Annotated in this window: 100 protein-coding genes, 5 pseudogenes and 1 riboswitch (2 of these 106 only partly in view); of the genes and pseudogenes, 45 read left to right on the top strand and 60 right to left on the bottom strand. The window is 71.5% G+C overall.

Annotated elements, in window-relative coordinates; genetic code table 11:
- Positions 1 to 463, bottom strand: partial view of an SDR family oxidoreductase gene (locus tag ACH5AC_RS23850; protein ID WP_398864061.1) — the 5' portion only. It extends 410 nt beyond the left edge of the window; the window shows 463 of its 873 coding nt (coding positions 1-463); its start codon is at positions 461 to 463; its stop codon lies off the left edge, out of view.
- Between the two features lie 86 nt (positions 464 to 549).
- Here ACH5AC_RS23850 and ACH5AC_RS23845 point away from each other — a divergent pair, with 86 nt between their 5' ends.
- Positions 550 to 1,476, top strand: coding sequence for a cyclase family protein (locus ACH5AC_RS23845; protein ID WP_398864060.1), 927 nt, complete (start codon positions 550 to 552; stop codon positions 1,474 to 1,476).
- Positions 1,477 to 1,874: 398 nt separating this feature from the next.
- Here the strand turns inward: ACH5AC_RS23845 and ACH5AC_RS23840 are convergent, their stop codons facing one another.
- The 4 genes from ACH5AC_RS23840 to ACH5AC_RS23825 form a co-directional block, all read right to left on the bottom strand.
- Positions 1,875 to 2,411 (bottom strand): ATP-binding protein, encoded by a 537-nt coding sequence (locus ACH5AC_RS23840; protein WP_398864225.1) that lies wholly within the window; start codon positions 2,409 to 2,411, stop codon positions 1,875 to 1,877.
- 490 nt (positions 2,412 to 2,901) lie between these two features.
- Positions 2,902 to 3,867, bottom strand: coding sequence for an acyl-CoA dehydrogenase family protein (locus ACH5AC_RS23835; RefSeq protein WP_398864059.1), 966 nt, complete (start codon positions 3,865 to 3,867; stop codon positions 2,902 to 2,904).
- Between the two features lie 5 nt (positions 3,868 to 3,872).
- The gene (locus ACH5AC_RS23830; RefSeq protein ID WP_398864058.1) at positions 3,873 to 5,000 is read right to left on the bottom strand and encodes an acyl-CoA dehydrogenase family protein; all 1,128 of its coding nucleotides are present in this window, start codon (positions 4,998 to 5,000) and stop codon (positions 3,873 to 3,875) included.
- The gene (locus ACH5AC_RS23825) at positions 5,000 to 6,196 is read right to left on the bottom strand and encodes an amidohydrolase family protein (protein ID WP_398864224.1); all 1,197 of its coding nucleotides are present in this window, start codon (positions 6,194 to 6,196) and stop codon (positions 5,000 to 5,002) included. Before ACH5AC_RS23825 ends, ACH5AC_RS23830 begins: the two co-directional genes overlap by 1 nt.
- Before the next feature lie 142 nt (positions 6,197 to 6,338).
- Between ACH5AC_RS23825 and ACH5AC_RS23820 the strand changes: the two genes are divergently transcribed.
- Positions 6,339 to 7,850 (top strand): class I adenylate-forming enzyme family protein, encoded by a 1,512-nt coding sequence (locus ACH5AC_RS23820; RefSeq protein WP_398864223.1) that lies wholly within the window; start codon positions 6,339 to 6,341, stop codon positions 7,848 to 7,850.
- Between the two features lie 85 nt (positions 7,851 to 7,935).
- Here the strand turns inward: ACH5AC_RS23820 and ACH5AC_RS23815 are convergent, their stop codons facing one another.
- Positions 7,936 to 8,316, bottom strand: coding sequence for an STAS domain-containing protein (locus ACH5AC_RS23815; RefSeq protein ID WP_398864222.1), 381 nt, complete (start codon positions 8,314 to 8,316; stop codon positions 7,936 to 7,938).
- 279 nt (positions 8,317 to 8,595) lie between these two features.
- On the opposite strand from ACH5AC_RS23815, the gene ACH5AC_RS23810 reads away from it, so the two are divergent.
- Both ACH5AC_RS23810 and ACH5AC_RS23805 read left to right on the top strand, forming a co-directional pair.
- Complete coding sequence (locus ACH5AC_RS23810) at positions 8,596 to 9,177, top strand: sigma-70 family RNA polymerase sigma factor (RefSeq protein WP_398864057.1); 582 nt, start codon at positions 8,596 to 8,598, stop codon at positions 9,175 to 9,177.
- Positions 9,174 to 10,633: pseudogene (locus ACH5AC_RS23805) on the top strand (zf-HC2 domain-containing protein). Before ACH5AC_RS23810 ends, ACH5AC_RS23805 begins: the two are co-directional and overlap by 4 nt.
- A 121-nt stretch (positions 10,634 to 10,754) precedes the next feature.
- Here ACH5AC_RS23805 and purU read toward each other — a convergent pair.
- On the bottom strand, positions 10,755 to 11,639 hold the full coding sequence (gene purU, locus ACH5AC_RS23800; RefSeq protein ID WP_398864055.1) for a formyltetrahydrofolate deformylase: 885 nt from the start codon (positions 11,637 to 11,639) through the stop codon (positions 10,755 to 10,757).
- 75 nt (positions 11,640 to 11,714) lie between these two features.
- Positions 11,715 to 12,215 carry a hypothetical protein gene (locus ACH5AC_RS23795; RefSeq protein WP_398864054.1) on the bottom strand — a complete coding sequence of 167 codons (501 nt, stop codon included), beginning with the start codon at positions 12,213 to 12,215 and terminating at the stop codon, positions 11,715 to 11,717.
- 161 nt (positions 12,216 to 12,376) lie between these two features.
- Between ACH5AC_RS23795 and ACH5AC_RS23790 the strand changes: the two genes are divergently transcribed.
- On the top strand, positions 12,377 to 13,690 hold the full coding sequence (locus tag ACH5AC_RS23790; protein ID WP_398864053.1) for an ABC transporter substrate-binding protein: 1,314 nt from the start codon (positions 12,377 to 12,379) through the stop codon (positions 13,688 to 13,690).
- 21 nt (positions 13,691 to 13,711) lie between these two features.
- Here ACH5AC_RS23790 and ACH5AC_RS23785 read toward each other — a convergent pair whose 3' ends face one another.
- Positions 13,712 to 15,343 carry a hypothetical protein gene (locus ACH5AC_RS23785; protein WP_398864052.1) on the bottom strand — a complete coding sequence of 544 codons (1,632 nt, stop codon included), beginning with the start codon at positions 15,341 to 15,343 and terminating at the stop codon, positions 13,712 to 13,714.
- A gap of 118 nt (positions 15,344 to 15,461) precedes the next feature.
- The gene (locus ACH5AC_RS23780; RefSeq protein ID WP_398864051.1) at positions 15,462 to 16,847 is read right to left on the bottom strand and encodes a transcriptional regulator; all 1,386 of its coding nucleotides are present in this window, start codon (positions 16,845 to 16,847) and stop codon (positions 15,462 to 15,464) included.
- Between the two features lie 303 nt (positions 16,848 to 17,150).
- Here ACH5AC_RS23780 and ACH5AC_RS23775 point away from each other — a divergent pair, with 303 nt between their 5' ends.
- Genes ACH5AC_RS23775 through ACH5AC_RS23765 form a run of 3 tightly spaced genes read left to right on the top strand, consistent with a single transcriptional unit; the run spans position 17,151 to position 20,196 of the window.
- Positions 17,151 to 17,813 carry a bifunctional DNA primase/polymerase gene (locus ACH5AC_RS23775; RefSeq protein WP_398864050.1) on the top strand — a complete coding sequence of 221 codons (663 nt, stop codon included), beginning with the start codon at positions 17,151 to 17,153 and terminating at the stop codon, positions 17,811 to 17,813.
- 26 nt (positions 17,814 to 17,839) lie between these two features.
- Positions 17,840 to 18,610: an ABC transporter ATP-binding protein gene (locus tag ACH5AC_RS23770; protein ID WP_398864049.1), complete on the top strand. Its 771-nt coding sequence runs from the start codon at positions 17,840 to 17,842 to the stop codon at positions 18,608 to 18,610.
- Complete coding sequence (locus ACH5AC_RS23765; protein WP_398864048.1) at positions 18,607 to 20,196, top strand: transporter; 1,590 nt, start codon at positions 18,607 to 18,609, stop codon at positions 20,194 to 20,196. Before ACH5AC_RS23770 ends, ACH5AC_RS23765 begins: the two co-directional genes overlap by 4 nt.
- A 48-nt stretch (positions 20,197 to 20,244) precedes the next feature.
- Here the strand turns inward: ACH5AC_RS23765 and ACH5AC_RS23760 are convergent, their stop codons facing one another.
- Both ACH5AC_RS23760 and ACH5AC_RS23755 read right to left on the bottom strand, forming a co-directional pair.
- Positions 20,245 to 21,153 carry an alpha/beta fold hydrolase gene (locus ACH5AC_RS23760; protein WP_398864047.1) on the bottom strand — a complete coding sequence of 303 codons (909 nt, stop codon included), beginning with the start codon at positions 21,151 to 21,153 and terminating at the stop codon, positions 20,245 to 20,247.
- A gap of 443 nt (positions 21,154 to 21,596) precedes the next feature.
- On the bottom strand, positions 21,597 to 22,289 hold the full coding sequence (locus tag ACH5AC_RS23755) for a metal-dependent transcriptional regulator (RefSeq protein ID WP_366835514.1): 693 nt from the start codon (positions 22,287 to 22,289) through the stop codon (positions 21,597 to 21,599).
- Between the two features lie 320 nt (positions 22,290 to 22,609).
- Here ACH5AC_RS23755 and ACH5AC_RS23750 point away from each other — a divergent pair, with 320 nt between their 5' ends.
- Positions 22,610 to 23,365, top strand: a complete 756-nt coding sequence (locus ACH5AC_RS23750; RefSeq protein WP_398864046.1) for an SIS domain-containing protein — start codon at positions 22,610 to 22,612, stop codon at positions 23,363 to 23,365.
- A gap of 17 nt (positions 23,366 to 23,382) precedes the next feature.
- Here the strand turns inward: ACH5AC_RS23750 and ACH5AC_RS23745 are convergent, their stop codons facing one another.
- From ACH5AC_RS23745 to ACH5AC_RS23735, 3 genes and pseudogenes are all read right to left on the bottom strand, one after another.
- Positions 23,383 to 24,813, bottom strand: coding sequence for a PAS domain-containing protein (locus ACH5AC_RS23745; RefSeq protein WP_398864045.1), 1,431 nt, complete (start codon positions 24,811 to 24,813; stop codon positions 23,383 to 23,385).
- A gap of 159 nt (positions 24,814 to 24,972) precedes the next feature.
- The gene (locus ACH5AC_RS23740; RefSeq protein WP_398864043.1) at positions 24,973 to 25,422 is read right to left on the bottom strand and encodes a GNAT family N-acetyltransferase; all 450 of its coding nucleotides are present in this window, start codon (positions 25,420 to 25,422) and stop codon (positions 24,973 to 24,975) included.
- 31 nt (positions 25,423 to 25,453) lie between these two features.
- Positions 25,454 to 25,641: pseudogene (locus ACH5AC_RS23735) on the bottom strand (RidA family protein); the annotation flags it as partial.
- Positions 25,642 to 26,330: 689 nt separating this feature from the next.
- Between ACH5AC_RS23735 and ACH5AC_RS23730 the strand changes: the two are divergent.
- Positions 26,331 to 27,359: an isopenicillin N synthase family dioxygenase gene (locus tag ACH5AC_RS23730; protein WP_398864042.1), complete on the top strand. Its 1,029-nt coding sequence runs from the start codon at positions 26,331 to 26,333 to the stop codon at positions 27,357 to 27,359.
- Between the two features lie 15 nt (positions 27,360 to 27,374).
- On the opposite strand, the pseudogene ACH5AC_RS23725 reads toward ACH5AC_RS23730, so the two are convergent.
- Positions 27,375 to 28,477, bottom strand: a pseudogene (locus ACH5AC_RS23725) (citrate synthase 2).
- A 246-nt stretch (positions 28,478 to 28,723) separates the two neighbouring features.
- Between ACH5AC_RS23725 and pdxH the strand changes: the two are divergent.
- Positions 28,724 to 29,446: a pyridoxamine 5'-phosphate oxidase gene (pdxH, locus tag ACH5AC_RS23720; RefSeq protein ID WP_398864041.1), complete on the top strand. Its 723-nt coding sequence runs from the start codon at positions 28,724 to 28,726 to the stop codon at positions 29,444 to 29,446.
- Positions 29,447 to 29,461: 15 nt separating this feature from the next.
- Here the strand turns inward: pdxH and ACH5AC_RS23715 are convergent, their stop codons facing one another.
- From ACH5AC_RS23715 to ACH5AC_RS23665, 11 genes are all read right to left on the bottom strand, one after another.
- Positions 29,462 to 30,004 carry a hypothetical protein gene (locus ACH5AC_RS23715; RefSeq protein ID WP_398864040.1) on the bottom strand — a complete coding sequence of 181 codons (543 nt, stop codon included), beginning with the start codon at positions 30,002 to 30,004 and terminating at the stop codon, positions 29,462 to 29,464.
- Positions 30,004 to 30,627: a TetR/AcrR family transcriptional regulator gene (locus tag ACH5AC_RS23710; RefSeq protein WP_398864039.1), complete on the bottom strand. Its 624-nt coding sequence runs from the start codon at positions 30,625 to 30,627 to the stop codon at positions 30,004 to 30,006. The genes ACH5AC_RS23715 and ACH5AC_RS23710 overlap by 1 nt, the downstream gene beginning before the upstream one ends.
- The gene (locus ACH5AC_RS23705) at positions 30,615 to 31,349 is read right to left on the bottom strand and encodes an enoyl-CoA hydratase family protein (protein WP_398864038.1); all 735 of its coding nucleotides are present in this window, start codon (positions 31,347 to 31,349) and stop codon (positions 30,615 to 30,617) included. Before ACH5AC_RS23705 ends, ACH5AC_RS23710 begins: the two co-directional genes overlap by 13 nt.
- On the bottom strand, positions 31,346 to 32,905 hold the full coding sequence (locus ACH5AC_RS23700) for a 4-coumarate--CoA ligase family protein (protein ID WP_398864037.1): 1,560 nt from the start codon (positions 32,903 to 32,905) through the stop codon (positions 31,346 to 31,348). Before ACH5AC_RS23700 ends, ACH5AC_RS23705 begins: the two co-directional genes overlap by 4 nt.
- A gap of 49 nt (positions 32,906 to 32,954) precedes the next feature.
- Positions 32,955 to 34,082, bottom strand: coding sequence for an acyl-CoA dehydrogenase family protein (locus ACH5AC_RS23695; protein WP_398864221.1), 1,128 nt, complete (start codon positions 34,080 to 34,082; stop codon positions 32,955 to 32,957).
- 67 nt (positions 34,083 to 34,149) lie between these two features.
- Entirely contained in the window at positions 34,150 to 36,000 is a 1,851-nt protein-coding gene (locus tag ACH5AC_RS23690) for an acetyl/propionyl/methylcrotonyl-CoA carboxylase subunit alpha (RefSeq protein ID WP_398864036.1), read from the bottom strand.
- A 9-nt stretch (positions 36,001 to 36,009) separates the two neighbouring features.
- The gene (locus ACH5AC_RS23685) at positions 36,010 to 37,650 is read right to left on the bottom strand and encodes an acyl-CoA carboxylase subunit beta (RefSeq protein WP_398864035.1); all 1,641 of its coding nucleotides are present in this window, start codon (positions 37,648 to 37,650) and stop codon (positions 36,010 to 36,012) included.
- Positions 37,605 to 39,302 (bottom strand): acyclic terpene utilization AtuA family protein, encoded by a 1,698-nt coding sequence (locus ACH5AC_RS23680; RefSeq protein ID WP_398864220.1) that lies wholly within the window; start codon positions 39,300 to 39,302, stop codon positions 37,605 to 37,607. The genes ACH5AC_RS23685 and ACH5AC_RS23680 overlap by 46 nt, the downstream gene beginning before the upstream one ends.
- 284 nt (positions 39,303 to 39,586) lie before the next feature.
- Complete coding sequence (locus ACH5AC_RS23675) at positions 39,587 to 40,381, bottom strand: TIGR03084 family metal-binding protein (protein WP_398864033.1); 795 nt, start codon at positions 40,379 to 40,381, stop codon at positions 39,587 to 39,589.
- Positions 40,382 to 40,466: 85 nt separating this feature from the next.
- Entirely contained in the window at positions 40,467 to 41,402 is a 936-nt protein-coding gene (locus ACH5AC_RS23670; RefSeq protein ID WP_398864032.1) for an EamA family transporter, read from the bottom strand.
- Positions 41,403 to 41,606: 204 nt separating this feature from the next.
- Positions 41,607 to 44,540 carry an FAD-binding and (Fe-S)-binding domain-containing protein gene (locus ACH5AC_RS23665; protein ID WP_398864031.1) on the bottom strand — a complete coding sequence of 978 codons (2,934 nt, stop codon included), beginning with the start codon at positions 44,538 to 44,540 and terminating at the stop codon, positions 41,607 to 41,609.
- Positions 44,541 to 44,683: 143 nt separating this feature from the next.
- Here ACH5AC_RS23665 and serC point away from each other — a divergent pair, with 143 nt between their 5' ends.
- Entirely contained in the window at positions 44,684 to 45,802 is a 1,119-nt protein-coding gene (serC, locus tag ACH5AC_RS23660) for a phosphoserine transaminase (protein ID WP_398864030.1), read from the top strand.
- Positions 45,803 to 45,883: 81 nt separating this feature from the next.
- Here the strand turns inward: serC and ACH5AC_RS23655 are convergent, their stop codons facing one another.
- Positions 45,884 to 46,063: a DUF397 domain-containing protein gene (locus tag ACH5AC_RS23655; RefSeq protein ID WP_398864029.1), complete on the bottom strand. Its 180-nt coding sequence runs from the start codon at positions 46,061 to 46,063 to the stop codon at positions 45,884 to 45,886.
- Entirely contained in the window at positions 46,060 to 46,929 is an 870-nt protein-coding gene (locus ACH5AC_RS23650; RefSeq protein ID WP_398864028.1) for a helix-turn-helix domain-containing protein, read from the bottom strand. The genes ACH5AC_RS23655 and ACH5AC_RS23650 overlap by 4 nt, the downstream gene beginning before the upstream one ends.
- 175 nt (positions 46,930 to 47,104) lie before the next feature.
- Here ACH5AC_RS23650 and ACH5AC_RS23645 point away from each other — a divergent pair, with 175 nt between their 5' ends.
- Positions 47,105 to 47,530: an ATP-binding protein gene (locus tag ACH5AC_RS23645; RefSeq protein WP_398864026.1), complete on the top strand. Its 426-nt coding sequence runs from the start codon at positions 47,105 to 47,107 to the stop codon at positions 47,528 to 47,530.
- 384 nt (positions 47,531 to 47,914) lie between these two features.
- Here ACH5AC_RS23645 and ACH5AC_RS23640 read toward each other — a convergent pair.
- The 3 genes and pseudogenes from ACH5AC_RS23640 to ACH5AC_RS23630 form a co-directional block, all read right to left on the bottom strand.
- A pseudogene (locus tag ACH5AC_RS23640) lies at positions 47,915 to 48,070 on the bottom strand (DUF6879 family protein); the annotation flags it as partial.
- Positions 48,071 to 48,121: 51 nt separating this feature from the next.
- Positions 48,122 to 48,969, bottom strand: a pseudogene (locus ACH5AC_RS23635) (helix-turn-helix domain-containing protein).
- Between the two features lie 18 nt (positions 48,970 to 48,987).
- Positions 48,988 to 49,755, bottom strand: coding sequence for a DUF6879 family protein (locus tag ACH5AC_RS23630; RefSeq protein WP_398864025.1), 768 nt, complete (start codon positions 49,753 to 49,755; stop codon positions 48,988 to 48,990).
- A gap of 178 nt (positions 49,756 to 49,933) precedes the next feature.
- On the opposite strand from ACH5AC_RS23630, the gene ACH5AC_RS23625 reads away from it, so the two are divergent.
- The 3 genes from ACH5AC_RS23625 (at position 49,934) to ACH5AC_RS23615 (ending at position 51,062) form a co-directional block, all read left to right on the top strand.
- Entirely contained in the window at positions 49,934 to 50,155 is a 222-nt protein-coding gene (locus ACH5AC_RS23625; RefSeq protein WP_398864024.1) for a hypothetical protein, read from the top strand.
- 109 nt (positions 50,156 to 50,264) lie between these two features.
- Positions 50,265 to 50,498 (top strand): DUF397 domain-containing protein, encoded by a 234-nt coding sequence (locus ACH5AC_RS23620; protein ID WP_398864023.1) that lies wholly within the window; start codon positions 50,265 to 50,267, stop codon positions 50,496 to 50,498.
- A 90-nt stretch (positions 50,499 to 50,588) separates the two neighbouring features.
- Positions 50,589 to 51,062, top strand: a complete 474-nt coding sequence (locus ACH5AC_RS23615; protein WP_398864022.1) for a hypothetical protein — start codon at positions 50,589 to 50,591, stop codon at positions 51,060 to 51,062.
- 45 nt (positions 51,063 to 51,107) lie between these two features.
- Here ACH5AC_RS23615 and ACH5AC_RS23610 read toward each other — a convergent pair whose 3' ends face one another.
- A complete protein-coding gene (locus ACH5AC_RS23610; protein ID WP_398864021.1) occupies positions 51,108 to 52,637 on the bottom strand; it encodes a cellulase family glycosylhydrolase in 1,530 nt (509 codons plus the stop codon).
- Between the two features lie 157 nt (positions 52,638 to 52,794).
- Between ACH5AC_RS23610 and ACH5AC_RS23605 the strand changes: the two genes are divergently transcribed.
- Positions 52,795 to 53,202 (top strand): PPOX class F420-dependent oxidoreductase, encoded by a 408-nt coding sequence (locus ACH5AC_RS23605; RefSeq protein WP_398864020.1) that lies wholly within the window; start codon positions 52,795 to 52,797, stop codon positions 53,200 to 53,202.
- Between the two features lie 6 nt (positions 53,203 to 53,208).
- Here the strand turns inward: ACH5AC_RS23605 and ACH5AC_RS23600 are convergent, their stop codons facing one another.
- Positions 53,209 to 54,198 carry a WD40 repeat domain-containing protein gene (locus ACH5AC_RS23600; RefSeq protein ID WP_398864019.1) on the bottom strand — a complete coding sequence of 330 codons (990 nt, stop codon included), beginning with the start codon at positions 54,196 to 54,198 and terminating at the stop codon, positions 53,209 to 53,211.
- A 99-nt stretch (positions 54,199 to 54,297) separates the two neighbouring features.
- Here ACH5AC_RS23600 and ACH5AC_RS23595 point away from each other — a divergent pair, with 99 nt between their 5' ends.
- Both ACH5AC_RS23595 and ACH5AC_RS23590 read left to right on the top strand, forming a co-directional pair.
- Positions 54,298 to 54,978 (top strand): SGNH/GDSL hydrolase family protein, encoded by a 681-nt coding sequence (locus ACH5AC_RS23595; RefSeq protein ID WP_398864018.1) that lies wholly within the window; start codon positions 54,298 to 54,300, stop codon positions 54,976 to 54,978.
- A 99-nt stretch (positions 54,979 to 55,077) separates the two neighbouring features.
- Positions 55,078 to 55,665: a Uma2 family endonuclease gene (locus tag ACH5AC_RS23590; RefSeq protein ID WP_398864017.1), complete on the top strand. Its 588-nt coding sequence runs from the start codon at positions 55,078 to 55,080 to the stop codon at positions 55,663 to 55,665.
- Here ACH5AC_RS23590 and ACH5AC_RS23585 read toward each other — a convergent pair.
- On the bottom strand, positions 55,662 to 56,591 hold the full coding sequence (locus ACH5AC_RS23585) for an ester cyclase (RefSeq protein ID WP_398864016.1): 930 nt from the start codon (positions 56,589 to 56,591) through the stop codon (positions 55,662 to 55,664). The two genes, ACH5AC_RS23590 and ACH5AC_RS23585, sit on opposite strands and share 4 nt — an antisense overlap.
- A gap of 123 nt (positions 56,592 to 56,714) precedes the next feature.
- Here ACH5AC_RS23585 and ACH5AC_RS23580 point away from each other — a divergent pair, with 123 nt between their 5' ends.
- Positions 56,715 to 57,716, top strand: a complete 1,002-nt coding sequence (locus ACH5AC_RS23580) for an aldo/keto reductase (protein ID WP_398864014.1) — start codon at positions 56,715 to 56,717, stop codon at positions 57,714 to 57,716.
- Between the two features lie 333 nt (positions 57,717 to 58,049).
- Positions 58,050 to 58,196 (top strand): hypothetical protein, encoded by a 147-nt coding sequence (locus ACH5AC_RS23575; RefSeq protein ID WP_398864013.1) that lies wholly within the window; start codon positions 58,050 to 58,052, stop codon positions 58,194 to 58,196.
- A gap of 135 nt (positions 58,197 to 58,331) precedes the next feature.
- Here the strand turns inward: ACH5AC_RS23575 and thpR are convergent, their stop codons facing one another.
- Positions 58,332 to 58,904 carry an RNA 2',3'-cyclic phosphodiesterase gene (thpR, locus tag ACH5AC_RS23570; protein ID WP_398864012.1) on the bottom strand — a complete coding sequence of 191 codons (573 nt, stop codon included), beginning with the start codon at positions 58,902 to 58,904 and terminating at the stop codon, positions 58,332 to 58,334.
- 114 nt (positions 58,905 to 59,018) lie between these two features.
- Here thpR and ACH5AC_RS23565 point away from each other — a divergent pair, with 114 nt between their 5' ends.
- On the top strand, positions 59,019 to 59,606 hold the full coding sequence (locus tag ACH5AC_RS23565; RefSeq protein WP_398864011.1) for a Uma2 family endonuclease: 588 nt from the start codon (positions 59,019 to 59,021) through the stop codon (positions 59,604 to 59,606).
- Positions 59,607 to 59,631: 25 nt separating this feature from the next.
- Here the strand turns inward: ACH5AC_RS23565 and ACH5AC_RS23560 are convergent, their stop codons facing one another.
- Positions 59,632 to 60,987 carry an MFS transporter gene (locus ACH5AC_RS23560; RefSeq protein ID WP_398864010.1) on the bottom strand — a complete coding sequence of 452 codons (1,356 nt, stop codon included), beginning with the start codon at positions 60,985 to 60,987 and terminating at the stop codon, positions 59,632 to 59,634.
- 30 nt (positions 60,988 to 61,017) lie between these two features.
- Positions 61,018 to 61,455 carry a MarR family winged helix-turn-helix transcriptional regulator gene (locus ACH5AC_RS23555; protein WP_398864009.1) on the bottom strand — a complete coding sequence of 146 codons (438 nt, stop codon included), beginning with the start codon at positions 61,453 to 61,455 and terminating at the stop codon, positions 61,018 to 61,020.
- Positions 61,456 to 61,596: 141 nt separating this feature from the next.
- On the opposite strand from ACH5AC_RS23555, the gene ACH5AC_RS23550 reads away from it, so the two are divergent.
- Positions 61,597 to 61,779, top strand: a complete 183-nt coding sequence (locus ACH5AC_RS23550) for a ribbon-helix-helix protein, CopG family (RefSeq protein ID WP_398864007.1) — start codon at positions 61,597 to 61,599, stop codon at positions 61,777 to 61,779.
- Between the two features lie 36 nt (positions 61,780 to 61,815).
- Here ACH5AC_RS23550 and ACH5AC_RS23545 read toward each other — a convergent pair whose 3' ends face one another.
- Complete coding sequence (locus ACH5AC_RS23545) at positions 61,816 to 63,267, bottom strand: NCS2 family permease (RefSeq protein WP_398864006.1); 1,452 nt, start codon at positions 63,265 to 63,267, stop codon at positions 61,816 to 61,818.
- A gap of 139 nt (positions 63,268 to 63,406) precedes the next feature.
- Here ACH5AC_RS23545 and ACH5AC_RS23540 point away from each other — a divergent pair, with 139 nt between their 5' ends.
- Both ACH5AC_RS23540 and ACH5AC_RS23535 read left to right on the top strand, forming a co-directional pair.
- Positions 63,407 to 63,682, top strand: coding sequence for a DUF2530 domain-containing protein (locus ACH5AC_RS23540; protein WP_398864005.1), 276 nt, complete (start codon positions 63,407 to 63,409; stop codon positions 63,680 to 63,682).
- 88 nt (positions 63,683 to 63,770) lie between these two features.
- Positions 63,771 to 66,164 (top strand): HAD-IC family P-type ATPase, encoded by a 2,394-nt coding sequence (locus ACH5AC_RS23535; RefSeq protein WP_398864004.1) that lies wholly within the window; start codon positions 63,771 to 63,773, stop codon positions 66,162 to 66,164.
- A gap of 10 nt (positions 66,165 to 66,174) precedes the next feature.
- Here the strand turns inward: ACH5AC_RS23535 and ACH5AC_RS23530 are convergent, their stop codons facing one another.
- Positions 66,175 to 69,333 carry a sacsin N-terminal ATP-binding-like domain-containing protein gene (locus tag ACH5AC_RS23530; RefSeq protein WP_398864002.1) on the bottom strand — a complete coding sequence of 1,053 codons (3,159 nt, stop codon included), beginning with the start codon at positions 69,331 to 69,333 and terminating at the stop codon, positions 66,175 to 66,177.
- Positions 69,334 to 69,485: 152 nt separating this feature from the next.
- Between ACH5AC_RS23530 and ACH5AC_RS23525 the strand changes: the two genes are divergently transcribed.
- Complete coding sequence (locus ACH5AC_RS23525; RefSeq protein ID WP_398864000.1) at positions 69,486 to 70,397, top strand: alpha/beta fold hydrolase; 912 nt, start codon at positions 69,486 to 69,488, stop codon at positions 70,395 to 70,397.
- 92 nt (positions 70,398 to 70,489) lie between these two features.
- Here ACH5AC_RS23525 and ACH5AC_RS23520 read toward each other — a convergent pair whose 3' ends face one another.
- Entirely contained in the window at positions 70,490 to 71,416 is a 927-nt protein-coding gene (locus ACH5AC_RS23520) for a DUF3027 domain-containing protein (RefSeq protein ID WP_398863999.1), read from the bottom strand.
- Between the two features lie 349 nt (positions 71,417 to 71,765).
- Between ACH5AC_RS23520 and ACH5AC_RS23515 the strand changes: the two genes are divergently transcribed.
- The 4 genes from ACH5AC_RS23515 to ACH5AC_RS23500 all read left to right on the top strand — a co-directional run bounded on the left by ACH5AC_RS23515 (position 71,766) and on the right by ACH5AC_RS23500 (position 75,339).
- The gene (locus ACH5AC_RS23515) at positions 71,766 to 73,199 is read left to right on the top strand and encodes an MFS transporter (protein WP_398863998.1); all 1,434 of its coding nucleotides are present in this window, start codon (positions 71,766 to 71,768) and stop codon (positions 73,197 to 73,199) included.
- Between the two features lie 82 nt (positions 73,200 to 73,281).
- Positions 73,282 to 73,749, top strand: coding sequence for a DUF2771 domain-containing protein (locus ACH5AC_RS23510; RefSeq protein WP_398864218.1), 468 nt, complete (start codon positions 73,282 to 73,284; stop codon positions 73,747 to 73,749).
- Positions 73,719 to 74,492, top strand: a complete 774-nt coding sequence (locus ACH5AC_RS23505) for a futalosine hydrolase (protein ID WP_398863997.1) — start codon at positions 73,719 to 73,721, stop codon at positions 74,490 to 74,492. Before ACH5AC_RS23510 ends, ACH5AC_RS23505 begins: the two co-directional genes overlap by 31 nt.
- A complete protein-coding gene (locus ACH5AC_RS23500) occupies positions 74,479 to 75,339 on the top strand; it encodes a 1,4-dihydroxy-6-naphthoate synthase (RefSeq protein WP_398863995.1) in 861 nt (286 codons plus the stop codon). Before ACH5AC_RS23505 ends, ACH5AC_RS23500 begins: the two co-directional genes overlap by 14 nt.
- Positions 75,340 to 75,348: 9 nt before the next feature.
- Here the strand turns inward: ACH5AC_RS23500 and ACH5AC_RS23495 are convergent, their stop codons facing one another.
- Positions 75,349 to 75,732 carry a cold-shock protein gene (locus tag ACH5AC_RS23495; protein WP_351927328.1) on the bottom strand — a complete coding sequence of 128 codons (384 nt, stop codon included), beginning with the start codon at positions 75,730 to 75,732 and terminating at the stop codon, positions 75,349 to 75,351.
- Between the two features lie 183 nt (positions 75,733 to 75,915).
- On the opposite strand from ACH5AC_RS23495, the gene ACH5AC_RS23490 reads away from it, so the two are divergent.
- Entirely contained in the window at positions 75,916 to 76,170 is a 255-nt protein-coding gene (locus tag ACH5AC_RS23490; RefSeq protein WP_398863993.1) for a hypothetical protein, read from the top strand.
- Here ACH5AC_RS23490 and ACH5AC_RS23485 read toward each other — a convergent pair.
- The 3 genes from ACH5AC_RS23485 to ACH5AC_RS23475 all read right to left on the bottom strand — a co-directional run bounded on the left by ACH5AC_RS23485 (position 76,143) and on the right by ACH5AC_RS23475 (position 79,453).
- A complete protein-coding gene (locus ACH5AC_RS23485) occupies positions 76,143 to 76,784 on the bottom strand; it encodes an HAD family hydrolase (RefSeq protein ID WP_398863992.1) in 642 nt (213 codons plus the stop codon). The two genes, ACH5AC_RS23490 and ACH5AC_RS23485, sit on opposite strands and share 28 nt — an antisense overlap.
- A gap of 37 nt (positions 76,785 to 76,821) precedes the next feature.
- Positions 76,822 to 77,748 carry a hypothetical protein gene (locus ACH5AC_RS23480; RefSeq protein WP_398863991.1) on the bottom strand — a complete coding sequence of 309 codons (927 nt, stop codon included), beginning with the start codon at positions 77,746 to 77,748 and terminating at the stop codon, positions 76,822 to 76,824.
- A gap of 85 nt (positions 77,749 to 77,833) precedes the next feature.
- Positions 77,834 to 79,453: a substrate-binding domain-containing protein gene (locus ACH5AC_RS23475; RefSeq protein ID WP_398863989.1), complete on the bottom strand. Its 1,620-nt coding sequence runs from the start codon at positions 79,451 to 79,453 to the stop codon at positions 77,834 to 77,836.
- A 267-nt stretch (positions 79,454 to 79,720) separates the two neighbouring features.
- Here ACH5AC_RS23475 and ACH5AC_RS23470 point away from each other — a divergent pair, with 267 nt between their 5' ends.
- Together ACH5AC_RS23470 and ACH5AC_RS23465 are read left to right on the top strand one after the other, a co-directional pair.
- Positions 79,721 to 82,273, top strand: a complete 2,553-nt coding sequence (locus tag ACH5AC_RS23470; RefSeq protein ID WP_398863988.1) for a helicase-associated domain-containing protein — start codon at positions 79,721 to 79,723, stop codon at positions 82,271 to 82,273.
- A 71-nt stretch (positions 82,274 to 82,344) separates the two neighbouring features.
- On the top strand, positions 82,345 to 83,988 hold the full coding sequence (locus tag ACH5AC_RS23465) for a DNA repair helicase XPB (RefSeq protein WP_398863987.1): 1,644 nt from the start codon (positions 82,345 to 82,347) through the stop codon (positions 83,986 to 83,988).
- Here the strand turns inward: ACH5AC_RS23465 and ACH5AC_RS23460 are convergent.
- Positions 83,946 to 84,179: a hypothetical protein gene (locus tag ACH5AC_RS23460; RefSeq protein WP_398863986.1), complete on the bottom strand. Its 234-nt coding sequence runs from the start codon at positions 84,177 to 84,179 to the stop codon at positions 83,946 to 83,948. The two genes, ACH5AC_RS23465 and ACH5AC_RS23460, sit on opposite strands and share 43 nt — an antisense overlap.
- 343 nt (positions 84,180 to 84,522) lie before the next feature.
- On the opposite strand from ACH5AC_RS23460, the gene ACH5AC_RS23455 reads away from it, so the two are divergent.
- Positions 84,523 to 86,505, top strand: a complete 1,983-nt coding sequence (locus ACH5AC_RS23455; RefSeq protein ID WP_398864217.1) for a HelD family protein — start codon at positions 84,523 to 84,525, stop codon at positions 86,503 to 86,505.
- Between the two features lie 31 nt (positions 86,506 to 86,536).
- Here ACH5AC_RS23455 and ACH5AC_RS23450 read toward each other — a convergent pair whose 3' ends face one another.
- A complete protein-coding gene (locus ACH5AC_RS23450; protein WP_398863985.1) occupies positions 86,537 to 87,229 on the bottom strand; it encodes a copper homeostasis protein CutC in 693 nt (230 codons plus the stop codon).
- Between the two features lie 144 nt (positions 87,230 to 87,373).
- On the opposite strand from ACH5AC_RS23450, the gene ACH5AC_RS23445 reads away from it, so the two are divergent.
- A complete protein-coding gene (locus ACH5AC_RS23445; RefSeq protein ID WP_398863983.1) occupies positions 87,374 to 88,015 on the top strand; it encodes a hypothetical protein in 642 nt (213 codons plus the stop codon).
- 52 nt (positions 88,016 to 88,067) lie between these two features.
- On the top strand, positions 88,068 to 89,117 hold the full coding sequence (locus ACH5AC_RS23440; protein WP_398864216.1) for a GNAT family N-acetyltransferase: 1,050 nt from the start codon (positions 88,068 to 88,070) through the stop codon (positions 89,115 to 89,117).
- Positions 89,118 to 89,121: 4 nt separating this feature from the next.
- Here the strand turns inward: ACH5AC_RS23440 and ACH5AC_RS23435 are convergent, their stop codons facing one another.
- Both ACH5AC_RS23435 and ACH5AC_RS23430 read right to left on the bottom strand, forming a co-directional pair.
- Positions 89,122 to 89,382, bottom strand: a complete 261-nt coding sequence (locus ACH5AC_RS23435) for a DUF4031 domain-containing protein (RefSeq protein ID WP_398863982.1) — start codon at positions 89,380 to 89,382, stop codon at positions 89,122 to 89,124.
- Between the two features lie 16 nt (positions 89,383 to 89,398).
- Complete coding sequence (locus ACH5AC_RS23430) at positions 89,399 to 89,797, bottom strand: hypothetical protein (RefSeq protein WP_398863981.1); 399 nt, start codon at positions 89,795 to 89,797, stop codon at positions 89,399 to 89,401.
- Between the two features lie 158 nt (positions 89,798 to 89,955).
- Between ACH5AC_RS23430 and murQ the strand changes: the two genes are divergently transcribed.
- Complete coding sequence (murQ, locus tag ACH5AC_RS23425) at positions 89,956 to 90,900, top strand: N-acetylmuramic acid 6-phosphate etherase (RefSeq protein WP_398863980.1); 945 nt, start codon at positions 89,956 to 89,958, stop codon at positions 90,898 to 90,900.
- 113 nt (positions 90,901 to 91,013) lie between these two features.
- Positions 91,014 to 91,592: a hypothetical protein gene (locus tag ACH5AC_RS23420; protein ID WP_398863979.1), complete on the top strand. Its 579-nt coding sequence runs from the start codon at positions 91,014 to 91,016 to the stop codon at positions 91,590 to 91,592.
- Between the two features lie 19 nt (positions 91,593 to 91,611).
- Here the strand turns inward: ACH5AC_RS23420 and ACH5AC_RS23415 are convergent, their stop codons facing one another.
- A complete protein-coding gene (locus tag ACH5AC_RS23415) occupies positions 91,612 to 93,135 on the bottom strand; it encodes a carboxylesterase/lipase family protein (RefSeq protein ID WP_398863978.1) in 1,524 nt (507 codons plus the stop codon).
- A 111-nt stretch (positions 93,136 to 93,246) separates the two neighbouring features.
- Positions 93,247 to 94,401 (bottom strand): NADH:flavin oxidoreductase, encoded by a 1,155-nt coding sequence (locus tag ACH5AC_RS23410; RefSeq protein ID WP_398863977.1) that lies wholly within the window; start codon positions 94,399 to 94,401, stop codon positions 93,247 to 93,249.
- A gap of 416 nt (positions 94,402 to 94,817) precedes the next feature.
- Between ACH5AC_RS23410 and ACH5AC_RS23405 the strand changes: the two genes are divergently transcribed.
- Positions 94,818 to 95,489 carry a Uma2 family endonuclease gene (locus ACH5AC_RS23405; protein WP_398863976.1) on the top strand — a complete coding sequence of 224 codons (672 nt, stop codon included), beginning with the start codon at positions 94,818 to 94,820 and terminating at the stop codon, positions 95,487 to 95,489.
- Between the two features lie 77 nt (positions 95,490 to 95,566).
- Here the strand turns inward: ACH5AC_RS23405 and groL are convergent, their stop codons facing one another.
- From groL to thrC, 4 genes are all read right to left on the bottom strand, one after another.
- A complete protein-coding gene (gene groL / locus ACH5AC_RS23400) occupies positions 95,567 to 97,189 on the bottom strand; it encodes a chaperonin GroEL (RefSeq protein ID WP_398863975.1) in 1,623 nt (540 codons plus the stop codon).
- A 328-nt stretch (positions 97,190 to 97,517) separates the two neighbouring features.
- Positions 97,518 to 97,721, bottom strand: coding sequence for a cold-shock protein (locus ACH5AC_RS23395; protein ID WP_004986573.1), 204 nt, complete (start codon positions 97,719 to 97,721; stop codon positions 97,518 to 97,520).
- 430 nt (positions 97,722 to 98,151) lie between these two features.
- Positions 98,152 to 98,427, bottom strand: coding sequence for a MoaD/ThiS family protein (locus ACH5AC_RS23390; RefSeq protein ID WP_004000249.1), 276 nt, complete (start codon positions 98,425 to 98,427; stop codon positions 98,152 to 98,154).
- 44 nt (positions 98,428 to 98,471) lie between these two features.
- Complete coding sequence (gene thrC / locus ACH5AC_RS23385) at positions 98,472 to 99,767, bottom strand: threonine synthase (RefSeq protein WP_398863973.1); 1,296 nt, start codon at positions 99,765 to 99,767, stop codon at positions 98,472 to 98,474.
- A gap of 18 nt (positions 99,768 to 99,785) precedes the next feature.
- A riboswitch (SAM riboswitch) is annotated at positions 99,786 to 99,933 on the bottom strand.
- A 177-nt stretch (positions 99,934 to 100,110) separates the two neighbouring features.
- Between thrC and ACH5AC_RS23380 the strand changes: the two genes are divergently transcribed.
- Together ACH5AC_RS23380 and ACH5AC_RS23375 are read left to right on the top strand one after the other, a co-directional pair.
- Positions 100,111 to 101,082 carry a glucosyl-3-phosphoglycerate synthase gene (locus tag ACH5AC_RS23380; RefSeq protein ID WP_398863972.1) on the top strand — a complete coding sequence of 324 codons (972 nt, stop codon included), beginning with the start codon at positions 100,111 to 100,113 and terminating at the stop codon, positions 101,080 to 101,082.
- A 201-nt stretch (positions 101,083 to 101,283) separates the two neighbouring features.
- Positions 101,284 to 102,675 carry a trehalose-6-phosphate synthase gene (locus ACH5AC_RS23375; RefSeq protein WP_398863971.1) on the top strand — a complete coding sequence of 464 codons (1,392 nt, stop codon included), beginning with the start codon at positions 101,284 to 101,286 and terminating at the stop codon, positions 102,673 to 102,675.
- On the opposite strand, the gene otsB is transcribed toward ACH5AC_RS23375, so the two are convergent.
- The 3 genes from otsB to ACH5AC_RS23360 form a co-directional block, all read right to left on the bottom strand.
- Positions 102,652 to 103,500 carry a trehalose-phosphatase gene (otsB, locus tag ACH5AC_RS23370; RefSeq protein WP_398863970.1) on the bottom strand — a complete coding sequence of 283 codons (849 nt, stop codon included), beginning with the start codon at positions 103,498 to 103,500 and terminating at the stop codon, positions 102,652 to 102,654. The two genes, ACH5AC_RS23375 and otsB, sit on opposite strands and share 24 nt — an antisense overlap.
- A 136-nt stretch (positions 103,501 to 103,636) precedes the next feature.
- Positions 103,637 to 103,855 carry a DUF3263 domain-containing protein gene (locus ACH5AC_RS23365; RefSeq protein ID WP_398863969.1) on the bottom strand — a complete coding sequence of 73 codons (219 nt, stop codon included), beginning with the start codon at positions 103,853 to 103,855 and terminating at the stop codon, positions 103,637 to 103,639.
- A 14-nt stretch (positions 103,856 to 103,869) separates the two neighbouring features.
- On the bottom strand, positions 103,870 to 105,093 hold the full coding sequence (locus ACH5AC_RS23360) for an ABC transporter substrate-binding protein (RefSeq protein WP_398864214.1): 1,224 nt from the start codon (positions 105,091 to 105,093) through the stop codon (positions 103,870 to 103,872).
- Positions 105,094 to 105,263: 170 nt separating this feature from the next.
- Between ACH5AC_RS23360 and ACH5AC_RS23355 the strand changes: the two genes are divergently transcribed.
- The 3 genes from ACH5AC_RS23355 (at position 105,264) to ACH5AC_RS23345 (ending at position 108,414) form a co-directional block, all read left to right on the top strand.
- Positions 105,264 to 106,208 carry an ROK family protein gene (locus ACH5AC_RS23355; RefSeq protein ID WP_398863968.1) on the top strand — a complete coding sequence of 315 codons (945 nt, stop codon included), beginning with the start codon at positions 105,264 to 105,266 and terminating at the stop codon, positions 106,206 to 106,208.
- Entirely contained in the window at positions 106,208 to 107,362 is a 1,155-nt protein-coding gene (gene nagA, locus ACH5AC_RS23350) for an N-acetylglucosamine-6-phosphate deacetylase (protein WP_398863967.1), read from the top strand. Before ACH5AC_RS23355 ends, nagA begins: the two co-directional genes overlap by 1 nt.
- Before the next feature lie 122 nt (positions 107,363 to 107,484).
- On the top strand, positions 107,485 to 108,414 hold the full coding sequence (locus ACH5AC_RS23345) for a 1-phosphofructokinase family hexose kinase (RefSeq protein WP_398863965.1): 930 nt from the start codon (positions 107,485 to 107,487) through the stop codon (positions 108,412 to 108,414).
- A gap of 19 nt (positions 108,415 to 108,433) precedes the next feature.
- Here the strand turns inward: ACH5AC_RS23345 and ACH5AC_RS23340 are convergent, their stop codons facing one another.
- Positions 108,434 to 109,381, bottom strand: a complete 948-nt coding sequence (locus ACH5AC_RS23340) for a carbohydrate-binding protein (protein WP_398863964.1) — start codon at positions 109,379 to 109,381, stop codon at positions 108,434 to 108,436.
- 103 nt (positions 109,382 to 109,484) lie between these two features.
- Complete coding sequence (gene cdgB, locus ACH5AC_RS23335) at positions 109,485 to 111,155, bottom strand: diguanylate cyclase CdgB (protein WP_398863963.1); 1,671 nt, start codon at positions 111,153 to 111,155, stop codon at positions 109,485 to 109,487.
- Positions 111,156 to 111,505: 350 nt separating this feature from the next.
- Between cdgB and ACH5AC_RS23330 the strand changes: the two genes are divergently transcribed.
- Positions 111,506 to 111,879: the 5' portion of a flavin reductase family protein gene (locus tag ACH5AC_RS23330; RefSeq protein ID WP_398863962.1), read on the top strand. It continues 211 nt past the right edge of the window; the window shows 374 of its 585 coding nt (coding positions 1-374); the start codon lies at positions 111,506 to 111,508; its stop codon lies off the right edge, out of view.

The raw sequence follows: 111,879 nt of genomic DNA, 5'->3' as shown, positions 1-111,879 counted from the left end.
GGTTTCCGCTGGTGAACCCGATCAGCGTCCCCGACCGCTGGGCCCGCATCACCGCGGACGCGGCCCGGAACACCGTGAAGGTCCCCTTCAGATGCGTGGCGACGACCGGGTCCCACTCCTCCTCGGTCATGTTGAACAGCATGCGTTCGCGCAGGATCCCGGCGACGCACACCACCCCGTCGATCCGCCCGTACGACGACACGGCCGTGTCCACGACCCGCTGCCCGCCCGCCATCGTCGAGATGTCGTCGGCGACCGCGACGGCCTCACCGCCGCCCGCCTCGATCTCCTTCACCACCGCTTCGGCGACCTCGCTCGACGGCGACCCCCCGTCCACGGCCACCCCGTAGTCGTTGACGACGACCCGCGCGCCTTCCGCGGCCGCCGCGAGGGCCACCGCCCGTCCGATGCCGCGCCCCGCCCCCGTCACGGCCACGACCTTGCCGGCCAAGAAGTTCCCCACGTCCGGCCCCTTCCCGCAGTTTCTGACGGACCGTTAGATTTTATGTCCCGTCAGACGGGCGAGGACAAGCCCCGGGGAGGCACCGGATGGCACTTCCGGCCGAGTTCCACGACATCGCCAAGCGCGTCAACAACTGGGGGCGCTGGGGAGCCGACGACGAGATCGGCACGCTGAACCTGATCACCGACGAGGTGGTACGGGGCGCGGCGGCCGAAATCCGCACCGGCCGCCGGGTCCCCCTGGCCCTGCCCCTGAAGGAGGACGGCGTGCAGACAGGCATGATCCCGGGCCGGGTCAACCCCCTGCACGCCATGGTCCAGCTCAACCAGGAGCTGTTCGGCCCGGGAACGGTCGCGTGCAACGACGATGCCGTGACCATGGGACTCCAGGCGGGCACCCACTGGGACGCCCTCAGCCATGCCTCCCACTCCGGCCGGCTCTACAACGGCCGCCCGGCGCACAGCATCACCGCGCACGCGGGCGCGGAGTTCGCCGGCATCGACAAGCCGCGCCACATCGTCTCGCGCGGGGTGCTGCTGGACGTGGCCCGCGTGCACGGCCTGGACCGGCTGCCCGGGGGCCACGCGGTCACCCCGGAGGACCTGGACGCGGCCGAGGAGCTCGCCGGGACACGGGTTCGCGCCGGGGACGTCGTGCTCGTACGGACCGGTCAGGTCCAGCAGTACCTGGCGGGTGACAAGCACGCTTACGGCCACCCCTCCCCCGGTCTGTCGGTCCGCACCCCGGAGTGGTTCCACGCGCGCGATGTCGCGGCGGTCGCCAACGACACACTGACCTTCGAGATCTTCCCGCCGGAGATCGAGGACCTGTGGCTGCCGGTGCACGCCCTGGATCTGGTCGAGATGGGCATGATGCAGGGCCAGAACTGGAATCTCGAAGAGTTGTCCACAGCCTGTGGAGAAACCGGACGGTACGCGTTCCTGCTGTCGGCGATGCCCGAGCCGTTCGTCGGCGGCACGGGGAGCCCGGTGGCCCCGGTGGCGATCCTCTAGGCAGCCCCGTTCAGGCAGCTCCGTTCAGGCAGCTCCGTCGGGCAACTCCGTCGGGCAACTCCGGTTGGCGGCGCGCCGCGCCCGCCCCGAGCACGGCACCGCGCGCCGCCAACCGGCTTCGGCGTCCCCCCGGTTCCCCCTCGGCCCTGACGGAGAACGGCCGCCGAATTCACGACCCACACTCGGCGAGGGCACCCGTCACCGGAACCCTCGTCGTCCCCTCGCGGCGAATCGCTGACCACAAGCGTGATCAAACGGACACGACACGTCAACACCCGATCGGGGTTTTATTACTTAAGCCCGTTTTGCGATGGGCGCGCACGGAAGCACATCCGGGCGCACGCAACCGGTCCCCTGACGGCCTGACAGCGCTTTCTGCGACCCACGCGCCGGGTCCGTCACACCGCCTCGCAGGCGAGGCCCTCGTACTCCTCGCACCCCTCGTATGACGGGTACGACCCGTACGCCGCCTCCGGGCGCCCCACGCTGCCGCCGTCCGCCGTGGCTGCCCCGGACGGGCCGGACGCGCCGGACGCGCCGCAGCGGTCGAGTTCGCACCAGATGCGCTTGCCCGCGCCCTCGACGTTCCACCCCCAGCGGTCCGCGAGGCCGTCGACCAGGGCGAGGCCCCGGCCGCCGGTCGCCTCGCCGGTCGCGCACCGGGGAACCGGCACCCGCTTGCTGCGGTCGGTCACCTCCAGACGGACGGTGACCGGCCCGGCCGCCGGGTCCGGCGGCAGCACCGGCAGGCACAGCTGCAGCACGGCCGGACGACCTGTGTGCACCACGGCGTTGGTGACGAGCTCGGAGACGAGCAGCGCCAATGTCTCGGCGAGCGGCTCGTCGTCGCCCATCCCGGACCTGGCCAGGCGCGCACGGGCCCACTTCCGGGCGCGACCCACCTCAGCGGGGTCGGGCCGGATCTCCAGCTGCACTTGAAGCACCTGCACCGCTCACACCATCCGAACCGGCGGACACACGGGCGCACGCCACACGGACCACGCGTGACATGCGAACACCATGACGACGAGGGCCACGATCGTAGCCATTTTCCGCATGCCCGGAACAACGCACAGAGGCAGCGTGACGGACCGTGAATCCCTTGCCACACAGCTTGGTTGACGTTGAGTCACCTCAACAAGCGCTTCGGGCATATTCCAGCGCGAAGGAGTACCCGTGCGGCATACTGTGCGACGCCCTCCAGGGGGAGTCGAACAGGCAACACCGGTATGGCACGCACCGGGAACCACTCGCATCCCACGAAGGTACCGGAGCCACTCCCCGACTCCGGGGCGTGACGGGGCGGGTGAAGGACACAACCCCATATCGGCGGATCGTGACTCTCCGTGAGATCGGATTTGCCACAATCCGCGACAGCTTTGGCCCCGGCTCGCTTCCGCTTCCCGGCCACCCCAGCCCAGCGCCCTAGGCGCCCCATCCGCCGCCGGGGCGCACGAGATCCTCCGCGAGCGCCTCCTCACTCTCCGTGCTGCCCCCCGCACGCCTGGTGCGCACCCAAGCCCGCTTCAGATGCAGATGGATCTCCGCCTCCCAGGTGAACCCCATCCCGCCGTGCACCTGGACACAGTCCCGCGCACCCCGCACCGCCGCCTCGTCGGCCAGCAGCCGGGCCGCGGCGATGTCGACCGGATCGCCGGTCACGGCAGCCGCGTACACCGCGACACGAGCCATCTCCACCCGCGCGAACAGATCGGCGCAGAGATGCTGAACGGCCTGGAACGCCCCGACAGCCCGCCCGAACTGCTCCCGCACCCGCGCATGCCCCACCGCCAACTCACACACCCGCCCAGCCGAACCAAGCTGCTCGGCAGCGGTGAGCAGCACGGCAACGGGGTCAGCATCGCTGTCGGACCCACACGGCACCCGGTGCAGGGGCGTCAAGGGATCAACCGACCGAAGTGGCTCCGCTCCGCTGCGGGCAGTCGTGCCGGAGTCCGCTCCGCTGCCACCCACCCGCGCAGCTCCGCCCCCGGCGCCACACCAGCCCGCACACCCGACCACCACATCCGCCTCCTCCAGCCACTCCACCAACCCCCCGTCCACCACCGTCACCACCGTCTCCCCCTCGGCAGCCCCCGCCACTTTCCCCGCCGCCAGATGCGTGGCCACCAGCGGCCCCGGCAACAGCACCCGCCCCGCCTCCTCGAAAACAAGGACCGCCTCCGGCAGCCCGAGCCCGACCCCGCCCGCCTCCTCCGGCAGCCGCAGCGCGAAGAACCCCGCGTCACCCAGCTCCCGCCACAGCCCCCGGTCCAGCCGGGCCGGCCCGGCAAGCGCGGCCCGCAGCGCGCCCGCGTCGAAGCACCGGCCCAGCATCTCCCGTACCCCGGCCCGCAAGGCCCGCTGGTCCTCCGTGAGTTGGAAACGCACCTGCCCTACCGTCCCTTCGGCAGTCCAAGGACCCGCTCCGCCACGATCGTGCGCTGGATCTGCGACGTCCCGGCGGCGATGGTGTACGACAGCGAGGACAGCCGGTCGAGCACCCACGGCCGGTCCAGATCGAGCGCGTCGTCGCCGAGGACCTCGGCGGCGGTGTCGTACAGGTCCTGACGGGCGTGCGAGTACCGCAGCTTGAAGACCGAGGCCCCCGCCCCCGGGCGGCCGCTCTCCGCGCTGACATTCCACTGCGTGAGCCGCCACAGCGCCCGGAACTCGGCGTTGAGCCTGCCCAGCCGGCGCCGCAGCGCCGGATCGTCCCAGCGGCCGTTGCGCCGGGCCTCGGCCGCCAGTTCGACGAGCACCCGGCGGCAGGCGACGACCTCGCCCACGAAGGCCGTGCCGCGCTCGAAGGAGAGGGTCACCATGGTCACGCGCCAGCCGTCGTTCTCCTCGCCGACCCGGTTGCCGACCGGCACCGGCACCTCGTCGAGGAACACCTCGGCGAACTCGGCCGACCCGGCGAGTGTGCGCAGCGGCCGTACGGTGATGCCCGGCGCGTCCATGGGCATCGCGAGCCAGGTGATGCCCCGGTGTCTCGGGGCGGCGTCCGGGTCGGTCCGTACCAACAGCTCGCACCAGTCGGCGACTTCTGCGTGCGAGGTCCAGATCTTCGACCCGGAGACGACGTAGACGTCGCCCTCCCTGCGGGCCCGGGTCCGCAGGGACGCGAGGTCGGACCCGGCGTCCGGTTCGCTGAAGCCCTGGCACCAGACCTGCTCGCCGCGCAGGATCGGCGGCAGCCAGCGCGCCCGCTGCTCGGCCGTGCCCTCGGCGGCGATGGTCGGCCCGGCGTGCAGCAGACCGACGAAGTTAGCGCCCACATAGGGTGCGCCCGCCTTCTCCGTCTCCTCCAGGAAGATCATCCGTACGGTCGGCGAGGCACCCCAGTGGACGTCCCCGTACCCGGCGTCGTACAGCATCCGCTGCCAGCCGAGGTCGTAGGCGCGGCGCCCGGGCCAGTCCTCGGGCGACGGCTTGGGCGGGAGGGTGGGCAGCACCTTGCCGAGCCACTCCCGCAGCCGTGCCCGGAAGTCCTCCTCCTCGGGCGTGCAGCCGAGTTCCATTACCGGTCGAGGTCCAGGTCCAGCATGCGGATCGCGTTCCCGCGCATCAGCTTGTGGACCGTCTCGTCGTCGAGGCCCTTCACATGCTCCAGGGCGACCTCCTTGGTGTGCGGGAAGGTCGAGTCGACGTGCGGGTAGTCGGTCTCGAAGGTGGCGTTGTCGCGGCCGACGACGTCCAGTGAGGCGACACCGTGCTTGTCGCGGAAGAAGCAGCAGAAGATCTGCCGGTAGTAGTACGTCGACGGCGGCTCGGGGATCAGATCCCGCACCCCGCCCCAGGCGCGGTGCTCCTCCCAGACGTCGTCGGCGCGCTCCAGGGCGTACGGGATCCAGCCCATCTGGCCCTCGGAGTAGGCGAGTTTGAGCCGGGGGAACTTCACCAGCACCCCGCTGAAGAGGAAGTCCATCATCGAGGCCATGGCGTTGTTGAAGCTGAGTGACGCCTGGACGGCGGGCGGGGCGTCGGGGGACGCGGCCGGCATCTGCGAGCTGCTGCCGATGTGCATGTTGACGACCGTGCCGGTGTCCTGGCAGACCGCGAAGAAGGGGTCCCAGTAGCCGGAGTGGATGGACGGCAGACCGAGGTGGGTGGGGATCTCGGAGAAGGTGACGGCCTTCACGCCGCGCGCCGCGTTCCGCCTGATCTCGGCGACCGCCAGCTCGATGTCCCACAGCGGGATCAGACAGAGCGGGATGAGCCGGCCGCCGCTGTCGCCGCACCACTCCTCAACCATCCAGTCGTTGTAGGCGCGCACGCAGGCCAGTGCGACCTCCTTGTCGTGCGCCTCGGCGAAGGTCTGCCCGCAGAAGCGGGGGAAGGAGGGGAAGCAGAGGGACGCCTCGACATGGTTGAGGTCCATGTCCGCGAGCCGGGCCTTCGGGTCCCAGCAGCCGCGCCGCATCTCTTCTCTCGTGATCCCCTCCAGCGTCATCTCGTCGCGGTCGAAGCCGACGGCGGCGATGTTGCGCTTGTACGGGAACTTCAGGTCCTCGTAGACCCACCAGTCGGTGGGCGGGCCGTCGGGGTCCATGGTGATCTGGTACTTGCCGCCGACGTAGGCGAGTTCACCGATCCCGGCGGTGAGCGGCTGGGGTCCCCGGTCGCGGTACTTCGCCGGCAGCCAGGTGTCGAAGAGGTGCGCCGGTTCGATCACGTGGTCGTCGACGCTGATGATGCGGGGCAGTTCGGTGTCCATGTGCATGGCTGGCCTCCGCCGGACCGTACGAATCCGATAGGTCTGTCTGGCTCTATCTGATGGGTCGTCAGATAGCATGGCACCTGACGGTTCGTCAGCCAAGGAGGGGGCCGACGTGAACGACTCTCCGGAGGGGGCCGACATGCAGGAGACTCCGCACACCCTGAGTTCCTCCCGCACGCTGTGGGAGTTGCTCTCCCGCCGCGCCCGCCTCACCCCCGACCGCCCCGTCCTCCTCCAGGAGGACCGCGTCCTCACCTTCGACGGCCTGCGCGCGCGTGCCGAGCGCACGGCGGCCGGCCTGTACGACATGGGCGTGCGCCCCGGCACGGTCGTCGCCTGGCAGCTGCCCACCCGCCTCGAAACCGCCGTCCTGACCTTCGCCCTGGCCCGCCTGGGCGCCGTGCAGTCACCCGTCATCCCCTTCTACCGGGACCGCGAGGTCGGCTTCGCGCTGCGCGAGTCCAAGGCGGAGTTCTTCGCGGTGCCGGGCGTCTGGCGCGGCTTCGACCACACCGAGATGGCACGCCGGCTGGGCGCCAAGGGCATCTTCGAGGCGTACGACGACCTCCCCGACGGCGACCCGGACACCCTCCCCGCCCCGCCCGCCGAAGGCACGTCGGTCCGCTGGATCTACTGGACCTCCGGCACGACCTCCGACCCCAAGGGCGTCCTGCACACCGACCGCTCTCTCATCGCGGGCGGCGCCTGCCTCGCCCACGCGCTGCGCCTGTCGGCCGACGACGTGGGCTCCATGGCCTTCCCGTACGCCCACATCGCCGGCCCCGACTACACGGTGATGCTGCTGCTGTACGGCTTCCCGTCCGTGATGTTCGAGCAGTTCGCGCTGCCGGAGGCACTGACGGAGTACCGCCGGCACGGGGTGACGGTCGCGGGCGGCTCCACCGCCTTCTACTCCATGTTCCTCGCCGAGCAGCGCAAGCTCCCGCACGGCGAGAAGGTCATCCCCTCCCTGCGCCTGCTCGCGGGTGGCGGGGCGCCCAAGCCGCCGGAGCTGTACCACGCCGTCGTACGGGAGATGCGGGTGCAGCTCACGCACGGGTACGGCATGACCGAGGTCCCGATGATCACCATGGGCTCACCGGACGACACCCCGGAGCATCTCGCGACGACGGAGGGACGCCCACCCGAGGGGATGGAGATACGGATCGTGGACGGCGAGGTGCGGCTGCGCGGCGAGGCGGTGTGCCGGGGCTACCTGGACCCCGCCCAGACGGCCGACGCCTTCGACCCGGACGGTTTCCTGCGCACCGGCGACCTGGGCCACCTCACCGACTCCGGCCACCTGGTCCTCACCGGCCGCCTCAAGGACGTGATCATCCGCAAGGGCGAGAACATCTCGGCCAAGGAGATCGAGGACCTGCTCGCCGCCCACCCCGACATCGCGGACGCGGCGGTGATCGGCCTGCCGGACCCGGAACGGGGGGAACGGGTGTGCGCGGTCGTCGAACAGCCGGAGGGGGCCGCCGAGTTGACGCTGGGGGCGGTGACGTCGTACCTGCGCGGGGAAGGGCTGTCGGTCCACAAACTCCCGGAGCAACTGGAGGTGGTGGACGCGCTTCCACGCAACGAGACCCTGCGCAAGGTCCTGAAGTACAAACTCAGGGAGCGCTATTCGGACAGGGCGAGTTGATCCACCTGAGGGGCGCGGGGCTGTGCTCGATATGCGGCTCCGCCGCGTGGGCGCGAACAACCCCCACCGGCCCGCAGCCGAACAACTACGCGGTCAACGTCTCCGCATCGCCGGCCACCGCATGATCAAGGTCACCGTAGACATCGAACAACCGGCGGACGCCAAGCGCCCCGAACACCCGGTTCACATGCGAGTCCTCGACGGCCCCCCGCGCCGGCAGGACGAGCCGCAGCCGGCCCTGGCAACTCCGCAGCAACCGCCGTGCGGCGATGAGCACCCCCACCCCGCTGGAATCGCAGAAGCGCACCTCGGACAGATCGAGGACGAGAAGGCGCCGCCCGTCGGCCACCTCGTCGTGCACCCGCTGCCGCAGCGTGGGGGATGTCACCAGGTCCAGTTCCCCCGACACATGGAGCACGGCCCATCCGCCCCGCTCGCCGCCGGTCACTTTGAACGCCACCACCACGCCTTTCACTAGCCGGAACGGAAGCAGTCCCCTCGCTTCCTTGCAGCGCGGCTGCCCAGCGGCCGTTCCCCGAAACACAGGCCAGAAAACAGAAACCGAACGAATGAGGCTTGTTCCAGTCGCATTCGATCCGGTTCGATCGATGGTGAGCAGATACCACACCGACATGCGCAGGGGGCGCACATCGCGACAAAGGAGCGTGCGAGGTCGGACATGCCGACTACATTCGAGCGGACAGCGGACGCAGGCTTGACTCAGTCACAGGGTGAGGGGGCCCACATGGCGAAGAAGGACGCACCGCCCCGCTGGGACCGCAAGATGCAGCAGCGGCTGGCACGCGGCGAGGCGGCCGCCCTCGGCGAGCTCTACGACCGTTTCGCTTCACTTGTGCACGGACTTGCTCACCGTGTGCTCGAGGACGAGCGCGCCGCCGACGGCATCACCCGCGAGGTCTTCGCCCACGTCTGGGAACACCCCGACGCCTACGACCCCAAGCAGGGGCCCCTGCGCACCTGGGTCGCCGCGCTCACCCACCGCCTCGCCGTGCAGCGGCTGCGCGCCACCGAGACGGCCGCGCTGGAGCGTGGCGGCCCGGGGACCGCCGAGGACCTGGAGCACAAGGTGCGGCACGCCTCGGTGGCCGCCCGCGCCGACTACATCGTCCAGGCGATGCCGGCCCCGCTGCGCGCCGCCCTGGAGCTGGCCTACTTCGAGCGCCGCGACTACCGCCAGGCCGCCGCCGACCTCAGCATCACCGAGGACGAGGCCCGCCGCCGCCTCCGCCTCGGCCTGCAGCTGCTGGCCACCGCCCATGACTCCGCGTCCCCGGGCGCCCCGCCCGGATACGGGGGCGCGGCGTGAGCGACGCGGAGCGAAGCGAGGCGTACGACGACGAGGAGGAGCCCGGGCAGGACGACACCGAGACGGGGTACGGGCACCATGAAGGGTCCGAAGGGCACCATGGAGGGCCGGCAGAGCACCATGGAGGGCCGGAAGGACACGCAAACCCCGGAGGACACGCGGACCACGGAGGCGACAAAGGGCACGGAGGCGACGGACGCGGACCTGACCAGCCGCGGCAGCCGCCCCGCACACCACTGCCGCGCAGCTCCGTGGAGAACGGCGGACTACCGCTGCCCGCGCTGCCCGCCCGGGACGAGGGGGAGGACCGCACGGCGTGAAGGACGAGGGGGACACACCCGCACCGCTTCGGCTGGAGCACCGGGTGCTCAAGGCGCTGCTGGGTGCCTGGGCACTGGCGGCCTGCTCGGCCGAGGAGACCGCCGCGGTCGAGGAGCACCTCGGCGACTGCGGCGCCTGCGCGGACGAGGCGCGCCGGCTGCGTGAGGCGGTCGGTCTGCTGCAGCGCCCGGAGAGCCTGGACCTCGACCCCGGCCTGCGCACCCGCGTCCTGGAGAGCTGCCTGGACCAGCGTCCGCCGCGCATCCCGGTACCCGAGTGGACGGCGTCGTACGACGCGGAGACGGCCCGCCTGGACGCCCTGCTCCAGGACTTCGGGGACGCCGAGTGGCACGCGAAGGTGCGGCTGCGGTGGTTCGAGGGCGAGGAGACGCGGCGGCGCCGTACGACGGTCGCCGGGGTCATCGCGCATCTGCTGGCGGTGGACGGGCTGGTCGCGGCGGCGCTGGGCCTGGGGGACCCGCTGGGCCAGGGCGCCACGGTGACGACACCGGCCGACCGCACCGAGCTGTACTGGAAGGAGGCGCACTTCCCGTACAGCCGGTCGGTGCGGGGCCCTTGGCGGGACCAGGCCCACCTGATCGTGCGGACGGTGTCCTTCACCGGCGGCAGCGCCGCCGGGACGATCGGGGTGCCGTACGGCGGCGGGGTCGAACTGACGCTGCGGGAGGCGATGCTGGACCGGGCGTTCGAGTGCTGGGTGCACGCCGAGGACATCGCGGACGCGGTGAACTACCCCTACAAGCCGCCCGCGCCCGGCCACCTCCACCAGATGATCGACCGGGCCGCCCGTCTGCTCCCCGACGCGCTCGCGGCCCGGCGCCGGGACGGTCTGGCGTCCCCGCCGCGCGGCCTGGTGGCGGCCGGCGAGCCCGGCCGCAGCCTCCGCCTGGAGATCGAGGGCCACGGCGGCGGCCAGTGGTTCATCCCCCTCGACTCCCCCGCGGCGGTGGGCTCCCCCGACCACGAGGTCGCCCACGTGGCCCTGGACGACACGGAGTTCTGCCGGCTGGCCGCGGGCCACGTGACCCCGGAGGAAGCGGCGGCGGGCCAGAAGGGCGACAGAGAGGCCATCAGAGATGTGCTGTCGGCGACGGCGTCCTTGAGCCGGATGTAGGGCAGTTCCCCGCGCCCCTTGGAGGTCGGGCTCGCCGAGCCCACCTGACAGGGGCGCGGGGAACTGCGCGACACGCCACGACGCACCCGCAGCCACAGGACAACCGCGGCCCCTACGGCCGCTAGGCGAACACCACCGTCCGCCGCCCGTTCAGCAGAATCCTCCGCTCCGCATGCCACTTGACCGCCCGGGCCAACGCCTGGCACTCCACATCGCGCCCGACGGCCACCAGCTGGTCCGGAGTGACGTCGTGGCCGACGCGCTCGACCTCCTGCTCGATGATCGGCCCCTCGTCGAGGTCGGCCGTGACGTAGTGCGCCGTCGCGCCGATCAGCTTCACACCCCGCGCATGCGCCTGGTGGTACGGCTTCGCGCCCTTGAAGCTCGGCAGGAAGGAGTGGTGGATGTTGATGATCCGCCCGCTCAGCTGCTTGCACAGATCGTCGGACAGCACCTGCATGTACCGGGCGAGCACGACCAGCTCGACCCGCTCCTCCCGGACGATCTCCAGCAGCCGCGCCTCCGCCTCCGGCTTGTTCTCCTTCGTCACCGGAATGTGGTGGAACGGGATGTTGTACGAGCCCACCAGCTCGGCGAAGTCCGTGTGGTTGGACACCACCGCCGCGATCTCCACCGGCAGCGCGCCTATCCGCGCCCGGAACAGCAGGTCGTTCAGGCAGTGCCCGAACCTGCTCACCATCAGGACGATGCGCATCTTCTCGTCGGCCCGGTTGATCTGCCAGTCCATCTGGAAGGAGTCACCGATCGCCGCGAAGCTCGCCCGCAGCTTGTCCACGGTCACCGGCGACTCCGCCGAGAAGTGGACGCGCATGAAGAACAGTCCCGTGTCGTGGTCACCGAACTGCTGGCTGTCCTCGATGTTGCAGCCGGTCATGAACAGGTAGCTGGACACGGCGTGCACGATGCCCTGCTTGTCGGGGCAGGAGAGCGTGAGGACGTACTGGTCGGCGAGGGCCGCCGCGGCTCGGTTGGACTGCTCGTTCATGCAGCACAGGGTCCCATATCCGGGCCCCGACCGGGCGTCCGTCCCGCTCCCCGGACCCACACCGCCCCACGCGCCCTACGCCGCCCGCGTCATGATCCGCAGCACCTCGAGGCTCCGCGGCGGCGCGTCGGGATCGTCCCCGTCGCTCACCGCGAGCCGCACATGCGCGTCCCGCGCCGCCCGCACCGCCTCCGGCCAGCCCTGATGGTCGACGTAGGCCGCGACGGGCGCGTCCGGCCCGACCTGGTGCATGATCCTCAGCACCCGCAGCACAGCCGTGTCGACCAGCGCCGCCTCCTGGGAGTCCCGGAAGATCGTGCCGACGTACTTCTCGGCGGACCAGTTGTCCAGCCAGGTGTCCTCGACCAGGCGGTACACGGCGTCGGTGACGTCGCCGTACCCCTCGGCACCCGACAGCCAGACGTCCCGCTGGAACACCGGATCGGAGAGCATGTGCAGCGCGGAGCGCACATTGCTGCGCCAGCGCCACCACGGCATGTCGTTGAGTGGCATGCCGCCCATGGTGAAGGAGCGACGGCTACGACGGGAAGTGTTCTCCTCAGCTTGCACGGTCATTGATCGTACGATCCGTGTCACATCGGCATCATCCCGCCCTCGCACCGCCGTCCTCCCGGCGCCGTCTCCGCCTCCGGGGCCCCTGCAATTCACCCGCAAGTCACCATCAGTTGACCTGCGGTCACGCCCGGGTTAGCGGTGTGACGGAATCGTGCGTGCTCATGACCGGCAGGCGACGTACACGAAGCATCCTCCTCCCCAGGTACCGCCGCTTCACCCGGCGGTTCAGAGCCACCGCACTGCACGCGGGAGCCCTGGCCGCCGCCGCGTCGCTCGCCGCCGGTTGCGGAGTCGTCCCCGGAACCACGGGGGGTTCCGGGGATTCTCCGATCACCGTCATGACCTGGGCGCCGCAGGACACCACCGCCACCAACAAGCCCGGCATGCCCGCCTTCGCCCTGGCCTACGCCCGCTGGATCAACGCGCAGGGCGGCCTCGGCGGCCGCGAGCTGAAGGTCCTGACCTGCAACGACCGCAATGACACCGTCGGCGCCGCGAACTGCGCCCGGCGCGCCGTCAAGGAGGGCGTCGTCGCGGTCGTCGGCTCCTACAGCCAGTACTCCGCCGCCTTCCTGCCGCACCTGGAGGGCTCCGGCATCCCCTACATCGGCGGCTACGGTGTCACCACCGCCGAGTTCACCAGCCCGCTGTCCTACCCGGTCAACGGCGGGCAGCCCGCGCTGCTGGCGGGCCTCGGCCAGGAGCTGGCCCGGGTCTGCGGCGACGTCGCGCTGGTCCGGCCCGACACCATCGCGGGCGACGCCCTGCCCACCATGCTGAACTCCGGCCTGAAGGCGGGCGGCCACAACGGCGCCGACGACCAGCGCGCCGCCGAGGACGCCACCGAGTACGCCACCGAGGCCGAGAAGGCACTGACCGAGGCTGGCGGCGACACCGACGGCAAGGGCTGTGTGGTGCCGGTGCTCGGCGACCGCACCACCACCTTCATGGACTCCTTCCGGCGCACCGGCGACGACTCCCCGCAGGTGCGTACCGCCACCGTCCTCGGCAGCGTCGACCAGACGGTGATCAACTCCAGCGGCGGTGCGAGCAGCCCGTACGAGGGGTCGTACGTCACCGGCTGGTACCCGGTCGCCGGCGACGACCGCTGGACCGAGATGAAGAAGATCATCAGCGAGGAGGCGTTCACCGACAACCGGATCGACGCCGACGACACGGGCGTACAGACGACGTATCTCGCGTACACCGTGCTGCGGAAGGTCGTGGAGTCGCTCGGCGGCGGTGAGGTGAGCGCCCGGACCGTCCGGGGCGCCCTCAACAACGGGCTGGAGATCACCACGGGCGGGCTCACCCCGACGCTGCGCTGGGGCCTCGGCGAGCGGCTCGGCTCGGTGGGCCTGCCGCGTCTGGTCAACGCCGACGTGACCCTTCAGGTCGTCCGCAAGGGCCGCCTGGTGGCGGCCAAGAACGGCTTCGTCGACGTCACGAAGACCCTGGAGTCCGCCGATCTCTAGGGCCCCGATGTCCCGATGTGCCTAGAGCTGGACGGGCTGGCGCTCGGTCAGGCCGTACGTCCTGGCAATGCTGTTCCACAGCGGGGCGGCCGCCTTCTTCTGGTTGGTGGCGGTGCCGCTCGCCCGGTTGCCCGCCTGGGTCTCCGCCGTCCCCCGCGCCTGGCCCTTCTTGCAGAGGTCCTTCTTCCGCGCGGCGACCTGGTCCGCCCAGGCCGCGTAGTGGTCGTCGGCGGACGCGGACGCCTGCCACGCCTTGGTGAGGGCGCTGGTCAGCGCGGCATGGTCGGGCAGCTTGTCGACGGACAGGCCGTTCAGCCGGGTGACCAGGTCGTTGCGCTGCTGGGCGGCGGCCCGCAGGTCGGCGGCGGCCTGCCTGAGATTGGTGCACGCCTTGACGTCGGCCACGGCCTTGATCACGCTCGCCCGGCTGTTGCCGCTGTCCGCGAGCAGCTTGTCCAGGGCGATCGCCTGCTGCTCGGCCTCGTCGACGGTCGCCGACGGGGAGGGCGACTCCTCGGCGGGCAGCGACGCGGCGACGGTCTTGTCGCCGGCCTTGTCGTCACCGCCGCCCCCGCCGCCCATCAGTGCGCCCGCGCCGATGCCGACGACGGCGATCGCGACACCGACCGCCGCGATCAGCGGCACCCGGGAGCCGGTGCGGCCACCGCCGCGGCGGCCGCCGTGGTCGTCGACGTCGTCGTGCACGGCGCGGCGCGCGGAGGGCGGGATGAAGGAAGGCTGCGACGGGCCGCCGTAGCCGGCGTTCTCGGGTTCGGAGAAGCGCGGCATCTGCTGGGTGGAGGCGGCGGGCGGCTCCCCGCCGCCCGGCCCGCTGCGGAAGAGGCTCTCGAACTCGGCGGGCGTCTGCCGCCCGGCGGTCCCACCGGTGACCGGCGGTATGTACTGGGTCGCGTCGGCGTCGGAGCCGCCCGGGGCTGCCTGCGCGTGGGCGCCGGCGCCCAGGTACGTCGTCGCCTCCGCGGGACTCTCGGGCGGCAGCGCGCCCGGGGCGACCGGAGGCAGGTACTGGGTCGCACCCTCGTCACCCCGCGCGGCGACCGGCGGGATGTACTGCGTGGCGCCGTCCAGGGGGCCCTGCCCGGTCGGCTGACCACCGGTCACCGGGGGAATGTACTGGGTCGCGCCCTCGTCGGCAGCGGGCGGCATCGGCACACCGGCCCCACCGGTCACGCCACTCCCGTACGACGGCTGCGGTGCGCTCTGTCCGTACGACGGCTGCGGTGCGCTCTCGGGAGGCAGCGGGCCGGGGCCGCCCTGCTGGGACGGGCCCCACTGCTGGTCGGCCGGCAGCGGCCAGCCGCCCTGCTGCTCGGGTCCCCACGGCTGGCCCCAGGTCTGGCCGGTCGCGGGCTGCGGCCCGGCGCCGTGACCGGGCTGGCCGGCGCCGTGACCGGCCTGCGGGCCGCCGTACGAGACGTCGTGCGAGCCGTCGTACGGTCCGGGCTGTGGGCCCGCTCCCGCTGCATAGCCGCCGTCGTTGTAGCCGGCGTGGTCACGGCCGCCGTAGCCTGGCGGGCCCTGAGGGTCGCCCGTCATGCCCGGCAGCAGAGGTTCGCCACCGTCGGAGGGCAGCACGATGCCTTCGCGCGCGGGTCGCGCCGAGGGCTCCTCGCCCTGTCCACTCTGCGTCACCGGGACTCCTACTAATGGGGGACCTTCGGAATCGTCGGCTCACGCTACCGGGTCCCCCAAAGACCGTGCCACGCAGCTCAGGACTTGACGCACCTCCCTGTGACCTCGCTGACAGCCCTCACGCCGCGGTCTGCAACTCCAGCCGCGCCCCGAACTCCCGTACCACCGCCTCCTCACGGAAGGGCTCCAGCCGCTGCTGGAGGTCCTCCAGATACTCGGCGCCCCGGTTGGAACGCAGTGTCTCCAGCAGTTCCACAGCCTTCAGGCCGCTGTGGCACGCCTGCTCGACCTCACGCTGCTGGACCTGAGCGGTGGCGAGGAGGACGTACCCGATGGCCCGCCGCCGGGCCCGGGACTCGGGGTGCCCGGCCAGGGACTGCTCGGCGCACCGCGCCGCCGCCTCGGCCTCCCCCAGGTCACGGTGGCAGTGCGCCAACTCGTCGGCGAGATACGCCTCGTCGAAGTGCGCGATCCACTCCGGGTCGTCCCCGGACGCCGGATCGGCCGCCTCCAGCGCCGCGACCGCCCGCCCGGAGGAGAACTGCGCCGCCCGCGCGTCACCCATCAGCGCATGCCCCCGCGCCTCCGCGGCATGGAACATCGACTCCGCGCGCGGGGTCACGCGCCCACGCGCCCCCTCCTGCGCCGCGCGCGCCAACTGCGCGATCTCCCGCGGGTTCCCGAGCTGCGCGGCGAGATGGCTCATGGACGCGGCGAGCACATAGCCGCCGTACCCGCGGTCACCCGCGGCCTGGGCGAGGCGCAGGGCCTGGATGTAGTACCGCTGGGCCAGGCCCGGTTGGCCGGTGTCGACGGCCATGTACCCGGCGAGTTCGGTGAGTCGGGCGACCGCGGCGAACAGATCACGGCCGACCGCCTCCCGGTAGGAGCCCGCCAGCAGTCCGGCCACGACACTGTTGAGGTAGTGCACGACGACCGGACGCACATGCCCGCTGCCGTACTGGTGGTCGAGGTCGACCAGCGCCTGCGTCATGGCCCGTACGGCCGCCACGTCGGACTGCCCGACCCGCGGGCCCGCCGAGCGCGCCACCTGCGCGTCCGGCGCCGAGATCAGCCAGTCACGGCTGGGCTCGACCAGCGCGGACGCGGCGACGGACGACCCCGACAGGAAGTCCCGGCGCCCCACGTCGCTGCGCCACAGCTCGCAGACCTGCTCGATGGCCCCCAGTACCGTCGGCGAGAACTGGAGACCCACACCCGACGCGAGATTCTTGCCGTTGGCCATGCCGATCTCGTCGATCGTGACCGTACGGCCTAGTTTGCGGCCCAGCGCCTCGGCGATGATCGCCGGTGCGCGGCCCCGCGGCTGCTGACCGCGCAGCCAGCGGGCCACGGACGTCTTGTCGTAGCGCAGGTCGAGTCCGTGTTCGGCACCGCACATGTTGACGCGGCGTGCGAGCCCGGCGTTCGAGCACCCGGCTTCCTGGATGAGCGCCTGCAGCCGTTCGTTCGGCTGCCGCGCCACAAGCGGCCTTGCGGCCATGGCATAACCCCCTGCGAGCCTCTGAAGCGAATGGATCCGGTGGAGCGAGAAGATCCGGTGGAAAGGATCTGGTGGAGCGAGAAGATCCGGCCGTGAAGATCAATGCCCCGCGGACATGACGAAAATGCGAGGCATGCGAGGATTGCCGGAGTGGCGGCGGTGCCGACCCCCCTCCTGACTACCCCCTCCCGCTCCCGTTCCTGCCGCGCGCCCCCGCGCGTGCACCCATGCGCCCCGGACGCTGAATCGATGCTCCTCCCCCGCGCACGCGCGCGGGCGTAACCCCTGGTGACCGCCAGAGTTGTGCTCATCGTGGAACAGACCATCGCGGGCACCGAAGCCGCTCAGATCCCGAAGCAGCGCGGCGAATCGCTGCTGGAGACCGCCGTCCGTTACGCCGAGGAGCGCCACTGGGACGTCTTCCCCGGCACCTTTCTGGAAGCCGTCGAAGGAGTGCAACGCTGCTCCTGCGAAGACGCGGCGTGTCCCGCGCCCGGGGCTCATCCCGCCCGCTCCGACTGGGCGACGCAGGCCACCGGCAGCGCGACCGTCGCGCGCCGGATGTGGCAGAAGCAGCCGACCGCGTCGATCCTGCTGCCGACCGGGCGTACGTTCGACGCGATTTCCGTGCCGGAGACGGCGGGGTTCCTGGCGCTGGCACGCATGGAGCGGATGGAACTGACGCTCGGTCCGGTGACGTTGTCCCCGGAGCGGCGGATGCACTTCTTCGTGTTGCCGGGTGCCGCTGTGAAGATTCCCGATCTGGTGCGAAACCTCGGCTGGTCGTTGTCCTCGCTCGATCTGACGGCGCTGGGCGAGGGCGCGTATGTCGCGGCCCCTCCGACGCGTTTCGGGTCCCGTGGCGCCGTGCAGTGGGCGCGCCGGCCGACGCAGGCGAACCGGTGGCTGCCGGACGCGGAGGAACTGATCTCGCCGCTCGCCTATGCCTGCGGCAGGGACCGGTAAACAGCCGTAGGCGTAGGTTGGCGTGCATGACGTCGGCCGTGTGTGTGCGTGGGCTCTGGAAGCGGTTCGGGCAGCAGGTTGCCGTGGCCGGGATCGACATAGACCTGCCCGCAGGCCAGTTCATCGGCCTCGTCGGGCCGAACGGGGCCGGGAAGACCACCACCCTCTCCATGGTGACCGGGCTGCTCCGGCCCGACGCGGGGTCGGTCGAGGTCGTCGGGCATGACGTGTGGCGGGATCCCGTGGCCGTGAAGGCGCGGATCGGGGTGCTGCCGGAGGGGCTGCGGCTGTTCGAGCGGCTGTCGGGGCGGGAACTGCTCGGCTACACGGGGCGGCTGCGCGGGCTGGACGGGGACGAGGTCGACAGGCGGGCCACCCAGCTGCTGGACGTACTCGATCTGGCCGGCGCCCAGCACAAACTCGTCGTGGACTACTCGACCGGCATGCGCAAGAAGATCGGGCTCGCGGCGGCGCTGCTGCACAACCCCGAAGTGCTGTTCCTCGACGAGCCGTTCGAGGGCGTCGACCCGGTGTCCGCGCAGACCATCCGGGGCGTCCTGGAGCGGTACACCGCCTCCGGCGCGACCGTCGTCTTCTCCTCCCACGTCATGGAACTCGTCGAGTCGCTGTGCGACTGGGTCGCGGTGATGGCGGCCGGACGGATCCGCGCCCAGGGGCCGCTGGATGAGGTCCGGGGGGACGCGCCCTCGCTGCAGCGGGCGTTCCTGGAACTGGTGGGCGCGCAGGGCCGCGACGCCGGATCCGACCTGGACTGGCTGGGCGGCGGCGCCCGATGAGCTCCCCGACCGTCACCATCGCACGGCTGAAACTGTCGCTCCTGCGCAACGGACTGCGCCAGTCCGGCGGACGACGGGCCGCGTACGTCGCCTCCGCCGCCCTCGCCCTCCTGTTCGCCGCGCTCCAGCTGATCGGCCTGATCGCGCTGCGCGGACACGCCCACGCCGCGTCCCTGGTGGTGCTGCTGGCGGCGGTGCTGGGGCTGGGATGGGCGGTGATGCCGCTGTTCTTCCCGGGCGGCGACGAGACCCTGGACCCCACCCGGCTGGTCATGCTCCCGCTGCGGCCACGCCCCCTGGTACGCGCCCTGCTCGCCGCCTCGCTCGTCGGCATCGGCCCGCTGTTCACCGTACTGCTGCTGGCCGGATCGGTGGCGGCCGTGGCGCACGGAGCGGTCGCGTACGTCGTCGGTGTCGTCTCCGTCGTCCTCGGACTGCTGGTGTGCGTGGCGCTCGCCCGCACCATGGCCACCGCCAACATCCGGCTGTTGACCAGCAGACGGGGCCGCGACCTGGCGGTACTGAGCGGACTGCTCATCGCGGTCGGCGCGCAGGTCGTCAACTTCGGCGTGCAGCGGCTCGGTTCGTCCGGGCTGGGGCAGCTGGACCCGGCGGCGGAGGTGCTGCGGTGGGTGCCGCCGGCGGCGGCGATCGGCGCGGCGGACGCGGCGAGCGAGGGCTCGTACGGCGTCGCCTTCCTGCAACTGCTGTTGTGCGGCGGGGCGTTGGCGACCTTGTTGTGGATGTGGGCCCGCAGCCTGACTCGTCTGATGACCTCCCCCGACGGATCCACCCTCCAGGCCACCGACCCACGCGCCCGGGCCCGTCGGCGCTCCAGGGGCCTCGCCCGGCTACTGCCCACCGGCCGCACCGGGACCGTCATGGAACGCAGCCTGCGCTACGTATGGCGCGACCCGAAGACAAAGGCGGCCTGGGTCACCTCCCTCGCCATCGGCCTGATCGTCCCGCTCTTCAACGCCCTCCAGGGCACCGGCTCGATCTACTTCGCCTGCTTCGCCGCCGGGATGCTCGGCATCCAGATGTACAACCAGTTCGGGCAGGACACGTCCGCGTTCTGGATGGTCGCCATGACCATCTCCTCACCCCGGGACGCCTACGTCGAACTACGCGCCCGCGCCCTGGCCCTGCTGACGATCACCCTCCCCTACGCCACCCTCGTGACCGTCCTGACCACCGCACTCCTCGGCGACTGGCCGAAGCTCCCCGAGGTCCTCGGCCTCTCCTTCGCCCTGCTCGGCGCCATGCTCGCCACCGGCGCCTGGACCTCCGCCCGCTTCCCCTACTCCATCCCCCAGGAGGGCCACAAGAACGTCGCCCCCGGCCAGGCCGGCCTCGCCTGGATCTCCATCTTCGGCGGCATGCTCTCCGCCGCCCTGCTCTGCGCCCCGGTCATCACGGCGACGATCTGGCTGAACGTGAGCGCGGGCGGCGACACGTGGACCTGGCTCCTGCTGCCGGGGTGCGCGGCGTACGGGGCGGGGCTGACGTGGCTGGGGCTACGACTGGCGGCACCGAGAACGGCGGAACGGCTGCCGGAGATCTTGGCGGCGGTGAGCAAGGGCTAGGGAACTTTTTCAACAAAGGGTCGGTGAAGCGGGGGCGCGGGGTGCGCTTCACTCGCCGAGCACCGCGTCAAGGAACGGTTCCACGGCCATCCGCCAAGCCACCGGCTGGTCGTAGTGGACGAGGTGCCCGGCGTCAGCGACCTCCGCGTACTCGCCGCGCGGGAGCACCCGCACCATCTCCTGGGCCTCGGCCCGGCCCAGCTCCCCGTCCAGGCCGCGCAGCACGAGGGCCGGGCACTGGACCTGGGTGAGCTCCTCCCAGTGGGCGTCGTAGACCCAGGTCTCGCGGGAGCGGAGCATCTGCTCGGGTTCGAAGACGGGGCGCCAGCCGTCGGGGGACTCCTGCATGATCTCGGCGTAGAAGGCGCCGCGGGAGGGGTTGGGGCGCTCCACCCAGGGGTCGTCCTCGCCGAACCACTTGCGGACGTCGGCGAGGGTGGCGAAGGGCACGGGCCAGGACTTGAACCAGTCGGCCCATTCGCGCTGGGAGGCGGCCCCCAGGGCGGAGGCCCGCATGTCGGAGATGACCAGGCCGCGGACGAGGTCTGGGCGTTTCGCGGCGAGCTGCCAGGCGGTGAGGGCGCCCATGGCGTGGCCGATGAGGACGGCGGGGGCGAGGCCGAGCTGTTCGAGTGCGGCTTCCGCGTCCTCGACGTATGCCTCGCGGGTGAAGGCGGCCTGTGGGGGCTTCTCGCTCTGGCCGTGGCCCCGCTGGTCGAGGGCTACGGCGCGGTGGCGTTCGGAGATCCAGCGGGCGGTGGACGCCCAGTGGGAGGCGCGCCCCATCAGGCCGTGCAGTAACAGGACGCCGGGGGTGCGGTGACCGGGGTCATCGTCCTGTGCCGGGGCCGGCTGATCGGACACCGGCTGGTCCGGCATCGGTTTGGGCGGGTCCCCGAACTCCCAGGCCGCCAGGCGTACGCCGCCCGCCCCGGTCACGTCGATGCGTCGCGCCATTGGTACTGGCACCCCCTGGCTTCGCTCGGGCCGCTGCCCACACTCACGCGTACTGGTGCTCTTGCTGCTCTCGCGTCATGCGCGGATTCACCCGCAGATTATCGAACCCGTATTCGAAATACGCCCTCGCGCCAGCCAACACCCCTCGTTCGAGTGACAGCACTCAAGGAATGATCGCCGCTGCCAAGGGGAGATCTTCTGCGGGAGGCGGACCGCTCGGGGAAACCGGTCCGAGGGGAATGACCCTGAGAGCTCGGGGCTCCGGGTCAGCACAGGGGAGGACAGGCCCCGGCGCCGCGCGGCGCCGGGGCCCTCCGCTCGTCTGCGGCACATCATCCCGCCCCGCCCCCTCAGGTCAGACGCCTCAGCGACAGAGTGGCACGAGACGCGGCGCGGCGCTGCGGTTTCCCGCCGACGACTTACCGGACCGATTTCCGGACAGGTCAGCGCTTGGCGACGAACACATGGGAGGCGACGTCCGCCGCCAGCTCGGCGGCCTCGCCACCACTGCCGACCAGCACCCCGCCGGCCGACTCCGTCACGCTCACCACCGAACCGGGCTGCACACCGGCGCGCCGCAGCGTGTACATCAGCTGGGCATCCGTCTGGATCGGCTCGCCGATACGGCGTACGACGACCGTCTTGCCCTCCGCGCCCGGGTCGAGGTCGGCCAGCGAGACCATGCCCTCGTCGAGGAACGGGTCGGCGCCGTCCTTCTCGCCGAGCTCCTCCAGGCCGGGGATCGGGTTGCCGTACGGCGACTCGGTGGGGTGGCGCAGCAGCTCCAGGACGCGCCGCTCGACGGCCTCGCTCATCACGTGCTCCCAGCGGCACGCCTCGGCGTGCACCTGCTCCCACTCCAGGCCGATCACGTCGACGAGGAGGCACTCGGCGAGGCGGTGCTTGCGCATCACGCGGGTCGCGAGGCGGCGGCCCTCGTCGGTCAGCTCCAGATGACGGTCGCTGGCGACCGACACCAGGCCGTCGCGCTCCATGCGCGCGACCGTCTGGCTGACCGTCGGCCCGCTCTGGTCGAGCCGCTCGGCGATACGGGCGCGCATGGGGACGACACCCTCCTCCTCCAGCTCGAGGATGGTGCGGAGATACATCTCCGTCGTGTCGATCAGTCCGGACATGTGTGCCCCTCGATGAGATCTTCCGGAGGCTCGGTGGCTCTCCGGCGATACGCGTGCGCTGGCCCTGACGTCAATTCTGCCGGATGGCACCGACAACCGTGCCGCGCGGACGAAACAGCCGGATTTCCGGAGGGCGGCCAGCGACGGCGGCCGAGCCCTCCGCGCCGTATTGACACCGCACTGGTCCAGACCGCACGGTGATCCGCGACAGTGATCCGTGACGGCGGTCCGTGACAGCGGTCCGTGACAGCGGTCCGTGACAGCGATCCGCACGGTGATCCGTCGGCACGGACACCGGACACGGCGAAGGGGCCTCTCGGATGAGTGACCGTACGCTCGGCGACCAGTTCTTCGACGCGGCGATCGGCCTGCTGCGCAGGGCCCGCGACGAGGAGGCCGACCGCATCGAGGCCGCCGGCACCCTGCTCGCCGACACCGTCGCCGCCGGCGGCCGCCTGTTCGCCTTCGGCGCCGGGCACTCCTCCCTCGCCGCCCAGGACGTCGTCTACCGCGCGGGCGGCCTCGCCCTGATGAACCTGCTCGCCGTCCCCGGCGTCGTCGGCGTCGACGTCACCCCGGCCACCCTCGGCTCGGCCCTCGAACGCGTCGACGGCCTGGCCGCCGCCGTCCTGGACACCTCACCCGTCCGCGCCGGCGACGCCCTCGTGATCATCTCCCTGTCGGGCCGCAACCCCCTGCCCGTCGAGATGGCCCTGCACGCCCGCGCCCTCGGCGCCAAGGTCATCGGCGTCACCTCGGTGGCGTACGCGACCGAGACCACGTCACGGCACGCCACCGGCACCTTCCTCAAGGACCACTGCGACATCGTCCTCGACTCGAAGATCGCGGTCGGCGACGCCGAACTCACCCACGAGGCCGTTCCCGCTCCCTTCGCCCCCGCCTCCACGGTCGTCACCACGGCCCTCCTCCAGGCCGTCATGGCCACCGCCGCCGGCCGCCTCGCCGACCGCGGCATCGAACCCCCGCTGCTGCGCTCGGGCAACGTCGACGGCGGCCACGAGTGGAACGGGCGGGTGATGGAGGAGTACCGGGACCGGATCTTCTACCGGCGCTGAGCCCCGCCTCAGCCCCCTCAGCCCTTCTCGCCCGCCTCCACCGCCCCGGCCAGATCCAGCGCCCCCGCGATCCGCAGCGCCACATCCTCCGCGTACGTCGTGTCGGAGCGCTCGAACGCGCTCCGGCCCCGCCCCCGCAGAAACGTCACGACACCGAGCGTGCGACCCCGGCTGCGCAGCACCGCGCACAGGGCGTGCACCGTGTCCTCGGGCCACTGCCGGGCCACCGCCCACTCACGGGACCGCTCCGGCCCGACGCTGCCGCTGCCCGCCCGCACGGAACCGGCCCGGGCCACGCACTGCAGCGCCGGGTGGCCGTCGGCATAGCGCACGGGCAGCCCCGCCTGGCCGGTGAGCGCGGCGGGGCCCGGTCCGCCGGACGGGGTCTCGGCGATCCGTACGAGCCGCAGCGGAGCCGTCCTCGCCTCCCCGTCCGCCGACGGCGCCGCACCCGCCACCCGGTCGATCAGGGCGTGGTCGGCGAACCCGGCCAGCGCGAAGTCCAGGTGAACGGTGACCGCCTCGGCCGGGTCCTCGCACTCGGCTGCCGCGCGGGCGGCCCGGTGCAGCTGATTGGTGCGGAAGCGCAGCACCGACGCCTCCTGCTCGCCCTGCTTGGCCTCGGTGACGTCCTGGAACAGCCAGCCGACACCGAGCGGAACCGGCTCCTCCGCGAGCGGCGAGGCCAGCCGCAGAAAGCCACTGCGCCAGCAGCGCCGCTGCTCGCCCTCCGGCGTGCGCACCCCGACCCACAACTCGGTGAGCGCGGGCGGCGCGCCCTCCGCCAGCACATGCGTGAGCGCGTTCTCCAGCTCCTCCACGCCCTGCGTGAGCAGATCGCCCAGCGGGCGCCCGAGGACCGCCGTACGCCCCGAGCCGAGCGCGCGGGCGGCGTGCGCGTTGACGACGGCGGGGCGCAGGTCGGCGTCGACGAGGACAAGCCCCCAGGAGGCGTCCTCCAGCAGCGCCTCGCTCAGCGCGATGGACCGCTCCAGGTCGATCTGCGCGTGCACCTCGCTGAACGCGCAGTACAGACCGGCCGGTTTGCCGTCCGGCCCGCGCACGGCGGCCGACTGGGTACGGACGAGGACCCGGCCGCCGTCCTTCGTCAGCAGCGCGAACTCGTGCACCTGGCGGCCCGGTGCGTGCATCGCCGCCATCAGCCGCGCCTCGACCTCCCCGGCGTCCGCCTCACGCACCGCCCACCCGGCGAACCCCTGCCGCCCCACCGCCTCGGCGGCACTCCAGCCGAGGATCCGCTCGGCCTCGCGGTTCCAGTGCGTGACCACGCCGTCGGCGTCGAAGGCGCACAGCGCCGCGTCCATCCCGTCGAGCAGCGCCGCGAGCAGATCGGACCCGTCGGAACCGTCCGGGCCACCCCGCTCCGGCGGCTCGGGCTCGTCCGGCCCCAGCTCGTCCGTGGTCCCACTACGCCGGGAAGCACTCACCTGGACCCCCTGCAGGCTCGGCCGCCTTGATTCGGCCTTCCATGGCATTCATCGGCCTTCATGTGCCGTGATTGGCCTTCATTCAACTGGAACGTGACGCAGCCCACACGTGGTTCCCGCAATATTGCAGAGGAATCGTTGCGGACCGCCGTCGCACGCCTACGCCCGGCCGGAGAGCCGCAGGTCGATCCACAGATCACTGCCGCCGTCGAGCACGTACCGCTCCTTCTCGACGAACCCTCGCGCGTGGGCGAAGCGCAGGCCGTCCGTGTTGACGGCGAGCACACAGGTCTCCACCGCCCCCGCACCGGCCACGCGCGCGTACGCAAGCCCGTCCTCGTACAGCGCGGCGCCGTAACCCCGCCGCCGGAACTCGGGCAGCACGCGCGCGATGACGGTCACCACGCCCTCCTCACCCTCCGGCGCGCGCACCGTGGAGCAGCCGACCAGGACGTCACCGGCGTACGCGTTGCACAGCCGATGCCGTGCCGCCCGCTCCCGCACCTCCTCGAGGGCCATCGCGGCGGGCGGCACGATCGCGTTGTGGACGTGCCGCCATTCCCGCAACATCGTTTCGCCTACGACCGGTTCGATACGAAGATCAGTCACCCGAGCAGCCAAACGCGCCCCCGCACGCGCGTCAACGCGTTTCCGGGCGCCGCGCGTACACCTCGACCTCAATCCGCATGCGGGCGTCGGCGAGCCCGCACGCCAGCATCGTCGCGGCCCCGGCCGCACCTCACCGAAGTACCGGCGCAGCACCGGCCAGCACGGCTCGAAGTCGGCACGGTCGGGCAGCATGTACCGCACCCGCACGACGTCGGCGAAGCATTTTGGATACGTCACCGGAGATCTCGTACGTGCCGTCATGCCCAGCGGTAACTGGGCAGGGACGTGGACCGGCCGCGTCTCCGTGCGAGCCAGAGGGCAGCACAGCCTCACGACACCGGTGGGCAGATTCAGCGTCTCCCCATGGAACCTGCAGCTCGTGCAACGGGGCGATGGCTATGGCTATGGCATGCGATCGGAATCGTGGCCGTCAGCATCTCGAAAACCGGTTGATCGGTGACCGACGGGTTCCTAGTGTGGCGGGTACACGAGAAGGGAGGTGGTTCGGCAGATGTATGAAAACCGGACGCGTGAGGTGGCTGCGGGCTAGCAGTCCGTCACCACACCAGTGCGGTGCCGGACCAGTGTGTGAGAGACGCGCACAGCCGGCCCAATCCCAAGCAGTCACCCGGCCCGTGGGCTTGCCGGTACGTCCGGCCGGCTTCTCCTTTTGGAGGACCAAGCCCACGGGTCGTCTGCGTTTTCGGGAGTTCTTGCGGTAGTGCGGCGTGCCACGTACGGAATCTTCGGCGGGGAGTACCCTGTGGGCATGCTTTCGCTCGTTCGACGCCGCCACGTGGACTACGTCCGCGTCACGAGCATGGGCTGTCGACGCTCCATCTGAGCAGTCCGGCCCCTTTTCTCCTCTCTCGCGGTCACCGCCGCCTTACGTTCACAGGGACACACCCATGTCTCAGACCTCGACGTACCCGTCGTACCAGCAACTCCCGATCATCGACCTGTCTCTCGCCGACGGCGGGCCGCAGGCGCGTGCGCGGTTGCGTGCGCAGCTGCACGGTGCCGCACACGACGTCGGTTTCTTCCAGCTCGTGGGGCACGGAGTCAGCGAGGAGGAGACCGCGCGGCTGGTCTCCGCCATGCGGAGGTTCTTCGCGCTGCCCGAGGCCGAGCGGCTCGCGCTCGACAACGTCAACTCGCCGCACTTCCGCGGCTACACGCGCACCGGCGACGAGCGGACCGGTGGCCGGCAGGACTGGCGGGACCAGCTCGACATAGGCGCCGAGCGGCCGGCCCGGGTGCCGGGGCCGGAGGAGCCCGCCTACTGGTGGCTGGAGGGGCCGAACCAGTGGCCCGACTCCCTGCCCGAGCTGCGCACCGCCGCGCTGGCCTGGATGGAGCGGCTGAGCGGTGTCGCCGAGCGGCTGCTGCACGAGCTGCTCGCCTCGATCGGCGCTCCGGCCGACTTCTACGACCCGATCTTCGGGGAGCGGGCGCATCCGCACCTGAAGTTGGTGCGCTACCCGGGGCGGGCCGACGACGGTGCCGAGCAGGGGGTCGGGGCGCACAAGGACTACGGGTTCCTGACGTTGCTGTTGCAGGACCGGGTGGGCGGGCTGCAGGTGCAGCGTGAGGACGGTCTGTTCCATGATGTGCCGCCGCTGGACGGGGCCTTCGTGGTGAACCTGGGTGAGCTGCTCGAGGTGGCGACGAACGGGTATCTCGTCGCCACCCATCACCGGGTGGTGTCGCCGCCGTCGGCCGTGGAGCGGTTCTCGGTGCCGTTCTTCTACAACCCGCGTCTGGACGCCCGGGTGGAGCCGTTGGTGTTCCCGCACGCGTCGGAGGCCCCGGGGGTCACGGCGGACCCGGCGAACCCGCTGTTCGCCGAGTACGGCTACAACGAGCTGAAGGGGAAGCTGCGGGCGCATCCGCTGGTGGCGGAGCGTCATCATGCGGGACTTCTGACTCCGGCGTGATCGGCTCCCGGGCGGTCAGTGGGCGATGTCCCCGTACCCTTCGATCTCCCGCGGGTCGCGCTGTCCGGGTCCCACGTACCGGGCCGACGGCCGTACGAGACGCCCGGTCCGCTTCTGCTCCAGGATGTGCGCCGACCATCCGGCGGTGCGCGCGCACGAGAACATGGACGTGAACATGTGCGCGGGCACTTCCGCGAAGTCGAGGACGATCGCCGCCCAGAACTCGACGTTCGTGGCGAGGACACGGTCGGGGCGGCGGTTGTGGAGTTCTTCGAGGGCGGCCTTCTCCAGGGCCTCGGCGACCTCGTAGCGGGGGGCGCCGAGTTCGCGGGCGGTGCGGCGCAGCACGCGCGCGCGCGGGGGTCTTCCGCGCGGTAGACGCGGTGGCCGAAGCCCATGAGGCGTTCGCCGCGGTCGAGGGACTGCTTGACGTACGCCTCGGCGTCTCCGGTGCGCTCGATCTCCTCGATCATGTGCAGGACGCGGGAGGGGGCGCCGCCGTGCAGGGGGCCGGACATGGCTCCTACGGCGCCGGAGAGGGCGGCGGCGACGTCGGCGCCGGTGGAGGCGATGACGCGGGCGGTGAAGGTGGACGCGTTCATGCCGTGTTCGGCGGCGGAGGTCCAGTAGGCGTCGACGGCGGCGACGTGCTTGGGGTCGGGTTCGCCGCGCCAGCGGATCATGAAGCGTTCGACGACGGACTGGGCCTTGTCGATCTCGCGCTGCGGCACCATGGGCAGGCCCTGGCCGCGGGCGGACTGGGCGACGTAGGAGAGGGCCATGACGGCGGCGCGGGCGAGGTCCTCGCGGGCCTGTTCGGCGTCGATGTCGAGGAGGGGTTTGAGGCCCCAGACGGGGGCGAGCATGGCGAGTGCGGACTGGACGTCGACGCGGATGTCGCCGGAGTGGACGGGGATGGGGAACGGCTCGGCGGGCGGCAGGCCGGGGTTGAAGGCCCCGTCGACGAGCAGGCCCCAGACGTTGCCGAAGGAGACGTGGCCGACCAGGTCCTCGATGTCGACGCCCCGGTAGCGCAGGGCGCCGCCCTCCTTGTCCGGTTCGGCGATCTCCGTCTCGAACGCGACGACTCCCTCGAGTCCGGGTACGAAGTCGGACATCAGGCGGCTCCTCTTGATGTGTGCGACGGGTGGAGGGGGCGTCGGCGGGGTGGGCGTGGTGGGGGCGGCTGGGACGGCGCGCGGTCCCGGGCGGCCACTCCGTACGAATGCCCCGTGCGGTGGTGATGCCCCGTGCGGCTGGCGGTCACCCAACCGGGACGGCATCAGCACGATATCCCCGAGTGCCACTTTTTGGGAGCCCTGCGGCACTGAGTGCCATCGAGGTGGGGTTCGTTGGTCGTTCCGATGCGGCAAGATGACCGCGTGAGCGACCGAGACGCCGTCCCTTTCGATGTCCCTTTCGATCCGGCCAACCATCCGTTGCCCGACCCCGCGTCGATGCGCAAGCAGTACCGGGCCGAGGGCTTCGCCGAGTCCGATCTGGCCGCCACGCCGGTGGAGCAGTTCGCGCGCTGGTTCCGGGAGGCCGCCACGGAGGCGCATCTGTTCGAGCCGAACGCCATGATCGTGTGCACGGCGGACGGTGAAGGCCGTCCCAGCTCCCGTACGGTGCTGCTGAAGCAGTTCGACGAGCGGGGTTTCGTCTTCTACACCAACTACGACTCGCGCAAGGGCCGCGACCTCGCGGAGAACCCGTACGTCTCGTTGCTCTTCCCGTGGCATCCGATGGCCCGGCAGGTCATCGTGCAGGGTGTGGCGCGGCGGACCGGGCGGGACGAGACGGCCACGTACTTCCGCACCCGGCCTCACGGCTCCCAGCTGGGTGCCTGGGCCAGTGCGCAGTCCAGTGTGATCCCCTCCCGCGCGGAGCTCGACGCGTCCTACGCCGAGCTGGCCGCCCGTTATCCCGAGGGCGAGCAGGTCCCGGTGCCGCCGAACTGGGGCGGCTTCCGGGTGGCCCCCCAGACCGTCGAGTTCTGGCAGGGCCGCCTGAACCGCCTGCACGACCGCCTGCGCTATGCGGCGGAGCCGGACGGGAGCTGGCGGGTGGAGCGGCTGAGTCCGTGAGGGGCTCGCTGGGGCTCAGAGCTTGCCCCACAGGTAGGTGGTTCTGTGGCCCCGCAGGGCCCCGGGCAACCGCGCGACAAACTCAGGGCTCAGATCCGGCCAGTCGCGGAACTCGAACCCGAGGTATCCGAAGGCGAAGGGAGCGCTGTCCCAGGCCCAGTCGGGCAAGGGGACGTCCACGGCGCAGGCGGGGCAGCTCAGGTATGCCTCGCCGGTCGCGTACCAGGTGTCGATCGCCCCGCAGAGGTGTGACCAGCTGTCGTCGTCCAGCGGGCTGAGGGCCGTGCAGTGCGGGCAGACGGCGGCTTCCGGCATGTCGGAGCCGCTGTGGAAGGCTTGCCGCCCGGTGCGTACGGTCATGTCGCCGGAGGGCTTCCAGTCCCAGTCCTCGGTCACCGCCCGCTGCCAGTTCGGCCCCGGCAGGTGACCGGCGTTCCCGGTGTGTTCGGGCAGGACAATGCCCGTTGCCACGAGCCACGCGACCGTTTCTTCCGCCAGCCGCGCCGCGTCCTGCGCGCTCGCCTCCAGGTCGACGACGGTCTGGTAGTACGACCCCATCAGCCCAGCGCCTCCTCCAGCAGCGCGGCCCACTGTTCCACCACTCTCTCCCGGCGCTGGGCGTCGTCCGTGAGGAGGTTGGCGAGGCCGAGGCCGCGGGCCATGTCGAGGAGGCCCTGGACGGTTTCTCGGACGCCGGGGCGGGATTCGTCGGCGGCGAGGAGGTCTACGGCTATGCGGTGGGTTTCGCGGCCGACGCGGGCTTCCAGTTCGGTGACGCGGTGGCGCAGCTGGTCCTCGTTGGAGGCGGCGACCCAGAGGTGGAGGGCGGCGCGGAAGAGGGGGCCGGTGTAGAGGTCGACGAGGGCCGCGACCACGGCCCGGCGGTCGTCAGCCGTCGCGCCCTGCGGGAACAGGGCGCGCAGGGCGGTGGAGCGTTCCTCGGCGACGTATTCGACGGCGGCCGTGAAGAGGTCCTCGCGGGTGCGGAAGTGGTGTTGGGCGGCGCCGCGGGAGACGCCGGCGCGTTCGGCGACGACGGTCACGGTGGAGCCGGCCCAGCCGTGTTCGGCGAGGCAGGCCACGGCGGCCTCCAGGAGCCGCTGCCGGGTGGCGCGGCTGCGGTCCTGTTTGGGGACGCGCTCCAGGCGGTCCATGCGGTCCTCTGTGGTCACAGCGCCCATGGGGGATCCCGTCTTTCAAGGAAGGCCGTCATGCCTTCGCGGGCCTGCGCGGAGGCGAACAGCCGTGCCGAGAGCGCGGTGAGGTCGGCCGCGTCCCGGTCGAATGCCTCCAGCACCCTAGCCGTGAGCAGCCGTTTCGTCTCGGTCAGGGCGTCGGGTGCGGATCGGCGCAGGCCGTCCAGCATGGGGTGGAGTACGGCGTCCACGTCGTCGCCGGTGGCCGTGAGCAGGCCGATGCGCAGGGCCTCGGCCGCGTCGAAGGGTTCGCCGGTGAGGTAGTAGCGGGTGAGGGCGCGCGGGTCGGTGCGCGGGAGCACGGGCAGGGAGATGACGGCGGGGGCGACGCCGATGCGGACTTCCGTGAAGGCGAACGACGCCGCGTCCGTCGCGGCCGTGATGTCGCAGGCGGCGAGGAGGCCGAGGCCGCCCGCGCGGGTGTGCCCGGTGACGCGGGCGAGGACCGGGCGGGGCAGCTCGACGATCTGCCGGAGGAGGGCCACGAAGGTGTCGGGGTCGGGTGGGTCGCGCAGGTCGGCGCCGGCGCAGAAGGTGTTCCCGGTGTGGGTGAGGACGACGGCGCGGACGTCGGTGTCCTTGGCGCAGTCGGTGAGCGCGTCGGAGAGTTCGCCGACGAGGGCGGCGGAGAGGGCGTTGCGGGTGGTGGGCGAGTCGAGGGTGAGGGTTTCCACGCCGCGGGTGCGGGCGCGGGCGACGAGCGTCATGGGTGCTCCCTGAGCTGCCTGCGGAGGATCTTGCCGGAGACGGCGCGGGGCACGGCGTCGATGAAGGTGACGCGGCGGACGCGCTTGTAGGGGGCGACGCGCTCGGCGACGTACATCATGACCTCTCCTTCGGAGAGGTCGGGCGCGGTGGCCCGGCGGACGATGTGGGCGTGTGGCACTTCGTTGCCCTGGTCGTCGTGGACGCCGATGACGGCGGCGTCGGCGATGCCGGGGTGGGTGAGCAGCAGGGCTTCCAGTTCGGCGGGGGCGACCTGGAAGCCCTTGTACTTGATGAGCTCCTTGACGCGGTCGACGACGAACAGCCAGCCGTCGGTGTCGACGCGTCCGATGTCGCCGGTGTGCAGCCAGCCGTCGGGGTCGATGATCTGGGCGGTGGCGTCGGGGCGGCCCAGGTAGCCCTTCATGATCTGCGGGCCGCGGATGAGGATCTCGCCGGTCTCGCCGGCGCCGAGGTCCTTGCCGGGGTCGTCGAGGGACACGATGCGCATCTCGGTGCCGGCGATGAGTCTGCCGACGGTGCCGGGCGGGGCGTCGCGCATGGCGTCGAGGGGGACGACGTGGGTGCCGGGGGACAGCTCCGTCATGCCGTACGCCTGGCCGACCGGGGGCAGGTCGAGGCGCTGGGAGCAGGCGGCGGCGAGGTCGGCGTCCAGGGGGGCGGCGGCGCTGATGACGTACCGCAGCGACGACAGGTCGTACTGGGCGACCGCCGGGTGCTTGGCGAGGGCGAGCACGATCGGCGGGGCCACGTAGAGGCCGGTGATGCGGTGGTTCTGGATGGCGGCGAGGAAGGTCTCCAGGTCGAAGCGGGGCAGGACGACGACGGTGGCGCCCTTGCGCAGGGGCGCGTTCATCAGGGCGGTGAGCCCGTAGATGTGGAAGAGGGGCAGGACGGCGAGGATGCGGTCGCCGGGGCCGGCGGGGATCGCGGGTTCGAGCTGGGCGAGGTTGGTGGCGATCTGCCGGTGGGTGAGCATCACGCCCTTGGGGGTGCCGGTGGTGCCGGAGGAGTACGGCAGGGCGGCGACGTCCTCGGCCGGGTCGATGTCGGGCTGCGGCTCGGGGGCGCGGGAGGCGAGCATGTCGATCAGCGAGCGGTGTCCGGGCGCGCTGTCGCAGACGAAGATCTCCCCGACGCCGCCCGCGAGTTCGGCCGCCCGGCGGGCGGTCTCCAGCAGGGGCGAGACGGTGACGATCCAGCGGGCCGCGCAGTCGTGGAGTTGCTTGGCGAACTCCTCCGCGGTGGCCAGCGGGTGCACGGTGGCGCCCGCGCGGGTGGCCGCGTAGAACGCGGTGGGGAAGGCGACCGTGTTGGGGCTGTGCAGGGCCAGGACGTCGCCCTTGCGGACCCCGGCATCGGCGAGGGCGGCGGCGAGGCGCCGGTGGAAGCGGTCCACCTGCTCGTACGTGAGCGTGGTGCCGTCGGTGCCGTCGATCAGGGCGGGCCGGTCGCCGAACCCGGCTGCGTGGCCGAGGACGGCTTCGTGGATGGGGAGGTCTACGGCCGGGACGTCTGCGTACTCGCTGCGGAACACGGTTCCTCCTCGCACAACGCTGTGCCGGATGCGGTTCGGGGCGATGCGGTCAGTACGACCTGGGCAGGCCCAGGGTCTGGTGGGAGACGTAGTTGAGAATCATCTCCCGGCTCACCGGGGCGATACGAGCCACGCGCGCGGCCGTTATCAGGCGGGCGAGCCCGAACTCACGGGTGAGGCCGTTGCCGCCGAGGGTGTGCACGGCCTGGTCGACGGCCTTGACGCATGCCTCTCCCGCCGCGTACTTCGCCATGTTCGCGGCCTCGCCCGCGCCGATGTCGTCCCCCGCGTCGTACAGGTGGGCGGCCTTCCGCATCATCAGGCGGGCCAGTTCGAGCTCGATGTGGGCCTGCGCGAGGGGGTGGGCGATGGCCTGGTGGGCGCCGATGGGGGTGTTCCAGACGGTGCGCTCGCGGGCGTACTCGACGGCGCGGGCGAGTGCGTGCCGGCCCATGCCGATCGCGAAGGCGGCCGTCATGATGCGCTCGGGGTTGAGTCCGGCGAAGAGCTGGAGGAGACCGGCGTCCTCTCCCCCACCGACGAGGGCGTCGGCGGGCAGGCGTACGTCGTCGAGGACCAGCTCGAACTGCTTCTCCTCGGCTTGCAGTTCCATGTCGATGCGGTGGCGGGAGAAGCCGGGGGCGTCGCGCGGGACGATGAAGAGGCAGGGCTTGAGACTGCCGGTGCGGGCGTCTTCCGTGCGGCCGACGATGAGGGTCGCGTCCGCGATGTCCACCCCGGAGACGAACACCTTGCGGCCGGTGAGCAGCCAGTCCCCGGTGGCCGAATCGCGGCGGGCCGTGGTGGTGATGCGGTGGCTGTTGGAGCCGGCGTCGGGCTCGGTGATGCCGAAGGCCATGAGGCGGGTGCCGTCGGCGAGTGCGGGGAGCCACTCCTGTTTCTGGGCTTCCGTGCCGAAGCGGGCGAGGACCGTGCCGCAGATCGCCGGGGAGACGATCATCATGAGCAGGGGGTTGCCCGCGGTGCCGAGTTCTTCGAGGACCAGGGAGAGTTCGGTGATGCCGCCGCCTCCGCCACCGTATGCCTCCGGCAGGTTGACGCCGATGTAGCCGAGTTGGGCGGCCTTCTGCCAGAGGTCCCTGTTTCCGAGGGTGTGGTGGCTCTTGGCGAAGGAGGAAACTGCTGTGCGGAGTGCTGTGTGTTCTTGCGGTTCCATGTGGGTGGTCACGCGGTCCTCCGGGCTTTTCGTCGTGGGTGGTTGCTCGCGCAGTTCCCCGCGCCCCTTACGGGTGGGACTCCTCGACGACCGCCAAGAGTGCCCCTACCTCCACTTGCTGTCCTGTCGTCACCGGCAACGCGGTCAGCAGCCCCGTCGCCGGTGCCGCGATGACGTGTTGCATCTTCATCGCTTCGAGCCAGACGAGCGGTTCGCCCTCCCGGACACTCGATCCGGTGATGAGACCGTCCGCGATCTTGACGACGGTTCCCGGCATCGGGGCCAGGAGGGAGCCGGGGGCCTGCTGGGCCGTCGGGTCGGGGAAGCGGGGCAGGGCGGTAAGGGCGGTGGTGTTGACGTAGACACGGTCGTCGTCATACCTCGCGATCTCGAAGCGGCGACGGACGCCGTCCACCTCCAGGACCACGAGGTCCGGGTCCGCCCGCACCACCTGCACCCCGTGCGCCCGGAGGCCCTGCCTGGTGTGCGTGTAGCGGACCTCGTGCTCCGCTCCGGCCATCTCGTAGCGCTTGATCTGCGGCTGTGCGGGCAGGTTGCGCCAGCCTCCGAAGCGGGAGCGGCCGTGGGTGTCGGCGAGGGCGGCGGCGAGGGGGGCGTACGGGTCGGGCGCCGGCTCGGTGAGGGCGGTGAGGTGGCGGTCGTAGAAGCCGGTGTCCATGCGGGCGGACGTGAACTCCTCGTGCCGCAGGGAGCGGATCAGGAGGTCTCTGTTGGTGATCGGGCCGTGCAGGCGCGTCCGTTCCAGGGCGCCGGCGAGTGTGCGGATCGCCTCGGTGCGGGTGGGGGCGTGGGCGATGAGCTTCGCGAGCATCGGGTCGTAGTGGACGCCGATGGTGTCGCCGTCGGTGTAGCCGGTGTCGAGGCGGATGGTGTCGGGGGTGGTGAGGCGGTGCAGGGGGCCGGTCTGCGGGGTCCAGTCGTGGGCGGGGTCCTCCGCGTAGAGGCGGGCCTCGATGGCGTGGCCACGCGCGCGGGGCGGGGTGTCCGGCAGTGCGGCGCCCTCCGCGATCCGGATCTGCTCGGCCACCAGGTCGATGCCGAACACGGCTTCCGTCACCGGGTGTTCGACCTGGAGGCGGGTGTTCATCTCCAGGAAGTGCGCGCGGTCGTGCGCGACGAGGAACTCGACGGTGCCCGCGCCCACGTAGTGCACGGCGCGCGCGGCGCGCACGGCCAGCGCGCGCAACTCCTCTTCGAGCCCCGGCGTGAGCCCGGGCGCGGGCGCCTCCTCGATGACCTTCTGGTGGCGGCGCTGGAGTGAGCAGTCGCGTGTGCCCAGCGCCCACACCGTGCCGTGCGCGTCGGCGAGCAGCTGCACCTCCACGTGTCGGCCGCGCTCCACATAGGGCTCGACGAACACCTCACCGTCACCGAAGGCGCTCGCGGCTTCGGCGCGCGCGCTCTCCAGGGCGGCGCCGAGCTCCTCAAGACGGCGCACGATCCTCATCCCGCGCCCCCCGCCGCCCGCGGCCGCCTTCACCAGCACCGGCAGATCGGCCTCGGTGACCTCGGTCAGCGGAGCCAGGCCCATCAGCTCCTTGGCGCGCGTCTTGGACGCCATCGCCTCGATCGCCTCCGGGGGCGGGCCGATCCACACCAGCCCCGCGTCGAGCACCGCGCGCGCGAAGCCGGGGCTCTCGGAGAGGAAGCCGTAGCCGGGGTGCACGGCGTCCGCGCCGGCGGCCACCGCCGCCTTCACGACCAGGTCACCGCGCAGATAGGTCTCGGCGGGCGCCGCACCCGGCAGTCGTACCGCCGTGTCGGCCACGCGCGCGTGGAGGGCGTTGTCGTCGGCGTCCGAGTGCACGGCGACCGTCCGGATCCCCAGGTCATGACATGTGCGGAAGATGCGGCAGGCGATCTCGCCGCGGTTGGCGACCAGCACAGTGGAAATCACGTGGTCTCCTCACATCCGGAAGACGCCGAAGCCGCCGCGCGCGCCCTCGTAGGGCGCGGTGTGGAGGGCGGACAGGCACAGGCCGAGGACGGTGCGGGTGTCGCGCGGGTCGATGACGCCGTCGTCGTACAGCCGCCCGGACAGGAACATGGGCAGGGACTCGGACTCGATCTGGGCCTCGACCATGGCCCGCAGGCCCGCGTCCGCCTCCTCGTCGTACGGCTGCCCCTTCGCCGCCGCCGACTGCCGGGCGACGATCGAGAGGACGCCGGCGAGCTGCTGCGGGCCCATGACGGCCGACTTGGCGCTGGGCCAGGCGAACAGGAAACGGGGGTCGTAGGCGCGCCCGCACATCCCGTAGTGGCCGGCGCCGTACGAGGCGCCCATCAGCACCGACAGATGGGGCACCCGCGAGTTGCTCACCGCGTTGATCATCATCGCGCCGTGCTTGATGATGCCGCCCTGCTCGTACCGGCTGCCGACCATGTAGCCGGTGGTGTTGTGCAGGAAGAGCAGCGGGATGTCGCGCTGGTTGGCGAGCTGGATGAACTGGGCGGCCTTCTGGGACTCCTCGCTGAAGAGGACCCCCTGGGCGTTCGCCAGCACCCCTACGGGATAGCCGTGCAGGGACGCCCAGCCGGTGACGAGGCTGCTCCCGTACAGCGGCTTGAACTCGTCGAAGTCGGAGCCGTCGACGACGCGGGCGATGACCTCGCGGGGGTCGAAGGGCACCTTCAGATCTCCGGGGACGATCCCCAGCAGCTCCTCGGGGTCGTACTTGGGGGGCTCGGCGGGTCCGGGATCGTCGTACGCCTTGCGGTGGTTGAGGCGGGCGACGACCCGGCGCGCCTGCCGCAGCGCGTCCCGCTCGTCGACGGCGAAGTAGTCCGCGAGTCCCGACACGCGCGCGTGCATCTCCGCGCCGCCGAGGGACTCGTCGTCGCTCTCCTCCCCGGTGGCCATCTTCACCAGCGGCGGCCCGCCGAGGAACACCTTCGCGCGCTCCTTGACCATGATCACGTGGTCGGACATGCCGGGGATGTACGCGCCCCCGGCGGTGGAGTTCCCGAAGACGACCGCGACGGTGGGGATGCCGGCCGCCGACAGCCGGGTGAGGTCCCGGAAGATCGCGCCGCCCGGGATGAAGATCTCCTTCTGGGAGGGCAGGTCGGCGCCGCCGGACTCGACCAGGCTGACGCAGGGCAGCCGGTTGGCGAGCGCGATGTCGTTGGCGCGCAGGGCCTTCCTCAGCGACCAGGGGTTGCTGGCGCCGCCGCGCACGGTCGGGTCATTGGCCGTGATCAGGCACTCGACGCCCTCGACGACGCCGATGCCGGTGACGAGCGACGCGCCCACGGGGTGGTCACTGCCCCACGCGGCCAGCGGGGACAGCTCCAGGAAGGGCGTGTCCGGGTCGAGGAGCAGCTCGACGCGCTCGCGGGCGAGGAGCTTGCCGCGCCGCCGGTGCCGTTCGACGTACTTCTCGCCGCCGCCCGCGAGCGCCTTGGCGTGCTCGGCGTCGAGGTCGGCGAGCTTGGCGAGCATGGCCTCGCGGTTGGCCCGGTAGTCGGGGCCGTCGGTGTCCAGAGTCGAGCTGATGACCGTCACAGCAGGGCCTCCGGAATGTCCAGGTGGCGGGAGCGCAGCCATTCGCCGAGGGCCTTGGCCTGCGGGTCGAAGCGGTGCTGGGCGGGGACGCCCTCGCCGAGGATTCCCTCGACGACGAAGTTCAGGGCGCGCAGAGCGGGGAGGGTGTGCCGGGTGACGGTCAGCGCCCGGCTCTCCGGTATCAGCTCCCGGAACCGGTCGACGGTCAGCTCATGGGCCAGCCAGCGCCAGGCTTCCTCCGTACGCACCCACACCCCGACATTGGCGTCCCCGCCCTTGTCCCCGCTGCGCGCCCCGGCGACCAGCCCGAGGGGCGCCCTGCGCGCAGGACCGGGCGGGAGCGGTTCCGGCAGCGGCGGTTCCGGTACGTCGGCGAGGGCGCGGGCCTCGCGGGGCGGTGCTACGGCGACCCGGCGGCCGTCGTCCAGTACGGCCACGTGCCCGACCTCGCCCTGGGGGACGTGGGCCGCCTCGAAGACGCCGTACGGCGCGCCCTTCCCGGGCGGGGCGAGCAGATGGAAGCCGGGGTAGCTCGCGAGGGCCAGCTCCACGGCCGCCCCGCTCAACGCCCGCCCCACGACGTCCGGTCGGGGATCCCGCACGGTGAGCCGGAGCAGTGCGCTCGCGGTCTCCTCGGTGTCGGCGTCGGGCCGGTCGGTGCGGACGAGGTCCCACCGCACGTCGGCCGGGCGGGACTTGGCGAGAACCTCGGCCATCTGGTCCTGCAGCAGAGCCGCCTTGGCCTCGATGTCCAGGCCGGTGAGGACGAAGACGACCTCATTGCGGTGGCCGCCGAGGCGGGTCAGGCCGGCCTTGAGGGTCGGGGGCGGTGCCTCGCCCCGTACGCCGTCGATCCTGACCCGGTCGGGGCCGACCTGGGTGAGCCGTACGGTGTCGAGGCGGGCGGTGACGTCGGGGCCGGCGTAGCGGGCGCCGGTCGTCTCGTAGAGGAGCTGGGCGGTGACCGTGCCGGTGTCGACCAGGCCGCCGGTGCCGGGGTGCTTGGTGATGACGCTGCTGCCGTCGGCGTGGATCTCGGCGAGGGGGAAGCCGGGGCGGCGGAAATCATGGTGATCACGGTCATGGCCGTGGCCGTCACGGGCGTGGAAGAAGGCGTAGTTGCCGCCGGTGGCCTGCGTCCCGCACTCCAGCACATGTCCGGCGACGACGGCGCCCGCGAGGCGGTCGTGGTCGGTGGGTGCCCAGCCGAAGTGGGCGGCGGCGGGCCCGGTGACGAGGGCTGCGTCCGTCACCCGCCCGGTCACCACGATGTCGGCGCCCTCGCGAAGGCAGGCGGCGACACCGAAGCCGCCGAGGTAGGCGTTCGCGGTGAGGTGCGCCGTAAACCGGGGGCGGAGGTCGTCGCCCTCGACGTGGGCGACGCGGGCGGGGATGCCGAGCCGGGCCGCCAACTGCCGTATCCGCCCGGCCAGTCCGGCCGGGTTGAGGCCGCCCGCGTTGGTGACGATCCGCACCCCGCGCGCGTGGGCGAGGCCGAGGCACTCCTCCAGTTGCCGCAGGAAGGTGCGGGCGTATCCGGCGGAGGGGTCCTTGGCGCGGTCGCGGCCGAGGATCAGGAGGGTGAGTTCGGCGAGGTAGTCGCCGGTGAGGACGTCCAGTTCGCCACCGGTGAGCATCTCACGGAGGGCGTCGAAGCGGTCGCCGTAGAAGCCGGAGGCGTTGCCGATGCGCAGGGGGGCGGCCGTCTCGGCGGGGTCCTGGTGCGGGGTGGTCGCCGTAACGGGGGCGTATCGGCGTCGGGACGCCGCCGTATCGACGCGGTCCCCTTGGGTGCCTTGCCAGGTCGCCGCCGTGACCGTGGCCTTCTCGCGGGGGCGGGACGACGCAACGGTGCCGTCCTCACGGCGGTGGACCGACGGGACCGTGCCGTCCTCACGCCGGTGGACCGACGGGACCGTGCCGTCCTCACGCCGATGGACCGACGCAACAGTGCCGTCCTCACGCCAGGACGCCACCGTCACGACGTACCCCCCTTGGGGGCTCGTCCCGCCCCCGGTGGTCCGGCGAACGCCTGGGCGATGTCCAGCCAGTGGTCGGCGTCGGTCCCCTCGGCGCGTACCGCGAGGTCGGCGCGGTGGGCGCGCTGGGTGACCAGGAGGCAGAAGTCGAGCGCGGGGCCGGTGACGCGCTGGGCGGCGCTGTCGGGGCCGTAGACCCATACGTCACCGGAAGGCGCGGTGAGTTCGACGCGGAACTCCTCGCCGGGGACCGGCAGCCCGTGCGCGCCGAACGCGAAGTCGCGGGCCCGCACCCCGATGCGCGCCACATGCCTGAGCCGGTCCGTGGGCGGCCGGACCACACCCAGCGCGTCGGCCACGTCCTGGCCGTGCGCCCAGGTCTCCATCAGGCGGCCGGTGGCCATGGATGCGGCCGACATGGGCGGGCCGTACCAGGGGAACCCAGAGCCGGGCGGCGCCGCCCGCAGTGCCTCGTCGAGGTCGGTACGGCCCTGGCGCCAGCGTGCGAGCAGTTCGGCGGGCGGCAGCAGGGCACCCTCGGCCGCACCCTCGTCGACGAACGTATCCGGCGCCTGAAGGGCCTTCTCCACCAGCGCGCGGAAGGCGTCTGCGTCGGTCACGGCCAGCAGGGCCGAACGGTCGGTCCAGGCGAGGTGGGCGATCTGGTGGGCGATGGTCCAGCCGGGGGCGGGGGTGGGGAGCGTCCAGCGCTCCGATCCCAACTCGGCCACCAGCCGGTCGAGTTCGTCGCTTTCGGTACGCAGGTCGTCGAACACGGGCGTCGGGTCGGCCATGGGGAGGAGCATGGCAGCGGGCCCATAAACAAGCAAGCATGCTTGCATGATTGTCTGCGGAGGCGACAGCGCAGGAACCCGCCGATCAGGAACCCGCCGCCTTTCCCCGCCCCACCTGCGTCCGCACCACACCCATGCTCGCCCCGATGACCAGAGCGATCGCCGCGGCCTCGAGGACGGACAGGGCCTGACCCAGGATCAGGAAGCCGGCCACGGCCGCGAGGGCCGGTTCCAGGCTCATCAGGATGGCGAAGGTGGCGGCGGGGATACGGCGCAGGGCGAGGAGTTCCAGGGTGTAGGGCAGGACGGAGGAGAGCAGGGCGACCGCGGCACCCAGGCCCAGGGTCACCGGGTCGAGGAGCTTCGCGCCGGACTCGGCGACGCCCAGCGGGAGGAAGAGCACGGCGCCCACCGCCATCGCCAGCGCCAGACCGTCGGCCTGTGGGAAGCGACGCCCGGTCCGCGCGCTGAAGACGATGTACGCCGCCCACATCGCGCCCGCCCCGAGCGCGAAGGCCGCGCCCAGCGGGTCCAGGCTCTCGAAGCCGCCGCCGCTCAGCAGGAAGACGCCGGCCAGGGCGAGGCCGGCCCAGACCAGGTTGACCGCCCGGCGTGAGGTCAGCACCGACAGGGCCAGCGGGCCGAGCACCTCCAGGGTGACCGCCGGGCCGAGCGGGATACGGTCCACGGCCTGGTAGAAGAGGCCGTTCATCGCGGCCATGGCGGCGCCGAAGACGATCACCGTGCCCCAGTCGGCGCGGGAGTGCCCGCGCAGCCGCGGCCGGCACACCACCAGCAGGACGACCGCCGCCACGACCAGCCGCAGCGTCACCACGCCCAGCGCGCCCGCCCTCGGCATCAGCAGCACCGCCAGCGCACCCCCGAACTGCACGGAGACGCCACCGGCGAGCACCAGCCCGACCGGGCCGAGGGAACCCCAGCGGGACGGCGGCGAGGTGGCCGCCGAGGCGGAGGCGGTCTGCGGCGACGACGATGTGGCGACGACTTCGGGGGCGGTCACAGGCGATCCAGGAGGCTCAGCGGGACAAAGAGACGAAAGAAAGGAACGGAGCGAAGGAACAAAGGAACGGCACAAAGAAGCGGGACAGAGAGGCAGGACGGACAGACCGTCCATCCCCATGCACTGCCCAGTCCAGGCTAATGAACTACGCCAGGTGTGTGAAGCGCTTTTGCCACTGTCCCGCTGGGTGAGATGCGCCCGGCCTCACCGCCCCGGCCCTGCGCCAAGCCCCTCCGCCAGCACCTCCGCCAGATGCCGGGCCCGCACCCCGCCCAGCTGCTCCAGCTGGGTCCGGCAGGAGAAGCCGTCGGCCAGGACCGCCGCGCCCTCGGGAGCGTCGCGCACGGCGGGCAGCAGCCGCTCCTCCGCGCAGGCCGCCGACACCTCGAAGTGCCCTCGTTCGAAGCCGAAGTTGCCCGCAAGGCCGCAGCAGCCGCCGGTCAGTTCCCCGGTGAGGCCGGCGGCCTCGCGCAGCCGCCGGTCAGGGGCGTCGCCGAGGACCGCGTGCTGGTGGCAGTGGGTCTGGCCGACGGCCGGGCGGTCCAGGCGCGGCGGTATCCAGTCGGGGGCGTGCCGCTGAAGCGTCTCCGCGAAGGTGAGGACCCGGGCCGCGAGCCGTGCGGCACGCGGGTCCTCCGGCAGCAGCTCGGGCAGGTCGCCGCGCAGGGCGGCCGCGCAGCTCGGCTCCAGGACGACGACCGGCACGGCCGTCTCCAGCACCGGCTCCATCAGGTCGAGGGTGCGGCGCAGCACCGTACGGGCGCGGTCGAGCTGTCCGGTGGAGAGGTACGTCAGCCCGCAGCAGACGCGGCCGCGACGGGCGGCCGTCAGCAGCACGGCGGCGGACCGGGACCGGCCGTCGCCCACCGGCCGCCCCCGCATCCGCAGCACCGGCGGCAACGCCACCCGCAGCCCGGCCGCCTCCAGCACGCGCACGGCGGCCTGCCCGACGGACGGCGAGAGGTGCTCGGTGAAGGTGTCGGGCCAGAGCACGACCAGATCCCCACCGCTCAGCTCCCCACCACCCAGGTCCCCACCACCCAGGTCCCCACCTCTCAGCTCCCCACCGCTCATCACAGGCTCCCTCCCCCGCCACCACCGGCTGAACGTCACCGGCGCCAGCGCCGGAATCTCCCGCTCCGGCGCGATCCCGCCCAGCCGCTTCCCGAGCCGGGCGAGCGGACGGACGGCGGCCAGCGCGTTGATCAGGGGTGCCGTGCGCGTACGGTCCACCGCGCGCAGCCACTCCGGCAGCCGCCCCATGCTGTGGTGGGCGGCCGGGCGCCGCCGCCCCGCGTAGTGGTGGTGCAGGAACTCCGCCTTGTACGTGGCCATGTCCACCCCGACCGGGCAGTCGGAGCGGCACCCCTTGCAGGACAGGCACAGGTCCAGCGCCTCCCGGACCTCCTCCGACCGCCAGCCGTCCGTGACGACCTCCCCGGCGAGCATCTCGTGCAGCAGCCGGGCACGCCCGCGCGTGGAGTGCTGTTCCTCGCCGGTCACCCGGAAGGAGGGGCACATGACGGCCGTCGGCCCGGACGGCGTCGTCGTACGGCACTTGGCGACGCCCACGCAGCGCCGTACCGCCGCCGAGAAGTCGCCGCCGTCGGCCGAGTAGCCGAAGGCGACCGGGACGGGCTCGCGGGGCAGCACCGAGAAGCGCAGATCCGCGTCCAGGGGGGCCGGGCGGACCAGCATGCCCGGGTTGAGCAGGTCGTCGGGGTCCCAGACGCCCTTCACCCGCTCGAAGAGCCGGACCATGTCCGCCCCGTACATCCTCGGCAGCAGCTCGGCGCGCGCCTGCCCGTCGCCGTGCTCCCCGGAGAGCGAGCCGCCGTGCGCGACGACCAGGTCGGCCAGCTCCTCCGAGAAGCGCCGGAAGCGGGCGACGCCGGCCGGTGTCAGCAGGTCGAAGTCGATACGGACGTGGATACAGCCGTCCCCGAAGTGCCCGTACGGTGTGCCGCGCAGGCTGTGCGCGGTGAGCAGCGCGCGGAAGTCCCGCAGGTAGGCGCCGAGCCGGGCGGGCGGTACCGCGCAGTCCTCCCAGCCGGGCCATGCCTCCGTGCCGTCCGGCATACGGGTGGCCGTGCCGGCCGCGTCCTCGCGGATCCGCCACAGCGCCCGCTGGGCGGCCGGGTCGGTCACCACCGCCGCGTCCACGGCGTCGGCGGCCCGTACGATCGCCTCCGCACGCGCGCGTGCCCCCGCCGCCGACTCGCCGCCCGTCTCCACGAACAGCCACGCCGCGCCGCGCGGCAGTCCCGTCGCCGAGGGCACCAGATCGGCCGCCATGCCCTCGACCGTCAGCGGGCCGTACCGCAGCAGGCCGGCCGCCGCCTCCGCCGCCGCGCCCTCGTCGCCGTAGCCCAGCACGGCGAGCGCACGCGCGCGTGGCGCCTCGACGAGCCGTACGACGGCCTGCGTCAGCACGCCCAGCGTGCCCTCCGAGCCGCACAGGGAGCGGGCGACATCGACGCCCTTCTCGGGCAGCAGCGCGTCCAGCGCGTACCCGGAGATACGGCGGGGCAGCTCGGGAAAGCCGGTGCGCAGCCGGGCCAGCTCCCCGTGGACCAGCTCCCGCAGCCCTTCCGGCGCCCCGGTCCACCCCTTCCCGAGCCGCAGCCGCTGCCCGCGCGCGGTGATCACGTCCAGCTCACGCACACTGTCCGCCGTAGTCCCCCAGGCCACGGAGTGGGAGCCGCAGGAGTTGTTGCCGATCATGCCGCCGAGGGTGCAGCGGCTGTGTGTGGAGGGATCGGGCCCGAAACGGAGCCCATACGGCGCGGCGGCCTCCTGCAACCGGTCCAGCACGAGCCCCGGCTGGACGACGGCGGTCCGCGCCTCGGAGTCGAGGGACACGAGCCGGTTCATGTGCCGGGTGAAGTCCAGGACGACACCTGTGCCGGTGGCCTGCCCCGCGATGGACGTACCGCCACCGCGCGCCACGACCGGCACGCCCCGCGCCCGGCACACCTCCAGCACGGCCGCCACGTCGTCGGCGTCGCGCGGGGCGACGACACCGAGGGGGACGCGGCGGTAGTTGGACGCGTCCATGGTGGTCAGCGCCCGGGACGTGACGTCGAAGCCGACGTCGCCCCGGACGGCTTCGCGCAGTGCGGCCTCCAGATCCGTCATGCGTTCCAGCATGCACCCCGTCACTGACAGTGACATCGCGGCCGCGGTGTCGTAGATCCCCACAGGTCCAAGAGGCGGAGCGGATCGTCTCATCGAACGGACATGTTTCCGCCCGATTTCCCCGAAGGGATACGCTCCGGCTCGTGGCTGAGATCCAGATTCCCGCTGACATCAAGCCCGCCGACGGTCGATTCGGCGCTGGCCCCTCCAAGGTGCGTACGGAGGCGCTGGACGCCCTCGCCGCCACCGGTACCTCCCTCCTCGGCACCTCCCACCGCCAGGCCCCGGTGAAGAACCTGGTCGGCAAGGTCCGCGAGGGCATCTCCGAGCTGTTCCAGCTGCCCGAGGGCTACGAGGTGGTCCTCGGCAACGGCGGCTCCACCGCCTTCTGGGACATCGCGACGCACGGCCTGATCGAGAACAAGTCGCAGCACCTCACCTTCGGCGAGTTCAGCTCGAAGTTCGCCAAGGCCGCCAAGCTGGCCCCCTGGCTGGCCGAGCCGACGGTCATCTCCTCCGACCCCGGCACACACCCGGACCCGGCCGCCGAGGCGGGCGTCGACGTCTACGCCTTCACCCACAACGAGACCTCGACCGGCGTCGCGATGCCCATCAAGCGCGTCGAGGGCTCGGACTCCGGCTCCCTGGTCCTCGTCGACGCCACCTCCGGCGCGGGCGGCCTCCCGGTCGACATCGCCGAGACCGACGTCTACTACTTCGCCCCGCAGAAGTCCTTCGCATCCGACGGCGGCCTGTGGATCGGCGTCTTCTCCCCGGCCGCCCTCGAGCGCGCCGAGCGCGTCCACGCGTCCGGCCGCCACATCCCGGAGTTCTTCTCGCTCCCGACGGCGATCGACAACTCCCGCAAGAACCAGACGTACAACACCCCCGCCCTCGCCACCCTCTTCCTCCTCAACCAGCAGCTGGAGTGGATCAACGGCCAGGGCGGCCTCGACTGGTCGGTCCGCCGCACGGCCACCTCCGCGCGCACGCTGTACGGCTGGGCCGAGGACACCAAGTACGCCAACCCGTTCGTCACCGACCCCGCCAAGCGCTCCCAGGTCATCGGCACCATCGACTTCACCGACGAGGTCGACGCCGCCGCCGTCGCCAAGGTCCTGCGCGCCAACGGCATCGTCGACACGGAGCCCTACCGGAAGCTCGGCCGCAACCAGCTCCGCATCGCGATGTTCCCGGCCATCGACCCGGCGGACATCGAGGCGCTGACCAAGTGCGTCGACTACGTGATCGAGAAGCTGTAGCCGTCAGAGGCAGTACGACGCCGAAGGGCGCCCGGCGAGACATCACCGGGCGCCCTTCGCGTGCTTCCGTACCGTTGCGGCCTACTTGAACTGCTGGACGAATGCCTGCCAGCTCTCGCGGGAGACGGTGAGGAGGGGGCCGGCGAACTGCTTGCTGTCGCGGACGGCTCGGCCGCGGGGAGCGGTGTCGGCGACCTCTACGCAGTTGGTCTCCGGCTGGGAGTACGACGACTTCCGGAAGGGGCTTACAACCTCGGTCACGACGCGTCTTCCTTCAAGCTCCGCAGTATGCCCCGGATGAGCTCGGCGCTCGCATCCGGTGCCAGTGCAGACGATCGTAGTAGGTCGTACATATTGGCGTAAGCGGTGAGGTCTTCGGGGCCTTCGAGGACCGATGAGCCTCTCAGGTTCTCCAGGGTCACCGCTTCGACCACCGGCTCGGAGTCGAAGCTGAAGGCCGAGAAGGCGGACGTCACGACGCCCATCACGCCTGCACTGAACGGCAGCACTTGCACGGTGACGTTCTTCCGCTTGCCGACCTCAAGGATCGCGGCGAGCTGCTCCCGGTGAACCTCGACACTTACCAACGGTTGCGCGATGACCGACTCCCAGAGGACGGTGGAGTAGGTGGCCCCGCCCTCCTCGATTTTCGCCTGCCGCCCCTCGCGCACCTTCCCCAACTGAGCGATCCGCTCGGGGGCGATGTGGTGAGGATTGCCCTGGGCGATCGCCTCCGCGTACGACGGAGTTTGCAGAAGCCCCGGAACCAGGACCGGCTGCCACTCCCGGATATAGGTCGCGTCGTCCTCCAGCGCGATGTGGTCGAGGTAGTCCGGCCGCAGATGTGCGGCATGCTCAAGCCACCAGCCACGGCGCTTCGACTGGCGAGCCAAGTCCTCCAGTTTCTGGCGAACTTCGGGATCACGCACGCCGTATGCGTCCAGTAGAGCGCGGATTTCGAGTGGGCGAGCGGACACATGCCCGGTCTCGATACGGCTGACGCGGGTCTGATGGGCGGCGATCACCTCGGCGGCCTGGAGCTGGTCCATCTTCGCAGCCAGTCGGTACGTCTTGAGCGCGGCGCCAAGGCGCCTGCCGCGTACGGTCGGTCGTCCCCCAACGGGCATCCCTGACCCCTCTCTGTCGCAGCCAAACTGTAGGGCATAGCAACATCGAACATATATCCAGCAGCATGTATGCACCTAGAGCGATTGCTATCTGTGCACCTTCAGCTCTAGCCTCATGAGCACACGCTGCTTGCGAAACAGCATCTTGACGACAAGTCAGGAGGTGCGGCACCTGATGCCCTCAACCGAAACCTTCCGCATCCCCAAGCGCAGAAGGCACGTGCCGGCCGCCCGGCAGAACATCCGCAAGGCACTCGCGGACTGGGGCGTCACCGACGAACTCGCCGACACGATCACCCTGTTGGCGAACGAACTCGTCACCAACGCCGTGACCCACTGCCGGGTCTCCTACGCCCTGGTCGAAGTCACGCTCACCCTCCACGAACCCGACCTGATGCTGGAGGTCTCGGACCCCGACCGGGACCGGCTCCCCCAGCTCCACCACTCCGGCCCGGACGGGGAACGCGGACGCGGACTCGCGCTGGTGGAGGGGCTGGCCGACGCCTGGGGCCACCGGCAGGACCCGTACACGAAGTGCGTGTGGGCCCGGTTCACGCTCCCGGAGAGGCTGGTGGACGCCCGTGTTCCGGCAGACTTATGAGGCCGTCGCCCGCCTGCTCACCCGGCGGCGCGCCAGCGGCCCCGCGCTGAACGGCTGGGTCCCCGCACGGGAGGTCCGGGCGCCAGAACCGTACGTTCGGCCGCTACCGAACCCCCGCGACGCCCGCTGGCGCCGCTGGGCCAAACGCTCCCGCGCGGCCGGCTACCGCCTACCGCTTCCGCGTGACGAGAGGTGCTGGCACACCTCAACCCCTCCCAGCACGCCCTGCTGGGAAGCCGACGACGTGGTGCGACCGTACGTGCTCAAGCCCTGAAGCTCACGCATTGGAGCGAATGTCACACCTGCGGGGTGCATCGAGCGCCAGCGAGCTCAGCTGGACGGCCGGTGAGACCCTCGCTCCAACCCCACCCCCAGCGGATTGATCACCTGTTCGCCGGCCGCAAGGTTGACGACGGTGCCCGCGCGCTCGTAGCGGATGTAGTCGGTGACTGGTTCGGAGGCGACGCCAAGGGCGACTGCCCGGGAGATCAAGTCGACCCAGGGCGCCCAGTACTCCGAGGTGGGGTCGGTGTCCTTGCGGGTGTTGTGCAGCCGCCATAAGTTCGTCAAAGCTGGGCACTTCCTGCGGCCTCATGTGCTGAGGCTTCGACGGACCCGCGCGATCACCTGCTGGGCGTCGGGCCCGTAGACGGCGGATTCAGCGAAGGATTCCCAGACACGCCGGTAGAGGGCGATCGTTTCGGCGTCGTCCAGCCAGAGTTCGGCGTGCCAGTCCTCAGCGACGACCAGCCGGTCGTCGAGGATCCAGAACGGGTTCCCCGGTGGCAGGCACAGGGCGGCATCCAGGGGCAAGATCCCAGGTTGACGGTGTCCATGCCCACCACTCCCAGGAGGCGGTCCAGTTGTGCGGCGAGTACTTCGGGAGGGCACGCCCGGGAGTGCAGCACCCCCTCCCACATGAGCAGGTTCAACCGCTTGCCTGGCCGGTACAGCCACTCCTGCCTTTTCATACGGGCCCGGACCGCTTCCTCCGCGTCTCGCGGGGACCTCTGGAGTTCGGCATGGCTTTCGAAGATGTGCCGGGCATAGTCGGCCGTCTGAAGCAAGCCGCAGATGATGCTGTTTTCCCACACATGCAGTGCGTGAGAGTCGGAGACGAGGGTGTTCCATGTTTCCTGCACGGGGCCATGTCCCGCCGCGAGCTGGCGCCGCCAAGACCGGATATGGCTCTCGAAGCCCTTGAGGCGTGCGCGCAGTTCACCAAAGGCTGCGGGTTGCCCAGTGGCATCGGCCCAGGCCCGCAGGTCGTCGTCCGTAGGCGTCTGCCTACCGTTCTCAAGTTTGCTGATCTTCGACTGCTGCCAGCCCAGTCGCTGGGCCAGTTGCGTACCGGTGAGACGGCCAAGAGGACCTTCGACCCGAAGTTCCCGGAGCCGACGCCCCAGTTCCTCACGCGCCCTCTGATAGTCCGTACTCACCGATACCCGCTCTTGTCCTTACACGTCGCTGCCCATCTCTGCCGCGAACCGCTCCCGCATCACGGCGTGATGCCAAGCAGCATCGCGCACCCTGGAGCAACGCACCACCTCTGCCGGTTCGGTGATCAGATCCACGTGCGTGAGCTGATCGTCGTCATCGAACCGCAGGAGCGCGATGAGGCGGCTGTCGAACAGCCAGAAGTCCTCGGCGGGAAGCTGTAGCCGGTCCGCGTCGGCTCGCCACATGTTGCGGATGTCCTCGCCATTGCGAATGTTCCACTTGGCGCTCTCGAAGAGGTAGCGCTGACCGGTGGTGGCGGGCCGGTCCACGATGCGCACCCGCTCGATCCGCTTTCCCTGCGCAACCTGGGCACGGATCGTGTCACCCCACCGCCTGGCCTCCAGACTTTCCACCCAGTCCTCGTCAACCCTCCCGGTCTCGATGAACTGCGTCCAGCGACCTCCGGCCTCATCGCTCGCGTACCGCTGCCGTGTCTCCAGCCGCCATGCGGTGTGCTCGAAGTTGTCGAACAGATCGGCGAACTCATCGAGTCCGATCGTCTTCACTTGGCGCGTCTGCTCCTTCGGCGACCAGTCCACCAGCAAGTCCCGGGGGACTACCACCGCAACTTCCCCTTCTGAGAGGTGCTGGAGCTGTGCGACGTCCTCAGGATCGGTCAGCGGCGGACCATGCACGATCACCTCGCCGCTGTCCAGATCCTCATGCACCGACGGACATCCGCCCCCCTGACTGCCAGTACCGTTGAACCGCAGCCTGCGCGCCATGTACGACCACCCCTTCGGCGTTAACGATGTTCGTACGCTCAGCATGTCGGTGCCGCTGAGTGAATGTCCATGCATTCAGAGTGACCGCGCGAGAATAACCAAGAATATTCCGCTCCTTGCTTCCCTCCCGCCACCTACGGTCATCCCCCGAGACCAATCACCAACTCGGGGAGCTGCGATGACGGCCATGCCCAGAACAACGGCGCAAAAACGCCCAGCCCAGTTGCCCACCGGCTTCAACGCATGGCTGCTGGACTGCGCGCCGGCCGCAGGCTGTGACGTGTGTGCCACGAACTGGCGGCAGCTCCTCGCGCACAAGCAAAGCGGTGACATCACGCAGGCCGCGCGCCACGCCACCGAGATCCGGGACCACGCCTCGGGCGCGCACGGACAGCCGTAGATCCGGGCGCCGTTGCCCATCTCCCCTCTCCGCCCTCTCCAGGACTCCCGCCCACCAAGGGCGGCGGCGGCCGGTCATGGCCGCGACAACCGAGCAGGAAGGTGCAGTAATGCTGAACGGAATCGACCTGTACGCGCTCGACCTCAGCGGTGCCTCGTTCGTGAAGGCGTGCGGGGGCAACACTCACCCGGACGGCGAGTCGTGCGTGACTCTGGCCCAGATCGGCGAGGACGCCTGGGCCCTCGGTGACAGCAAGCGTCCCGAGGCTCAGCCGCTGCGGTTCACCACGGAGGAGCTGACGGTGGCCGGCATCGACCCGGCGCGGTTCGGCCTGCCCCTCTGAGTCGCCCCTTGCCCAGCCGGTCCCGATGGGGCATCCCTCCCAGCCGGGACCGGCTGACCGCACAACAGCCGACACCGAACTGGACGCCCCGTGCACCACCACGGCTATCTCTGGACCGGCCCCAAGGCCCGCTTCGACGAGGAAGCGCTGCGTCGCCCACCCCATCCCGAACCACCGTCGGCAGGAAGCAGACCGGAGCTGCTGCAGCGGTACCGCGAGGTGGCCGCGGAGTTCCCCGCATCCGAGTTGCCGCCGCTGGAAACGGCGTACTGGCTCGTCAAGCCACATTCATTGGTGCGTGGCACGTGGCCGGACCCGAAGGCGGCCTCGGCATGGCTGAGTGACCGCCTGACCGAGTACGCACCCCGATTCGGGTCCGAGGCACAGCGTGACGGCATACGCCTGACCGCCATCGTCGCCTCCGCCCGCGAGCGGCTGGCATCGGGCTGTGACGTGTCATTCGGCTTCTACCTCGAACGCCCCTCCTATCTCTCCCTGGCCCTGGTGACCTGTTCCCCGAACCGGCAGCACAGCCATCTTCCTTGCCCTGTCAGCCCCACCTGAGCGACAGAGCGCCCGGCCCGCGAATGCCGGGCGCCCTGGCTGCCGTCAGGCGGCCGTGCAGGTCGGGCTCGGCGTGGTGCCGCCGCCGGGGGTGCCTCCGAGGCCGAAGGTCGCTGAACCGCCCGGTGGGATCGTGCCGTTGTGGGCAGCGTTGGATGCTGTCACCGTCTGGCCCGTCTGGGTGTGCGAGGCGTTCCAGAGGTTGGTGATCTGCTGGGCGGCACTCCACGTCCAGGTGACCTGCCAGGAACTGATGGCCGTCGTGCCCGTGTTGCTGACCTTCACCTCGGCGTTGAAGCCGCCGCCCCAGTCGCTGCTGACGGTGTAGGTGGCTGCGCAGGTCGACGTGGGGTCGCCGCCCCCGCCTCCGCCCCCGCCCCCACCGCTCGGAAAGCCCGGCGCCTTGATGCTCGCCAGGTAGCCGTCCTTGACCGTGTCCACCGTCTGCCAGTCGTCCTTCAGGATGCCGCCCGTGTCACCGGAGTTGGGGTTCCAGGACCAGAAGGTCCAGTGGAAGGAGTCCGAGCCGTACGTCGATGTCGGGCGCAGGTAGTCCACCAGGGCCGCCAGCCAACGCTGGTCGATCGTGGACTGGAGGGTCGTACCGAATTCGCCGATCCACACCGGGGCGATGTTCTGCTTGAAGATGTAGCCCCAGTACCGGTCCCAGACGCCGGGCATGTTGGCGGGGAAGGAGGGGTCGTTGAACCAGCTCTGCTGGGCCACGCTCGTCGCGTAGTCGTGCGCGGAGTAGACGAGGCGGTTCGGGACGTCCAGGCGGACGGGGTGGTCCGCGACGCCCATCAGATTGCCGCCCCACCAGCCGTTGACGCCGTTGTACGACTGCACGCCCTCCACGAAGACCAGCAGGTCGGGGTTGACCGACAGCACCGCGTTGCCGGCGCGTTCGGCCGCGAGGCGCCAGTCCAGGGCCGTGTCGCCGCAGCCCCAGCAGGCCGGGTCGTGGGGCTCGTTGTGCAGGTCGATGCCGACGACGGTCGGGTTTCCGGCGTAACGGCCCGCGAGGGAGCGGAGGTTGGTGATCCAGGTCGACTCGGGGACGGTGGCGGTGTACCAGAGGGAGGACTGGCCGCCGGCGTCCGGGCGGTGGCGGTCGAGGATGACCTTCAGGCCGCTCTGACCGGCGTACGCGACGATCTTGTCGAGTATGCCGAGGGGGCCGAGTCCCTGGAGGTCGGCGTTCTTGCCGCTGGAGAAGTCGATGCTGTTGGGAACGGTGCCGGGCTTGAGGATGTCGTCGCTGAAGGGGAGGCGGATCGTGTTGTAGCCCAGCGACTTCATCTGGTCGATCATGCTCTTGTAGTCGCGGGACCACAGGCCGTGGACGACGTGGTTGTGGGTCTCGAAGCCGAACCAGTTGATACCGGCGATCCTGACCGGCTGCCCGGCCTCGTCCAGGATCCGGCGGCCGCTGGTGTGCCAGTATCCGGCGCCGGCCTCGGCCACCTGGGACTCCTCGGCCGCTTGGGCCGACGGCGCGCCGACCGCCGCTCCCAGCGGCAGCAGCAGCGCCGCCGCGGCGGCGCACAGCGCTCTTCGCAAGCTGCGGAACATGTGCGGGTTCCTCTCGGGGTGGCGCGGCCCCGGAACGTGATGGGAGCGCTCCCATTCACCGCGCACCACCAGGTAACTGGCGCCCCAGCAACCCGTCAAGGGCTCCCGCATCCGCAGTGAGGTTGAGCGGGGCGGGGTTCGGTGTCTGTATGGAGGTATGGCCACCACTCCAACGAGCCCGGAACTCGCCCCCTTCGTCGATCAATGGGCCGTCCTGCTCACCAGCCACCGGAAGGACGGCACGGGGGTCGGTACGCCGGTGAACATCGCCGTCGACGGTGACCACGCGTACTTCCGTACGCCGGGCAACGCCTGGAAGGTCAAGCGGATACGCCACGACCCCGACGTGGAGATCGCGCCCTCGACCGTGCGGGGGACGCCGACCGGTCCGCAGATCCATGTGCGGGCGCGGCTGCTGGAGCGTGGCAGTGCGGAGGACCGGCACGCGGCGCGGCTGCTGCGCCGCAAGCATCCGTTTCTGCAGGGGGTTCTCGTCCCGCTGGCGCACAAGGTGATGGGCGCACCGACGCTGCACTACGAGGTGCGGCCGGTGCGCCAGAAATAGGGCGGGTCAGTGCTTCCGCAGCAGCCTGCGGAGCCCGAACAGCGCCGCCGCGACGACCGCGACCGCGAGCGCGCCCGACTTCACGCCGCCGTCCAGGCCGTTGCCGTCACCGTCGGATGCATCGGCAGAACTCCCGCTGCCGGAAGGGGACTTGGTGCCGCCGTCCGCGGAGGAGCCGGGCGGGTCCTTGGCCACGACCGTGCTGCCGGCACCCTCGGTGCCGTACATGAGTTTCGCGCCGTCGGCGGTGTAGGTGACGGACTCGCCCTGCCGTTGCAGGGGTACGGAGAGGCGGCCGAGGCGCTTGAGGTCGCCGCCGTTCCAGTCGTAGGCGATGCCGCCGAAGTAGCCGCGTACGGCGAGCTGTTCGCCGTCCGGGGAGAAGGCGGCGTCGGTCGCCCAGAGGTCGACGGGGACGGTGGGCTCGAAGATGTTGGGGGCGGTGGTGGAGAGCCGGGCCGGGCCCTCGTAGAGGTGACCACCGTCCTCCTGCTTGTCGATGATGTAGACGCGGCCGGTCCTGGGGTGGACGACGAGCGACTCCGCGTCGCGCGGCCCGTCCCGGTACTTGACGACGTACTGCGTGGCCCGGATCGACTGGTCCTTGAGCTGGGCGGGTTCGGGGAGGCGGTAGACCCACACGTGGTCCCACTCCACGCCGTCGTTGTCGCCGATGTCGCCGACGTAGAGCTGGTTGTCGGGGCCGATGGAGATCGCCTCCACGTCGCGGGGGCGGCCGACGCCGGTCAGGGTGATGGTCGCGACGGTCCGGCCCGTGGTGCTGTCGACGGCGTAGAGGTAGGCGCCGGTGTCCTGGTCGTTGTGGGTCCAGTAGACGCCGGGGTGCTGCCGGGAGGCGGCGAGGCCGCTGGACTCGACGATACGGGGGTCCTCGATGGTGAACCCCTCGTCGTCGGCGGAGGCGGGGGGCGCGGCGAGCCCACCGACCAGGAGGGCGGCGGCGAGGACGGCGAGCGGGACGGACGGTCGGCGCATGCCCCAAGCCTGCCACCCGGCCTGGTGAAGCGGGATGCGTGGCGGGCCTCACACCGCGCCGGGCCCCACCCGGCCCCGCCGATCATCCATCATGAGCGGATGCTCAGGTTCATGCCCGTCGGTGACTCCATGACGATCGGAAGCGCGGGCGAACACACGTGGCGCTACCGGCTGTGGCAGCACCTGCGCACGACGTACGGCGGCCCGTTCGCGCTGGTCGGCCCGCGGGAGACGCTGTACGACAAGGCGACGGACGCGCCGACGTCCTACGAGTACGCCGACCCCGACTTCCCCCGCGCCCACCTGGCCGGCTGGGGCGAGGGCTGGCTGCACATGGCGCCGCTGATCGGGGGCGCGGTGCGGCACTGCCGGGCGGACGTGCTGCTCGTCTCGCTCGGCCTGATAGACCTCGGCTTCTACACGAACGCCGAGCAGACGGCGGAGAACGTGCGGGCCTTCGTGTCCGAGGCTCGGGCGGCGAACCCGCGTGTGCGGATGGTGGTCCTGCCGGTGATACCGAACGTGCGCGCCGAGTCCGAGGCGCCGTTCGCCGCCGAGGTCACCCGTTTCAACGAGCTGCTCGCGAAGGCGGTCGCCGACCTCGACGAGCCGCGCTCGCCGCTGCTGCTGGCGTCGCCGCCGGCGTCGTACGACATCCATCGCGACACGTACGACGGCACGCATCCGAACGCGAGCGGGGAGCGGAGGATCGCGGGGGCGTTCGCGGAGGCGATGTATCAGGGGTGGGGGCTGGGGGAGCCGTACGACGCGCATAGCTGAGCGGCATATTCGGCTCCGGCCGTGCCGTTGTCGCCGTGCGTATCGTTGTACTGCGCGGCTGCCCTCGTGGGCGGGGTGGCCGGGGAGGAGCGCGCCACGATGACCGTCCTTGAAGACAGGATCGCGATGGCCGAGGAAAGCGACGAGCTGACTCTGGACGTGATGTTCGAGTGGCTTGAGAAGTTGCCCGTCCCCGAGGGAACGAAGGTCGAGATCGTCGGGGGGCACATCTTCATGTCACCGCAGCGCCAGCACCACTGGGAGATCATCTTCGATATCGCCGAACAACTGCGCGCCAAGTATCCGCGTAAGCGGTTGGCCTCAGATGTGCGGATCGACTTCCCCGGGCATCTGAACGGCTTCGCCTGTGATGTGGCGGCGATGGCCGAGCGTTCGGTCAAGGACAGCAAGGGACGCTGGCGCTATCAGGACGTCGAGTTCGTGGCCGAAGTGATCTCCAGGGACACGGCAGCCAACGACTACGGCCCCAAGAAACTCACTTACGCCGCCGCCGAAGTCCCCGTGTACCTCATCGCCGACCCGTACGAGGGCAGGTGCCACCTCTTCACCCAACCGAAGGACGGCGACTACACCACCGAGACGAAGATCGTCTTCGGGGACGATGTGGACCTCACCACCACGGTCGTCGCCCTCACCCTCAAGACCGACGAGTTCCCCCGCGACTAGAACATCGTGTTGTCGTTCGCCGCGTTCTCCGGCACGTCCTGGATCACGTCCCAGTGCTCGACGATCCTCCCGTTGCGCACCCGGAAGAGATCCACGATCGCCTGGCCACGCTTGCCCGGCGCGTTCACGTAGTGGCTGTGGACCGCGACCAGGTCGCCCTCGGCGATGACCCGCTTCCGTGAGACCGTCAGCTGCGGGAACGCCTCGAAGTAGCCGCCGAGTCCGGCCTTCACACCCTCGACCCCGTCGGCGATGTCCGGGTTGTGCTGGTGGTACTCGGGGCCCCAGTACCGGTCGATGGCGGACAGGTCCTTCTGGACGAGGAGTTGGTCGAACGCCTGGGTGACCAGCTTCTTGTTGTACGCGGTGAGCCACCGCGGCCCCGGCTGCTCGGTGCGCGGCCAACTCTCCGTGGAGAACATGTCGTTGCCGTTGGCGGTGGTCTCCGGGACGTTCTGGGCGACGTCCCAGTGCTCGGCGATCTTCCCGTCCTGGAAGCGGAAGATGTCGAAGACCGCCGTGCCCGCAGTGCCCGGCACCAGCACCACGTTCGAGTGGACCAGCACCAGGTCGCCCTCGGAGATCACCCGCCGCACGTCGTACTCGGCGTCCGGGAACTGCTGGTGAATCGCGACGCCCAGGTTCTTCAGCGTCTCGGCGCCGTCCGGTGCGAGCGGGTTGTGCTGGATGTAGTCGGGGCGTACATAGCGGTCGACGACTGCGGTGTCGCCCTGCTCGAAGACGCCCTTGAGGACGCGGACGGCGACGGCCTTCTGCTGCCCGAGGTGGACGGAGGAGCCGTGCCGGGCGTGGCCGGCGGAGGCGGCCGACGGCACCGCCGCGGCGGGCACGGCGGCGGCGCCCAGCACAGCGGCGGAGGCCAGGACGGCGACGAGCGCCTTGCGGGCGGGCGTGGTGGGGGTCACGAGGGGCACTCCTCAAGAAAGTTTGAGAGTTCAAGCTAATGCTTCCCGAAGGAAAGCACTAACCCTGAGTTAGTGTCAACATCCCTTGCTTGGAGCGCACTCCACGCCGTTGGCTGGGTGACCATGAAGTACACGCAGCTAGGACGCACAGGTCTCAAGGTCAGCCGTCTGGTCCTCGGCACCATGAACTTCGGCCCGCAGACGGACGAGGCAGACAGCCACGCGATCATGGACGCGGCGCTGGACGCGGGCATCAACTTCTTCGACACCGCGAATGTGTACGGGTGGGGCGAGAACAAGGGGCGCACCGAGAGCATCATCGGGAACTGGTTCGCCCAGGGCGGCGGCCGCCGCGAGAAGGTCGTCATCGCCACGAAGGTGTACGGGCACATGGGGCCGGACACCGACCCGGACCACGTCTGGCCCAACCACCACAAGCTCTCCGCCGTCAACATCCGGCGGGCCGTCGACGCGTCGCTGAAGCGGCTGCGGACCGACTACATCGACGTCTACCAGTTCCACCACATCGACCGCGCCACTCCCTTCGAGGAGATCTGGCAGGCGATCGACGTGCTGGTGCAGCAGGGGAAGATCCTTTACGTCGGCTCCTCCAACTTCCCCGGCTACAAGATCGCCCAGGCCAACGAGGCCGCCGCCCGGCGCTCCGGGACCATCGGGCTGGTCAGCGAGCAGTGCCTCTACAACCTCTTCGAGCGGCGCGCCGAGATGGAGGTCATCCCGGCCGCGCAGGACTACGGCCTCGGGGTGATCCCCTGGTCGCCGCTGCACGGCGGGCTGCTGGGCGGGGTCATCCGGAAGGAGGCCGAGGGCGGCCGGCGCACCTCAGGTCGGTCCGCGCAGGAACTCGCCCGGCCGGAGGTGCGCGCACAGCTCCAGGCGTACGAGGATCTGCTCGACAAGCACGGTGTCGAACCCGGCGAGGCGGCCCTCGCCTGGCTGCTCACCCGTCCCGGCGTGACCGGTCCCATCGTCGGCCCGCGTACGGCCGAACAGCTCTCGTCGGCCCTGCGGGCGGTGGAGCTGGAGCTGAGCGAGGAGTTGCTGGCCGCCCTGGACGAGATCTTCCCGGGGCCGGGGCCGTCTCCGGAGGCGTTCGCCTGGTGACCTGTCTCGAGCACTGACACCATCGGCACCGTCCCGTTCCGCCACCGCCACGTTCGCCGCCACCGGGAACGCCAGGCCGATGGCCGCGCACGGTGTCGCGCGTCCGGTCACCTTCGACGCGACGGCGTCACGCTCGGGCTCGGGGATGTCCGGGAGGGGCGCCGCGCCGAGAAACACCTCGACCCAGGCGCGGGCCGAGCGGCACCGGACCGTGCGGGTCGCCCGGGTGACGGCCGGGCCGAGTGCGGTAAGCGTCTCCCGCGAGCCTCTGCCACCTCGGCGGCGCGCCGTCGCCGGGCCGACCCGGCCGCCACCGCCTTCGCCCACCGGTCCGTGCCCCACCACCTCAACGTCAACGCGGTGTGGCTGCCCCGCCAGGACGAGTCGCTGGGCGCGGGCCGAACGGCCTGGGCACGGGACTTCGTCACCGCCCTCACGCCGTACCGCGACGGCGTGTACGTCACTTCCTCGACCACGTGAGGCGTGGAGCTGCCGCAGGTAGCCGTAGGAGCGTCGTCACCTGCCGAGCGCGGCCGCCACGGCGACGACGACGAACATCAGCACGAGCGCACCGGCCATGATCCGGTTCCGGGTCTTAGGGTCCACACGACGAGCCTAACCGGCGCCGCCGAGCGGCCAGCGGGCGACCGGCTCGTAGCGCGGCTGCGCCCCCGGGACGCCCGACACCGGCAGGTTGCTGCGCACCAGGACCAGCTCGGCGACCGTCCAGGCGCGGCCGGTGAAGGTGGCCAGTGCCTGGACGTAGGGCCGTACGTCGACCGCGTCGCGGCTGCGGGCCACGGTCAGGTGGGCCTTGTAGCGCCGGTGCTCGCCCATGTCGACGCCCGCCTTGCGGCCCGCCGCCTCGCTGCGGTCGGCCAGATGCCCCAGCTCGGTGAGGTCGCCGTCCGCCCCGATCCACAGCGCCCGCCCGCGCCCGAACTGCCCGCCGCCGCTCAGGGCCAGCTCGAAGGGCGTGCCCCGGTGCGCGGCCCGCTCCAGTCGGGCCGACAGGTCCGGTACGACGCCGGCGTCGACCTCGCCGTAGAAGGCGAGGGTGAAGTGCCAGCCGGGGCGGCCGGTCCAGCGGAGCCCGTCGGCCCCGGGCAGCCTCCGCAGCGTCGCGACCTCGGCGGCGAGTTCGTCGGCCACGTCGTCGGGGGGCAGGACGGCGGCGAACAGTCTCATGGCTCAAGTCTCCCTCCCCGCTGCCGTCGCGGCCGGGCGTGTCCCGGTCACCGTACGTATCGTTGTACTGCGCGGCTGCCCGTGACCGAGTGGCAGCCGAGGAGGAGCGCCACGATGACCGTCCTCGAAGAGAGGATCGAGATGGCCAACAGCGGTGATGAGCTCACGCTCGACATGATGTTCGAGTGGCTTGAGAAGATCCCGGTCCCCGAGGGATACAAGACCGAGATCGTCGGGGGGCAGATCGTCATGTCGCCGCAGCGGGACAACCACTGGGACATCATCGCGGACATCTATGACCAGCTGCGCGCCAAGTACCCGCGCAAGCGCGTCAAGTCCGACGTCCGTATCGACTATCCCGGCCATCTCAACGGGTTCGCCACCGACGTGACGGCTCTCGCGGAGGGCGCGGAGAAGGACGACAAGGGCCGCTGGCAGTACAAGGACGTCGAATTCGTCGCCGAAGTCATCTCCAAGGACACCGCCCGCAACGACTACGGTCCGAAGAAGGACGCGTACGCGGCCGCCGAAGTGCCGGTGTACCTGATCGTGGACCCGTACACCGGCGAGTGGCACCTGCACACCCTGCCCAAGGACGGCGAGTACCACGGCACGGTCAGCTTCGGTTTCGGTGACGAGATCGACCTGACCGGCACCGTCGTCGGCCTGGTCCTCAAGACCGACGGATTCCCGCGCGACTGACCTGCGACCGACCGGGACGCCGCCCCTACGCCGACGTCGCCAGCTCCTCCCTCCGCTCGCGCGGTACGAAGCGCACCCTCGGCCCGCCCTGCCAGCCCACCGAGAGGCGCAGGCCGCCCACCCGGGCCAGGACCAGGGCGATGGCGCTCGCCGCGACGGCCGAGATCGCGCCGCCCACCGCGAGGCCGGCCCGGACGCCGTACGCGTCGGTGATCCAGCCCGCTATCGGCGCCCCGACCGGGGAGCCGCCCAGGAACACCATCATGTACAGGGACATCACGCGGCCGCGCATGGCCGGGTCGGTGGCCATCTGGATGGCGGTGTTGGCGGTGACGTTGATGGTCATGCCGAACATCCCGATCGGGGCCATGAGCAGGGCGAACAGCCAGAGCGAGGGGGCCGTGGCGGCGATCACCTCCAGGGCGCCGAAGAGGGCGGCCGCGACGACCATCACCCGCAGCTTGGCGGTGCCGCGCCGGGCGGCGAGCAGGGCGCCGGCCAGGGAGCCGACCGCCATCAGGGTGTTGAAGAGGCTGTAGGAGCCGGCGCCGGCGTGGAACACGTCGTCCGCGAAGGCCGAGAGATAGACCGGGAAGTTGAAGCCGAAGGTCCCGATGAAGCCGACCAGGACGATCGGCCAGAGCAGCTCGGGCCGCCCGGCGACATGCTTCAGCCCCTCCCGGAGCTGGCCCTTGCCGCGCGGAGCGCGCTCGACGACGTACAGCTCACGCGCGCGCATCAGCAGCAGGCCGGCCATGGGCGCGACGAAGGACAGGCCGTTGAGGAGGAACGCCCAGCCGGTGCCCATGCCGGTGATCATCAGGCCGGCGACGGCGGGGCCGACGAGGCGGGCGGACTGGAAGTTGGCGGAGTTCAGGCTGACCGCGTTCTGCAGCTGGTCCGGGCCGACCATCTCGGAGACGAAGGACTGGCGGGCCGGGTTGTCGACGACGGTCGCGAGGCCGACGGCGAAGGCGGCGACGTACACATGCCAGACCTGGACGTGGCCGGTGAGGGTGAGCAGGGCCAGCGCGATGCCGGTGACGGCCATCGAGGACTGGGTGAACAGCAGCGCCCGGCGCTTGGGCAGGCGGTCGACGAGGACACCGCCGTAGAGGCCGAAGAGCAGCATCGGCAGGAACTGCAGGGCCGTCGTTATGCCGACGGCCGTGGCGGAGCCGGTGAGGCTGAGGACCAGCCAGTCCTGGGCGATGCGCTGCATCCAGGTGCCGATGTTCGAGACGACCTGGCCCATGAAGAACAGGCGGTAGTTCCTGATCCTCAGGGAGGAGAACATCGAGGACTTGCGGTTGATGTGAGTGGTGCGGTTGTCGTGAGTCGTAGGTGCGGGGGCGGAATCTGCTCCGTTTCCCGTACTCAAAAGGGTTCGCCTCCTTGCGACCGCTGCTGCTTACAGGTGTGCGAGCTTCTCCAGCACGGGGGCGGCGGCGCGCAGTTTCGCCCACTCGTCCTCGTCGAGGCCCTCCACCAGACCGGCCAGGAAGGCGTTCCGCTTGCGCCGGCTCTCGGCGAGCATCACCTCGGCCTGCTCGGTCTTGGTGACCACCTTCTGGCGGCGGTCCTCGGGGTGCGGCTCCAGCCGGACCAGGCCCTTGGCCTCCAGCAGCGCCACGATGCGGGTCATCGACGGCGGCTGGACGTGTTCCTTGCGGGCCAGTTCGCCCGGGGTGGCGCTCCCGCAGAGGGAGAGGGTGCCCAGGACCGACATCTCGGTCGGGCTCAGCGACTCGTCGACCCGCTGGTGCTTGAGCCTGCGGGAGAGTCGCATCACGGCGGAGCGAAGTGAGTTCACGGCGGCAGCGTCGTCGCCATGCGTGAGGTCCGGCATGTCATTAGCGTAACTCATTACTCACCCTAAGGACCACTGGGAGCCCCAGTTGGCGGCGAGAAAACCTCTCATCACTCATACGGGTGATACGACCACGGAACGCCACCCGCCACCCCGAACCGTGCCGCGACCCTCGTACCCATGGGGACCAGTGTGCTCAGCCTGCGCATAGACCACGACCTGCTCGAACGGCTCCGGGAACACGCCGCCAGAAGAGGAATGAGCGTCCAGGACTATGTCGTCCGGACGCTCATTCGCGATGACTTCGACGAGCGGTTCCAGACCGCCGTCGAGGAGACGGAGAAGTTCTACGGGCTCACCTGAGCCCGGGTACGTGAGCCCGGCTCACCTGAGCCCCGCCTATGTGAGCCCCAGCGCAGGCATGAGGTAGTAGAACGCGAACACCGCCGACACCACGTACATCGGCACCGGCACCTCGCGACCGCGCCCGGCCGCCAGGCGGAGCACCGTGAAGGTGACGAAGCCCATGCCGATGCCGTTGGTGATCGAGTAGGTGAACGGCATCATCACCATCGTGACGAAGGCCGGGATGGCGATGGTGTGGTCGGCCCAGTCGATCTCCTTCACCGAGCCGGCCAGGATCAGGAAGCCGACCGCCAGCAGGGCCGGGGTGGCCGCCTGGGCCGGGACCATCGTGGCCACCGGGGTGAGGAAGAGCGCGACGGCGAAGAGGCCGCCTGTGACGACGTTCGCGAAGCCGGTGCGCGCGCCCTCGCCGACGCCGGCCGTGGACTCCACGAAGGCCGTGGTAGCGGAGGAGGAGCCGGCGCCGCCCGCGGCGACCGCGATGCCGTCGACGAAGAGGACCTTGTTGATGCCGGGCATCTGGCCCTGCGCGTCGGTCAGCTTCGCCTCGTCGCCGACGCCCATGATCGTGCCCATCGCGTCGAAGAAGCACGACAGCAGGACGGTGAAGACGAAGAGGATCCCGGTCAGCACGCCGACCTTCTCGAAGCCGCCGAACAGGCTGAACTGGCCGAGCAGGCCGAGGTCGGGGCCGGCGACCGGGTTGCCGGGCCACTTCGGCGTCGTCAGACCCCAGGACGGCACCTTCGCCACGGCCTCGATGACGAGCGCGAGGACGGTCATCGCGACGATCGAGATCAGGATCGCGCCGGACACCTTGCGCACGATCAGCGTCAGGGTGAGCAGCGCGCCGAGGACGAAGACCAGCACCGGCCAGCCGGTGAGATGGCCGTCGAAGCCCAGCTGGAGCGGGACGGTGGTGTGGGCGGCGTCCGGGATGCGGGAGACGAAACCGGCGTCGACCAGGCCGATCAGCATGATGAACAGGCCGATACCGATGCTGATGGCCTTGCGCAGGCCGAAGGGGACCGCGTTCATGACGCGCTCCCGCAGACCGGTGGCGACCAGCAGCATCACGATGAAGCCGGCGAGCACCACCATGCCCATGGCGTCCGGCCAGGACATCCGGGGCGCCAGCTGGAGCGCGACGACCGAGTTCACACCGAGGCCGGCGGCCAGTGCGATCGGGACGTTGCCGATGACGCCCATGAGGAGGGTGGTGAACGCGGCGGTGAGCGCCGTCGCGGTGACCAGCTGGCCGTTGTCCAGCTGGTTGCCGTACATGTCCTTCGCGCTGCCGAGGATGATCGGGTTGAGCACGATGATGTAGGCCATCGCGAAGAAGGTGGCGAAACCGCCCCTGATCTCGCGGGACAGGGTGCTGCCGCGCTCCGAGATCCTGAAGAAGCGGTCGACTGCGCCGTAGGGGGGCCTGGCTCCCGGCTGATCAGGGGCGGGGACCTTGGCGGGGGCCGAGGTGGACATCTATGTGGAGTTTCCTACGATCAGAAGCGGTCAGACACAAACGGTTTCAGTATGAACATATGACCGCGGGAAGAGCTATCTCCGCGCGTAGACCAATGGCCGCGCACGGCGGCGGACACCACCTCGTAAGCTGTCGGACATGGCGAAGTGGACCCCCAAGCACGAGGCGCCGGAGCCCCTGGAGGGCCCCGTGGTCGCCACCATCACCGGCGGCACGATCGTCTGGTTCGTCCTCTTCCTCGTCCAGCTGCCCTTCTACGGCTGGTTCGACGACCACGGCCACACCTGGTGGCTGTGGACCTGCCTGGCCGGCGGCGGACTGGGCCTGATCGGCGTCTGGTACGTCCGCAAGCGCGACGCGGCCATCAAGCGGGCCGCCGGGCGGACGGAGCCCGAGGCCGTACAGCGCCCCTAGTACCACGGCACTATCCGGGTCCTCCGCAGGTCGGATCTTCCGCACCTTCGGCGGGTGAACTGCCCTGTCCGCACGTACCGTCGAAGGCATGACGCATGCCGACGCAGCCGCCGACGCCGCCGCCCCCGACGCCGCCGTCCCCTTGCTGCCGGCGACCGGACTGACCGCCTCCGAGGTCGCCGAACGCATCGCGCGCGGCGCGGTCAACGACGTACCGGTCCGCAGCTCCCGCACGCTCGGCGAGATCGTCCGGGCGAACGTCTTCACCCGCTTCAACGCGATCATCGGCGTGCTGTGGGTGATCACGCTCGGTGTGGCGCCCATCCAGGACGCCCTGTTCGGCTTCGTCATCCTCGCCAACACCGGCATCGGCATCGTCCAGGAGTGGCGGGCGAAGAAGACCCTCGACTCGCTGGCCGTGATCGGCGAGGCCAGACCCACCGTCCGCCGCGACGGCGTCGCGGTCGAGGTCGCCACGTCGGACATCGTCCTCGACGACCTCATCGAGATCGGCCCCGGCGACAAGATCGTCGTGGACGGGGTGTGCGTCGAGGCGGACGGGCTGGAGATCGACGAGTCACTGCTCACCGGCGAGGCCGACCCGGTCGTCAAACAGCCCGGCGACCAGGTGATGTCCGGCAGCTTCGTCGTCGCGGGCGGCGGCGCCTTCCGCGCCACCAAGGTCGGCCGGGAGGCGTACGCCGCCCAGCTCGCCGAGGAGGCGTCCCGCTTCACCCTCGTCCACTCCGAGCTGCGCTCCGGCATCTCGACCATCCTCAAGTACGTGACGTGGATGATGATCCCGACCGCGATCGGGCTGATCATCAGCCAGCTGGTGGTCAAGGAGAACGACCTCAGGGAGTCCATCGCCCGCACGGTCGGCGGCATCGTGCCGATGGTCCCCGAGGGGCTGGTCCTCCTCACCTCCGTCGCCTTCGCGATCGGCGTGATCCGGCTCGGCCGCAAGCAGTGCCTCGTCCAGGAACTCCCCGCCATCGAGGGTCTCGCCCGCGTCGACACCGTCTGCCTCGACAAGACCGGCACCCTCACCGAGGGCGGCATGGACGTCACCGAGCTGCGCACCCTCGACGGCTACGACGAGTCGTACGTACGGCAGGTCCTCGGCGCCCTCGGCGAGTCCGACCCCCGCCCCAACGCCTCCCTGAAGGCGATCATCGACGCCTACCCCGACGCCGAGGACTGGCGCTGCACCGAGTCCCTCCCCTTCTCCTCCGCGCGCAAGTACAGCGGCGCCAGCTTCAGCGAGGCCGACGGGGAGAGCAGTACGTGGCTGCTGGGGGCGCCGGATGTGCTGCTCGCGGACGACGATCCCGCGCTGGCCGAGACCGAACGGCTCAACGAGCAGGGCCTGCGCGTCCTCCTCCTCGCCCGGGCCGCCCGCGACCTCGACCACCCTGAGGTCGCCACCGGCGCCAAGCCCGCCGCCCTCGTCGTCCTGGAGCAGCGGCTGCGGCCCGACGCGGCGGACACGCTGCGCTACTTCGCCGAGCAGAACGTCCACGCGAAGGTCATCTCCGGGGACAACGCCGTGTCGGTGGGCGCGGTCGCCGCCAAGCTGGGGCTGGCCGGCACGACGGTCGACGCGCGCAGGCTCCCGCACGACAAGGCGGAGATGGCGCGGGCGCTGGACGAGGGCACGGTGTTCGGGCGGGTCACCCCGCAACAGAAGCGGAACATGGTCGGCGCGCTCCAGTCCGAAGGCCACACCGTCGCCATGACCGGCGACGGCGTCAACGACGTCCTCGCCCTCAAGGACGCGGACATCGGCGTCGCCATGGGCTCCGGCTCGGAGGCGACCCGGGCCGTCGCCCAGATCGTCCTCCTCAACAACAGCTTCGCCACCCTGCCGTCCGTGGTGGCCGAGGGCCGCCGGGTCATCGGCAACATCACCCGGGTCGCGACCCTGTTCCTGGTCAAGACCGTCTACTCGGTCCTGCTGGGCCTGCTGGTGGTCTGCTGGCAGGTGGAGTACCCCTTCCTCCCCCGCCACATGACCCTGCTGTCCACCCTGACGATCGGCGTCCCCGCCTTCTTCCTCGCCCTCGCCCCCAACAAGGAGCGGGCCCGCCCCCACTTCGTGCGACGGGTCATGCGCTACGCGATCCCGGGCGGCCTGGTCGCCGCCGTCGCCACCTTCCTCACCTACCTGATCGCCCGCCACCACTACACCGGCGAAGGCGCCCTCGATGCGGAGACCAGCGCCGCGACCCTCACGCTGTTCCTGATCTCCATGTGGGTCCTGGCGATCGTGGCCCGCCCCTACACCTGGTGGCGCCTCCTCCTGGTGGCCTCCATGGGCACGGGCTTCCTGGTGGTCCTCGTCGTCCCGTGGCTCCAGGAGTTCTTCGCCCTGAAGCTGGTCGGGATGACGATGCCGTGGATCGCGGTCGGTATCGCCGTGGCGGCGGCGGCCACCCTGGAGCTGCTGTGGAAGTGGGTCGACCGCCGCTTTCCCGCGTAGGACTCCGACGTCAGTCGAACCAGCGGTCCCTCGCCAGTTCCGCCGTGCGGGACGGGTCCTCCAGGAGGGCCGCCACCTCGAAGCGGCGGGGCCACTGGCCGGCTGCCCAGGAGAGGCCGGCTGCCACGCCTTCCATGGTGGCGGCGTGGAGGACTCCGTCGTCGGTCAGGCGCCAGTCGATTTCCACGCCGTCCACGACGAGCTCCTCGTGCTCGACGTATGTCCGAGGAGTGCGCGGGCCCAGGAGGACCGCCACCGACTCCGGCACGGCGTGTTCCGTGCCCTCGGAGTCGACCTCGCCCGTGACGGACTCGCTGAGGCGGCGTACCTGGAAGAGGTCGGCGGCGCGGGAGGGGCGGACGGGAAGGAGGGGGACGCCCTCGGTGAAGGGGAGGAGGTCCGGGGAGTCGACGACCACCGCGTCGGCCGCGTCGACGACCTCGGCCCGGCCGTCGATCACCGCGCGCAGCTCGTCCGGGAGGGTGACCTGCTCGGGGTCCAGCTCGGCCAGCGCGCTGTAGAGGCCGTGCAGCTGGGCGCCGGTCACCGTGCGGTCGGGGTCGGCGAGGCGGTCGAGGAGTTCGGCGGCGCCGCCCGGCTCGTCGAGGAGGGCGGCGACGGAGGTGCGTACGCCGAGAGCCCGGAGGACCTGTTCGTCGTCGAAGCCGGTCGCGTCGGCCTCGTCGTACAGGCCGCGCAGGAGGGGATCGCCGCCGGATGCGAGGAGGCCGGCGGGGCGGCGACCGTCGAGGACGGGGTGGCCGCGCAGCCACCAGGCGGTGTACGGCCGTACGACCTCGTGGGTGCCGTCGTGCAGGAGAACGCGTACGGGCTGGACGAGCGCGTCGCGCAAGGGGGGTCGCGACAGCAGGGCGAGCGCCTGGGGCCACTTGTCGTCGTCGACCAGGTCGAGGTCGCGGACGGCGACCAGTTCGGTGGCGACCGGCGGGACCGGTGAGTCGGGGAAGCGGTCGAGGACGTCCTCGCTCCAGACGTCGACGGCGTCGAGCAGACCGGCGTCGTCGGGCTCCGCGAAGTCGCCTTCGCGGGGCTCCAGTTCGTCGGGGTCGAGGACGACGTCGGTGGCGCGGACCAGGGCGAAGGTGGCGAGGACTCCGCAGGCGGCGAGGGGCTGTTCGCCCCACTTGGCCGCCAAGTCGGCGTCCACGGCGGCCAGTTCGCCCTCTCGGATGATCGAGGCGAAGGGGCTGCCGGGGAGGACGAGTTCACCTGCGGGGGCCAGTTCGCCGTCCTCGTCGGGGAGGGCGAGGGCGCCCAGCCACGGCTCGTCGCCGGGTTCGAGGCCCGCGTCGCGGACGAGGGCGAGGACGGTGTCGGCGAGTTCCTCGGCGTCGGGGGTGTCCTCGTCCCAGGCACCGGCGTCGTCGTCGAGGGAGGCGGCCACCGCGGCCCGGACCTGCGGGGTGGTGAGGACGGCGCGGGCGGTGGCCGGGAGGGCGCCGAGCTTCTCGAGGAGCGGGTGCGCGGCGTCGGCGTGGGCGACCTTCAGGCCGAGGCGGGCCAGGACGTCCGGGTCGATGCCGGTGATGTCCGGGGCGGGGAGGAGGACCTGGCGCGGCCCGATCGTCGTACGGCTGTCGGCGAGCGGGACGGGCAGGCCGGAGAGCCGGTCGGGGTCGACGCCCGCGAGGCTGTCGTAGAGCCGGTACCACCAGTCGGGGTCCTTCTCCAGCCCGGCGAGGCGGTCGATGGCGTCGGCGAGGGGGATGCGGGCGATGCCGAGGGTGCGCAGCTCGACGCGGCGCTCCAGGCCGGCGGGGAGGAGGGTGGGCAGCACCTCGGCGAGGACCCGTACGGTGTCGGCGCCGGCGCCCTCGACGACCTCGGCGTCCCGGGGGCGCAGGGCCTCCGGGAGGTCCTCGGTGCCGGGGGCGGCGGCGGGTGGGAGAAACGCTGGGTGGGCGGGCGGGAGAAACGCTGGGTGGGCGGGCGGGAGAAACGCAGTGCGGGGCAGGCGCTCCAGGATCGCCTGGCGCAGGGCGCCGTCCAGTTCGCCCTTGCCGAGCGGGCCGGGGACGAGGTCGATGATGCCGGGGGTGACCGGGCGCCAGTCGGCGAGCAGTTCGGCGTACGCGTCCGCCGCGCGCTGCACGAGGAAGTCGGTCAGCTGCCCGGGGGCGGTGTGGCGGCGGGTGCTGTCGAGGGGGAAGGACGCGATGAGCAGGGCGGGCACGCCGAGGGGCTCGTCGCTGGGGGTGGGCGCGTGGACGACGGGCGCGGTGGCGGGGCGTACGGGGGCGCCGTCGGCGTCGGTGGGCACGGCCCAGGTGACCGACCAGTGCGGCCGCAGCCGCTCCTCGACGGGCCGGTCGGCGAGCAGGTCGGGGGTGAGCGGCCCGTGCGCGGTGGCGGTCCGCCAGCGCGTGGTGCGCCCGTCCCGCGAGTCCGCCACGGCGATGAGGGCGCCGTCGGTGTCGCGGCGCAGGGTGCGCGGCTCGGCGTCGCCGATCTCGATGACGGCCTCGGCGAGGCCGGGCAGGGCGAGCAGCAGGGCGTCGTCGACGGCGGCGAGGAGCCGTTCGGCCAGGTCGGCGGCGGCCGCGTCGCGCAGCGGCAGGATGACCGCGGTGTCGTAGGGGGCGGGGGCGGTGCCCTCGGCGGCGAAGGGGAGCCGCAGGAGCGGCACGTGGCCGTCCCGGCGGCGGATCTCGTCCCCCAGGCCGGGGCTGTGCCGGGCGATGTCCCTGGCCAGGTCGCGGGCCTCGGCGAGGGACCAGCGGACGCCGCCGTGCCGGCCGACGACGGCGGGCTCGTCGGTGACGGCGAGGACGGCGGCGAAGCCGACGCCGAACCGGCCGATCGCGGCGGTCTCGGTGTCCCGCTTGGCGGAGGCGCGCAGCGTGGCGAGGGACTCGACCCCGGTCGCGTCCAGCGGGGCGCCCGTGTTGGCGGCGACCAGGACGCCGTCGCGCAGGGTCAGCCGCAGCCGGCCGGGCACCCCGGCGCGGGCCGCCGCGTCGGCGGCGTTCTGGGCGAGCTCGACGACGAGACGGTCGCGATAGCCGCCGAGGACCAGGTCCTCCTCTGCGTTCGCGTCCTCCCGGAAACGGGCGGGGCTGGTGGCCCAGGCGTCGAGGACCCCGCGGCGCAGTCGGGCCGTCCCGAACGGATCGGCCCCCTCGGCCGCCGGCCGCACGTACTTGCTCACGTTCACTCTCCTCGTCGACGTGAGGACGAAGGTACCGCTCGTCCGGCCGGTGCAGGACGGGCAGCGCGGTGAGCGGGGCCGCCCTGCACGTCGGCCCTCGCCCCGGACACGGAAGGAACCGGCCCCCGCCGCCCTCCCGTACCCTCCCCCTCATGAGCCGACCCCCGAGCCTCACGCTGCCGCCACGGACCCGTGTGCGGCGCCTGGAGACCGCCCGCGGCCCCTTCGCCGTCCTGGACTCCGTGCCGCCGGGTGAGGTTCCGCAGGCGGGCACCGTGCTGATGGTCCCGGGTTTCATCGGCAGCAAGGAGGACTTCCTGCCGCTGCTCCAGCCGCTGGGTGAGGCGGGGTACCGGGTGGTGGCGGTGGACGGCAGGGGGCAGCACGAGAGCCCCGGTCCGGCGGAGGCGGCCGCGTACGCGCAGTCCGAGCTGGCGGCGGACGTACTGGCCCAGACGGAGGCCGTCGACACGGGCGGTCCGCTGCACCTGCTCGGCCACTCCATGGGCGCCCTCATCGCCCGCGCGGCCGTCCTGTCCGCCCCGCCTCCCTACCCCTGGGCCTCCCTCACCCTGATGAGCACCGGCCCTGCCGCCATCCAGCCCGACCAGCAGCAGCGCGTACGACAGCTCGTGGAGTGGCTGCCGGTGCTGGGCAAGGAGGCGCTGTGGCAGGAGATGCAGCAGGCGGAGGGCGAGGCCGAGGTGATCGAACTGCCGGTCGAGGTCTCCGAGTTCCTCAACCTGCGCTGGCTCAACACGGTCCCCGAACAGCTGACGACCACAGGGAGCTGGCTGGTCGCCGAGCCGGACCGCGTACCGGAACTGGCCTCCGTCCCCCTGCCGAAGCTGGTCATCTCCGGCAGCACCGACTACGCCTGGCCGGTCACCTGGCAGGACAGCATGGCCGCACGACTCGGGGCCGACCGAGCGGTCATCCCGGGTGCCGACCACTCCCCCAACGTGGAACGCCCCGCGGAGACGGCCCGGGCGCTCGTCGCCTTCTGGGAGAAGGTCAGCGCTCGGAGGCGTACGACAGGAAGCCCGTCCGGGCGGAGGGGGTGACGGTGGGGCGGGGGCCGTCGCCGTCGGTGTGCTCGGAGAGGGGAGAACCTCGGCCAGGCCCGCACGCACCGTAGCGGGCCCTGGTCCGGGGGCTACGAGTGGCCCAGTTCCGCTGTCTCCTCGTCGCCCGCGTCCGGGACCGAGCCCGAGTCGCGGGCGGGGCGGAGCGGGAAGGGGTCGACCTTGGTCTCGTCGATGACCGGGGGGGCCGGCTGGGGGGGCTTGGGCATGATCGCGGCTTCCGAGTGGCCGCCGCAGCCGTAGGTGAGGGAGACGACGCGGCCGTCCGCCGGGGAGAACTCGTTGGCGCAGACGCCGAACGCCTGGCCGAGGGAGCCGCCGATGGGCAGGAGGAAGCCGCAGCTGACGCAGGAGGCGGGGGCCGCCTGGGCCATGGGCGTCTTGGCGCCGTAGGACTCGTCCCAGCGGTCGGCGGCAGTGTGCAGGCCGTAGCGGGAGAGGACGCGGGCCCGGCGCATGCCGAGTTCCTCGGCGACGGCGGCGATGGTGCCCCGGCGGGGGGCGGTGGGGAGGCTGGCCGGGACGCCCGCCGTCACCTCCGCGTCCTCCGCCTCCGCCAGGTCCGCCATGTCCGCCGAGACCGCGGAGTTCGGCGCGGGCTCGTCCTCGCCGGTGTAGCCGGGCTCCAGACGGAGGTCCTCGGCGTCGGTGGGGAGGAGGTCGCCGGGGCCCATGTCGCCGGGGCGCAGACGCTCGCTCCAGGGCACCCATTCGGGGGCCAGGACGGCGTCCGGGCCGGGGAGGAGGACCACCTCGTCCAGCGTCACGATCTTCGCGCGGGACGCGCGGGCCACCGTGGCCGCCCAGCGCCAGCCGCGGTACCCGAGCTCCCTGCACTCGAAGAAGTGCGTGACCACGCGGTCGCCCTCGGAGACCATCCCGACGTGCGGGCCGACCACACCGGGCGCGGCGGCCTCCTCGGCGGCGGCGCGGGCGAGGTCGACGGCCTCGGCGCACAGGCGGTCGGGGGTGCGGCTTCGCGTGGTCGCTGCGCTCACAGGTATCGCTTCTCTCCTACGCCGTCTGTCGCGGTGCCGTTGCCTCCGGCGGTCGGCGGCGGACGGAGCGGACCTGAGGGCCGCGTCGACGTCCGCGTCCGAATCGCGCTCGGGCGCACCTGTGCCATCCATTGTGCGGGATGGCTGAGATAGGCACGCTACCCGGTCACCGGCACTTGTCCTACACCGACGTGTGAATCCCACCCGGCCGCCTGCGCCGCTCACCGCCTCCTGCGGTCCTCCTGCGGTCCTCCTGCGGGCCTCCCGTAAGCCTCCCGCGAGCAAGAACTACCCGACCACACCCGTCATCCACGCCCTACGCACGGCTTTCTCGGGGCACTATGGCGGAGTGGCAGCCGCGAAGACGCCCCCGGGGGCCACCGGTGTCGGTGGTGCCCGGGGATTCAAGGGGAGGAGCCGGAACAACGGCTCGGGACGGTTCCGCGCGTCCGCCCGTGCGGTGGGGCGTGCCCTGCACTTCCCGGTGACGGGCACCGCGCGCGGCATCCGGAAGGCGACACACGCGCACGGGGCGGGCGAGTCGGGCCTGGGCAAGCTGATCGAGCTGCACGGCGTCAACGGCGCCGGCGATGTGATGATCACGATCGCGCTCGCCTCGACGGTGTTCTTCTCCGTGCCCACGGACGAGGCACGCGGGCGTGTCGCGCTCTACCTCGCCATCACGATGGCGCCCTTCACCGTCCTCGCCCCTGTGATCGGCCCCCTCCTCGACAAGCTGCCGCACGGCCGCCGCGCCGCGATGGCCGGCGCCATGTTCGCCCGGGCGGTGCTGGCGCTGGTGCTGTCCGGGGCGGTCGTCACCGGCAGCATCGAGCTGTATCCGGCCGCGCTCGGCGTGCTGGTCGCGTCCAAGGCGTACGGGGTCGTGCGCAGTGCCGTCGTGCCGCGGCTGCTGCCGCCGCGTTTCTCGCTGGTGAAGGCGAACTCGCGGGTCACCCTGGGCGGGCTCCTCGCCACCGGTGTGGCCGCGCCGATCGGGGGCGGGCTGCAGTTCATCGGGCCCCGGTGGCCGCTCTACGGCGCGTTCGTGATCTTCCTCGCCGGTACGTTTCTGTCGTTCTCCCTGCCGCACAAGGTGGACTCGGCGAAGGGCGAGGACACCGCGCTGCTCGCCGCCGACGAGCAGCATCTGCACGGGCCGCACCGCAAGCCGGTGAAGCGGCCCGGGCTGCGGACCGTCGGTATCGCCGTCACCCACGCCCTCGGCGCGAACGCCTCCCTGCGCTGGCTGTCCGGCTTCCTCACCTTCTTCCTCGCGTTCCTGCTCCGCGAGCATCCGCTGACCGGGCAGAGCGCCGCCGTGTCGCTGGGCATGGTCGCCGTCTCGGCGGGCGCGGGCAACGCGCTCGGCGCGGCGGTGGGGGCGTGGCTGCGCTCCCGGGCGCCCGAGCTGATCATCGTGACCCTCGTCGCGTGCGTACTGACCGCGGCGATCACCGCCGCCGTCTTCTTCGGGGCGTTCCTCGTGGCGTGCCTCGCCGCGGTCGCCGGGTTCTCCCAGGCCCTGTCCAAGCTGTCGCTGGACGCACTGATCCAGCGGGACGTGCCGGAGCTGGTGCGTACGTCGGCCTTCGCGCGGTCCGAGACGCTGCTGCAGATGTCGTGGGTGTTCGGCGGCGCGGTCGGCATCGCGATGCCGCTGAACGGGACGCTGGGGCTGTCGGTGGCCGCCTGCGTGGTCGGCACTGGGTGGGCGGTGACCGTACGAGGGCTGCTCCTGTCGGCCCGGCGGGGTGGGGCGCGGCGGGCGCGGGTGGCGTAACGGAGAGCGACGCCGGACCCCTCGTAGGGAGAGCGTCCGGTGTGACCGATAGCCTTCGGCCATGACCCTGCACTCCGCTGCTGTGCGACGCCGCCGCGCCGTCGCCGCCGCCGGCGCCGTTTCCGCCGGACTGCTCGTCCTGTCGGCCTGCGACAAGCCGACCCCCATCGCCACGATCACCGTCGGCAGTTCCTCCGTCAGCGAGGAGGCCACGTGCGGTGGTGAGGGCGAGGTCCTGAAGGAGGCGGAGATCACCGCGTGCCTCAAGGACGAGGACATCGAGTCGATCACCGTCGACCCCGACGAGACCGTGCGCTTCGGTGTCGACCCCGACATGGCCGACAAGCGCTGGACGATCCTGATGAACGGCCAGCAGCTCACCGACGAGAGCACCAAGACCTACCGGACCATTCCGGGCAGCGTCTTCTTCAACGCCCAGTACGGTGCCGAGGGCGACTCCACGCTGGTGTCCATCCGGACCGCTGACGGCAAGGAGAACAGCGAGTCGGCGACCGGGCTGTGGTCCTTCAAGCTGAAGAAGGCCGACTGATCGACGCGGCCGCCGGAGTCTCCCGGGTACTCATCGCCACCGCGGTCCCTGCGGAACGGGACGCGGTGGCGCTGGCGCTGGCCGGGCGCGGTGTGAGCTTGGTCCAGCTGAACCACGCTTCCATGGCACCCGGCGCCGGCCAGGGTGGCGGTTTCGAGTTGTTGGTCGCCGGGGTCGGTTCCGCGCCGGCTGGTGCCTCTGTCGGGGGCGTGCTGGGCGTGGCCGCGGTTGAGGGGCGGCCGTACGAGCTGGTCGTGAGCGCCGGGATCGGGGGCGGGTTTCTCCCCCATGCGCCGGTCGGGTCGCTCGTCGTCGCCGATGAGATCACCGTGGCTGATCTGGGGACCGAGTCGGACGGTGGGTTCGTGCCGGTCACCGAGCTGGGGTTCGGGACGGTCACGCATCGGCCTCCCGCCTCCCTCGTACGCGCGGCCGTGGAGGTCACCGGCGCGGCCGTCGGGGCCGTGCTGACCGTGTCCACCGTGACCGGAACCGCAGGCCGGGCCGCCGAGCTGAGGGAGCGGCACCCCGGGGCGCTCGTCGAGGCCATGGAGGGTTTCGGGGTCGCCGAGGCGGCCGCGCTGTGGGGGACGCCCGTGCTGGAGGTGCGGGCCGTGTCCAATGCGGTCGGGCCGCGCGACCGGGACGCCTGGCGGATCGGTGACGCCCTGGCGGCCCTCACGGAGGGGTTCGGGAAGCTCGCACCCGTACTGGAGAGTTGGAAGCGGCATGACGACGACTGAGACGCCCGAGACGTTGCGGATCGCCTACTCCCCCTGCCCCAACGACACGTTCGTGTTCGACGCCCTCGCCCACGGGCGGGTGCCGGGCGCGCCCGCGCTGGACGTGACCTTCGCGGACATCGACGTCACCAACGGCATGGCCGGGCGGGGCGAGTTCGATGTGCTGAAGGTGTCGTACGCCGTGCTGCCCTACGTCCTCGACGAGTACGCGCTGCTGCCCTGCGGGGGCGCGCTCGGGCGGGGCTGCGGACCGCTGGTGCTGACCCGGGAGGCGGAGACCGACCTGACGGGTCGTACCGTCGCCGTGCCGAGTGAGACGTCGACCGCGTATCTGCTGTTCCGGCTGTGGGCGGCCGATGTGGTGCCCGGCGGGGTCGGTGAGATCGTCGTGATGCCGTTCCACGAGATCATGCCGGCCGTGCGGGACGGGAAGGTCGACGCGGGGCTCGTCATCCACGAGGCGCGGTTCACGTACCGGAACTACGGACTGCACAAGCTCGCCGACATGGGCGAGCACTGGGAGGACACGACCGGGCTGCCCATCCCGCTGGGCGCGATCATCGCCAAGCGGTCGCTGGGCGCGGACGCGCTGCGCCACCTCGCCGCGTCCGTCCGGACATCCGTACGAGCCGCCTGGGACGACCCGGATGCCTCCCGGCCGTACGTCATGGCACACGCGCAGGAGATGGACCCGGCCGTCGCCGACCAGCACATCGGGCTGTACGTCAACGAGTTCACCCATGACCTGGGCGAGGACGGGTACGCGGCCGTCAGGGGTTTGATGACGCGCGCGGCGGCCGAGGGGCTGTTGCCGCCCCTCGGCCCGGAAGCGCTGGAATTCCCCTGAGCCGGGGCGTCAGACGTCCAGTTGGTCGGCGACCGCGCGCAGCAGGCCGGCGATCTTCTTGCCGGACGCCTTGTCGGGGTAGCGGCCCTTCTCCAGCATCGGCGTGATGTTCTCCAGGAGTGTCGTCAGGTCCTGGACGATGGATGCCAGTTCGTCCGGCTTCTTGCGCTGGGCCGCCGCCACCGACGGGGTCGGGTCCAGAACGGTGACCGAAAGGGCCTGGTCGCCGCGTTGTCCGGCGACGACGCCGAACTCCACGCGCTGGCCCGGCTTCAGTGTCTCGACTCCGGCGGGGAGGACCGAGGAATGGACGAAGACGTCGCCGCCGTCGTCGCGGGAGAGAAAGCCGAAGCCCTTCTCACTGTTGAACCACTTGACCTTGCCGGTAGGCACGTCTGTCCTCGTCCTCGTACTCGTCGGAAACTGCGTGGGAAAGCTGCTCGATGCTGCTCAATGCCGCTCAATAACAACCCTGGCGGGTCGACCGTGACCCGCCGGTACCCAGGCTAATGGTCTGGTGGCGGCTGACAAGACGTCGCCCGGTTGTTCTCTCGCGCTGGGAACTACCCTGGTCGTGTGCCAGACAAAACCAAAACGAATTCCGCCGCGCCAGGTGACCGACTGATCCGTGTCGGTGCCGTCGTGTTCTTCGCCGGTGCCGTGGCCACGCTCGTCACGGTGGCGCCGCTGTTCCTCGACGCCACGCCTTTTCCGACGTACATGTTCGGGCTGAGCATGCTCATGGGCGTCGGCTTCCTGCTCGCGGGGGCCGGTGTGCTGCGGTCGATCGCGGCCGGTCGGCGTCAGGCGCGCGCGGCCGCCACGCGGTAGTCCGCCAGCCACGCCGGGAACTCGGCCAGGTCGTCCAGCACCACGTCCGCGCCGGCCGCGCGCAGCTCGTCGGCGGCGCAGGGACCTGTCGGCACGGTGACCGCGAGGGCTCCCGCGGCGCGGGCGCCCCGTATGTCCCCGACGTGGTCGCCGACGTACACGCTCGCACCGTGCTCGCGCAGCGCCTCCGCCTTCTGCTCGGCCCACAGATTGCCGATGACGGCGTCCGGTTCGATGCCGAGGTGCTCCAGGTGGAGCTTGGCGTTCGGCTCCCACTTGCCGGTGACGACGATCACGCGCCCACCGGACTCCCGTACGGCGGCTATCGCCTCGCGGGCGCCGGGCATCGCGGTCGCGCGGTGGACGGCGTACGACGGGTACAGCGCACGGTAGACATCCGCCATCTCCGTGACCCGCTCGGCCGGAAACCACCGGGCGATCTCCTCCTCCAGCGGCGGCCCGAGCCGGGTGACGACGAGATCCGCATCGATGTACGTCCCTGTCCGCTCCGCCAGTTCCGTGTAGACGGCGTGGATACCCGGCCGGGAATCGATCAGGGTCATGTCGAGGTCGAAGCCGACGGTGGGGGCGGGGGTGGTCGTCACGGAGGCCATACGGGACATTGTGCCCAACGGTCAGGGAACCCCCGGCCTATTTCCGCCTCTGCGACCGCCACACCACGAACACCGCCGACGCGATGGCCGCCCCCCGCAACACCCAGGGCCACGTCTCCCCGATCGCCCCGCTCATCTGCCCCTCGGCGATCGGCTCTCCCCACCGCCCGTCCGTGCGCCCCCACAGCCAGACCAGCCCGCCGGCCACCGCGGCCCCCGGCAGCCACATCACCGCCCACTTCGTCTCCGCGTCGCTCAACCGCCGGGAGGCGTACGCGATGAGCCAGCCGGCGAGCAGCGGCAGGATCTGGCCGAGTACGGCGCCCACGACGAGGCAGGCTGCGCCCAGCAGGAGGAGGGGGTTGCTCCAGCGACGGGTGGGGACGGTGAAGAGGCGTCGGCGCGGCTTGGGTTCGTCGGCCTCCGCCTGCTCGGGTTCGGGTTGAGGCTCGGCCTCCTCTGGTTCCTCCGTCTTCGGCCGGGGCGGCTTGAGGAGGTCGGGGATCTCGATGCCGCCGACGAAACCGGGGATGTCGTCGTCGCGGGCGTCGGGGCGGAGGGGGCCGCCCAGCCACCAGTCGGGCCGGTCGCCCGGCTGCCGCACCGTGGGTCGGGCGTCGGGTACGGGTTCGGCGGGGCGCGGGCCGGGCACCTTGCTCCAGAAGCCGTTGGACCGTTCCGCCCCGTCCCGCTGGGTCGGTACGGCCGGTGTCGGCGTCTGCGGCACCGCCGGCCCCGTGTCGGCCGCCGCGGTGACCACGTCGTCGGGGGTGCCCAGGCGGGCGATGATGCGGCGGACGGCGGCCGGTGAGTCGGCGGGGGCCTTGGCGCGACGTTTGTCGATCTCGTCGCGCAGCTCGTTGACGAGGCGCATGCGCGTGGCCGACGACAGCTGTCGCTGCTGCGCCACGTCACCGACGCGGCTCAGATACTCGTAGACGACCTGGTCGCTCTCGATCCCCACGAAGTCCCCTCCGGGGCTGTGCGATGCGGTGTTTCCCGTGGCTCGAAGGTAGCGCAGCGGATGCGCGGGCCGCGCGCACGGCCCGTCAGCTCGGCTCGCAGGCCAGGGGGTTGTCGACCTCGGAGCAGAGCCGGTTGCCGTAGGAGCGCAGGACGTCGCGGCCGCCCTGTTCGGTGAGGTAGGTGAGGAAGGCGGCGGCGAGGGAGCCCGCGGGCGGCTGGCCGTAGGTGTAGGCGAACTCGGTCTGCCAGTACGGGTACCGGCCATGCTCGACGCTGTCGAGGGAGGCGGCCTGGTTGTCGATGCGGAGCTTGATCAGGTTCTTGTCGCGCTGTGCCTGTTCGTCGGCGTTCCTGAGCTCGCTGTAGCCGAGGCCGCCGCGGTTGCGTCCGACCGCCTCCAGCAGGCTCGCGGTGTCGCCGGCCTCGCAGCGGCCGTAGGCGTCCGGGCTCAGCTGGGCGCAGTCGCGGACGGTGCCCTGGAGCGGTTCCTCGCCGTCGAGGACACGGTCGGCGAGGGCGCTGCGGGTGCCGGAGCCGAGGGTGCGGTTGACCAGGTGGACGGGGACGTCGTCGCCGCCGATCTGGGACCAGTTGGTGATCCGGCCGGCGAAGAGGTCGCGGATCTGGTCGGTGGTCAGGTTCTCCACGCCCGCCGCCTTGTTGGCGACGAGGGTGTACGCCGAGTAGGCGATGGCCCGGCTCAGCAGGCGGGGGTGGCCGCCGACCACGCCGTCGGTGAAGGCGATGTGGTCGCCGAGGCCGTCGCCGACCTCGATGCGTGCCCTGCGGCCCGCGGCCTCCAGTTCGGTGATGCCCTCGCCGCTGCCGCCGAAGGTGCCGTCGCCCAGGGGGATGTCGACGTCCTTGCCCCGGCACGCCTCCTCGTAGCGTGCGGCGGCGTCCCGTACGGCGGGTGCGAAGGCGCTGGAGCCGTGCAGGTGCAGGGTGCCGCCGACGCAGTCCAGCGGGGCGCGGTCGTCGGGCAGGAGCAGGGTGACGGACTGGGCGAGGACCGCGATCGCGAGGAGGCTGATGCCGACCCAGGCGGGGCGGGAGGCGAAGACATGGCTCTCGGTACGGACCGCCTTGAACCGGACGAACCGGGCCAGCGGGTCGAACCAGCGCCGGGTGGTGCCGACCGCGCCCCGGAAGACGGGCCGGGCGAACGGCTCGCTGCCGGTGTCGCCGGGCCAGCGCTCCAGGACCACCAGCAGCTTGTACTCGGCGCGCTGCGGCAGCTTCACCTTCGGCAGCCGGATGACGCCGGTGCGCTGGGCGACGTGGTTGTCGTAGCCGAAGCCGGGCACGGCCTCGCCGTCGCGCAGGAAGGAGTCACGCAGGTCCTCCTGGCTCAGTTCGGTGACGACGAGGCTGGCGATCCGGCGGTCCTGGAAGGTGATCCGGATGCCGCACGGGTCGCTGTCCGGGGTCAGGTAGTCGCTCTCACCGATGGGCGCGGAGCCGGCGTTCTCGATGCGCAGCAGCACGAACGAAGGATCCTTCAGCTGATGCCCGTCCTGATGCATGTCGCGCAGCACGCCCGCGTACGGGGACTGCGTGGCGTCGGCGGCGAGCGTGTCCATCTGCACCCGGTAGCCGAGCCGCTTGCGCCCGACCACCGCGAACTCCCACAGGAACGCCACCAGGGGGAGCGCGATGCTGAGCGCGGCGACCCATTTGTCGAAGTCGAGGCCGAAGTCCATCGCGGATCCCCCAATCCCCTTGGCGACTTGTGCAGTTGACAGGGAGCCCAGGGTGACGAGTGGGGGCGGGCAGAAACCAGCTCTGACACGAACGTATGGACGAAATTCACCCAGGGGACATTTAAGAAACGTCCCGTTTCCCGACCTGAGGGGCGCGGGGCTGTATTGATGTGCGGCTCCGCCGCGTGGGCGCGATCAACCACGGACAGCCCGCACTCGCCCACACAACAGATCCCCTTACGGCACCTGGGCGCTACCGTTGACCGAATGAGCAGCGACGAGCCCCGTACCCCCGCGGCAGCGCCCCGTTCTCTCGCGGAGGCGCTCCGCGCAAGGGACGACGCCTCCCTGGGAACTTTGCTGCGCGCCCGCCCCGACCTCATCACCCCCGTCCCCACGGACCTCACCCAGCTCGCCACCCGCGCGGGAACCCGCGCCTCGGTCGTCCGGGCCCTGGAACGCCTGGATCGTTTTGCACTGCAGACGGCCGAGGCCCTGGCCGTGGCCGGCGACCCGGCGACCTACGACGAGCTGCTCGCCCTGATGGCCGGCGACGACCACGACCCCGCCGTCGCCGCCGCGCTGCCGCAGGCACTGGCCGTGCTGCGTGAGCAGGCGCTGGTGTGGGGCGCCGACGACCGGCTGAGGCTCGTCCGCACGGCCCGTGAGCTGCTCTCCCCCAGCCCCCAGCACCCGTCGCCCACCGGCCTGGGCCCCACCCTGCGGGAGGCGACCGCCGGGATGTCACCCGGCAGGATCCAGGAGCTGGTGGCGGCGGCCGGCCTCCCCTCGACGCACGACTCCGTGTCGGCGGTGTCCGCGCTGACCGCCCTGTTCACCGACCGTGCCCGGATGGCGGAGCTGCTCGCCGGCGCCCCGGCGGAGTCCCGGCAGGTACTCGACCGCCTGCTGTGGGGCCCGCCGTACGGCCAGGTCACCGCGGACCCGGCGGCGCATCTGCGCTGGCTGCTGGACCGGGGGCTGCTGCTGCCGACGGCGCCGGGGACGGTCGTACTGCCGCGTGAGGCGGCGCTGCATCTGCGGGGCGGGCGGGCCCACCGCGAGCCGGAGCCGGTGCCGCCCGTCGTGGCGCCGGCCGCCGCACACCGTCCACAGGTTGTGGACGCCACGGCGGCCGCGCAGGCGTACACCTCGCTGGCGACGGTCGAGGAGCTGCTGAAGGACTGGCACGAGGGCGGTCCCGCGGTGCTGCGGGCGGGCGGCCTGAGCGTCCGCGACCTGAAGCGGACCGCGGTGGCCCTCGACGTGTCCGAGCCGGTGGCCGCGTTCTGGGTCGAGCTGGCGTACGCGGCGGGGCTGCTCGCCTCCGACGGCGGTGGGGGCACCTCCCACGCCCTTAAGGCAGTGGGGGACGACGAGCGGTACGCGGCGACGCCCGCCTACGACGAGTGGCTGGAGCAGCCCGCCGCCGAGCGGTGGGCCCGGCTGGCGGAGTCCTGGCTGGCGGCGACGCGGACGCCGGGGCTGGTCGGCGGGCGGGACACGAAGGACCGTACGCTCTCGGCCCTCGGACCGGGCCTGGACCGCTCGGCCGCCCCGGAGGTACGGCACCGGGTGCTGTCCCTGCTGGCGGACCTCCCGGAGGGCACCGCGCCGACCCGGGAGTCGGTGCTGGCCAGGCTGCGGTGGGAGCGGCCGCTTCGCGGGCCCCAGCAAGGGGAGGACCTACGAACCCGGCTGGCCGAGTGGACGCTGCAGGAGGCCGAGCTGCTGGGGGTCACGGGGCGCGGGGCGCTGTCGGCGCACGGCCGCGCACTGATCGGGCACCCGGAGCCGAGGACACCGGGTGACCTGCCGGACACCCCCGGGGACCGACTCCCGGCACCCCACCACCACAGCCCCGAACCCCTCGCCCGGACCATCGCCTCCGCCGCCGCGGCCCGCCGCCTCGCCCCCCTTCTCCCCGAACCCCTGGACCACGTCCTCCTCCAGGCCGACCTGACGGCGGTCGCGCCCGGCCCGCTGCAACGCCCGCTCGCCGAGACGCTGGACGTGCTCGCCGAGGTGGAGTCGAAGGGCGGGGCGACGGTGTACCGGTTCACGCCGGCCTCCGTGCGACGCGCCCTGGACGCCGGGCGCGCCGCCTCCGACCTGCACGCCTTCCTCACCGAGCACTCGCGGACGCCGGTGCCGCAGCCGCTGGCGTACCTGATCGACGACGTGGCGCGCAGACACGGCCACCTCCGGGTCGGGGCGGCCTCGGCCTACGTCCGCTGCGACGACGACACCCTCCTGGGCGAGATCCTCGCCGACAAGCGCGCCGCCGCCCTGCGCCTGCGCCGCCTCGCCCCGACCGTGCTGGCCGCGCAGGCCGACCCGGCGACCCTGCTGGAGGGCCTGCGCGCGATGGGCTTCGCGCCGGCGGCCGAGTCCGCCGAGGGCGATGTCCTGATCACCCGCGCCGCCGCCCACCGCACCCCACCCCGCACCGCCCCCGAGCCGGTCCCGGACGGCCCGCCGGTCCCCGACGCGACCCTGCTCGCGGCCGCGATCCGCGCGATCCGCGCGGGCGACCTCGCGTCGACCACACCCCGCAAGACAGCCGACACACCGCTCGCCCCCGGCGAACTCCCCCGCACCTCCGCCGCCGAGACCCTCGCCACCGTCCAGGCCGCCGTCCTCACCGGCGAGGCCCTCTGGATCGGCTACGTCAACGCCGAGGGCGCCGCCAGCCAGCGCGTCATCGCCCCGGTCCGCGTCGAGGGCGGCTTCGTGACGGCGTACGACCACACGGCCGACGAGGTACGGACGTACCCGCTGCACCGGATCACGGGAGTCGCGGAGCTGGCGGACGACTGACGGGCCGGCTGTGATCGTCGGCGGTTGGGGCACACTGGACGTTTGGCCGTACGGAAGGGATGTGCGCGTACGTGAACGGTCCTCTCATCGTCCAGTCCGACAAGACCCTGCTGCTGGAGGTCGACCACGAGCAGGCCGACGAGTGCCGCCGGGCGATCGCGCCGTTCGCCGAGCTGGAGCGGGCGCCGGAGCACATCCACACCTACCGGGTGACGCCGCTGGGGCTGTGGAACGCGCGGGCGGCCGGGCATGACGCCGAGCAGGTCGTGGACGCGCTGGTGACGTACAGCAGGTACCCGGTGCCGCACGCGCTGCTGGTCGACATCGCCGAGACGATGGACCGGTACGGCAGGCTGAGCCTGAGCAAGCACCCGGCGCACGGGCTGGTGCTGACCAGCACCGACCGGCCGGTGCTGGAGGAGGTGCTGCGCTCGAAGCGGATCGCTCCGCTGGTCGGGGCGCGGATCGACCCGGACACGGTGGTCGTGCATCCGTCGGAGCGCGGGCAGATCAAGCAGGTGCTGCTGAAGCTGGGCTGGCCGGCCGAGGATCTCGCCGGGTACGTCGACGGGGAGGCGCATCCGATCGGGCTGGCGGAGGACGGGTGGGCGCTCAGGCCCTACCAGAAGCAGGCCGTGGAGAACTTCTGGCACGGCGGGTCGGGTGTCGTCGTACTGCCGTGCGGGGCGGGGAAGACGCTGGTCGGGGCCGGGGCGATGGCCCAGGCGAAGTCGACCACGCTGATCCTCGTCACGAACACGGTGTCGGCCCGGCAGTGGAAGCACGAGCTGGTGAAGCGGACCTCGCTGACCGAGGACGAGATCGGCGAGTACAGCGGGACGAAGAAGGAGATCCGGCCCGTCACCATCGCGACGTACCAGGTGCTGACGACCAAGCGGAAGGGGATCTATCCCCACCTTGAGCTGTTCGACTCCCGGGACTGGGGGCTGATCGTCTACGACGAGGTGCATCTGCTGCCCGCGCCCGTGTTCAAGTTCACGGCGGATCTGCAGGCGCGGCGGCGGCTGGGTCTGACGGCGACGCTGGTGCGGGAGGACGGCCGGGAGTCGGACGTGTTCTCCCTGATCGGGCCGAAGCGGTTCGACGCGCCGTGGAAGGAGATCGAGGCGCAGGGGTACATCGCGCCCGCCGACTGTGTCGAGGTCCGGGTGAACCTGACGGACTCCGAGCGGCTCGCGTACGCCACGGCCGAGACGGAGGAGAAGTACCGCTTCTGTGCGACGACGGCGACGAAGCGGAAGGTGACCGAGGCGATCGTGCGGCGGTTCGCCGGGCAGCAGATCCTCGTCATCGGGCAGTACATCGACCAGCTCGACGAGCTGGGGGAGCATCTCGACGCCCCGGTGATCAAGGGGGAGACGTCGAACGCCCAGCGGGAGAAGCTCTTCGACGCCTTCCGGGAGGGCGAGATCAGCGTGCTGGTGGTGTCGAAGGTCGCGAACTTCTCCATCGACCTGCCGGAGGCGACCGTCGCCATCCAGGTCTCCGGGACCTTCGGGTCGCGGCAGGAGGAGGCGCAGCGGCTGGGGCGGGTGCTGCGGCCCAAGGCGGACGGGCACCAGGCCCACTTCTACTCGGTGGTGGCGCGGGACACCATCGACCAGGACTTCGCGGCCCACCGGCAGCGCTTCCTGGCGGAGCAGGGCTATGCCTACCGGATCGTGGACGCGGACGAGCTGCTGGCCGGGAACTGAGGAGCGGGCCGGCGGCGGACGCCCGCCTCCTCGCCGTACTCACCGAGGACGACCACGTCGAAGGCGGCGCCCGCGAAGACGCGCAGCGCGTGCAGGGCGTCGCCGAGGCGGTGGCGGTGGGTGCCGGTCAGAGGCGTGGCACCGGCCGGGCGGCCGGGGTTCGGGGCTGGTGAGAAGGTCGCTGCACTCATGTCTCCATGGTGCGATTCCGGGCATAAGCGCGGCATCGGTCTGAGGGATGCCGTTCTCCCCCATGGGGCCCTACCGGGGGATGCCGTCTCCCCTAGGGGATCCCCCGGCCACGAGTAGGGCCTCGGGGTTCGGCCCTGAAATCCGTTGGCCGCCGTCCCTCCCCCGCGTCTAGAATCTCCGCTCTTGCCCCGCCTCCCTCACGGAGTGCCGCCGCCCGGTCGGAAACCGGCCGGCTTTCCCGCCGTCACCCTCAGCAGGCCCGGAGGCACCCCCTTGTCCGCGCAGGACCCCCTCTCCCGTGAGCGCTCCCACCTGTCCGCGTCCCGTGCCGCGCTGCGGGCGATGCGGGAGGGCGTCGAGGCGCTCGACATCAGCGATGTCACCGCGAACTGGGTCAACGCCGAGGTGCTGGCCCGGCAGATCGACGAGCGGATCAAGGCGCTGGCCGACCTGAGCGACACGCCGTTGTTCTTCGGCCGGCTGGACTATCTTCACCCCCTTAACTGTCCCCACCCGGACGCGGCCGAGCAGGCGGAGGGTGCCGAGGGGGAGCGCTTCTACATCGGGCGGCGGCATGTGCACGACGCCGACGGCGACCCCATGGTGATCGACTGGCGTGCCCCCGTCTCGCAGCCGTTCTACCGGGCCTCGAAGAAGGACCCGATGGACGTCGGACTGCGGCGCCGCTTCGGCTACACGGGCGGCGAGCTCACCGCGTACGAGGACGAGCATCTCTCCGACCCCTCGGAGGCCGCACGCACCAGCAAGCTGCTCCAGCAGGAGATCGAGCGGCCGCGTGTCGGCCCGATGCGGGACATCGTGGCCACGATCCAGCCGGAGCAGGACGAGATCGTACGCAGCGGTCTGGGCGGCAGCGTGTGCGTGCAGGGCGGCCCCGGCACCGGGAAGACGGCCGTCGGTCTGCACCGGGTTGCCTATCTGCTGTACGCGCACCGCGAGCGGCTGGCCCGCACCGGCACACTGGTCATCGGGCCGAACAGGTCGTTCCTGCACTACATCGAGCAGGTGCTGCCCGCGCTGGGCGAGTTGACCGTCCGGCAGGCGACCGTCGACGACCTCGTGGCCCATGTCGAGGTGCGCGGGACCGACGACGCGGCGGCCGCCGTGGTCAAGGGCGACGCCCGGATGGCGCAGGTGCTGCGCCGGGCGGTGTACGCGCAGGTCACCCTGCCGACCGAACCGGTGGTCGTGGTGCGCGGCTCGCGCCGATGGCGGGTACCGGCGTACGAACTCGAAGACATTGTCCGTGAGTTGCTCGACCGGGACATCCGCTACGGCGCCGCCCGCGAGGCCCTGCCGCAGCGGATCGCGCACGCGGTGCTGGTGCAGATGGAACGGGCGGGCGAGGCCCCCGACGACCGCGTGCAGGACGCGGTCGCCCGCAACAGCGCGGTCAAGGCGGCGGTGAAGACGATCTGGCCGCAGGTCGATCCGGCGAAGCTGGTGCTGCGGCTGCTGACGGACCCCGAGTTCCTCGCCGAGCACGCGGCGGGCGTGCTCGGCGAGGACGAGCAGAAGACGATCCTGTGGGCGAAGCCGGTGCGGTCGGTGAAGTCGGCCAAGTGGTCGGCGGCGGACGCGGTGCTGATCGACGAGGCGGCGGATCTCGTCGAGCGGACGGCCTCGCTGGGCCATGTGGTGCTCGACGAGGCGCAGGACCTGTCCCCCATGCAGTACCGCGCGGTGGGCCGACGCTGCACGACGGGCTCGGCGACCGTGCTGGGCGACCTGGCGCAGGGCACGACGCCCTGGGCGACGCGGAGTTGGGCCGAGGCGCTGGCCCACCTGGGCAAACCGGACGCGGTGGTGGAGGAGCTGACGGCCGGTTTCCGCGTCCCGACCGACGTCATCACGTACGCCTCCCGCCTCCTCCCCCACATCGCACCCGGCCTCACCCCGGTCGCGTCGGTCCGCGAGAACCCGGGCTTCTTCGACCTGCGCCCGGTCGTGGGCGACGCCGAAGTCCTCTCCGCCTGCGAGGAGTTGCTGCGCCACGAGGGCTCCGTCGGCCTGATCGCCGCCGACGCGCGTGTGCCCGCCCTCGCCGAGGCCCTGACGGCCGCCGGGACGCCGTACCTGAACCCCGGCGAGGAGACGACGTCCGCCACGCGCCTGACCCTGGTCCCGGCCTCCCTCGCCAAGGGCCTGGAGTACGACTACGTCGTCCTCGACGAGCCCCAGGCCGTCGTCGACGGCGAACCCGACGAGCGCACGGGCCTGCGCCGCCTGTATGTGTCCCTGACCCGAGCGGTGTCGGGGCTGATCGTGACGCACGGGGCGGGTCTGCCGGCGCAGCTGGGCTGAGGAGGGGTCACAGCCGAGGAACGGTCAGGGGTCACCCGGCGTCCAGTGCCTTGCGCCACTCCGCCACCGCCTCCGCCGACACCGGCCCGGCCCAGCCGTCCGGCCTCGCCGCGCCCCCGATGTGGAAGGCGTCGAGGCCGGCGGAGCGCAGCTCCGGGACGTGGTCCAGGCGGAGGCCGCCGCCGACCAGGAGCTGCTGTCCGTACCCGGGCTCGCCGCAGCGGGCAGCCTCGGTGAGGAGTGTGGGCAGGCCGTCGTCGACACCGCCGGCGGCGCCCGCCGTGAGATAGGTGTCCAGGCCCGGCAGCCCCTCCAGCTGCTTGCGCAGGGCGTCGCGGTCGGCGGCGCGGTCGATCGCCCGGTGGAAGGTCCAGCGGCAGCCGTCCAGTTCGGCCACCACGCGCTCCACGGCCTCCAGGTCCGCCCCGCCGTCCGCGTCGAGGAAGCCGAGGACGAACTGGTCGGCGCCCTCCCGGCGCAGCTCCCGGGCTGCCCCGGCCAGCCGCTCCACCTCCCCCGCCGCGAACCCGTCCGCGAGGCGCAGCATCACGCGCAGGTCGATGTCGACGGCGGCGCGGATCCCGGCGAAGGTCGCGACGGGCGGGGTGAGTCCGTCGGCCGCCATGTCGGTGACCAGCTCCAGCCGGTCCGCACCTCCGGCCTGGGCGGCGACCGCGTCCTCGACGTCGAGGGCGATCACCTCCAGGACTGCACGCGTGCTCATACGACCCCTTCCGTCGGTGTGCCGGCTGTTCCCGTGGAGCGGCTACAGGTCTAGTCCAATTCAAGAGTACGCCCGGCCGCCGCACCAGGGCGAAGAGACGCCGCACCAGGGCGAAGAGCAGGACAGCGGCAGGACAATGGCGGCATGGCCGACCTCGACGCACTGCGCTCCCGCTTCGTCCAAGCCCTGACAGCCACCCGCGGCGCCGACACCCCCGACCCCGTCCCCTACGCCGACAACCTCCTCGCCCGCTGGCAGGAACCCCAGCGCCGCTACCACACCCTCAGCCACCTCACCGCCGTCCTGGACCACATCGACGTGCTGGAGCGCTACGCCGCCGACCCGGACGTCGTACGCCTCGCCGCCTGGTTCCACGACGCCGTCTACCTGCCCGACCGCTCCGAGAACGAGGAACGCTCCGCCCGCCTCGCCGAGCGCGCCCTGCCCGAGGCCGGCGTGCCGGACGCGCGGACCGCCGAGGTGGCCCGGCTGGTCCGGCTCACCACCGGTCACGATCCGGCCGACGACGACCGCGACGGCCAGGTCCTGTGCGACGCCGACCTCGCGATCCTCGCCGCCCCGCCCTCCGCGTACGCCGCCTACACCGCGGCCGTCCGCGAGGAGTACCACTTCGTCCCCAGCGACGCCTTCCGCGCGGGCCGGACCGCCGTACTGCGGCACCTGCTCGATCTGCCGCGCCTGTTCAGGACGCCGTACGGGGCCGAGCACTGGGAGGCGACCGCCCGCTACAACATCAACGGCGAACTGGAAATGCTGTCGAGCTGACCGCGCCCCGCCGCCTACGCTGCGTCCCATGCGGACTTGGGGCGGGGATCAGGTGCAAGCGGCCGTGGCGAGCTGTGTCGGGCTGCTGCGGACGGTGACGGACCGCGACTGGGAAGGGACGCGGGCCGGCCGGCTGGAGTGGAGCTGCCGGCGCGCCGCCGAGCACATCGCGAGCGATCTCATCGCCTACGCCGGCCGGCTGGCCGGGCGGCACCAGAACGCCCGCCTCCCCTTCGACATCGCTCTCGACGACGGCACCGACAACGCCGGTGTCCTGGACGTCATCCAGGCGACCGGCACCCTGCTCGCGGTCACCGTCCGGGCCACACCCCGCTCCGCGCGCGCCTTCCATCCCTACCCCTTCCGCAGCGCCAACCGCGAGGGCTTCGCCGCGATGGGCGTCGCCGAGGTGCTGCTGCACACGCATGACATCGCCGAAGGGCTCGGGGTGCCGTACGAGGCCCCGGCCGAACTGTGCGAGGGCGTGCTGACCCGGATCTTCCCGCAGGTACGGCCGGACGCCGACCCCTGGGCGACCCTGCTGTGGGCCACCGGCCGCGGCGAGCTGCCCGGCCGTGCGCCGGTCACCGACTGGCGCTGGCACAACAACCTCGTCCTGCCCGCCGGCCGCCTCACCCTGGAGGGCCTCACCCCCGCGGCCGCCGCCGACCTGCGGGCGGGCGGCGACGGCGGCTTCACCTGGCTGGGCGACGGGCCGCTGCAGGGCACCCGGGACGCCGCCGGGATCGTCCGCAAGGCGTACGAGTCCGGGGTGCACCGACCGGAGTTCGGCGTCTTCGTCGTCGTACGGCGGGAGGACGACCGGGCGATCGGCAGCATGGGCTTCCACGGGCCGCCGGACGAGGACGGGCGGGCCGAGACCGGCTACGACCTCGTCGAGGCCGCTCGCGGCCACGGCTACGCCACGGAGGCGCTGCGCACGCTCGCGGAGTGGGCGCTGGCCCGGGACGACGTACGGACCCTGTGCGCGGTGATCGACCACGACAACCTGCCGTCACAGGGCGTGGCGACCCGCGCGGGCTTCGACCGGGCGCCCCTGGACGCGAACCCGGAGCTGCTGCTGTACGTCCGCCGGAAGTGACGGGTCAGCGTCCCTTCGGGCGGCGCAGACCCGCCTCCGTGAGCCGGCGGACCAGTTCCTTGGAGCCGACCTCGACCGCGCCGGCCGCCACCACCTCGGCGTAGCGGTCGGAGGGGATGTCGTAGTGGTCGCGCTCGAAGGCCCGGCGCGGCACGCCCACCCGCTCGGCGAACGCGTGCAGTTCGTCGTACGACACATCGCTGACGAGGTGCGACCAGAGCCGGCCGTGGCCCGGCCAGGTCGGCGGGTCGACATAGACGGTCACCGGCGCCCCGTGCCCCTCATGAGGACGGCGTGCCGTAGCCGGTGGCCGCGCCGAGCCGGCCGACCGCCGCCACCTTCACGCCCGCCTTGTCGCACACCCAGTGCGGGTCGGGGCCCAGCTCCGGCTCGACGTCCAGCGCGTGCGGGTCGCCCGAACCGCACACCGGGCAGAGCGGCCAGCGGCCGTACCGCTCCAGCAGGGCGTCCTGGACGTCCTGGGCGACCAGCCCGGCCACATACTCCACGCCTTCCGGCCACTGCTCCACCCACCAGCGGCGCTGCACGACGGACTCCTCGACCAGCGACACCACGTCCGCCTGCGCGACCTGACCCGCCACGAGGTCGGCGAGCACCAGGGCGCGGGCCGCGTGCAGGGCCTGTTCGAGGGGGCTCAGGGGGTGGCTCGTGGGTTCCATGGGTCCATTGTGCGCACTCCTGACCGCGCGGCCGAACCGAAATCAGCCGCGGTGCTCGCACCGGCCGCGTCGTAGGAGGCGCCGGCGCATCGGCACCGGTAGACCGGGTGAGTCCACCGACCGCCCTCGGACCGAAAGAGCCGACCCCAATGCCTCCCATGCCCCCTGTGGATGACTCCTCCTTCTCCGGCGATCTCCTCGCCCAGCTCTCCGCCCTCCCCACCGAAGCCTTCCGGGCCGACCTCGCGGACATCGACCGGCTGCCGACCCTCGACATCGCCCGGCTGATGAACGGTGAGGACTCCGCCGTACCGGCCGCCGTCGCGGATCAGCTGCCCGTCATCGCCGCCGCGATCGACGCGATCGCGCCGCGGATGGCGCGGGGCGGGCGGCTGGTGTACGCCGGGGCGGGAACCGCCGGGCGGCTCGGTGTGCTGGACGCGTCCGAGTGCCCGCCCACCTTCAACACCGCCCCGGGGCAGGTCGTCGGGCTCATCGCGGGTGGGGCCGAGGCCCTGGTCACCTCCGTCGAAGGGGCCGAGGACTCACGGGAACTGGCGGTGGCGGATCTGGACGCGCTCCGGCTGACCCCCGCCGACACGGTCGTCGGCGTCTCCGCGTCCGGCCGCACCCCGTACGCCGTCGGCGCCGTCGAGCACGCCCGGTCCGTCGGCGCGCTGACCGTCGGGGTGGCCTGCAACCCCGGCAGTGCGCTGGCCGGAGCGGCCGAGTACGGCGTCGAGGTGGTCGTCGGGCCCGAGCTGATCACCGGGTCGACCCGGCTGAAGGCCGGCACCGCGCAGAAGCTGGTGCTGAACATGCTGTCGACGATCACGATGGTCCGTCTCGGCAAGACGTACGGGAACCTGATGGTCGACGTCCGCGCCTCCAACGAGAAGCTGCGCGCCCGGTCGCGGCGCATCGTCGCCCTCGCGACGGGCGCGGCGGACGCCGAGGTGGAGGCCGCGCTCGCGGCGACCGACGGCGAGGTGAAGAACGCGATCCTCAGCATCCTCGCCGACGTCGACGGAGCCGCCGCCGCCCGCCTTCTGGAGCGGTCCGGCGGCCGACTGCGTGCCGCGCTGGCCGCCGCCCGCCGCTGAGCGGGCGCCATGGGCGGCCATCCGTCGACCCGTCCGGCTGGGCCCTGTTCCCCCAGCCCGCCGAGAGCGGCCTGGTCGGCGGGACACGGACGGCATGTGCGACGGTAGAAGGCGTGAACCACGCCCAGCTCACCTCCCTGGGCCGCGCCCTTCGTCTTCTCGGCGAGCACGGCGAGGCCCTCACCGCCGACACGCCGGACGCGAAGCTGCACGAGGTCAAGGCCGACCTGCGGCGCGCCCTGGACCTGCTGGACGAGAGCGTCGGCACGGCCGCGCCCAGCACCCGGTGCGCCGAGCACCCGAACGGTCCCGTCGACAAGAGCGCCCCCGATCTGTGCCTGCTCTGCGAGACCCGGCGGCGGGCCGCCCGGCGCTCCGAGTACGGCGGGCAGCCGGCCCACGCGCAGCCCCGCGAGCACACCGAGGCCGTGCCGTCCCGGTACGGCGTCCGCGCCGACCGCCCCCAGCCCCAGCAGCGCTGGCTGCCGGAGCTGTGGAACGGCCAGGAGTGGCAGCTGTGCGGCACCCCGCGCCGGGACCGCCGCGAGGCGGAGCTCTACATCGCCGCCCTGCGCCGCGGGTCCCGGCCCGCGATGGCATACCGGCTGGTGCACGAGTTCACGGACTACGAGGTGCTGCGCATCTGGGGCACCCCCGTGAAGGTCGACATCGAGCCCCTCGGCAACCTCTGAGTCGGCGGCCCCCAGTCGGTCACCCCAGCAGCGGCAGCGCCGGGAACGTGTGCCCCTCCCAGAGCCTGCGCGACACCTCCTCCGGGTACTCCCGCACCTCCGTCTTCTCGTCCAGCACCTGAACCAGCCGCCGCTCCTCGTCGTACGCCGGCCAGCCCGGGTCGCCCGTGCGCGCGAAGTCCGTCCACGCCTGGCGGATCCGGGAGGACAGCTCCCGCGCCTGCGGGGTGACCTCCGCCCCGGCGAAGAGCAGGTTGCCGAGGTCCGCGTCGTACGTGCCGAACAGGAGGGGGACGTCCAGGCCGTGGCAGGCGCCCAGGACACCGCCCGCGCCGGGGGCCTGCCAGGTCAGCTCGTACAGGTGGGCCCGGCCGCCGCCCGCGATCTGCGCCTCCGCCAGCCGCAGCGAGGGTATGTGAAACAGCCAGTCCGACTGGACCCGCTCGTGCAGCTCGTCCGGGCCCGCGTCCGGGAAGGCCGCCCGGTAGGCCCGCTCCCCTGCCTCACCGCCCGGCGCGAACAGGCGCAGGGTCCGGGTCGCCCGCTCGTCGGTGATCCGGCCGAGCATGCCGCCCATGACCATGAACAGCCGGAACTCGTGCGCATTGTGCCCGACGATCAGCTCCACGTCCCGCGCGGCGCCCGCCGCCAGCGCCTGCCAGGGCGTCCGAGGCAGCACCTCGCCGTCCACCACCGGCGAGAACGGTGTGACGGTCGGCGCCACCTGGCCCCATCTGTCCAGCCGGTCCAGCATCTTCGCGCTCAACGCAGCACCCGCCTCGGTCAGTTCGCGCGGGTCGACCGTGGCCAGGTCGGCCGCCGTGGGGCGCAGACCGGCCTCCGCCGCGATGGCCGTCGCGAGGTCTCGGGCCAGCTCGTCCGAGAAGTATGTGCCCGGCAGGCTCTGTGCTATGGCCCGCCGGAACAAGCCGCGCGCGCTCGGCATCGCCAGCAGGGACCCCACCGATCCCGCGCCCGCCGACTCGCCGAACACCGTCACCCGGTCCGGGTCGCCGCCGAACTCCGCGATGGTGTCCCGCACCCACTCCAGCGCGGCGACCTGGTCGAGCAGCCCCCGGTTGGCGGGCGCGCCCTCGATCCGCGCGAACCCTTCGATGCCGACCCGGTAGTTGAAGGTGACGACGACCAGGTCGCCCTCACGGGCGATGTGCTGGGCGTCGTAACCCGGGCTGCCGGAGTGGCCGAGTTTGTAGGCGCCGCCGTAGATCCACACCATGACCGGGCGGGGAGCCGAAGGGGTCGGGTCCGGAGTCCAGACGTTCACCGTCAGCCAGTCGTCGCCGCCTGCCGGAGCCTGCCCCGTACGCCCTTGTATCCCGGCCTCCTGCGGGGGTGGTGGCCCGAAGGCGTACGCGTCGCGTATGCCGTCCCAGGGCTCCGGCGGGCACGGGGCCTGGAAGCGGGCCCCGCCGACCGGCGGCGCGGCGAACGGAATCCCCCGGAAGACGGTCAGCCCGTCCTCCCGCCGCCCCCGCACGGCACCGGCGGCGGTACGCACCACCACCGGACTTGTCGTCGTCATCGGTCAGGCCACCTCTCGATCGCTTGTACCGAAAACGGCCTGCCGACAAGGAAAGTGCCAGAGCGGCCGCACTCCACCCGTGTGAGTGACGGCCAATCTGTGTCTTGGCGCTCAGCTGAGGGTTCTCACCGCCGCCGCGTCGTACGGCTTCAGCTCGTCGAAGCGGCCCGCCAGGACCTTCGCCGCCCACTGCGGGTCCTGGAGCAGCGCGCGGCCGACGGCGACGAGGTCGAACTCGTCGCGCTCCAGCCGGTCGAGGAGATTGTCCAGGCTGCCGACCGGGGCGCCCTCGCCCACAAAGGCCCGATCGAAGTCGCCGTCGAGGCCCACCGAGCCGACGGTGATGGTCTGCTTGCCGGTGAGCTTCTTGGCCCAGCCGGCCAGGTTGAGGTCGGAGCCCTCGAACTCGGGCAGCCAGTGGCGGCGGGTGGAGGCGTGGAAGGCGTCGACCCCGGCCGCGGCGAGCGGGGCGAGGAGGGTCTCCAGCTCCTGCGGGGTCTCGGCGATGCGGGCGTCGAAGTGGTACGACTTCCACTGGGAGAAACGGAAGAGGACGGGGAAGTCGGCGGACACGGCCTCGCGTACGGCGGCGACGATCTCGCCGGCGAACCGGGTACGGGCGACGAGGTCACCGCCGTAGGCGTCGGTGCGGCGGTTGGTGCGGGCCCACAGGAACTGGTCGATGAGGTAGCCGTGGGCGCCGTGCAGCTCGACTCCGTCGAAGCCGATGCGCTCGGCGGCGGCCGCGGCCTCGGCGAACGCGCCGATGACGTCGTCCAGGTCGCGCTGTGTCATGGCCTTGCCGGTGCCCTCGGTGCCGTCGAGCCGGATCCCGGAGGGGCCGACGGCCGGGGCGTCGGCGTACGGCGGCTTGCCCTGCTCACGCACCATCCCGATGTGCCACAGCTGCGGCACGATCCTCCCGCCCGCCGCGTGCACGTCCTCGGCGACCTTCGCCCACCCGGCCAGCTGCTCCTCCCCGTGGAACCGGGGCACCCGGTCGCTCTCCCCGGCCGACTCGTGCCCCACGTACGTGCCCTCGGTGACGATCAGTCCGACCCCGGCGGCGGCGCGGCGGGCGTAGTACGACCGCACGTCGTCGCCGGGGATACCGCCCGGGGAGAACATGCGCGTCATCGGGGCCATCACGATGCGGTTGGGGACGGTCAGGCCGTTGATCGCGACGGGCCGGGAGAGGATCTCGGCCGCACGACGGGAGGCGGCGGACTCGGCGGGGTCAGTGGACTCAGCGGTGGTGGCGGTCACGTCAGGGCTCCTCAGGAGACAGGGACCAGGCGGTATGTGCAAGCGCATGCGTCACGCGTAGGCGTCAACCGCCCCCACCCGCCCGCCATTTCCGCAACCACCCCCGAACCCTTGTGATCCCAGCCACTCCACCGCACCCGCCCGGGGCCCGCCCCGCCCCCGCCCCGCCGTGTCCTGGAGTGCGCGCGGTGCGGCCTCCCGGGCCGCCCGGAGGCACTGCCGGGTGGGGTGTGCGGCGCATGCAGCGGGAAGCTCGCGCCGGATCACTCCCGTGCGCCCCTGTCTGCCTCGACGATTCACGCCCGTGCGGAGGAGATCCGTGCGGCGATGTCCCTACGCCGACGGACACCCGTATGACCGCTCCTACGGTCCGACGACACCACGCCGGGGCACGTTGGAGGGGAGGAGGCGACGCCATGACCCCCAGCACCGCTGAACGCTCGCAGATGCCCATTGAGGACTTCGAGGAACTCGCCGAAGTGGCCCCGGAAGGTGTGCGGCTCGAATTCGTCGATGGGCGTGTCCGCACCGCGGATCCGCTCAGCGTCGAGGACTTCGAGGAATTGGAGCGCCTGGCACCGGAGACCGTCCGGCTTGAGTACATCAACGGGAAGCTAGAGGTCAAGGCGATGCCGGACGGCAAGCACCGTTCGATTTACATGTGGTTGGTGCGCCAGTTCCTGGTGCACCGTCCTGACCTTGATCTCGCACCCGAGTTCGGGGTGAAGGCTGAGGCGTACCGCAAGGGACGTGCTCGCACCGACGCAGCACTCGCGCCCGCGGATCACTTCGTCGACGACGGTGAGTGGTCCGAGACCGAGGGCATCCTGATGGCCCTGGAGATCACCTCACGCGACCGTGACACCAATCAGCGCGACCGCATCGACAAGCCCATCGGCTACGCGGAGGCCGACATCCCTGTCTACCTGCTCATTGACCGTGACAACTGCACAGCCGTCGGGTACAGCGAGCCCAAAGACGGCCGCTACCGTCAGTCCCCGTCCTATCCCTGGGGAGCAATGGTGGAGCTTCCGCCGCCGGTGAGCATCACTCTCGACACCGAGCCACTCAAACGGTACGCCTACTGAAACGCCCGAGGGCGGCACCCCCTTCACAGGGGGTGCCGCCCTCGGTCCGTAGGACGGTTGATCAACCCTTGGGTCGATCAGAAGTCCATGTCACCGCCCGGCATGCCGCCGCCGGCCGGGGCCGCGGCCTTCTCCGGCTTGTCGGCGATGACGGCCTCGGTGGTGAGGAAGAGCGCGGCGATGGAGGCCGCGTTCTGCAGGGCGGAGCGGGTGACCTTGGCGGGGTCGATGATGCCCTCGGCGACGAGGTCGACGTACTCGCCGGTCGCGGCGTTCAGGCCGTGGCCGGGGGTGAGGTTGCGGACCTTCTCCACCACGACGCCGCCCTCGAGGCCGGCGTTGACGGCGATCTGCTTCAGCGGGGCCTCGAGGGCCAGCTTGACGGCGGCGGCACCGGTGGCCTCGTCGCCCTCCAGCTCCAGCTTCTCGAAGACCTGGGACGCCTGCAGCAGGGCCACGCCACCACCGGCGACGATGCCCTCCTCGACGGCGGCCTTCGCGTTGCGGACGGCGTCCTCGATGCGGTGCTTGCGCTCCTTGAGCTCGACCTCGGTGGCGGCACCGGCCTTGATGACCGCGACACCGCCGGCGAGCTTCGCCAGGCGCTCCTGCAGCTTCTCGCGGTCGTAGTCGGAGTCGCTGTTCTCGATCTCGGCGCGGATCTGGTTCACGCGGCCCGCGACCTGCTCGGAGGAGCCGGCGCCGTCGACGATGGTGGTCTCGTCCTTGGTGATGACGACCTTGCGGGCCTTGCCCAGCAGGTCGAGGGTCGTGTTCTCGAGCTTGAGACCGACCTCCTCGGAGATGACCTCGCCGCCGGTGAGGATGGCGATGTCGTTCAGCATCGCCTTGCGGCGGTCGCCGAAGCCCGGGGCCTTGACCGCGACGGACTTGAAGGTGCCGCGGATCTTGTTGACGACCAGGGTCGACAGGGCCTCGCCCTCGACGTCCTCGGCGATGATCAGCAGCGGCTTGCCCGACTGCATGACCTTCTCCAGGAGCGGGAGCAGGTCCTTGACGTTGGCGATCTTGGAGTTCGCGATCAGGATGTACGGGTCGTCGAGGACGGCCTCCATACGCTCCATGTCGGTCGCGAAGTAGGCGGAGATGTAGCCCTTGTCGAAGCGCATGCCCTCGGTGAGCTCGAGCTCAAGACCGAAGGTCTGCGACTCCTCGACGGTGATGACGCCTTCCTTGCCGACCTTGTCCATGGCCTCGGCGATCAGCTCACCGATCTGGGTGTCGGCGGCGGAGATGGAGGCCGTGGAGGCGATCTGCTCCTTGGTCTCGACATCCTTCGCCTGCTCCAGGAGGGCGGCGGAGACGGCCTCGACGGCCTTCTCGATACCGCGCTTCAGGGCCATCGGGTTGGCACCGGCGGCCACGTTGCGCAGGCCCTCGCGGACGAGCGCCTGGGCGAGGACGGTGGCGGTGGTCGTACCGTCGCCGGCGACGTCGTCCGTCTTCTTGGCGACTTCCTTGACCAGCTCGGCGCCGATCTTCTCGTACGGGTCCTCGAGCTCGATCTCCTTGGCGATGGAGACACCATCGTTGGTGATCGTGGGGGCGCCCCACTTCTTCTCGAGGACGACGTTGCGACCCTTGGGGCCGAGCGTCACCTTCACGGCGTCCGCGAGCTGGTTCATGCCGCGCTCGAGGCCGCGCCGCGCCTCCTCGTCGAACGCGATGATCTTGGCCATGTGAAGTGGTCCCTCCAGGACTGGGGGTGATTCCTTCGGACCGCGCCCGCGCCCGCGACGGACGGCTCGCCGGCCTTGTGGTTCCTTGCCCCACCCGGCCTGCGGGCCTCACCGACCCGGTCCTTCGCTGTCACTCTCACCTTCAGAGTGCTAACGCCAATGATTAGCACTCGACCCATGCGAGTGCAAGCGGCTCTCGGAGGTTGCGGCCGGATCAGAGGCGGACGAGAGACGGATGAGAGGCGGATGAGAGGCGGATCGGCCGGTGGCGGACAGGGCGAAGGGCCCCCACCCGGGACGGGTGGGGGCCCTTCGTCGAAAAGAACGTTCAGGCGGTGACGCGAACCATGTCGGCCTGCGGGCCCTTCTGGCCCTGCGAGATCTCGAACTCGACCCGCTGGCCCTCTTCCAGGGTGCGGTAGCCGTCCATCTGAATCGCGCTGTAGTGGACGAAGACGTCCGCACCACCGTCGACCGCGATGAAGCCGTACCCCTTCTCCGCGTTGAACCACTTGACGGTGCCCTGAGCCATGCCTAACTCCCCTATTACTGGCCCTTGCACAGATCCACACTTCGCGGACCCGGGTCAGACCTCACCCCCCAGTCGTTGGGGGCGTGCGCCGGAACGCGTCGACCGCGGCTGAATGTATCTGTCCAACTGCCGTCTGCAACAGGTCAATCGGACGAGAAATCTGGACGCGTCGGGCCCGGAAAGTGGGGTCAATTACCCTGACTTCAGGTCAAGTCGGGCCCCACAAAGGGAACAAAAGCCGCGAAAGAAGCGCGCACTTTGGCTGCTTCTTGACGGGCGTAAGGCAGAAATCAAGGGCCTGCGACCCGGAGGCCGGGGCCGTGTTCCCCAACTGTACCGCGCTCAATCACGCAGAATTGCCCCCTCCGCTTCTCTCACGGAGGGGGCAATTCAGTGAACTCTCGGTAACCTCCGTTACCGAAGGTAATGATCAGCCGCCCGCGACCGCCGGGATGATGGAGACACCGGCGCCGTCGGGGGTCGCCGTCTCCAGGCCCTGCTCGAAACGGACGTCGTCGTCATTGACGTACACGTTCACGAACCGGCGCAGCTTGCCCTGGTCGTCCAGGACCCGGGCCGCGATCCCGGTGTGGTTCTTCTCCAGATCGGCGATGACCTCGGCGAGGGTGGCACCCTCGGCGGCCACCTCGGCCTGACCGCCGGTGTAGGTGCGCAGGATGGTCGGGATGCGGACGGTAACGCTCACTTGAAAACCTCCGGTGGGATGACTTGCCTAGGGGGGCGCGCGATTCAGACGAGGCCGGCGTCCCGGAACGACTCCAGGCTGGGCCGAATGGTCGCGGTGAGCCCCGTGCCCTCCACCGCATCCAGCGTCTTGAGACCATCCCCCGTGTTCAGCACGACCGTGGTCTTCGTCGGGTCCAGCACGCCGTTCTCGATCAGCTTGCGCGTCACGCCGACCGTCACACCGCCGGCGGTCTCCGCGAAGATGCCCTCGGTACGGGCCAGCAGCTTGATCGCGTCGACGACCTGCTCGTCGGTCACGTCCTCCACCGCACCACCGGTACGGCGCGCGATGTCCAGGACGTACGGCCCGTCGGCCGGGTTGCCGATGGCCAGCGACTTGGCGATGGTGTTCGGCTTCTGCGGGCGGACCACGTCGTGGCCCTCCTTGAAGGCCACCGACACCGGCGAGCAGCCCTCGGCCTGCGCGCCGAAGATCTTGTACGGCCTGTCCTCGACGAGCCCCAGCCTGATCAGCTCCTGCAGCCCCTTGTCGATCTTCGTGAGCTGGGAGCCGGAGGCGATCGGGACGACCAGCTGGTCGGGGAGCTGCCAGCCGAGCTGCTCGCAGATCTCGTACGCCAGGGTCTTGGAGCCCTCCGCGTAGTACGGCCGCAGGTTCACGTTGACGAAGCCCCAGCCCTCGCCGGCCGGGTCGCCGATCAGTTCGGAGCAGAAGCGGTTGACGTCGTCGTAGTTGCCCTCGATGCCGACGAGTTCGCCGCCGTAGATCGCGGCCATGACGACCTTGCCCTGCTCCAGGTCGTGCGGGATGAACACGCAGGAGCGGAAGCCGGCGCGGGCGGCGGCGGCGCCGACGGCACCGGCGAGGTTGCCGGTGGAGGAGCACGAGAGGGTGGTGAATCCGAAGGCGCGCGCCGCCTCCAGCGCCTGGGCGACCACGCGGTCCTTGAAGGAGTGCGTCGGGTTGCCGGAGTCGTCCTTCACGTACAGCCCGCCGGTCACGCCCAGCTCGCGCGCCAGGTTGTCGGCCTTGACGAGCTTGGTCCAGCCGGGGTTGAGGTTCGGCTTGTCGGCCACGTCCGCCGGGACGGGCAGCAGCGGCGCGTACCGCCAGATGTTCGCGGGACCCGCCTCGATGCGCCTGCGCAGCTCCTCGGTGTCGTACGAGGAGAAGTCGTACGCGATCTCCAGCGGGCCGAAACACTCCTCGCACGCGAAGACCGGGCCGAGGGGCACGCGGTGACCGCACTCGCGGCAGGACAGCGCGGCGGCGGGACCGAGGTCGACGGTGTCGTTGGTGCGGGTGGTGTCCGTGGTGGCAACTGTCTGCACAGCCATGTGAGGCGAGGCCCTTTCTCCTCATCTTCCTCACGACGCATCTCGCCGTGAGACGGATTTGGCACCTTCCCTAGCCGGGAGCCTCACCACGTCAACGTGACAAGAACCGACTGGAGGGTTGCCGGGGCTTCATCGGGCCGTGTCCCTCTGCCCCTCTGGATGAGCGGTATGTAGTTGTAAGCGATGTACTTGCAAGCGATGTAGTTGCGCGCGCAACGACCGCCGACATGCGATGGTCATCAGCGTTGTTCAAGACTGTAACCGACGACCAGGACAGTTGAGATAGTCGTCCGAACCGCGAGACAAACGCGGACATCGTCGAACACGTGAGGAGCCGCAGACCGTGCTGGAAGAAGTCGAGCGCTGGCTGAGCACCCGCTCCTGGTCCGTGACCGATCGCCCGCTGCACCGGATCCTGGCCGCCAAGCGAGCCTCGGGCCAGACGGTCTCCGTCGTGCTGCCCGCGCTCAACGAGGAGGAGACGGTCGGCGACATCGTCGCCGTGATCCGTCACGACCTCATGCAGCAGGTGCCGCTCGTCGACGAGATCGTCGTCGTCGACTCCGGGTCCACCGACCGCACCTCCGAGGTGGCCGCCGCCGCGGGCGCGACGGTCGTGCACCGCGACGCGATCCTGCCCCGTCTGCCCGCCGTCCCCGGCAAGGGCGAGGTGCTGTGGCGCTCCCTGCTGGTCACCGGCGGGGACATCGTCTGCTTCATCGACGCCGATCTGAGGGAGTTCTCCTCCGACTTCGTCACCGGGATCGTCGGCCCGCTGCTCACCGACCCGGACGTGGACCTCGTCAAGGGCATGTACGACCGTCCCCTGGCCACTGAGTTGAATTCGCTCGCCTCCGGCAAGACGACCGGGCAGGGCGGCCGGGTCACCGAGCTGATGGCCCGCCCGCTGCTGAACATGCACTGGCCGCAGCTGGCCGGCTTCGTGCAGCCGCTCGGCGGCGAGTACGCGGCCCGCCGCAGCCTCCTCGAACAGCTTCCCTTCCCCGTCGGCTACGGCGTGGAGCTGGGCATGCTGGTCGACGCCCTGCACCTGGTGGGCCTGGACGCGCTGGCCCAGGTCGACCTCGGGGTGCGCAAGCACCGCCACCAGGACGGCCAGGCCCTCGGCCGGATGGCGGCGGCGATCTACCGCACCGCCCAGCTCCGGCTGGCCCGCGGCCACCTGATCCGGCCCTCCCTCACGCAGTTCGAGCGCGGTGAGGAAGGGTTCGAGCCGCGGACGTACTCCGTGGACACGGAGGAGCGGCCGCCGATGGTGGAGATCGCGGAGTACGCGGCGCGCAAGGTGGCGTGAGTCGGCAACGGCGTACGTCAGACCCTGTCCCTTGGCCGCGGCCACGGCCTTCCGGGCGGTGGCGAGCACGAGGGTCGGGGTCGAACAGCGCAGCGAGACGGGAGGATCATGGAGTGGCCGTGTCGGAAATGGCCGTATCCCGTCGTCCGTCGAGTGGAACCGTACGTTTGAGCGTTTCCGGGCCGGGCTAGGTTGTGGCGTATGGCTTCCTCGCACGGTGCTGCCCAGGTACTGGTCGCCTCCAACCGCGGCCCGGTCTCCTACGCCGTCGGTGAGGACGGCTCGCTGACCGCCAAACGGGGCGGTGGCGGGCTGGTCTCCGGGCTGTCGGCGATCGGTTCGGACGCCGGGGCGCTGTGGGTGTGCTCGGCGCTGTCCGACGGCGACCGCGAGGCGGTGCGGCGCGGCATCGGTGAGCCGGGCACGCGGATGCTGGACATCCCGGCGGACGTGCACGCGGACGCCTACAACGGCATCGCCAACTCGGTGCTGTGGTTCGTGAACCACATGCTGTACCAGACCCCGCTGGAGCCGGTCTTCGACTCCGGCTTCCGGCGGCAGTGGGCGTCGTACGAGTCGTACAACCGCGCGTTCGCCGAGGCGCTCGCGGAGGAGGCGGCCGAGGGTGCGTCGGTCCTGGTCCAGGACTACCACCTGACCCTGGTGCCGGGGATGCTGCGCGAACTGCGCCCGGACCTGAGGATCGGCCACTTCTCGCACACGCCGTGGGCGCCGCCGGAGTACTTCCGGATGCTGCCCGACGACATCGCGCGGCAGCTCCTGACCGGCATGCTCGGCGCGGACCGGCTGGCCTTCCTCACCCGCCGCTGGGCGGACGCGTTCACCGCGTGCTGCGACGCGGTGGTCGGCGGCACCGGCACGACCCGGATCGGGGTGCACGGGCTCGGCGCGGACGCGGACTTCCTGCGTGAGCGGGCGCACCGGCCGGACGTGGCGGAGCGGATGGCGGCCCTGCGGGAGGAGATCGGCGCGGGCCGCAAGACGATCGTCCGCGTCGACCGCACCGAGCTGTCCAAGAACATCGTGCGCGGCCTGCTGGCCTACCGGCAGCTCCTGGACGACCACCCCGAGTGGCGCGAGCGCGTCGTGCACGTCGCCTTCGCCTACCCCTCCCGGCAGGACCTGGAGGTGTACCGCGCGTACATGGCCGAGGTCCAGCGGGTCGCCGACGCCATCAACTCCGCTTTCGGCACCCCTGGCTGGACCCCTGTCGTCCTCCACCTCAAGGACGACTTCGCGCGCTCCCTGGCCGCCTACCGCCTCGCGGACGTGGCCCTGGTCAACCCCATCCGGGACGGCATGAACCTGGTCGCCAAGGAGGTGCCGGTCCTCTCCGAAGAAGGGTGCGCGCTGGTGCTGTCCCGGGAGGCCGGGGCGTACGAGGAACTGGCCGAGGACGCGATCGGGGTGAACCCCTACGACGTGACGGGCACCGCCCGCGCCCTCCACGAGGCGCTGACCCTGCCCCCGGGTGAGCGCGCCGAGCGGGCGAAGCGCCTGGCGGCAGCGGCTACCGCGCTGCCGCCGACGCAGTGGTTCCTGGACCAGCTACGCGAGCTGACCGGCGAGTGACCGCAGCAGCGTCACGACCCCGGCGGGCCCGTCGACGACCAGATCGGCCCGCTCTGCCAGCTCGGTGACCTCGCTGCTGCCGCTGCACACCAGCAGTCCGGGTACGCCCTGAGAGCGCAGCTTCTCGACGGCGGCGAAAGCGGGCAGATCACCGAGGTCGTCCCCGGCGTAGAGGACGGCCCCGGCCCCGATCTCACGTGCGTACGCGGTCAGCGCCATGCCCTTGTCCATTCCCGGCGGGCGTAGTTCGAGCACCAGCCGGCCCGGTTCGAGGACCAGCCCGTGCCGGGCGGCGAGGGCGGCCAGCGGCTGCCGGAGGGCCTCGAAGGCGCCCTGCGGGTCGGCGGCCCGCCGGGTGTGCACGGCGACGGCCCGGCCGCCCTTCTCCTCGACCCAGGCGCCGGTGCCCTCGACGACGCCGGGCAACTCGGCGCTCACGGCGGCGACACCGGGGTGGGGTGCCGGGGCGCTGACCTCTCCGGTGCGGGCGTCCCAGCGTTCGGCGCCGTAGTGCCCCAGCACGGTGAGGTGGTCGAGCCCGACGGCCCCGCCGAAGCCGCCGTACCGCACGGCGGTCTCCGCGGGCCGCCCGGTGACGACGGCCACGGCGGCGACCCTGGGCGCGAGCGCGGCCAGCGCGGGGACGGCGCCGGGGTGGGCCCTGGCCTGCTCGGGGTCCTCGACGATCGGCGCGAGCGTCCCGTCGAAGTCGAGGGCGACCAGGGCGGTGCCGGGCCGCCGCAGGATGGCGTCGAGGGCATCACGCCCGGCGGGGGTGAGGGGAGTCGGGAGGGGTTCCGTGGAGTGCGTCTCGTGGGTTCCCATACGGCGACACTAGCGGGGGTGGGCCGCGGGTGGGTGCGCGGCCAGGTGAACGTACCCAGGGGCGCGGGACTGTGTAGATATGCGGCTCCGCCGCGTGGGCGCGATCAACCACAACGAACCGGCACCCGGCAACACATCACCGCTCCGAACGGCGAGCCTCCCGCACCCTCCGCAGCCGGTTCACCGTCACCGGGTCGTAGGCCAGCGCCTCGGGATCATCCAGCAGCGCGTTCAGCAGCTGGTAGTACCGCACAGGGGCCAACCCCAGCTCTTCCCGTATCGCCCGCTCCTTCGCCCCGGGCCCGGTGAAGCCCCGTCGCTCAAGGCCGAGTATCGCCCGCTCCCGTTCCTCCATCCAGGCACGGTAACTCAGTCGGACGCGGTGCTGTCGGCCGTGATCGCCTGGGTCTGGAGGTCGCCGAGGACGGAGGCCGGGCTGCCGCCGGGCGTGACGGCGCCGCCGATCCGCCGCTTCACCTCCGCGCTGACGGTCGCCCAGGAGGTACGCCCGACGGGGTACAGCTCGGACAGCGGCAGCTCGTCGAGGAAGGGCTTGAGGTCCCGGTCCTCCTTCGCCGAGTCCATGACCTCGCTCGCGGAGGTCGTCACCGGCAGCAGGTCGTAGCGCCGGGAGAAGTCGAGCACGTTCTCCTCCTTGTAGACGAAGTCGAGGAACTCGCCGATCTCGTCCGCGTGCCCGCGCTGCTTGAAGGCCATCATCCAGTCGGCGACCCCCATCGTGGCCTTGCTGACCCCGTCCTTGCCGGGCATCGGCACCATGCCGTACTTCACGCCCTTCGCCTCGGCCGTCCTCATCAGCGAGGAGTGCCCGTTGAGCATCCCGACCTCCCCGGCGGCGAACGCCGCGAACGCGTCGGCCCGGTTGAGCTCGCCCGGCGCGACCGGCCCGGTCAGGCCCTTGCCGACCAGCTCGTTCTTCAGCCAGCTGAAGGTCGCGACGTTCTCCGCGGAGTCCAGCGTGTAGCCGCCTGCAAGCGAGGTGTAGCCGCCCCCGCCACCGAGCAGCCACTGCATGGTCTCGGCCTGCGCCTCCTCCGGGCCGAGCGGCAGCGCGAAGGGGTACTTCACGCCCTCCTCCCTGAGCGCCTCCGCGGCGGACGCGAGCTGCGCCCAGTCGGTGGGCGGCTTGATGCCGGCGGCGTCGAAGAGGGTCTTGTTGTAGAAGAGCACGCGCGTGGAGGCGGCGAAGGGCATGCCGTACTGGATCCCGTTCACCTGGCCGGCCTGGGAGAGCTGGGAGACGAAGTCGGCCTGGACGGGGATGGAGAGCAGATCGCCGGCCTTGTAGAGCCTGTCGGCGGCCGCGTGGTCGGCGTACGCGCCGATCTGCGCCAGGTCGGGCGCCTCACCCGCGTCGACCATCTCCTTGACCTCGCGGTCGACGTCGGTCCAGGAGTGGACGGTCACCTCGACGTGGATGTCCGGGTGCTGCGCCTCGAACTCGTCCACGATCTTCGCCCAGTACTTCTCGGAGCTGTTGGCCGCGCTGTCGCCGTAGTCGGCGGCGACCAGCCTCAGCGTCACCTCGCCCGAGCCGCCGCCCAGCCCGCAGCCGGCGACGACTCCCGTCATCCCCAGCGCGGTCACCACCGCGATCGCTCCCGTACGCCAAGTCCGCCGCCGCTGCACCGCCACCAACTCCCGACTCCAAGTCGTCTGGACCACTATCCGTATATCGAAACAAGGTCTACACCACCTGAGTGGACTAGACCTCTTGGGGGTCCTCGGGCCACACTGTCCCCGTGAGACATGTCATCGCCCTCGACGTGGGCGGCACCGGGATGAAAGCCGCCCTGGTCGGGGCCGACGGCGCCCTGCTGCACCAGGCCCGCCGGGCCACCGGACGCGAACGCGGCCCCGACGCCGTCGTCGCCGGCATCCTCGACTTCGCCGCCGAGCTGCACGCGTACGGCGCCGTGCACCTCGGCGGGAGCGCGGCCGCCGCCGGCGTCGCCGTCCCCGGCATCGTCGACGAGCCGCACGGCATCGCCGCGTACTCGGCCAACCTCGGCTGGCGCGAGGTACCCCTGCGCGCCCTGCTCGCCGACCGCCTCGGCGGCATCCCGGTCGCCCTCGGCCACGACGTGCGCACCGGGGGCCTCGCGGAGGGCCGGGTCGGCGCGGCCCGGGGCGCCGACCGCTTCCTCTTCGTCGCCCTCGGCACCGGTATCGCGGGCGCCATCGGCGTCGACGGCCGGGTGGAGGCGGGCGCGCACGGCTTCGCGGGCGAGATCGGCCATGTCGTCGTACGACAGGACGGCCCCGCGTGTCCCTGCGGGCAGCACGGCTGCCTGGAGCGGTACGCCTCCGCCGCCGCCGTCAGCGAGGCATGGGCGCGGGCGAGCGGCGACCCGGAGGCGGACGCGGCCGACTGCGCCAAGGCCGTCGCGTCCGGCGACCCGAACGCCGTCCGGGTCTGGCAGCACGCGGTCGACGCCCTCGCTGACGGCCTGGTCACCGCCCTCACCCTGCTGGACCCGCGCACCCTCGTGATCGGTGGCGGCCTCGCCGAGGCGGGGGAAACGTTGTTCACACCGCTGCGGGACGCCGTCCGGCAGAGGGTCACTTTCCAGAAGCTGCCGACTATCGTCCCGGCGGCTCTTGGGGACACGGCCGGATGCCGAGGCGCGGGCCTCCTCGCCTGGGATCTCCTCGACCAAACCGACAGCAAGGAGGAAACTCCCTAATGGCAACCCCCCCAGGGGCGCGGGTGCTCTCCGGCGCGAACGTGGTTCTCCCCACGGGAACCGTCAAAGACGGCCAAGTGATCGTCGACGGCACCCGCATCACCGCCTCGGCTCCGGAGAACGCCCAGGTCATCGACGTACAAAACCACTGGCTGATCCCCGGTTTCGTCGACATCCACAACCACGGCGGAGGCGGCGCCTCCTTCACCTCGGGCACCGTCGACGACGTACTGAAGGGAATCCACACCCACCGCCTCCACGGCACCACCACCCTCGTCGCCTCCACCGTCACCGGCGACATGGACTTCCTCACCCACCGCGCCGGACTCCTCTCCGAGCTGGCCGAGCAGGGCGACGTCGCCGGTATCCACTTCGAGGGCCCCTTCATCTCCCCGTGCCGCAAGGGCGCGCACTCCGAGGCGCTGCTGCGCGACCCGGAGCCGGCGGAGGTGCGCAAGCTGATCGACGCGGCGCGCGGCCACGCGAAGATGGTCACCCTGGCCACCGAACTGCCGGGCGGCATCGACTCCGTACGCCTCCTCGCGGAGCACGGCGTGATCGCGGCGATCGGCCACACGGACGCCACGTACGACCAGACGGTCGAGGCCATCGACGCGGGCGCGACGGTCGCCACCCACCTCTTCAACGCGATGCCCGCCCTCGGCCACCGCGCCCCCGGCCCGATCGCCGCCCTCCTGGAGGACGAGCGGGTCACCGTCGAGCTGATCAACGACGGCACGCATCTGCACCCGGCGGCCCTCCAGTTGGCGTTCCACCACGCGGGCGCGGGCCGGGTCGCCTTCATCACCGACGCGATGGACGCCGCCGGCTTCGGCGACGGCCGCTACATGCTCGGCCCGCTGGAGGTCGAGGTCGCGGGTGGTGTGGCGCGCCTGGTGGAGGGCGGGGCGATCGCCGGCTCCACGCTCACCCTGGACCGCGCCTTCAAACGCGCGGTGACCGTCGACCGGCTGCCGGTCGAGGACGCGGTGACCGCCCTGTCGGTCAACCCGGCCCGGCTGCTGGGGATGTACGACCGTGTCGGCTCCCTGGAGCCCGGCAAGGACGCCGACCTGGTGCTGCTCGACGAGAACTTCGACCTGAAGGGCGTGATGCGGCGCGGTGAATGGGTGGTGGATCCCCAACTGCTCTGAAAAGTCCGCCCGTACGGAGAGAGTGACCGGCCGCAGGACTGGGCCGGTCGCCGTCTCTTTGGCATGATCGAGCCCCGGCAGCTGAAGGCGCGCACGCACGGAATCGGGGGAGGTCGGCGCAGGTGATCCTCACGGTCACACTGAACACCGCTCTCGACATCACCTATCGCGTACGGTCCCTGCGGCCGCATGCGTCCCACCGGGTGACCGATGTGACGGAACGGCCCGGCGGCAAGGGGCTGAACGTGGCCCGGGTGCTGGCGGCCCTCGGCCACGAGGTGACGGTCACCGGCTTCGCGGGCGGCGCCACCGGCGACGCGGTGCGCAGGCGGCTCGCGGCCGTCCCCGGGCTGACCGACGCCCTGCTCCCGGTGGCCGGCGCCACCCGCCGCACCGTCGCCGTCGTCGACGAACTCACCGGCGACACCACCCAGTTCAACGAACCGGGGCCGATCGTCGCGCCCGCCGAGTGGGCCGCCTTCCAGGAGGCGTACGAGGATCTGGTGGCCGGCGCCGACGCGGTGGCCCTGTGCGGCAGTCTGCCGCCCGGGGTGCCGGTGGGCGCGTACGCGGGGCTGATCCGCACGGCGCACACGGCGCGGGTGCCGGTGCTGCTGGACACCGGTGGTGAACCGCTGCGCCGGGCCGTCGCCGCCCGCCCGGACATCGTCAAGCCGAACGCGGACGAGCTGGCCGAGCTGACCGGCTCGCACGAGCCGGCGCGGGCCACGCAGGACGCGCGTCGGCGCGGGGCGCGCTCGGTGGTCTCCACGCTGGGTGCCTCGGGCCTGGTGGCCGCCACCCCGGAGGGCCGCTGGCGGGCCACCCCGCCGGCCCGCGTCCGCGGCAACCCGACGGGCGCCGGCGACTCGGTCTCCGCCGCCCTCCTGGCCGGCCTGGTCGACCACCGCCCCTGGCCGGACCGCCTGGCCCGAGCCGTCGCCCTCTCCACGGCGACGGTCCTCTCCCCCACGGCCGGCGACTTCGACCACTCGGCCTACGAGGAGCTGGTGGCCCGGGTGTCGGTGACGGGCGAGGCGAGCGCGGCGTAGGGCCGCCGGGCTCCTCCGGCTACTTCTTGACCTGACCCTTCTTCAGCCACAGCTGGTCGAGGAGGACGTTGCACTTGTCACCCTCCTCGCAGGACACGGTGATCGTGTTGGTGCCCTTGGTGAGGGTGGGCCAGACGTAGGTGGTGACCCAGCCCTTCTCGAAGTCGCCCTCGGCGGCCTTGCCGTAGTTCTTCACCGGCATCTTGGTGCCGAAGACCTTGCCGTTGACGGTGAGGGTCATCTCCTGGTCTTCGCCGGTCACGTTGTAGTGCGCGAAGAGGGTGTACGTGCCCTCCTCCGGAATCCCGTTCACCGTCCAGGTCACCGAGTTGCCGACCTGGTTGAGGTTGCCGACGTAGACGCCGCCCTCGGACTGGGCGCCCGGGACGTCGGAGGCGGTGTTGGCGGTGCCGCCGAGGCGGAGGGCCTTGGCGTCGATGGTGGGCAGCTCGGCCTCGGTGGCCTCGCTGGTGCTGGACTCGCTGGGCGAGGGGCTCTCTGCGACGGACGGGGAGGTGGAGGGCTGGTCGCCGCCCTTGCCCTCGTTGTCCGTGTCGCCCTGGGACATGGCGACGGCAATGCCGATGACGACCGCGGCGACCACCGCGACCGCGCCGATCAGCAGCCCCTTGGTGTTCGGCCCGCGACCCCGGCCGCCGCCTGCGCCGGGCCCCGGCTGCTGCCGGGTGGGCGCGGCCGGCTGGCCGTACTGGCCCTGCTGGGGCACGCCGGGCTGGCCGTACGGCTGCTGCTGCCCGTACTGGCCCTGCTGCGGCTGCCCGTAGGGCTGGGGGGACTGTGGCTGGCCGTAGTGGCGCTCGCCGACGGCACGCACCCTGCTGACCGAGTTGGGGTAGCCGTAGCCGCCGGAGGGCGGCTGGGCGCCGTTGGCCTGTCCGTCGGCGTAGAGGTAGCCGAACGGGTCGTCGTCCTCGGGCGTACTCGCGCCGTTGTTACCGGGCGTCATCCCTTCGTCTCCTCAACAGGTGCAGGGGCGGGTAACGCGAGCCTACCGGTTCCTCACGACCCGAACGGGTGTCTCTGCCAGCCCCAACGTTCTGACCTGGGGCTTATCCCGCACGTCTGTGTTGTTTGGGACGAGATCGTTTCTCGACGTACATACGTTCGTCGGCGGACTTGAGGACTTCGTCCGCGGTCATCCCGCAGTGCGCCCAGCCGATGCCGAAGCTGGCGCCCACCCGGACGGCCCGGCCCTCGGCGCGGATCGGCTGAATGATCTCGTTGCGCAGGCGTACGGCGAGGTCGGCCGCGTCCGCGCGGCCGAGGCCGTCGGCGAGGATCACGAACTCGTCGCCGCCGAGCCGGGCGACGGTGTCGCCGTCGCGGACGCCCCGGGACAGCCGGCGCGCGACCTCGATGAGGACGGCGTCGCCCGCGTTGTGCCCGAACCGGTCGTTGATCGACTTGAAGCCGTCGAGGTCGCAGAAGAGCACCGCGAGGCCCTTGGTGCCGTCGTCGCGGCCGTCCTCGGGGGCGACGGTGTGCACATGGTGGTCGAAGCCCTCGTAGCTGTCGAAGCCGCCGGGCCGGAAGTCGAAGCCGTGGCCGTTGGCGTCATGGGCGGCGTGGCCGTGGACGGCGTCGTGGGAGTCGTAGGCGTCGACGGCGGCGGGGTGCGTGGACTGCGGGCGCTGGCAGAGGCGGGCGGAGAGGCGGGAGCGCAGCTCGGCGGAGTTCGGCAGTCCGGTGAGGGAGTCGTGGGAGGCGCGGTGGGCGAGCTGCAGCTCTCGGCGCTTGCGTTCCTCTATGTCCTCGACGTGGGTGAGGAGGAAGCGGGGACCGTCGGCGGCGTCGGCGACGACGGAGTTGCGCAGGGACACCCAGACGTAGGTGCCGTCACGGCGGCCGAGGCGCAGCTCGGCGCGTCCGCCCTCGGCGGAGGTGCGCAGCAGGGTGCCTATGTCCTCGGGGTGGACGAGGTCGGAGAAGGAGTAGCGGCGCATCGCGGAGGCGGGGCGGCCGAGCAGGCGGCAGAGCGCGTCGTTGGTCCGGAGTATCCGCCCGTGCTGGTCGCCGCCCATCTCGGCGATGGCCATGCCGGACGGGGCGTACTCGAACGCCTGCCGGAAGGATTCCTCGCTGGCGCGCAGGGCCTGCTGCTCGCGTTCCAGACGGACCAGGGCGCGCTGCATGTTCGCACGTAGACGCGCGTTGCTGATCGCGATGGCGGCCTGGAACGCGTACATCTGGAGCGCCTCACGCCCCCACGCGCCGGGCAGCCGGCCGTTGCGCGGCCGGTCCACGGAGAGCACGCCGATCAGCTCGCCGCACGAGCCGCCCGGCGCGGCCGGGGTGTACATGGGGGCGAAGAGCCGGTCGCTGGGGTGCCACTCGTCCTCGAAACGGGGGGCGGGCCCGTCGGTGTACCACTGGGGTACGTCGTCGTCGTCGAGGATCCAGCCCTCGGTGTGGGGGATGAACACCAGGTCGCCCCAGTGCTCGCCCATGTTCAGCCGCCGCTCCCAGGACTCGCGGGAGCCGACCCGGCCGGTGATGAGGGCTTCGGCGGCGGGGTTTCCGGAGAGCGCGGCGACGACGAGATCGCCGTCGGGGCGTACGAGGTTGACGCACGCCAGCTCGTACCCGAGCGCGGTGACCACGCCGTCGGCGACCGTCTGCAGTGTGTCCGCCAGGCTGCGGGCCGTGTTCATGTCGGCCATGACCTGGTGCAGCTGTCGCAGGGACGCAAGACGGACGTACGGCTCCGACTCGGTCTCCATGCTCGCCCTCCCCCCGAGACTTCGCAGCGAATCAAGGGTTGTCGTCGGCGCTACTCACTAGGTGGTCACTCGGTGGTGCCCTTGCGGCGTCTCCGCCACTGAATCACAGCGCGCTGCCCACTCGGTACACAGGGTCAACAATTCCGGCCCCTTGTGACTCAAGTCACAGGAGAACGTGAACAATTGCGTGGAGATTCCGCGCTTTCCGCGCATTCCCCGGGCGTCTCCCGAAACGCACACCCGCGAGTATGCGGCACGGGCGCGACACGGGTCCTAGGACTCCCTCCTAGGTCTCCCCTCGGGCCGAGGTCCGATGCGTGCCGTGCTCGGCGGAGACTAGCGTGCCAAGTGTGCTGACGACTCCTTCTGCCGTACCTTCGCAGTCCCCCGCCGTCCCTGCCGGGCATGCTGAGGGGGTGAGCAACGACGAGTTCCGGGCCGCCATGGCGCGGCTGGCCGGCGGTGTGGTCCTGGTGACCGCGCAGGAGCCGCCGCTGGACCCCGACGACCCGGACGCGCCGGCCCGCGAGGACGTCGGCATGACGGCCACCGCGTTCGTCTCGGTCTCCCTGGAGCCGCCGCTGGTCATGGTCAGCCTGCGCGAGGGCTCCCGCATGGACGACCTGCTCGCCGAGCAGCCCCTGTGGGCGGTCTCGGTGCTCTCCCAGAGCCAGCGCCACATCGCGGGCCGCTTCGCGATGAAGGGCCGCATCAGCGACCGCCT

The sequence above is a fragment of the Streptomyces sp. NPDC018693 genome, from assembly GCF_044391385.1.
Classification (GTDB): domain Bacteria; phylum Actinomycetota; class Actinomycetes; order Streptomycetales; family Streptomycetaceae; genus Streptomyces.
This window is presented reverse-complemented; position numbering and strand designations above follow the sequence as displayed.

What these genes read in the sequence shown, in the direction of transcription:
- ACH5AC_RS23845 (WP_398864060.1), top strand. Translation starts at nt 550, where the DNA reads ATGGCACTTCCGGCCGAGTTCCACGACATCGCCAAGCGCGTCAACAAC.
- ACH5AC_RS23830 (WP_398864058.1), bottom strand. Translation starts at nt 5,000, where the DNA reads ATGGAACTCGGCTGCACGCCCGAGGAGGAGGACTTCCGGGCACGGCTG.
- ACH5AC_RS23825 (WP_398864224.1), bottom strand. Translation starts at nt 6,196, where the DNA reads ATGGACACCGAACTGCCCCGCATCATCAGCGTCGACGACCACGTGATC.
- ACH5AC_RS23820 (WP_398864223.1), top strand. Translation starts at nt 6,339, where the DNA reads ATGCAGGAGACTCCGCACACCCTGAGTTCCTCCCGCACGCTGTGGGAG.
- ACH5AC_RS23810 (WP_398864057.1), top strand. Translation starts at nt 8,596, where the DNA reads ATGGCGAAGAAGGACGCACCGCCCCGCTGGGACCGCAAGATGCAGCAG.
- purU (WP_398864055.1), bottom strand. Translation starts at nt 11,639, where the DNA reads ATGAACGAGCAGTCCAACCGAGCCGCGGCGGCCCTCGCCGACCAGTAC.
- ACH5AC_RS23795 (WP_398864054.1), bottom strand. Translation starts at nt 12,215, where the DNA reads ATGACCGTGCAAGCTGAGGAGAACACTTCCCGTCGTAGCCGTCGCTCC.
- ACH5AC_RS23790 (WP_398864053.1), top strand. Translation starts at nt 12,377, where the DNA reads ATGACCGGCAGGCGACGTACACGAAGCATCCTCCTCCCCAGGTACCGC.
- ACH5AC_RS23780 (WP_398864051.1), bottom strand. Translation starts at nt 16,847, where the DNA reads ATGGCCGCAAGGCCGCTTGTGGCGCGGCAGCCGAACGAACGGCTGCAG.
- ACH5AC_RS23770 (WP_398864049.1), top strand. Translation starts at nt 17,840, where the DNA reads ATGACGTCGGCCGTGTGTGTGCGTGGGCTCTGGAAGCGGTTCGGGCAG.
- ACH5AC_RS23765 (WP_398864048.1), top strand. Translation starts at nt 18,607, where the DNA reads ATGAGCTCCCCGACCGTCACCATCGCACGGCTGAAACTGTCGCTCCTG.
- ACH5AC_RS23760 (WP_398864047.1), bottom strand. Translation starts at nt 21,153, where the DNA reads ATGGCGCGACGCATCGACGTGACCGGGGCGGGCGGCGTACGCCTGGCG.
- ACH5AC_RS23755 (WP_366835514.1), bottom strand. Translation starts at nt 22,289, where the DNA reads ATGTCCGGACTGATCGACACGACGGAGATGTATCTCCGCACCATCCTC.
- ACH5AC_RS23750 (WP_398864046.1), top strand. Translation starts at nt 22,610, where the DNA reads ATGAGTGACCGTACGCTCGGCGACCAGTTCTTCGACGCGGCGATCGGC.
- ACH5AC_RS23730 (WP_398864042.1), top strand. Translation starts at nt 26,331, where the DNA reads ATGTCTCAGACCTCGACGTACCCGTCGTACCAGCAACTCCCGATCATC.
- pdxH (WP_398864041.1), top strand. Translation starts at nt 28,724, where the DNA reads ATGCGGCAAGATGACCGCGTGAGCGACCGAGACGCCGTCCCTTTCGAT.
- ACH5AC_RS23715 (WP_398864040.1), bottom strand. Translation starts at nt 30,004, where the DNA reads ATGGGGTCGTACTACCAGACCGTCGTCGACCTGGAGGCGAGCGCGCAG.
- ACH5AC_RS23710 (WP_398864039.1), bottom strand. Translation starts at nt 30,627, where the DNA reads ATGGGCGCTGTGACCACAGAGGACCGCATGGACCGCCTGGAGCGCGTC.
- ACH5AC_RS23705 (WP_398864038.1), bottom strand. Translation starts at nt 31,349, where the DNA reads ATGACGCTCGTCGCCCGCGCCCGCACCCGCGGCGTGGAAACCCTCACC.
- ACH5AC_RS23695 (WP_398864221.1), bottom strand. Translation starts at nt 34,082, where the DNA reads ATGGAACCGCAAGAACACACAGCACTCCGCACAGCAGTTTCCTCCTTC.
- ACH5AC_RS23685 (WP_398864035.1), bottom strand. Translation starts at nt 37,650, where the DNA reads ATGGCTGCGCTCCCGCCACCTGGACATTCCGGAGGCCCTGCTGTGACG.
- ACH5AC_RS23675 (WP_398864033.1), bottom strand. Translation starts at nt 40,381, where the DNA reads ATGGCCGACCCGACGCCCGTGTTCGACGACCTGCGTACCGAAAGCGAC.
- ACH5AC_RS23665 (WP_398864031.1), bottom strand. Translation starts at nt 44,540, where the DNA reads ATGACGGATCTGGAGGCCGCACTGCGCGAAGCCGTCCGGGGCGACGTC.
- ACH5AC_RS23650 (WP_398864028.1), bottom strand. Translation starts at nt 46,929, where the DNA reads ATGCCCGTTGGGGGACGACCGACCGTACGCGGCAGGCGCCTTGGCGCC.
- ACH5AC_RS23645 (WP_398864026.1), top strand. Translation starts at nt 47,105, where the DNA reads ATGCCCTCAACCGAAACCTTCCGCATCCCCAAGCGCAGAAGGCACGTG.
- ACH5AC_RS23630 (WP_398864025.1), bottom strand. Translation starts at nt 49,755, where the DNA reads ATGGCGCGCAGGCTGCGGTTCAACGGTACTGGCAGTCAGGGGGGCGGA.
- ACH5AC_RS23625 (WP_398864024.1), top strand. Translation starts at nt 49,934, where the DNA reads ATGACGGCCATGCCCAGAACAACGGCGCAAAAACGCCCAGCCCAGTTG.
- ACH5AC_RS23620 (WP_398864023.1), top strand. Translation starts at nt 50,265, where the DNA reads ATGCTGAACGGAATCGACCTGTACGCGCTCGACCTCAGCGGTGCCTCG.
- ACH5AC_RS23610 (WP_398864021.1), bottom strand. Translation starts at nt 52,637, where the DNA reads ATGTTCCGCAGCTTGCGAAGAGCGCTGTGCGCCGCCGCGGCGGCGCTG.
- ACH5AC_RS23605 (WP_398864020.1), top strand. Translation starts at nt 52,795, where the DNA reads ATGGCCACCACTCCAACGAGCCCGGAACTCGCCCCCTTCGTCGATCAA.
- ACH5AC_RS23600 (WP_398864019.1), bottom strand. Translation starts at nt 54,198, where the DNA reads ATGCGCCGACCGTCCGTCCCGCTCGCCGTCCTCGCCGCCGCCCTCCTG.
- ACH5AC_RS23595 (WP_398864018.1), top strand. Translation starts at nt 54,298, where the DNA reads ATGCTCAGGTTCATGCCCGTCGGTGACTCCATGACGATCGGAAGCGCG.
- ACH5AC_RS23590 (WP_398864017.1), top strand. Translation starts at nt 55,078, where the DNA reads ATGACCGTCCTTGAAGACAGGATCGCGATGGCCGAGGAAAGCGACGAG.
- ACH5AC_RS23580 (WP_398864014.1), top strand. Translation starts at nt 56,715, where the DNA reads ATGAAGTACACGCAGCTAGGACGCACAGGTCTCAAGGTCAGCCGTCTG.
- thpR (WP_398864012.1), bottom strand. Translation starts at nt 58,904, where the DNA reads ATGAGACTGTTCGCCGCCGTCCTGCCCCCCGACGACGTGGCCGACGAA.
- ACH5AC_RS23565 (WP_398864011.1), top strand. Translation starts at nt 59,019, where the DNA reads ATGACCGTCCTCGAAGAGAGGATCGAGATGGCCAACAGCGGTGATGAG.
- ACH5AC_RS23555 (WP_398864009.1), bottom strand. Translation starts at nt 61,455, where the DNA reads ATGCCGGACCTCACGCATGGCGACGACGCTGCCGCCGTGAACTCACTT.
- ACH5AC_RS23550 (WP_398864007.1), top strand. Translation starts at nt 61,597, where the DNA reads ATGGGGACCAGTGTGCTCAGCCTGCGCATAGACCACGACCTGCTCGAA.
- ACH5AC_RS23545 (WP_398864006.1), bottom strand. Translation starts at nt 63,267, where the DNA reads ATGTCCACCTCGGCCCCCGCCAAGGTCCCCGCCCCTGATCAGCCGGGA.
- ACH5AC_RS23540 (WP_398864005.1), top strand. Translation starts at nt 63,407, where the DNA reads ATGGCGAAGTGGACCCCCAAGCACGAGGCGCCGGAGCCCCTGGAGGGC.
- ACH5AC_RS23535 (WP_398864004.1), top strand. Translation starts at nt 63,771, where the DNA reads ATGACGCATGCCGACGCAGCCGCCGACGCCGCCGCCCCCGACGCCGCC.
- ACH5AC_RS23525 (WP_398864000.1), top strand. Translation starts at nt 69,486, where the DNA reads ATGAGCCGACCCCCGAGCCTCACGCTGCCGCCACGGACCCGTGTGCGG.
- ACH5AC_RS23500 (WP_398863995.1), top strand. Translation starts at nt 74,479, where the DNA reads ATGACGACGACTGAGACGCCCGAGACGTTGCGGATCGCCTACTCCCCC.
- ACH5AC_RS23485 (WP_398863992.1), bottom strand. Translation starts at nt 76,784, where the DNA reads ATGGCCTCCGTGACGACCACCCCCGCCCCCACCGTCGGCTTCGACCTC.
- ACH5AC_RS23475 (WP_398863989.1), bottom strand. Translation starts at nt 79,453, where the DNA reads ATGGACTTCGGCCTCGACTTCGACAAATGGGTCGCCGCGCTCAGCATC.
- ACH5AC_RS23470 (WP_398863988.1), top strand. Translation starts at nt 79,721, where the DNA reads ATGAGCAGCGACGAGCCCCGTACCCCCGCGGCAGCGCCCCGTTCTCTC.
- ACH5AC_RS23460 (WP_398863986.1), bottom strand. Translation starts at nt 84,179, where the DNA reads ATGAGTGCAGCGACCTTCTCACCAGCCCCGAACCCCGGCCGCCCGGCC.
- ACH5AC_RS23455 (WP_398864217.1), top strand. Translation starts at nt 84,523, where the DNA reads ATGCGGGAGGGCGTCGAGGCGCTCGACATCAGCGATGTCACCGCGAAC.
- ACH5AC_RS23450 (WP_398863985.1), bottom strand. Translation starts at nt 87,229, where the DNA reads ATGAGCACGCGTGCAGTCCTGGAGGTGATCGCCCTCGACGTCGAGGAC.
- ACH5AC_RS23445 (WP_398863983.1), top strand. Translation starts at nt 87,374, where the DNA reads ATGGCCGACCTCGACGCACTGCGCTCCCGCTTCGTCCAAGCCCTGACA.
- ACH5AC_RS23430 (WP_398863981.1), bottom strand. Translation starts at nt 89,797, where the DNA reads ATGGAACCCACGAGCCACCCCCTGAGCCCCCTCGAACAGGCCCTGCAC.
- murQ (WP_398863980.1), top strand. Translation starts at nt 89,956, where the DNA reads ATGCCCCCTGTGGATGACTCCTCCTTCTCCGGCGATCTCCTCGCCCAG.
- ACH5AC_RS23415 (WP_398863978.1), bottom strand. Translation starts at nt 93,135, where the DNA reads ATGACGACGACAAGTCCGGTGGTGGTGCGTACCGCCGCCGGTGCCGTG.
- ACH5AC_RS23405 (WP_398863976.1), top strand. Translation starts at nt 94,818, where the DNA reads ATGACCCCCAGCACCGCTGAACGCTCGCAGATGCCCATTGAGGACTTC.
- groL (WP_398863975.1), bottom strand. Translation starts at nt 97,189, where the DNA reads ATGGCCAAGATCATCGCGTTCGACGAGGAGGCGCGGCGCGGCCTCGAG.
- ACH5AC_RS23395 (WP_004986573.1), bottom strand. Translation starts at nt 97,721, where the DNA reads ATGGCTCAGGGCACCGTCAAGTGGTTCAACGCGGAGAAGGGGTACGGC.
- thrC (WP_398863973.1), bottom strand. Translation starts at nt 99,767, where the DNA reads ATGGCTGTGCAGACAGTTGCCACCACGGACACCACCCGCACCAACGAC.
- ACH5AC_RS23375 (WP_398863971.1), top strand. Translation starts at nt 101,284, where the DNA reads ATGGCTTCCTCGCACGGTGCTGCCCAGGTACTGGTCGCCTCCAACCGC.
- otsB (WP_398863970.1), bottom strand. Translation starts at nt 103,500, where the DNA reads ATGGGAACCCACGAGACGCACTCCACGGAACCCCTCCCGACTCCCCTC.
- ACH5AC_RS23365 (WP_398863969.1), bottom strand. Translation starts at nt 103,855, where the DNA reads ATGGAGGAACGGGAGCGGGCGATACTCGGCCTTGAGCGACGGGGCTTC.
- ACH5AC_RS23360 (WP_398864214.1), bottom strand. Translation starts at nt 105,093, where the DNA reads ATGACGGGAGTCGTCGCCGGCTGCGGGCTGGGCGGCGGCTCGGGCGAG.
- nagA (WP_398863967.1), top strand. Translation starts at nt 106,208, where the DNA reads ATGGCAACCCCCCCAGGGGCGCGGGTGCTCTCCGGCGCGAACGTGGTT.
- ACH5AC_RS23340 (WP_398863964.1), bottom strand. Translation starts at nt 109,381, where the DNA reads ATGACGCCCGGTAACAACGGCGCGAGTACGCCCGAGGACGACGACCCG.
- cdgB (WP_398863963.1), bottom strand. Translation starts at nt 111,155, where the DNA reads ATGGAGACCGAGTCGGAGCCGTACGTCCGTCTTGCGTCCCTGCGACAG.